Source organism: Pseudomonas sp. Z1-14 (assembly GCF_051132005.1).
Classification (GTDB): domain Bacteria; phylum Pseudomonadota; class Gammaproteobacteria; order Pseudomonadales; family Pseudomonadaceae; genus Aquipseudomonas.
The window spans coordinates 5,435,001-5,546,701 of sequence record NZ_CP071646.1 but is presented as its reverse complement, the minus strand read 5'-3'; the positions used below and the strand labels follow the sequence as shown (position 1 = coordinate 5,546,701).

The following is a 111,701-nucleotide window of genomic DNA, read 5'->3' as shown; positions in this document are numbered from 1 at the left end:
CACACCTGGAATGTCGCAGGTCAGGTTGGTCCCGATACCGAAGCTCACATTAATGCGACCACGCAAGGCGCGGAAAATATCCAGGCATTTGGGCAATGTCAGGCTGTCGGAGAACACCAGGGTCTTGCTCATCGGGTCGATGCCCAGTTTGTAGTAGTGGGCAATGGCCTTTTCAGCCCAGATGACCGGATCCCCCGAATCATGGCGCAAACCGTCGAACAGCTTGGCAAAGAACAGATCGAAGTCCTTGAGGAACGCATCCATGGTGATGCAGTCGGTCAGCGCGATGCCCAGCAGGCCTCGGTATTCACGAACCCAGCAATCGAGCGCGGCGATCTGGCTGTCGATCAGTCGCGGACCCAGCTGCTGGTGGGCCATGATCCATTCGTGGGCCATGGTGCCCAAGGGCTTCATGTCCAGCTCTCGGGACAGGTGCACATTGCTGGTGCCGACGAAGCGGCCGGGGAAGTCGTGCTTGAGCACGTTCACCACTTCTTCCTGGACACGGTAGGAAAACCGGCGGCGAGTACCGAAGTCGGCCACTTGCAGTTCGGACAATTCGTCGGCACTGGCGTTGGCCGTCAGCCAGTCGAACTTGCGATAAAGCTGCTCTCGCGCCTGTTCCAGGACGACTTCACGGTAGCGATAACGGTTGCGCACCTCGCTGACGATGGCCAGCAGCGGTACTTCGAACAGGATGACGTGCAGCCAGGGCCCGCGCAGACGGATAAACAGCTCGCCGTTATCGATGCCGGTGTGCACATAGCGCAGGTTGAAGCGAAACAAGCCCAGGAAGCGCAGGAAATCCGGCTTGAGGAAGCTGATGCGCTCGAGGAAACCCAGCTGGTCGGCGCTCAGGCTCAACTCGGCGAGGCGTTCGATCTGGAAACGAATTTCCGCGAGGTAAGGGCGCAGGTCTTCGCTGTTGCGGCAACGAAACTCCCATTCCACTTCGACGTTGGGGTAGTTGTGCAGCACCGCCTGCATCATCGTCAGCTTGTAGAAGTCGGTGTCGAGCAGGTTCTGCACGATGCGATCGGCAAACACGCTCTCGCTCATAATGGGAATCTCCAGACGGGTGCTGCGGCGTGCGGCAGACGTGTTGAAAGGTCTAGTGGCGCATAACACAGGTGGATATTGCCAGTGTTTTTTTGGTCGCGAAGCTCTCTGTGGCGAGGGGATTTATCCCCGCTGGGCTGCGCAGCAGTCCTAAAAAGATGGGGACGCTACGCGTCCAGCGGGGATAAATCCCCTCGCCACAAGGTTACATCGCAGTTGCTAGGGGGCTGTGCCAGTACCTTCGATCTGCTCCAGCATCCATTCCACGAACAACCGCACCTTGGGCACTTCCGCCGAATGTTCCGGGTACGCCAGGTAGTAGGCATTGGTACTGGGCATCGGATGTTGCCAAGGGATGACCAGCTTGCCGTCAGCCAGTTCTTCCTCCACCAGGAAGCTTGGCAGCAGGGCCACGCCACAGCCAACCTGGGCGGCGCGGATGCACATGTAAAACGTCTCGAAGCGTGGCCCGTGATAGCTGTGTTCGGTGTGATAACCCTGATGGTCGAACCAGTCATGCCATGCCTGGGGCCGGGAGGCGTTCTGCAGCAGCACCAGCCCGGTCAGTTGCGTGGGGTCGGTAAAAGGCTCGTCCGGCAAGCTGCCGGGGGCGCAGACCGGCACCAGTTCTTCGCCGAACAGCTTCAGGGATTCGGTGCCCGGCCGTGATCCCTGGCCAAAATAGAACGCCAGGTCACTGCGTCCCTGCTGCAGATCGTCGGCCTCCTGCTCGCTGCACAGGTCCAGATGAATGCTGGGATGGCGCAGGCGCCAGCCCTTGAGTCGCGGGACCAGCCAGCGGGCGCCGAAGGTCGGAGGCGTAGAGACTCGCAGGACTTCGGTGTCGCCACCGTAGGAACGCAGATAATGGGTCGACATCTCTACCTGGGAAAGGATTTTTCGCACCTCCCCCAGATACAGATCCCCGGCGGGCGTCAGCTGCAAGCGTCGGCGAACGCGGCGAAACAGCAGGTGTTGCAGCAACTCTTCAAGCTGCGCGACCTGTTTGCTGACGGCGCTCTGGGTCAGGTTCAATTCTTCGGCGGCGCGGGTGAAGCTCAGGTGACGGGTCACCGCTTCGAAGCACTGCAGCGCGGTGATAGACGGCAAATAGCGCTTATTGAGCATGATGGAGCCTTATTGTTGTCGCTCTGCTTTTGTGCTGAAGAGTCTGCTTGAGTGGCAGCATGAATAAACGGAATGATATCTCGCTTAAAGGTCGTTTGTTGGCAAGTCTCGGGCCAGCTACAACTACAGGTCTGATCAGCCGTGATTGCCCGGCTGCCACATCTTTGTCTTTCGCATGAGGAATTACCCATGGTTGCTGCATTGCTTGATCGTCTGGGCGTCAACCCGGCCCTGTACCAGAACGGCAAACAGCCCGTGCATTCGCCCATCGACGGCAGTCGCATCGGCGCGGTGAACTGGGAAGGCGCCGCCGAAGTCGAGCAACAGGTCAGCCGTGCCGAACATGCCTTCGATTTGTGGCGCAAGGTGCCGGCGCCCCGTCGCGGCGAGCTGGTGCGTCAGTTTGGCGACCTGCTGCGTGAATACAAGGCCGACCTCGGCGAACTGGTGTCGTGGGAAGCCGGCAAGATCACCCAGGAAGGCCTGGGTGAAGTGCAGGAGATGATCGACATCTGTGATTTCGCCGTCGGTCTGTCCCGCCAGTTGTATGGCCTGACCATCGCCTCCGAGCGACCGGGCCATCACATGCGGGAAACCTGGCACCCGCTGGGGGTGGTCGGGGTGATCAGCGCCTTCAACTTCCCGGTGGCGGTGTGGGCCTGGAACACCACGCTGGCCCTGGTGTGCGGCAATTCGGTGATCTGGAAACCGTCGGAGAAAACCCCGCTGACCGCCCTGGCCTGCCAGGCATTGTTCGAGCGCGTACTGGAGAATTTCAGTGATGCGCCGCCGTACCTGAGCCAAGTGATCATCGGTGGCCGCGATGCCGGCGAAGCCTTGGTGGATGACCCGCGCGTGGCGTTGATCAGCGCCACCGGCAGCACCCGGATGGGGCGCGAAGTCGCACCGAAAGTCGCGGCGCGTTTTGCCCGCAGCATCCTCGAACTGGGTGGCAACAACGCCATGATCCTGGCCCCGAGCGCCGACCTGGACATGGCAGTGCGGGCGATCCTGTTCAGCGCCGTCGGCACCGCCGGCCAGCGCTGCACCACCCTGCGCCGTTTGATCGCCCATGAATCGGTGAAGGAGGAGATCGTCACCCGCCTCAAGGCCGCCTACTCGAAAGTGCGCATCGGTCATCCGCTGGAAGGCAACCTGGTAGGGCCGCTGATCGACAAGCAGAGCTTCGACAACATGCAGGATGCGCTGGAGCAGGCCCTCAGCGAAGGCGGCCGGGTGTTTGGTGGCAAGCGCCAGCTCGAAGAGCAGTTCCCGAACGCCTACTACGTTTCGCCGGCCATCGTCGAAATGCCGGAGCAAAGCGACGTGGTGCGTCACGAAACGTTCGCGCCGATCCTCTACGTGGTCGGTTACAAGGATTTTGCTGAAGCACTGGATTTGAACAATTCCGTGCCCCAAGGCCTGTCGTCGTGCATCTTCACCACTGATGTGCGTGAGGCCGAGCAGTTCATGTCGGCGGTGGGCAGCGATTGCGGCATCGCCAACGTCAACATCGGCCCGAGCGGCGCGGAGATCGGCGGTGCCTTTGGTGGCGAAAAGGAAACCGGCGGCGGTCGCGAGTCCGGCTCCGATGCATGGCGCGGCTATATGCGTCGTCAGACCAATACTGTGAATTATTCGCTGGAACTGCCTTTGGCCCAGGGGATTACTTTCGACTGAGAACCGGTCAGCGAAAGCTCTCTGTGGAAATAGTCCCCTGTGGGAGCGAGCCTGCTTGCGAAAGCGCCGGATCAGCCAATATGAAGGTTGGCAGATGAACCGCTTCGCGAGCAGGCTCGCTCCCACATTGAATTCTGTGTTTGTTAGGTTTCTGTTGGAGTCTGGCAATGCCGTTACGCGAAGAATGTCTGTGGGAAAAGCTGACGCCACAACGGCCCGAAAACACCGTGCTCACAGGCGAGGTGACGGTGGATGTCTGCGTCATCGGCGCCGGTTTCACCGGTCTGTCAGCGGCGGTGCACTTGCTCGAGCAGGGCAAACGCGTGGCAGTGCTGGAAGCCCATCGGGCCGGACATGGCGGATCGGGGCGTAACGTCGGGCTGGTGAACGCCGGCCTGTGGATCCCGCCGGATGATATCGAGGCCGGTTTTGGCGAGGCGGTGGGCAGCCAGCTCAACCGCATGCTCGGGGCCGCGCCGGCCTTGGTGTTCAGCCTCGTCGACAAATACAACATCGATTGCCAGCTGCGCCGCGAAGGCACCCTGCATATGGCCCACAACGCCCGGGGCGAGGCGGACCTGCGCAGCCGCGAAGAACAATGGAAACGCCGTGGCGCGCCGGTGGAACTGCTGACCGGCCAAGCCTGTGCCGAGGCTACCGGCACCGACAGGATCGCCGCGGCATTGCTCGATCGCCGCGCCGGCACGCTCAACCCGATGGCCTACACCAGCGGGCTGGCCAAGGCGGCCAAGGACCTTGGCGGCGAATTGTTCGACCATTCGCCGGTCACGCGCCTGGAACGCCAGGGCCAGCGCTGGTCAGTGCAGACCGCCCAGGGCTCGGTGCTGGCCGAACAAGTCGTGATCGCGTCCAACGCCTATACCGAAGGCGACTGGACCGAATTGCGGCGCAATTTCTTTCCCGGATATTACTATCAGGTCGCTTCGGTCCCACTGACCGACGCGGCCGCCCACCGCATTCTGCCGGGTGGGCAAGGTTCCTGGGATACTCGCCAGGTATTGAGCAGCATCCGCCGGGACAAGGACGGTCGCTTGCTGCTCGGCAGCCTGGGCAATGGCAACCGTAAGCCAACCTGGTTTCTCAAGGCCTGGGCGGACCGCGTCCAGCAGCATTATTTCCCTTACCTCAAGCCTGTGGAGTGGGAGTGCACCTGGACCGGTTGCATTGCGTTCACGCCCGATCATCTGATGCGCCTGTTCGAGCCGGCGCCAGGCCTGGTGGCAGTCACCGGCTACAACGGTCGAGGCGTGACCACCGGCACCGTGGTCGGCAAGGCATTCGCCGACTATCTGTGCCACGGCGATGCCAAGGCAATGCCGATCCCTTTCGCGCCCATGCAACCCTTGGCCGGCGTGGGCCTGCGCAGTTGCCTGTATGAGGCGGGCTTTTCCCTGTATCACGCGGGCCAGTGCCTGCGGATCGTCATCTGATTGTTGAAAAGTGTTACGAGCAGCGGCGTTTTTCAACACAGCGGCTAGCCTGTTATGGTGCGGGCTGTAGCAGCCGCGCACTGGTAGTGTGCAGTTAGGTGACGCAGGTTGTTACACAGTGGTTGCACGCCGTTTCGTATGGCGGTTGCAATGATGGCTCATGGAGGGTTTCACCTGCTTGTAAAAATGGTTGCACCTCGTCCGGTTTAGACGGTTGCACGCCCTGTGAAAAAGGGCCCGAAACAGTCGAAATAACAATAAAGCAGCGACTTTTTTAAGAATAAAAAACCGATGGCACGGCCCTTGCTCTTAGCTTTTCAGTGAAGTGAAGTCGCAGTGCCAACTAAAAAAAACCTTGGAGCACCACCTCATGTCCCAGACGTTTTACAAGAAAGGCTTTCTGGCCCTCGCAGTGGCAGCTGCGCTGGGTGTTTCTGCGTTTGCCCAGGCTGATGTGAAATTTGGTGTGGCGGGGCCGATGACCGGCGCCAACGCCGCGTTTGGCGAGCAGTACATGAAAGGTGCGCAGGCCGCGGCCGATGTCATCAACAAGGCAGGTGGCGTCAATGGCGAGAAAATCGTCCTGGTCGCCGGTGACGATGCCTGCGAACCGAAGCAGGCCGTGGCCGTGGCCAACCGACTGGTTGACCAGGACAAAGTGATCGGCGTGGTCGGGCACTTCTGCTCGTCCAACACCATCCCGGCCTCCGAGGTCTATGACGAAGCAGGCATCATTGCCATCACCCCAGGCTCGACCAACCCGGCCGTTACCGAACGTGGCCTGAGCGCGATGTTCCGCATGTGTGGTCGTGACGACCAGCAAGGCATCGTGGCTGGCGACTACATCGTCGACGTGCTCAAGGGCAAGAAAGTCGTCGTCCTGCACGACAAGGACACCTACGGCCAAGGCCTGGCGGATGCTACCAAGGCACAACTGGCCAAGCGTGGTGTGACCCCTGTGTTGTACGAAGGCCTGACCCGTGGCGAAAAAGACTTCAGCGCCGTGGTGACCAAGATCCGTTCGGCCGGTGCCGACGTGGTCTACTTCGGCGGCCTGCACCCGGAAGCCGGCCCGCTGGTTCGCCAGCTGCGTGAGCAAGGCCTCAAGGACGTCAAGTTCATGTCCGACGATGGCATCGTCACCGATGAACTGGTCACTACCGCTGGTGGCGCGCAATACGTCGACGGCGTGTACATGACCTTCGGCGCCGACCCGCGCCTGCTGCCGGACAGCAAGGCCGTGGTGGACGCTTTCCGTGCCCAGGGCGTCGAGCCTGAGGGCTACACTCTGTACGCCTATGCCTCGGTGCAGGCACTGGCCGCCGGTTTCAATGGTGCCAAGTCCAACAAGGGCGAAGACGCCGCCAAGTGGCTGAAAGCCAACCCGGTGAAAACCGTCATGGGCGAAAAAGCCTGGGACACCAAAGGCGACCTGAAAGTCTCCGACTACGTGGTCTACCAGTGGGACAAGGATGGCAAATACCACCAGTTGGAAAAACAGAAGTAAGGGCTGAAGCGACCGTCCAGGCCCTTCTGGAAGCCGGCCAAGCTCCGGTTTCCAGAAGGTGCGCGCTGGTCGCGCCTGACATTGCTCCGACGTAAATCTGTATTTTCCTTAGAAGAACCGCACACCTTGGGTGTGCAGGTTCTCACTGCGTGAGATTGCGTTATGGATGGTATTTTCCTGCAGCAACTGATCAATGGCCTGACCCTCGGGTCGGTCTATGGTCTGATCGCCATCGGCTACACAATGGTCTATGGCATCATCGGCATGATCAACTTCGCCCACGGCGAGGTTTATATGATTTCCGCTTACCTCGCGGCAATCAGTCTGGCTCTGCTGGCTTACTTCGGTATCGAATCCTTTCCGCTGATGATCCTTGGCACTCTGGTGTTCACGATCGTGGTCACCGGGGTATACGGCTGGGTCATCGAACGCGTCGCCTACAAACCCCTGCGCAACTCCACCCGACTGGCACCGCTGATCAGCGCCATCGGCATCTCGCTGATCCTGCAGAACTACGCGCAGATCAGCCAGGGCGCCCGCCAACAGGGTGTGCCGACACTGCTCGAAGGCGCCATGCGCGTCGACATCGGTACCGGCTTCGTGCAGCTCACCTACACCAAGATATTCATCCTGATTGCCGCATTCGCCGGCATGGCGCTGCTGACCTACATCATCAAATACACCAAGCTCGGCCGCATGTGCCGTGCCACCCAGCAAGACCGCAAGATGGCCTCCATCCTTGGCATCAACACCGACCGGGTGATTTCCTACGTGTTCATCATCGGTGCGGCCATGGCGGCCCTGGCCGGTGTGCTGATTACCATGAACTACGGCACCTTCGACTTCTATGCCGGCTTCATCATCGGCATCAAGGCGTTCACCGCGGCGGTACTCGGCGGCATCGGCTCCCTGCCTGGGGCAATGCTCGGCGGGATCATCCTCGGGATCTCCGAGTCGCTGTTCGCCGGTCTGATCAACTCCGACTACAAAGACGTGTTCAGTTTCTCGCTGCTGGTGCTGATTCTGATTTTCCGTCCCCAAGGCCTGTTGGGTCGCCCACTCGTGGCGAAGGTATAAGTATGTCTGCTGCCAATAAACCGCTTGATATCAAAAAGAGCGTCATCGACGCGATCCTGGCCGGCCTGATCTCGCTGATCGTATTCGGGCCGATCGTCGGCGTAGTGCTCGACGGCTACAGCTTCAACCTGCAACCGGCCCGCGTCGGCTGGCTGGTGGCGATCGTGATGGTCGGGCGCTTTGCCCTGAGCCTGTTCCTGCAAACCCCGAAGGGGCTGAAGATCCTCCAGGGGTTCGAGAGCACTGGCTCCGGCGTGCATGTGCTGCCACCCGACTACAAATCGCGGCTGCGCTGGATCATCCCGGCCCTGATCGTGATTGCCATCGTGTTCCCGTTCTTCGCCAACAAGTACGTGCTTACCGTAGTCATCCTCGGGCTGATCTACGTGCTGCTGGGCCTGGGCCTGAATATTGTGGTGGGCCTGGCCGGGTTGCTCGATCTGGGTTACGTGGCGTTCTATGCCATCGGCGCCTACGGCCTGGCGCTGGGTTACCAATACCTGGGGCTGGGTTTCTGGACTGTGCTGCCGCTGGCGGCCATCGCAGCGGCGATGGCCGGGTGTATTTTAGGATTCCCCGTGTTGCGAATGCACGGTGACTACCTGGCCATCGTGACCCTGGGCTTCGGCGAGATCATCCGGCTGGTGCTGAACAACTGGTTGTCGTTCACTGGCGGGCCGAATGGCATGCCGGTTCCTGCACCAACCTTCCTGGGCCTGGAGTTCGGCAGGCGAGCGAAGGACGGCGGGGTGCCGTTCCATGAGTTCTTCGGCATCGACTACAACCCCAACATCAAATTCCTGTTCATCTACATCGTGTTGTTCATCACCGTATTGCTGGTGCTCTACGTCAAGCATCGCCTGACCCGCATGCCGGTCGGCCGCGCCTGGGAGGCCCTGCGCGAGGACGAAATCGCCTGTCGCTCCATGGGCTTGAACCATGTGCTGGTCAAGCTTTCTGCGTTCACCATCGGTGCTTCCACCGCTGGCCTGGCGGGAGTGTTTTTTGCCAGTTACCAGGGTTTCGTCAATCCGTCCTCTTTCACCTTCTTCGAGTCGGCGTTGATCCTGGCGATCGTCGTGCTGGGTGGCATGGGCTCGACGGTTGGCGTGGTGATCGCGGCATTCGTGCTCACCGTGGCGCCGGAGCTGCTGCGCAGTTTCTCGGAATACCGCGTGCTGCTATTCGGCGTACTGATGGTATTGATGATGATCTGGCGCCCACGCGGCCTGATCCGCATCAGCCGTACCGGTGTGACGCCGCGCAAGGGGGTAGCGCCATGAGCGAAGTCGTACTCAAAGTCGAAAACCTGATGATGCAGTTCGGTGGCATCAAGGCCCTCAGCGACGTCAGCCTGCAAGTCAAGCGCAACTCGATCTTCGCCCTGATCGGCCCCAACGGCGCGGGCAAGACCACGGTGTTCAACTGCCTGACCGGTTTCTACAAGGCTTCGGGCGGCAAGATCGAACTCAACGTGCGTGGCGAGCAGACCAACGTGATCAAGTTGTTGGGCGAAGCGTTCCGCCCGACGGACTTTGTCTCGCCAAAGTCTTTCGCCAGCCGGCTGTACTACAAGATGTTCGGCGGCACCCACCTGGTAAACCGCGCCGGCCTGGCGCGAACGTTCCAGAACATTCGCCTGTTCAAGGAAATGTCGGTGCTGGAGAACCTGCTGGTGGCCCAGCACATGTGGGTCAATCGCAGTCTGGTGGCGGGCATCCTAAATACCAAGGGGTATCGCCAGGCGGAAAGCGATGCCCTGGATCACGCTTTCTACTGGCTGGAAGTTGTGGATCTGGTGGACTGCGCCAACCGCCTGGCCGGTGAGCTTTCCTACGGCCAGCAGCGCCGCCTGGAAATCGCCCGGGCCATGTGCACGCGTCCGCAGATCATCTGCCTCGACGAACCGGCCGCTGGCCTCAACCCTCAGGAAACCGAAGCGCTGAGCGCGATGATCCGGCTGCTGCGCGACGAGCACGATCTGACCGTGGTGCTGATCGAACACGACATGGGCATGGTGATGAGTATTTCCGATCACATCGTAGTGCTGGATCACGGCAATGTGATTGCCGAGGGCGGTCCCGAGGCGATTCGCAACGATCCGAAGGTAATCGCGGCTTACCTGGGCGCCGATGAAGAGGAATTGGTATGAGTGGACCCATCCTCGAGCTCAAGGAACTGGACGTGTTCTACGGGCCGATCCAGGCCCTGAAGAAAGTCTCGATGCACATCGGCGAAGGCGAAACCGTGAGCCTGATCGGCTCCAACGGCGCCGGCAAGTCTACGCTGCTGATGTCGATCTTCGGCCAGCCGCGCGCTGCGGGTGGGCAGATCATCTACCAGGGCGTGGACATCACCCACAAGTCGTCGCACTACATCGCCTCCAACGGCATCGCTCAATCGCCGGAAGGGCGCCGGGTGTTCCCTGACATGACCGTTGAGGAAAACCTGCTGATGGGCACCATTCCTATCGGTGACAAATACGCCAGCGAAGACATGCAGCGCATGTTCGAGCTGTTCCCGCGGCTCAAGGAGCGCCGCAACCAGCGAGCCATGACCATGTCCGGCGGCGAGCAGCAAATGCTCGCCATCGCCCGGGCCTTGATGAGCCGGCCGAAGTTGTTGCTGCTCGACGAGCCGAGCCTGGGGCTGGCGCCGATCGTGGTGAAGCAGATCTTCGCCACCCTGCGGGAACTGGCGTCCACCGGCATGACTATCTTTCTGGTGGAGCAGAACGCCAACCATGCGCTCAAGCTGTCGGACCGGGCCTATGTGATGGTCAACGGAGAAATCCGCCTGACCGGCAGCGGCAAGGAACTGCTCGCCAACGAAGAGGTGCGCAACGCGTATCTTGGCGGGCATTGAGGCGGCAGCTGCAATGAAAAAAACCGGCGAGTGATTGCCGGTTTTTTTATCTCTACCCACATCACCGCGACCCCTGTGGGAGCGAGCCCGCTCGCGAATGCGGCGGATCAGTTGTCGCCCATGTATTTGACACGCCGCCTTCGCGAGCAGGCTCGCTCCCACAGGGGGATATATACAGTTTTCAGAATTGTGGACAACAATCTCGAAGCCCTGCGAAACCGCGACATAAAGTCGCCGCAAACAGTTGTTTTGTCACGGTTTTGACTTGTCCCCGTTTGCTGTGGAACTGGCTGTGGGTAACGTGGGTGTACTTGGCTGTAACCCTTTGATTACGTGGCTTTCAGCGTGGTGAGCGTTTTTTGATCAGGCGGTTTTGGTCATTCGTAACTGGCAGTTGTCAACAGTTTTCTGAGCGTCATTGGCGTTCGGAAAACGGTGAGCAAGCCTGTGGATAAGTCTGTGACTAAACTCTGGAAAGACCGCGCGGAGCAGCGTCGTTGCTGGCTTGGCGCCATCGTCTATCTGGCCTCGGCTTATAGCAGATAACTTCTGCTGCACAACCTCACTTGGTGGGTCAAGCGAAAAAAATTTCCAAATGTCCCGCAAAGCCTTATACACAGCGGCTTCCAGTGTTTGTACTTGCCCCCGATTATTGTGGACGTGCCTGTGGATAAGATGCGCGCAACCCTCTGCAGCCCTTGTTTGGCAAGGCCTGGGCTCGATTGGTTGTTTTATGAGCAGCCGTGCAGGCAAAAACGCGTCCTCAAGCCTTGCCCACGGCGTGTCAGGGCGGGCATGCTGTGGACCGATTTCCATTAATGGTTTGAAGCCCAAGCAAGGAGAACACGATGTCCGACACCCTGTTTATCACCGGCGCTACGTCCGGTTTTGGTGAAGCCTGTGCCCGTCGTTTTGCCGAGGCCGGTTGGAAACTGGTGCTGACCGGTCGTCGTGAAGAGCGCCTCAGCGCCCTCTGTGCCGAGTTATCGAAGCAGACCGAGGTCCATGGCCTGGTTCTGGACGTGCGTGATCGCAAGGCCATGGAAGAGGCCATCGCCAGCCTGCCGCCTTCGTTCGCCAAATTGCGCGGGCTGATCAATAACGCCGGCCTGGCCCTGGGCGTCGACCCGGCGCCCAAGTGCGACCTCGATGACTGGGACACCATGGTCGACACCAATGTGAAGGGCCTGATCTACAGCACCCGCCTGCTGTTGCCGCGGCTGATTGCCCATGGGCGCGGCGCCGGGATCGTCAACCTGGGCTCCATCGCCGGCAACTATCCGTATCCGGGCAGCCACGTGTATGGCGCGAGCAAGGCGTTCGTCAAACAGTTCTCGTTGAACCTGCGCTGTGACCTGCAAGGTACAGGCGTGCGGGTGAGCAATATCGAGCCGGGGCTGTGCGAGAGCGAGTTTTCCCTGGTGCGCTTCGGTGGTGACCAGGAGCGCTACAACGCGACTTACGCCGGCGCCGAGCCGATCCAGCCGCAGGACATCGCCGACACCATCTTCTGGGTGCTCAACACCCCGGCGCATATCAACATCAACAGCCTGGAGCTGATGCCGGTGAGCCAGACCTGGGCCGGCTTCGCCATCGAGCGCAACAAGGCCTGACGGGGTCTTCGAGATGAGCTTTTTGTGGTGTGGGAGTTGCTCCCTCACCACAAAGGTGTGTCAGGACAGATATTCGGCCAGCCCGCGATAGCAGGTCAGCAGGTGGTAGGGCGTAGTGGACGGCATGTCCCGGCGGCTGACATTGCCGTTGGCATCAAGGCATTCGTTCCAGCCCAGGGGATGTAGGAAATGTTGCTGCAACGCCCGTAATTGACGCAGCAAAATCCCTTCGCTTCCTGGGCGCAACGTAAGTGCCCGCAGGTATTCCGCCTGGGCCCAGATGCGTGGGGTTGCATCGCGCGGAGCCGTCTGCGGCTCCAGGGCCAGCATGGCGCAAACGCCAGCGGTATCCGGATCGACGCCTTGTTGTTCGGTATCGCCGAAGCTGCGTTCCAAGGCCAGGTGCAGTTTGCCGTCACGCAACAAGGGCGATGAGGCCAGCAGGAAATACCACTCGAACTGATGCCCCGGCTCGAACCAGTTATCCACAGCCTTGAGCGGTTTCTCCATCATGACTTGTCGTTGCGGATCAACGAAGCACTTGAACATCCCCTCGCACAGGCTCAGCAACGCTTGGCGAACAGCGGCATCGTCGCGAACCGCAAGGGTCGCGAGAAAAGCTTCTGCCAGATGCATCAACGGGTTCTGCAGCGGGCCGGTCTCGGCTGTCGACCAGTCGCGGCCGAGGCTGGCTTCGTAGAGACCGTCGCCAGTGGCGAAGCGTCGCGCGATGATTTCCAGGGCCGCGTTGAGCACCGACTCCACCAGCGGTTCGCGAACCTTGCCCCAGTAATGGGCGCAGGCGAACAGGATGAAGGCGTGGGTGTACAGATCCTTGCCGGTATCCAGCGGTATCCCCTGCGGGTCGATGCTGTAGAACCAGCCGCCATGTTCGGCATCGTGGAAGTGCCGTTGCAGCGAGCGAAACAGCGCGGCGGCCCGCTCCTCGGCCTGCGGCACTTCGCCGATCAGGCTGGCGAACACATACAACTGCCGCGCACAGGCCATGGCGCGATAACGCTGGGGCGGCAGCGGCTTGTGCTGGGTATCCAGGGACTCGTAGGGCAACGCCAGCTCGGCATTCCAGCCCGAACCTTGCCACATCGGCACGATTACATCGTGAAACTGCTGATGCACCGTGGCGAACAGCGTGGTCAATTCGGGTAGAAGGGCGGAGCGGGAGGCTTCAGGCATTGGCGGACGTCGTCACGGCGGGGGCGTTTGCGCGACATGGTAGCAGAGTGACCGACTCTAGATAGATGGCGCCTGTAAGTCCGTCATCGCGAGCAAGCTCGCTCCCACAAGGGCCGGTGCACACCGATCAAACTGTGGGGGCAGGCTCCAACACAGGAGGCGGGGTACACCGATCAAACTGTGGGAGCGAGCTTGCTCGCGATGAGGCCCGTGCGGGCGACAGAGATTCAGCTGGCCAACAACCAGACCCCAGCCGCCGCCGAAGCAGCCCCGGCCAACCTGATCACCGGCGCCGCCGCGCGTGGCAACACACGAACCAGCGCAAAGCCCGCGCCGTGCAGCGCCGCCGTCGCGGCGACGAACCCCACCGCATAGGCCCACGGACTCGACATGTCCGGCAGCTCCAAGCCATGGGCGACGCCATGGAATAGCGCAAATATCGCGGTCGCACCGACTGCCAGGCTTAGCGGCGGACGCACCGCCAACGCCACCGCCAGGCCCAGGGCCAGCACCGAGGCGGCGATGCCGCTTTCCAACGCCGGTAGATTCAGGCCTTCGAAGCCCAGCAAACCACCGAGCAGCATCGTCCCGACGAAAGTGCATGGCAGTGCCCAGCGCGCGGCGCCTTGTTGTTGGGCCGCCCACAAGCCGACCGCCAACATCGCGAGCAGATGGTCGAGCCCGCCGATGGGGTGGCCCAGGCCGGCGATCAGGCCGTTATCGCCGTGACCGGGATGGGCGAAGGCCAGAGCTGGGGTCAGCAGCAAGGCGAGGGTTCCGAGGATACGTTTGAATGTCATGGATAAGCTTCCTTGTTCGAATGGGGAAAGTCACGCCGCGCTCAGCAGGCCCTGACGCTCGATGAAGGCGATGATGTCGTCCAGGCCCTGGCCAGTCTTCTGGTTGCTGAACACGAAGGGCTTGCCGTTGCGCATCCGCTGGGTATCGCTGTTCATCATTTCCAGGGAGGCACCCACCAATGGCGCCAGGTCAATCTTGTTGATCACCAGCAGGTCGGATTTGCAGATGCCCGGCCCGCCCTTGCGCGGCAGCTTGTCGCCAGCCGATACGTCGATCACGTAAATGGTCAGGTCCGATAGCTCGGGGCTGAAGGTCGCGGACAGGTTGTCGCCACCGGACTCGACCAGGATCAGGTCGAGGCCCGGGAAGCGCCGGTTCAACTGGTCCACGGCTTCAAGGTTGATCGAGGCGTCTTCGCGAATCGCCGTGTGCGGGCACCCACCGGTTTCCACGCCGATGATCCGCTCCGGCGCCAGGGCTTCGTTGCGCACCAGGAAATCAGCGTCTTCACGGGTGTAGATATCGTTGGTGACCACGGCCAGGTTGTAGCGCTCGCGCAAGGCCAGGCAGAGAGCCAGGGTCAGTGCGGTCTTGCCGGAGCCTACCGGGCCGCCAATACCGACGCGCAAAGGTTGTGTATTCATGTGTCTCTCCTAGGAACGGAACAGGCGGCTGTACTGGCGCTCATGGGCCATGCACGCCAGGGACAGGCCAAACGCGGCGCTGCCGTAATGGTCGGGGTCGAGGTTCGAGGCGATCTGCTGGGCCTGTTGCAGCAATGGCAGCAGCTCGCTGGTCAACCTCTGCGCGGCTTGCTGGCCCAAGGGCAGGGTTTTCATCAGCACCGCCAGTTGGTTTTCCAGCCAGCTCCACAACCAGGCGGCGAGGGCATCCTCTGGCTTGATATCCCAGGCACGGGCCGCCAGGGCCCAGCCCAGCGCCAGGTGCGGTTCGCTACGCTGTTCAAGGAAGCTGCGCGCGGCGCTGTCGAGCTCCGGCAGGCCCGCCAGCAATTGTTGCAGCGAGTAGCCCATCTGCCGGCTCTCCTGGTACAGCTCGCGGGTTTCCCGGCTGGCACGGTGTTGTTCACAAAGCTCCAGCAGCGCGTGCCAATCGTCGGCAGCGGCCGCCCTGCAATGAGCCAGCAGCAAGGGCGCTTCGAAACGCGCCAGGTTCAGTAGCATCTGATCGCTGATCCAGCGGCGTGCGTCGTCAGGCGTCTTGACCAGGCCGTTATCCACAGCCATTTCCAGGCCCTGGGAGTAGCTGTAGCCGCCAATCGGCAGTTGCGGACTGGCCAGGCGCAGCAGCGCCCAGGCCGGGTTCATGAACGCACGCCGAACTGGTGCAGGCGCGGTGCGTAATTGAAATCTTCGTCGCCGTGCCGGGAATGATGATGGCCGCCGCCATAAGCGCCGTGTTCCGGCTGGAACGGCGCTTCAATGGATTCGACGCTGGCGCCCAGTTGCTCAAGCATCGCCTTGAGCACGTAATCATCCAGCAGGCGCAACCAGCCATTGCCCACCTGCAGGGCAACGTGGCGATTGCCCAAGTGGTAGGCAGCACGGGTCAGTTCGAACGCATTGGCGCAGGTAACGTGGAGCAATTGTTCAGGACGGGCGCAGACACGCACGATGCGCCCATCTTCGGCCTGAAGGCATTCACCGTCGTACAGCGGCGGCTGGCCTCGCTCCAAGAACAATCCCACGTCTTCACCCTCGGCACTGAAACAGCGCAGACGGCTTTTGCTGCGGGCGTCAAAGATCAGGTGCAGCTCGGCGTCCCAGCGCGGTTGAGTGTCGATTCTGCGGTGGATAACCAGCATCGGAGTGCTTCCAGCAATGAACGGTGCTGTGTTTATAGCAAGGGGCTTGCCAATCGAAGGGGATGTAGGAAATGGCGGGGGATGGCGTTCCTGGATGGGGCGGGCTTCGTGCCGTTATGGTGCGCTTTGGGAAGGCTTGCACCACTTTGAGTCGCGCGCAAGACATTGTGGGAGCGAGCCTGCTCGCGAAGCGGTGCATCAGGAAAATCGATGCTGGCTGACCCGGCGCTTTCGCGAGCAGGCTCGCTCCCACATGGAAGGTGGTGGGGCAGGCGATTATTCGGTGCTACCCAACCCGTGCCAATGCTTGAGGCCGATGAAGATGAACCGTAGTTGCTGGGTAATCTTCGCCTGGGGGGTGAGATGTTCGGGGAGCGCTTTCGCGGGCGGGTCGATGATATCCGGCAGGGTGGCGAAGACACTCTTGACGACGAGGTCGGCCATCACGCTGAGTCCCGCAAGGTCCAGGTGTTGCAACTTGGGCATCAATGCCAGGTCGGCGGCGAGGTCCGAGCTGATGTCTTCGCGCAGCTTCGCGATGGCCTGGCGTACCGGCAGGGAGCCGCCGTACTGCTCGCGGGCCAGGAACAGAAACTGCGATCGGTTGGCATGCACCACGTCGAGAAAAATCCGCACAGACGCATCGATGATGCCGCCCATGACAAATTCGTTGTGGCGCACCAGCCGGATGGTTTCGCGAAACGTCTGCCCGACTTCGCTGACGAGCGCCAGGCCAAGCTGGTCCATGTCGTCGAAATGTCGATAGAACCCGGTGGGTACGATGCCGGCTGTCTTGGCGACTTCGCGCAGGCTCAGGCTGCCGAATCCCCTGCCGCACTCCATCAAGTGGCGCGCTGCATCCATCAGGGCATTTCGGGTCTGTTGTTTCTGTTCGGCGCGGGGAAGCATTGCAGGGCTGACTTCCAGGTCATGGGAGCGATGCACTCTAGCAAATCGTCTTTGGCGGCGTCGAACGGTAGGGACGGATCAGTCGGGAAAACGAGGGGCTTGAAAAGTCAAAAGCCCGATTCAGGGAATCGGGCTTTTTTATGGGCCACCATGGGCTCAGCTCACTGCGCTGTTGCGTTCGATTACGCGGTCACCACCGCCTTCGGCAAGGGTCTGGCCTTGTGGAGTGCGATCGGAACCGTCAGCGGCCAGGGTTTCGCCCAGTGGGGTGCGGTCGGAGCCGTCGGCCGCCAGGGTCTGGCCTTGTGGGGTGCGGTCGGAGCCGTCAGCCGCCAAGGTCTGGCCTTGTGGGGTGCGGTCGGAACCGTCAGCCGCCAGGGTCTGGCCTTGTGGAGTGCGGTCGGAGCCGTCAGCCGCCAGGGTCTGGCCTTGTGGAGTGCGGTCGGAACCGTCAGCCGCCAGGGTCTGGCCTTGTGGGGTGCGGTCGGAACCGTCAGCCGCCAGGGTTTGGCCTTGTGGGGTGCGGTCGGAACCACCTTCGACCAGGCCTTTCTCTTCCAGGCGGTCACGGCCACCTTCGGCTACGGTCTGGCTATAGACAGAATGGCTGTCCTTGACTTGTGGCGTGGCCTGTTCGGAAGCTGGCAAAGCGAAAGCGGTAGAGGCCAGCAGGGAAAGGGAAAGACTCATCAGTAGTTGGCGTTTCATGATCGTTGCTCCTCGAGAGGGCTGAAAAGTGGGTACGAGGGCAATGCTACTCTCGATAAGTCGATATAAAAGTTCATAAACACAATGGTAATAATCAACGGAATTGATTGTTCTGCGGGAAGGCTCTAGAACGGGCCTTTCAGAGGGGCGGTTTTGCCCTGGAGTGGGTAGTTTGTACCCACTCGCGCCCCGCAAAAGTGCGGGCGCGGTAACAGGTAGCTGTCGAACCGGTCAGGTTCCGAGGCGTTTTTTCGTGCCGGTCGTCGCGCTTGGTGGTAAACCTGTCGGCCGTTTCGGCAGTCCAATCGTTTATCGGCAGTGAGCCAGTAGCGGTTCGCCTTGCCTCAGGCGTCGCGGTCTGCACGCCAAATTTGTCAGGAGCCTTGTGCATGACGCGCACCTCAAAAATTTTCGCCTGGGGCTTTGCCTGCCTCATCGCACTGCTGGCCGCGCTTGTGCTGGTCATCGCTTTCTTCGACTGGAACCGCCTCAAGCCCACGCTCAACGCGAAGATTTCCGAGGAGTTGCATCGTCCATTCGCAATCAATGGCAACCTGGCGGTGATCTGGCAGCGCGAACCGCAGGAAGGCGGCTGGCGCGCCTTTGTGCCATGGCCCCATGTCGTGGCCGAAGATTTGAGCCTGGGAAACCCGGACTGGTCGAAAACCCCGCAAATGGTCACGCTAAAGCGCGTCGAGCTACGTATTTCGCCCTTGGCCCTGTTGGCCCGGCGGGTGGCGATCCCGCGCATCGACCTGACCGAACCCAACGCCAGCCTGCAGCGCCTGGCTGATGGGCGCGCCAACTGGACCTTCCAGTTCGATCCGAAGGACCCGGACGCCGAGCCGTCCAGTTGGTCGGTCGATATCGGTGCCATCGGCTTTGACAAGGGGCATGTCACGCTGGATGACCAGACGCTCAAGACCAGGCTCGAAGTGTTGATCGACCCGTTGGGCAAACCCATTCCATTCAGCGATATCGTCGGTGAAAAGACTGCGAACAAAGCCCGGGAACAAGGTGCGGCACCACAAGACTACGCCTTTGCTTTCAAGGCTGACGGGCAGTATCAAGGACAGAACCTGAGCGGTTCCGGCAAGGTCGGTGGTTTGCTGGCCTTGCAGGATGCATCGCAACCCTTTCCCCTGCAGGCCCAGGCGAAGATTGCCGACACCCGCATCGAGCTGGCCGGCACCCTTACCGACCCGAAGAACCTTGGCGCCCTGGACCTGCGTCTGAAACTGGCCGGTAAAAGCCTGGCCAATCTTTACCCGTTGACTGGCGTGACGCTGCCGGATTCGCCGCCCTATGCCACCGATGGTCGCCTGATCGCCAAGCTCCACGAACCGGAGGGGGCGCAGTTCCGCTACGAGGCGTTCAACGGCAAGATTGGCGAAAGCGATATTCGCGGCGACCTGGCTTATGTTTCCAGCCAGCCGAGACCGAAACTCACTGGCGCGCTGGTATCCGATCAACTGCTGTTCAGCGACCTGGCGCCGCTTATCGGCGCCGACTCCAACACGCAACAGAAGGCGCGCGGCGGTGCCAGCAAACAACCGTCCGACAAGGTCTTGCCGGTGGAAGAATTCCGCACTGAGCGCTGGAGCGTAATGGATGCCGACGTGGAGTTCACCGGCAAGCGCATCGTCCATAGCGAGCAATTGCCCTTCACCGACCTCTACACTCATTTGCTGCTGAACAATGGCCAGTTGAGCCTTGAGCCCTTGCGCTTTGGCGTGGCTGGTGGCCGTCTCGATGCGCAGATTCGCCTCAATGGACAGACTCGGCCCCTCGAAGGCCAGGCGAAACTGACCGCGCGAGGCTTCAAGCTCAAGCAGCTTTTCCCGGGTTTCGAACCGATGAAAACCAGTTTCGGCGAGCTCAATGGCGATGCCGATCTGTCCGGCCGAGGTAATTCGGTAGCGGCGTTGCTGGGCACCGCCAATGGCAACTTGAAAATGCTCATCAACGACGGCGCTATCAGTCGGGAGTTGATGGAGCTGGCAGGGTTGAACGTTGGCAACTATGTGGTAGGAAAAATCTTCGGCGACAAGGAAGTGAAGATCAATTGCGCGGCGGCTGATTTCGGCATCAAGACCGGTCTGGCGACCACTCGCCTGTTTGTATTCGATACCGAGAACGCGATCATCTATATCGATGGCACGGCGAATATGGCCACTGAACAACTGGACCTGACTGTTACCCCGGAGTCCAAGGGCTGGCGATTGATTTCCCTGCGTTCGCCGCTGTACGTACGAGGCACCTTCGCCAAGCCCGCCGCCGGGGTGAAGGCCGTGCCGCTGATGTTGCGTGGGGCCGGAATGGTCGCGCTGGGTGTCATCGCCGCGCCGGCGGCGGGGTTGCTGGCGTTGGTCGCTCCCAGCGGCGGCGAGCCGAACCAGTGTGCACCGTTGCTTGAACAGATGAAGGCCGGCAAGGCGCCGAAAACGGTAAAGGATTGATTGCGCCTGTGAGGTAGCGGATAACCGCGCCGAAGGCAGGCAGTAGAAATTTGCCGATTGTATTCGGCGCGGTTGGTTAGTTGGTTAGTCGAATTGTAAATCTATCTTGATTTTTAACGAATCGGATAGGGTTGCACGCGAATGCCTGGGCGGTGGCAACAAACGGTCATGGATGAACTGTGGTAAATCCGGGCTTGGGTGACTAAGTTCTTGCCTGCAGTCATGTGGCTGCCAAGAACAACAACCATCTAGTTAAAGGATAAGTGTCATGAGTATTTTATTGCCCGACGCCGAAGAGAGCAGGCGCTTTTTTGATTCGGTAAGGCTTGCGCCCGTTGCGCTTGCCGATTTTTCTGCTGATGCACCAAAAAATGCCCACTTTACAATGGCTGCAGATTCGGCGACTCAGTCGGTTTCCAAGGCCGGCATGTTATTGGCTAATGAAGATCCTGCCATTATCGGATTTGCCGATAATCTGGACGAAGATAAAAAGCAGGCGGCAGCGGACAGTATTCATTTTGCTGAACGTGTTGCCAACTCCAAGTACAGCAAGAACATAGAGCCCATCCAGTGGCACGAGCTATATGGTGCTGCAATGAGGCATTGCGGATGGACGATCACCAGTAACACTTATCAGGAGCTCACGACTTCACAGAAAAGCCTGACGATGGATGCCATCGTTCTGGATATTATCCAGGGGGTGGCGGGACGAAACGCTCCGGCGATGCTGCAACTTTTGGGTAACGTATTTGGTCGGTTGCAATCCGATGAAAAGCTGGTCAATCTTTTTGATAAGAACAGTAAAAAAGGTGCGGACAAGGATTTCAGGATTGTACCCTGCATCCAGTCCGCAAATGGAACAGCGATAACTGCTTTCCTGGCTGTCGACTGCAGTCTCTCTTCAAATCAAGGCGGCGCTTGGTTCTGGAAATGGAAAGTATCGCGCCTTCGAATGAAGCGCGTGGCTACGATGGTCGAGCTCAATATGCGCGTACATGATCGGAACCGGGACAGAATCTACCAGCAACTGGATAAGAGCTCTGACGACTTCTTCAATGGGATCACATTATAAGCGCCCATGGGGTTGTTCGAATGAGCAACCCTTCTTAGAAGGTGGTCTGTCATGTTGAATGAGGAAATCCTGCTCCTCCCGGAAGGGCTGTTGTCTATTTCGGAAGGAGTGCCGAAGGAGTGGCGGCAGAAACTTAAATATTCGTTGCTCTATTCGCATCTGTACGCTCGCTCGACCGGTGACAAGTTTGATGCCTTGGCGAAATGGCGCGCAGGTTATTCTCGCGCCATGGAAAATCTGGAATGGACGACCCTGGCGAATAAAGCGTCCAGTTTCGAGCCGAAGGACGAGGCTATCATTGTGCTGAGCGACTTGCTCGGGGAAAAATTGATATCGGATGTCAAGCTGCAGGCGCAGCTTGAGCGGCTGATAGCCAGTGTTGAGGATGCGCTGGGTTCAGAGGCGTTGGGTGCTGCAATCAGGGAGCAGTTGCTTTCACCTGCTCAGGCGAAGGATAAGTCCGATACGACTGTTTTCGTGCATGTCAGCCTGATAGGCGTGGGCCCGGTTGTTCATACGTTGTCTGTGAGGTTTCGCACCGCGCAATGTATTGATGAGCTTTTTTTCAAGCAGCGTTTCACAGGCAAGCATGTAGTGGGACAGGTCAATGTGAATGTTTCCACAAGGCAACTCAGTTCAGCCCGTTACGAAAGAAACGGTATTGAACAAAAGGTGCGGCGCGGCCTGCCGGCCGCCGCGAACTCATTGATTGTCGAGCTTCCTCCAGCGAGCATTCCGGAGTCTCAAGTTTTGCCAGCATGATTGCTCTGGTTCTGGCTGACACGGTCCTGGAACAGTTTCATCGAACTCGTCAGTGCGTGCCCGGACTGCCGCGCTTCTTCCTCCAGCCATTTGAAGAACGCTCGTACTGGCGGATGGCGTTCCCGGCCCGGAACGCATAAGGCGCTGTAGCCCGCGCCGTTGACCTGGACGTGCGGGTGGTAAGCGACCAGTAGGCCGCTTGCGACGCTTTCGGAGGCCAGCACGTTGCTCGCCAGGACCAGGCCTTGCCCGGCAATTGCCGCTTGCAGGGCGTAGTGCTCCTCGTCGTATTCGCGTATGCAGGGCTGACGGGTCAGCCAGGTTTCTCCCGCCCGCGCGCACCAGGCGTCCCAGCCATGGGCATAAAGTTTGGTGTTGTGCCACCGCACACTGATCAACGTCGTCGGTTGTCGGGTCGCCAGAGCGGCTATTTGCTCCGGTGACCCATATACACCGAAGTATTCATCGAACAGGCACATGCCATACAGGTTCGGGTAGTTCTCCAGGCTATAGCGCACCACCATGTCCACGCTGGCGTCCTGGTGCAGGTCGATCACTTCGCAGTGCGTGTCCAGGCGGACATTGATGGTGGGATGGCGCGCGTAGAACCGACCCAGGCGCGGCACCAGCCAGAGCGCCGCGAACGCGGCGGTGGTGGAAATCGTCAGATGCGCGGTGCTGCGTTGCGGGCGCAGGGTATCGACGCTTTGCGCCACTTCCAGCAAGGCACCGTGCAGGCTGTGGAACAAGCGTTGGCCACCTTCGGTCAGCCGCACCTGGCGAGGCAGGCGCTCAAAGAGTTGCACACCCAGCCAGGTTTCCAGTGAGCGGATCTGATGGGAAATCGCCGTGGGCGTTACCGACAGCTCAGCCGCCGCGGCCTTGAAACTGAGCAATCGTGCAGCGGATTCGAAGGCACGCAACGCGTTGAGTGGCAGGGCAGCAAACATCTGGAATCTCCAATGGATGAGAACAGTTCATCCCGGTCAACTAGCGCTCATTTGAGCTGATGCAGGTTTAGGCCTCAGTCTGAGAGCCATACGTGGTTTCCAGTGTAGTCACAGTCGAGGAGTTTCAGATGAGCAATATTCTTGTCGTACATGGCAGCCCTCGCGGCGAGCGTTCCCATTCCCGGCGTCTGACGGAGGCTTTCATAGCGGCTTGGCAGGCCGCCAATCCACATACCCAGCCGACCCGCCGCGAGGTCGGTCGGACCGTTATTCCTCCGGTCAACGAAGCCTTTATTGCCGCGGCGTTCCACCCCGAGCCTCAGGCAAGGCCGTTGACCATGCAGGCCGACCTGGCCTTGAGCGATGCGTTGGTAGCGGAGCTGCAGGCCCATGACCGGCTGGTGATTTCCGCACCCATGCATAATTTCGGCGTGCCTAGCGGCGTGAAGGCCTGGATCGACCAGATCGTGCGGATTGGCGTGACGTTCAACCACAGCCTGGATAACGGTGTCTCGCAATATCAGCCGTTGGTGCTGGGCAAGAAGGCCCTGATCGTGACCAGCCGTGGCGATTTCGGCTTCGGCCCTGGAGGCTCGCTGGAATCCATGAACCACGCCGATACGCTGCTGCGCACGGTCCTGGGATTTATCGGCATCAGCGACGTGACGGTGGTGGCCGCTGAAGGAGAGGAGTCGGCCGAGCACAGCTTCGCGCGGTCCTATGCCGAGGCCGAGCGGCGCTTGCTGGCGCTGGCGCGAACATTCTGAACGGGGCTCGATCGGTTCAACGGGGGCTGGCGTCGGCGCCTTCGATTGACGACGCGGGCCGAAGTGGCGGGTGTGTCATAGACTGGTCATCATCGGTACCGATGCTGACCACCTCTTGATCACAAGGACGTCGCCATGTCGCAACGCTGCGCCACTCGCTACCCGCTGGTGCTGGTCCCGGGCATGCTTGGGTTCATTCGCCTGGTGTTGTATCCGTATTGGTATGGCATCGTCGAGGCGTTGCGCCGGGGTGGAGCCGTGGTGGTCGCGGTGAAGGTTTCGCCATTGCATTCGTCCGAAGTTCGCGGCGAGCAATTGCTGGCACGGATCGAGGAGATTCTCAGGGAAACCGGCGCGCAAAAGGTCAACCTGATCGGCCACAGCCAGGGCGCTCTCACTGCCCGCTACGCAGCCGCCCTGCGCCCGGATCTGGTCGCCTCGGTCACATCGGTGGCCGGCACCAACCACGGGTCCGAACTGGCCGATTACCTGCAAGACCATTATCCGGCCGACAGCGCCAAAGGGCGGTTGCTCAGCGCTTTTCTGCGGCTGATCAACGCGTTGATGAGCCTGCTCGACACCGGCTATCACGGACCGAAATTGCCAGTGGACATCCGCGCCTCCCACGCCTCGCTGACGACTGCCGGCGTGGCGTTGTTCAACGAGCGTTATCCACAAGGCCTGCCGCAGACCTGGGGCGGGCAGGGGCCGGAAGAAGTCAATGGGGTGCGTTATTACTCGTGGTCCGGGACTCTGCAGCCGGGCAAGACCGACAGGGGCCGCAACCTGTTGGACGGCACCAATCGCAGCTGCCGGCTGTTCGCGCGCACCTTCGTGCGCGAAGCCGGGCAGTGCGACGGCATGGTCGGGCGCTACAGCTCGCACCTGGGCACGGTGATTCGTGATGATTATCCGCTGGACCATTTCGACGTGGTCAATCAGTCGCTGGGACTGGTGGGCAGGGGAGCGGAGCCGATCCGGCTGTTTGTCGAGCATGCGCAGCGGTTGAAGGATGCCGGGGTGTAGCGCATCAGTTGGACCGCGTTATCGTTCTTCGCGAGCAGGCTCGCTCCCACAGTGGATGCAGCTCTGGGGTCAATTGTGGGAGCGAGCCTGCTCGCGAAAGCGGTAGATCAAGCAATGAAGATCTGGCGATGAAGGTGTAACAGGCTTTGTCTACACTGCACTTCATCGCCGTCCTTCTCAGGCGGCAACCAGGAGAAACACCATGAAGATGCTGCGTGTCCCTTTGTTGATGATCGGCCTGCTGCTGTGTTCCCAGGGCTTCGCCGCCACCGCCCAACAGACCAAGATGACCACCTGCAACGCCGACGCCACCGCCAAGGCCCTCAAGGGTGACGAACGCAAGGCTTTCATGAGCAACTGCCTGAAGGCCACTCCGGCCGCCGCTGAACCCAGTACACCGCAGGAACGCATGAAGACCTGCAACGCCACGGCGACGGCCCAGGCCTTGAAGGGCGATGCGCGCAAGGCGTTCATGAGTGATTGCCTGAAGAAACAGTAAGCACCGGGATTTTTCTGACCCCTCCAGGGCCCCATCGCGAGCAGGCTCGCTCCCACATTGGACCCAGCCAACGCCAATCCGATGTGGGAGCGAGCCTGCTCGCGATGAGGCCGGAGCAAGAAACCAAAAAACGTCTGAACCCCGGCCAGGATCGGCCGATACAATCCCTAGTGCTGCCAGCGGAACGCTGGCAGACTGCCGATCCTTTCATGTCGTTTTTTTGTCCTGGGGCTGTATGCCAACGTTTTCTCAGCGTCATGTGTTGTTGGTGATCAGTTGGGTGATCATTTTTGGTGGGTTGTTGCTGGTGTTGCCGCTGCGCCTGTTGCCAAGCCTTTTGGCCGGGCTGCTGGTGTTCGAGCTGGTCAACATGCTCACCCCGCAGTTGCAACGACTGATCGAAGGCCGGCGTGCCCGCTGGCTGGCGGTAGCATTGTTGGGCACGCTGGTGGTCAGTGTGCTGAGCCTGATTTTCGCCGGGGCCTTCAGTTTCCTGCTGCACGAAGCGGAAAACCCGGGCGCATCCCTGGATAAATTCATGGGCGTGGTCGACCGCGCCCGTGGGCAATTGCCGCCGTTCATCGACGCCTACCTGCCGGCCAGCGCCGCCGAGTTCCGGGTGGCGATCGGCGACTGGGTGAGCAAGCACCTGAGCGACCTGCAGCTGGTGGGCAAGGACGCGGCGCACATGTTCGTGACGTTGCTGATCGGCATGGTGCTGGGCGCCATCATCGCCTTGCAGCGCATCCCCGACCTGACCAAGCGCAAGCCCCTGGCCGCCGCGCTGTTCGACCGCCTGAACCTGCTGGTGAAGGCGTTTCGCAACATCGTTTTTGCCCAGATCAAGATTTCCCTGCTCAACACCTTCTTCACCGGGATTTTCCTGGCGGTGGTGCTGCCGCTGTTCGGCATTCAATTGCCGTTGACCAAGACCCTGATCGTGATGACGTTCCTGCTGGGGCTGTTGCCGGTGATCGGCAACCTGATGTCGAACACCCTGATCACCATCGTCGCCCTGTCGCTGTCGATCTGGGTGGCCGTGGCGGCGCTGGGTTACCTGATCGTGATCCACAAGCTCGAATACTTCCTCAACGCCCGCATCGTCGGCGGGCAGATCAGTGCCAAGTCGTGGGAACTGCTCATGGCAATGCTGGTGTTCGAAGCCGCGTTCGGCCTGCCGGGTGTGGTGGCGGGGCCGATCTACTATGCGTATCTCAAGAGCGAGTTGAAGCAGGTGGGGATGGTTTGATCGGGTAGTTGTATTGCCTGGTCCAACGCTTTCGCGAGCAGGCTCGCTCCCACAGTAGGATGCGGTTGACTGTGGGAGCGAGCCTGCTCGCGAAGGACGCGCCTCGGTCCTGGATCAGACCTGGCTGCCATACCGCTTCATCGCCTCGATCGCCAACCCGCTGCCAATACTGCCGAAGATATTACCTTCCACATGGCGCGCCAGGGGCAGCATCGCCGCGACGCTGTTGCGCAGCGCCGGAATGCCGCTGGAGCCGCCGGTGAAGAACACCGTGTCGACTTGATCAACCCGCACGTTGGCATCGTTGAGCAGTTGCGTGACGCTGTTGCGCACTCGGTCCAGCAGGCCGTCGATCGCCGATTCGAACAAGGCGCGGCTCAGGTCCACGCTCAGGCCCCGCTCGATCCGGTCCAGGGCCACGTGGCGCTGGTCGGCGTGGGTCAGCTGAATCTTGGTTTCCTCCACTTCCATCGCCAGCCAATGCCCGGCACGCTGTTCGATCAGCTTGAACAGCCGGTCGATACCGCCGGTGTCTTCGATGTCGTAGCGCATGCTGCCCAGGGCCAACGTGGACTTTTGCGAATACACCGCGTTGATGGTGTGCCAGGTCGCCAGGTTCATGTGATGGCTGGTGGGCATGTAGGCGCCGCTTTTCATCCGGCTGCCGTAGCCGAACAGCGGCATCAGGCCTTGCAGGCTGAGCTGCTTGTCGAAATCGGTGCCGCCGATGTGCACGCCGCCGGTGGCGAGGATGTCGGCGTGACGGTTGTCGTGCATGCGGCGCTCGGGAGACAGGCGCACCAGGGAGAAGTCCGAAGTACCGCCGCCGATGTCGACGATCAGCACCAGCTCTTCTTTTTCGATGGTCGATTCATAATCGAACGCCGCCGCAATGGGTTCGTACTGGAAGGAGACTTCCTTGAAACCGATGGCCCGCGCCACGTCCACCAAAGTGTTCTCGGCTTCCTGGTCGGCCATTTCATCGTCATCAACGAAAAACACCGGACGCCCCAGCACCACTTCTTCGAATTCCCGCCCGGCGGTGGCTTCGGCACGCTTCTTCAACTGGCCGATGAACAACCCCAGCAGATCCTTGAACGGCATCGCCGTGCCGAGCACGCTGGTATCGTGCTTGATCAGCTTGGAACCCAGCAGGCTCTTTAGCGAGCGCATCAGCCGGCCTTCGTAGCCTTCCAGGTATTCGTGCAGTGCCAGGCGACCGTAGACCGGGCGACGTTCCTCAAGATTGAAAAAGACCACCGAGGGCAAGGTGATCTTGTCGTCCTCCAGCTCGATCAACGTTTCCATGCCGGGGCGCAGCCAGCCGACGGTGGAGTTGGACGTGCCGAAGTCAATACCGCAGGCACGCGCCGGGGATGGGTTTTTCATGTCTTTCAGTTCCGGTCGTAAAAACGGCCGCGCAGTGTATGCCAGTGCGACGCGGATTCGAAGGCCGGTTGTCCACTAATTCGCAAACCCCGGCCTTGAAAGACCGCGTCGGCCCCCCAAACTTGCTGGCATGGGTCTGGTGGCACAGGGCGGTACAAGATCCGCCGCCAGCTGCCGATAAACTTCTGATGCACCGTCCGGTCACAATCTTGAGGCCGGTCAACCCGCTGTCCGGTCATCCGGGCATGCCGTGCGTGGCGGTGCGACATCGATAACGGATGGTGATGCTTAGATGGATTTCAAAGACTATTACAAGATCCTGGGTGTGGAGCCGACGGCCGACGACGCCACGATCAAGGCCGCCTATCGCAAACTGGCGCGCAAATACCACCCGGATGTAAGCAAAGAGAAAGACGCGGAGACCAAGTTCAAGGACGTCTCCGAGGCGTATGAAGCGCTGAAGAGTGCGGACAAACGCGCCGAGTACGATGACTTGCGCCGCTATGGCCAGCACGGCCAGCCGTTCCAGGGGCCGCCGGGGTGGCAGAGCCGTGGTGGTTTTGGCGGGCAGGACACTGGCGATTTCTCGGATTTCTTCAGTTCGATCTTTGGCAATCGCGGGCCGGGTTTCGGTGGCGGACAATCGGGTCGCAGCGCCGGCCGTCGGGGGCAAGACGTGGAAATGGAATTACCGATCTTCCTGGAAGAGACCCTGTCGAACGAATCGAAGAAGGTCAGCTTCCAGGTGCCGCAGTACAACGCCGCGGGCCAGCATGTGAGCAATGCCAGCAGAAGCCTTAACGTGAAGATCCCGCTGGGAGTGACCGATGGCGAGCGCATCCGCCTCAAGGGCCAGGGCGCGCCCGGCATCGGTGGCGGCGCCAATGGCGACTTGTACCTGACCATTCGTTTCGCCCCGCACCCCAAGTTCGATGTCGAAGGCCAGGACCTGATCATCACTTTGCCCCTGGCGCCGTGGGAATTGGCGTTGGGCACCGAGGTGGCGGTGCCGACCCTCACCGGCAAGATCAACCTCAAGGTGCCGGCCGGCAGCCAGAACGGCCAGCGCATGCGCGCCAAGGGCCACGGCCTGCGCAACAAGGCCGGCGAGCGCGGTTACCTGTTCGTGCAGCTCAAGGCCGTGATGCCCAAGGCCAGCGACGAATCGGTCAAGGCGCTGTGGGCGGAGCTGGCGAAGAAAGCCGCATTTGATCCACGGGAGAACTTCTGAACCGAGGATCATGGCTAGACTCGACAGTTGAAGCATTGGGAGAAGCAGACCATGAACAACCCGATCATTGAACTGAACCTGATGGAATTCTGTGAGGCCGCTGCGTTGGCCGATGTCCATGTGATTGAAATCGTCGAACACGGCATTCTCGAACCTCACGGCACGGCCCCCACGGACTGGCGTTTCACTGATTACGAACTGGTCCTGGCCCGGCGTGCAGCGAAGCTGCGCCGCGAGTTGGAGCTGGAATGGGAAGGCGTCGCCCTGGCGCTGGACCTGCTGGAAGAGGTGCAGCAGCTGCGCAGCGAAAACCGCATGCTCAAGCAGCGGCTGGGGCGGTTGGTCGAATGAGGCAGGCTGGACATAAAACCCTGTGGCGAGGGAGCTTGCTCCCGCTCGGTTGCGCAGCAACCGCCCAAAAGCGAGGGCCGCTTCGCACCCCAGCGGGAGCAAGCTCCCTCGCCACGGAGTTTGCGTTCGGCCAGTTATCCGCTCAAAACAGAAAATACCGCTGCGCCATCGGCAGCACATCCGCCGGTTCACACCACAACAGCACGCCATCGGCCTTGACCTGATAGGTTTGCGGGTCGACGTCGATGCTCGGCAGGTAGTCGTTGTGAATCAGGTCGGTCTTCTGCACATCGCGACAACCTTTCACCACTGCGATCCGTTTCTTCAAGCCCAATTGCTCCGGCAGGCCCGCCTCGGCGGCGGCCTGGCTGATGAAGGTCAGGCTGGTGGCGTGTCGTGAACCGCCGTAGCTGGCGAACATCGGCCGGTAGTGCACCGGTTGTGGTGTCGGAATCGAGGCGTTGGCATCGCCCATCAGGCTGGCGGCAATCGCCCCGCCCTTGAGAATCAAAGTCGGTTTGACGCCGAAGAACGCCGGGCGCCACAACACCAGGTCGGCCCATTTGCCGACTTCGATGGAGCCCACCTCATGGCTGATGCCATGGGTGATCGCCGGGTTGATGGTGTACTTGGCGATGTAGCGCTTGATGCGGAAATTGTCGTTACCGGCGCCATCGCCGGGCAGGGCGCCGCGCTGCTTTTTCATCTTGTCGGCGGTTTGCCAGGTGCGGGTGATGACCTCGCCGACGCGGCCCATGGCCTGGCTGTCGGAGCTGATCATCGAGAACGCGCCGAGGTCATGGAGAATGTCTTCGGCAGCGATGGTTTCACGGCGGATGCGGCTTTCGGCGAAGGCCACGTCTTCGGCGATGCTCGGGTCCAGGTGGTGGCAGACCATCAACATGTCGAGATGCTCGTCGATGGTGTTGCGGGTGAACGGCCGGGTCGGGTTGGTGGAGCTGGGCAACACGTTAGGAAAACCGCAGGCCTTGATGATGTCCGGTGCATGACCGCCACCGGCCCCTTCGGTGTGGTAGGTGTGAATGGTGCGGCCCTTGAACGCCGCCAGGGTGGTTTCGACGAAGCCGGATTCGTTGAGGGTGTCGGTGTGGATCGCCACCTGCACATCGTACTGGTCGGCCACGCTCAGGCAGTTGTCGATGGCCGCCGGCGTGGTGCCCCAGTCTTCATGCAGCTTCAGGCCGATGGCCCCGGCCTTCACCTGCTCGATCAGCGGCTCCGGCAGGCTGGCGTTGCCCTTGCCGGTGAAACCGATGTTCATCGGGAACGCGTCGGCGGCCTGGAGCATGCGCGCCAGGTGCCACGGCCCGGAGGTGCAGGTGGTGGCGTTGGTCCCGGTAGCCGGGCCCGTGCCGCCGCCGATCATGGTGGTGACACCGCTCATCAGCGCTTCTTCGATCTGCTGCGGGCAGATGAAGTGGATGTGGGTGTCGATGCCGCCGGCGGTGAGGATCATGCCTTCGCCGGCGATCACTTCGGTGCTCGCGCCGATGGCGATGGTCACGTCGGGCTGGATGTCCGGGTTGCCGGCCTTGCCGATCGCCGCGATGCGCCCGTCCTTGAGGCCGACATCGGCCTTGACGATGCCCCAGTGGTCAACGATCAGTGCGTTGGTGATCAACGTGTCGACCACCTCGGCGGCCAGCAACTGGCTCTGGCCCATGCCATCGCGAATCACCTTGCCGCCGCCGAACTTCACTTCTTCGCCGTAGGTGGTGAAGTCCTTTTCCACTTCGATCCACAACTCGGTATCGGCCAGGCGAACCTTGTCGCCGACGGTGGGGCCGAACATGTCGGCGTAGGCTTGTCTCGAAATCTTCATGTGCTCGCCTTGAGGTTCTTAAGTCGTATGCAGTCCATTGTGGCGAGGGAGCTTGCTCCCGCTGGGCTACGTAGTGGCCCTCGCTTTTTTGCGGTTGCTGCGCAACCGAGCGGGAGCAAGCTCCCTCGCCACAGAGGCGCTTCAGTCCAATTCGCCCATGATTCGTCCGGCGAACCCATAAACCCGCCGGTGCCCGGCCAGGTCCACCAGTTCCACCTCGCGGCTCTGGCCCGGTTCGAAGCGCACCGCCGTGCCGGCCGGGATGTTCAGGCGCATGCCACGGCTGGCGGCGCGGTCGAAGGCCAGGGCGTCGTTGGTTTCGAAAAAATGAAAGTGCGAGCCGACCTGGATCGGCCGGTCGCCGCTGTTGGCGACGTTCAGCTTGAGGGTACGGCGGCCGACGTTGAGCTCGATGTCGCCGGGCTGGACCTGGTACTGGCCTGGAATCATTGCGGTTGCCCCAAAGTCTTGTAGTAGATGGCGGTCGGGCTGTAGGTCCCGTCCGGGCTCTGGCAGTAGTCGGGCAGTTCGCCGACGCGGGTGTAGCCCATCGCGCGGTAGAACGCCTCGGCCTCGGAACCGGCCTCGGTGTCGAGGTACAGCAGGCCGCGCTGGTGCTGGCGCGCACCGAGCTCCAAGGCATTCATCAACTGCTGGCCGAGGCCGCGGCGGCGGGCATCGCCGCGCACCAGCAGCTTTTGCACTTCGGCGCGGTTGAGGCCGTTGGGCTTCTGGCACAGCGCGAGCTGGACGCTGGCTTGCACCTGCTCGTCCTTGACCACCACCCACAGCAGCAGGTTGCCTTGGTTGAGGCTGGCCTGGACCTCGTCGAAATAGGCGCGGGCCTGGACGGCATCGAGGTCAGCCATGAACCCCACGCTGGCGCCATAGCCCACGGCGTCGAGCAGCAGATCAATCAAGCCCTGGCGGTAATGCGCGAAGCTTTCAGCGTGGACTCGGCGCAACTGGGCGGCGTTCATCGGTATCACTCCTTGTCGATGGTGGGCGGTAGCGCCCCGGGATTGAGGACCAACTGCATGAAGGTCAGGTCCAGCCAGCGACCAAACTTGGTGCCCACCTGAGGCATCTGCCCGGTGATGGCAAAACCGGCCCGCTCGTGCAAGCGAATCGACGCCGCGTTGCCGCTCTCGATGGCCGCAACCATCACGTGTTTGCCGCAGGCCCTGGCGCGCTCGATCAGCGCACTCATCAGCAACGGGCCGAGGCCATTGCCACGTTGATCGCTGCGTACGTACACAGAATGTTCCACGGTGTGGCGGAAACCGTCGAACGGCCGCCAGTCGCCGAATGAAGCGTAGCCGAGCACGTCATCTTCGGCGTCGCTGATCACCAGCACCGGATAACCCTGGGTTTGCCGGGCGCTGAACCAGGCCTGGCGATTGCCCAGGTCCACAGCCTGTTCGTTCCAGATCGCCGTGGTGTTGAGGACCGCATCGTTGTAGATGTCACGGATCGCCGGCAGGTCGGCAGGGTGGGCGTCACGAATCTGATAAGTCATGCCGCGACCTCAGGCGATGGGCTGGTGGACGGTGACCAGTTTGGTGCCGTCGGGGAATGTCGCCTCGACCTGGATCTCGGGGATCATTTCCGGAATGCCTTCCATCACCTGCTCGCGGCTCAGCAGCGTTGTGCCGTAGTGCATCAGCTCGGCCACGGTCTGGCCGTCACGGGCGCCTTCCAGCAGCGCGGCGGAAATGTAGGCCATGGCTTCCGGATAGTTGAGCTTCAGGCCACGAGCCAGGCGCCGCTCGGCGACGAGGCCGGCGGTGAAGATCAGCAGCTTGTCTTTTTCGCGTGGGGTCAGGTCCATGTGCAGTCCAGTAAGGGCAGATAAAATTTTGCGGTAGACACATTCCACTGTGGGAGCGAGCCTGCTCGCGAAAGCGGTGTGTCAGTCAACAATCATGTTGGATGTTCTATTGCTTTCGCGAGCAGGCTCGCTCCCACAGACGAAATAACTAAGTACTCCAGATTCTCGGTGGCATGGCTTCTCGTCCGAGCAATGCGGGCCTGAGCAAGCGCCACAATTCAATCAACCACCCGCGCGCCAGTAATGCCTCGCTCGCCAGGCAGCGGGCGACGACCAGGCCGGGCAACTGGGTCAGGTCGCCGCGCACGGCATGGCCGAGGGATCGGCAGCGCTCCAGCAGCTCGCTGTCGATCTCGCCGGTCACCAGCAACGTCGCAAACACCGGATCACCGCCCAGCCCGATGGGGGAATCGAGCAAGCCGTCACCGCCGACAATGCGCTGGCGTTCATGCCACAGCAACTGGCCGTCGCGGCGAATGTCCAGCCGCGATTGAAAGTGGCCGAGGTCGAAGCGTTCGCCGCTGGCCGGTCGGCCGAGGGCAACCATGTCCCAGTAGAACAGCCGGGCGTCGCCCTGCAGATCGATGCAGGTGCTGAGTTCGGCCTGGGCCGCGCTGAACACGATGGTTTCCTGAGGCAGCCATTCCAGGGTCGCACCGCCAGCCACGCTCAGTTTCAGTTGCTGGTACGCCGGGCCGGCCGCGCGGTACCACTTGGCCGCGCCGGGGCTGGTCAGTTGCGCCCAGGCACCGGGGCCGACGTGAGCCGAGATGTCCAGCTGATCACCGCCGGCAATCCCGCCGGGCGGGTGGACGATGATGTGCTGGCAGACTTCGGGACCTTCGGCGTACAGGTGTTTCTGCACCCGCAGTGGACCTTTGTGGCGACGCTGGACCGGACGCGTGCAGTCGCCGAATCGGGCATAGCCCAAGTCCAGCTCGGCGTGCCAGCTGGGGGTGAACAGGGCGGAGGGCGATACAGGTAGATTCATGATTTTCTGATTATCGTCGGGACGCCAAGACTAGATCGTTACCAGCCCGCGCACACCCTCGGCTTGCATATTTTCGCCGCGGCCTTGCTGGACGATCTCGCCCCGGGACATCACCAGGTACTGATCGGCCAGCTCGGCGGCGAAGTCGTAGAACTGCTCCACCAGCAAGATCGCCATGTCGCCCCGGGCCGCGAGTTTCCTGATTACCGCGCCAATCTCCTTGATCACCGACGGCTGGATGCCTTCGGTGGGCTCGTCGAGAATCAGCAGGCGCGGACGGCTGGCCAGGGCCCGGCCAATGGCGAGCTGCTGTTGCTGGCCACCAGACAGGTCACCGCCGCGGCGTTGTTTCATCTGTAGCAACACCGGGAACAGTTCATAGATGAAGGCCGGTACTTCCTTGGCCTCGGAACCCGGGAAACGCGACAGGCCCATCAGCAGGTTTTCTTCTACCGTCAGCCGAGCGAAAATTTCCCGGCCCTGGGGCACATAGGCGATGCCGGCATGTACCCGCTGGTGCGGCTTGAAGCCGGTGATGGCCTTGCCTTCCCAACTCACCACGCCTTCCTTGGCCGGCAGCAGGCCCATCAGGCATTTGAGCAGGGTGGTCTTGCCCACACCGTTGCGGCCCAGCAGGCACGTCACCTCGCCGACCTTCACGTCGAACGACAGGCCCCGCAGGATGTGGCTACCGCCGTAGTACTGGTGCAGCTTGTCGACTTGCAGCATTGTCTTGAATCCCCTTATGCCCCCTGTGGGAGCGAGCCTGCTCGCGAAAGCGATGTGTCAGTCGATATTCGTGTTGAATGTTCCGTTGCTTCGCGAGCAGGCTCGCTCCCACAGGAAAGCAACTTCTATCGCCTCATCGACCGAGATACACCTCGATCACCCGCTCATCGGCCTGCACCTGCTCCAGCGACCCTTCGGCCAACACGCTGCCCTGGTGCAGCACGGTGACGTGATCGGCGATCGCGCCGACGAAGCCCATGTCGTGTTCCACCACCATCAGCGAATGTTTGCCGGCCAGGGACTTGAACAGCTCGGCGGTGAAGTCGGTCTCGGCGTCGGTCATGCCCGCCACCGGCTCGTCGAGCAGTAGCAGTTGCGGGTCCTGGACCAGCAGCATGCCAATCTCCAGAAATTGCTTCTGCCCGTGAGACAGCAACCCGGCGGCGCGATTGACCGAGGCGGTGAGGCGGATGGTTTCAAGCACTTCGCCGATACGGTCATGTTGTTCGCCGGTCAGTTTCGCCCGCAGGCTGGCCCATACCGATTTGTCGGTCTTGAGCGCCAGCTCCAGGTTCTCGAACACGCTCAGGGCTTCGAACACCGTCGGCTTCTGGAACTTGCGGCCGATACCGGCCTGGGCAATCTGCACTTCGCTCATGCTGGTCAGGTCCAGGGTTTCGCCAAACCAGGCCTTGCCGTGGCTGGGCCGGGTCTTGCCGGTAATGACGTCCATCAAGGTGGTCTTGCCGGCACCGTTGGGGCCGATGATGCAGCGCAATTCGCCGACGCCGATGTACAGGTTCAGATCGTTGAGCGCCTTGAAACCGTCGAAGCTGACGCTGATGTCTTCCAGGGTCAGGATGGTGCCGTGGCGGGTGTTCAGGCCCACGCCAGCGGCTTGGCCGAGGCCGATCGCATCGCGGCTGCTGCCCTGATCTTTGTTGGGGTCAATAATCGGTTCGAGCATGAAGTCCGCCGTGGGTGTGATTCGCATCATTCGCCCCTTTTCTTCAGCAAGCCGATCACGCCCTTGGGCAGATACAGCGTCACGACAATGAACAACGCGCCGAGGAAGAACAGCCAGTACTCAGGAAACGCCACGGTGAACCAGCTCTTCATGCCATTGACCACGCCAGCGCCCAGCAGCGGTCCGATCAGCGTGCCGCGCCCGCCAAGGGCCACCCACACGGCAGCTTCGATTGAGTTGGTTGGCGACATTTCGCTGGGGTTGATAATGCCCACCTGCGGCACGTACAGCGCCCCCGCCAGGCCGCACAACACTGCGCTCAGCACCCAGACGAACAGCTTGAAACCACGGGGATCGTAGCCGCAGAACATCAGGCGGTTTTCCGCATCGCGCAGGGCCGTCAGCACCCGTCCGAACTTGCTGCGGGCCAGGCGCCAACCGATGAACAGGCTCGCCACCAGCAACAGCACCGTGGCAAAAAACAGCACCGCGCGGGTGCCCGGCTCGGTGATGCCAAAGCCCAGGATCGAACGGAAATTGGTGAAGCCGTTATTGCCGCCAAAACCCGTCTCGTTGCGGAAAAACAGCAGCATCCCGGCGAAGGTAAGGGCCTGGGTCATGATCGAGAAATACACGCCCTTGATCCGCGAGCGAAACGCGAAGAAGCCGAAAACCAGTGCCAGCAAACCCGGTGCCAGCACCACCAGGCACAGCGCCCAGAGGAAACTGTCGGTGCCGGCCCAGTACCAGGGCAGTTCGGTCCACGACAAAAACGTCATGAATGCCGGAACGCCGTCACCGGCGGCCTGGCGCATCAGGTACATGCCCATGGCGTAGCCGCCCAGGGCGAAGAACAGGCCGTGGCCGAGGGAGAGCAGGCCGGCGTAGCCCCAGACCAGGTCCAGCGCCAGGGCGACGATGGCATAGCAGAGGATCTTGCCCACCAGGGTCAGCGTGTAGGCCGAGATGTGCAGCGGATTGTCCGCCGCCAGCAACGACAGCAACGGCAGGCTCAGCAGCACGGCGAGGATCAGCGCGCCGACGGCAACGGTGAGTTTGGGACCGGCCTTTTGTGTGGCCGTGAGCATCAGGGGCTGGTTCATCAGTCGATTACCCGTCCTTTAAGCGCGAAGAGACCTTGCGGACGCTTCTGGATGAACAGAATGATCAGCGCAAGGATCAGGATCTTGCCGAGCACGGCGCCGATCTGCGGTTCGAGGATCTTGTTGGCGATGCCCAGGCCGAACGCGGCGAACACGCTACCGGCCAACTGGCCGACGCCGCCGAGCACCACCACCAGGAACGAGTCGATGATGTAGCTCTGGCCCAGGTCCGGGCCGACGTTGCCGATCTGGCTCAAAGCCACGCCGCCGAGCCCGGCGATGCCCGAGCCGAGGCCGAAAGCGAGCATGTCGACCCGCCCGGTGGGCACGCCGCAGCAGGCGGCCATGTTGCGGTTTTGGGTCACGGCGCGCACGTTCAGGCCCAGGCGCGTCTTGTTCAGCAACAGCCAGGTCAGGACCACTACGAACAGCGCAAAGGCGATAATCACGATGCGGTTGTACGGCAGCACCAGGTTCGGCAGCACCTGGATCCCACCCGAGAGCCAGGCCGGGTTGGCGACTTCGACGTTCTGCGCGCCGAACACCAGGCGCACCAGCTGAATCAGCATCAGGCTGATGCCCCAGGTGGCGAGCAGGGTTTCCAGCGGGCGCCCGTAGAGGTGGCGGATCACCGTGCGCTCCAGTGCCATGCCGATGGCCGCGGTGATGAAAAACGCCACCGGCAGGGCGATCAGCGGGTAGAACTCGATGGCGTTCGGGGCGAAGCGCTGGAACAGCATCTGCACCACATACGTGGAGTAGGCGCCGAGCATCAGCATCTCGCCGTGGGCCATGTTGATCACCCCGAGCAGGCCGAAGGTGATTGCCAGGCCGAGGGCGGCGAGCAGCAGGATCGAGCCCAGGGACATGCCGCTGAAGGCCTGGCCCAGCAGCTCGCCGATGAGCAGTTTGCGCTTGACCTGGCCGAGGCTGGTTTCGGCGGCGGTGCGCACGGCGGCATCGGTTTCGACGCCGGGTTCGAGCAGCGTTTCCAGGCGGGTGCGGGCCAGCGGGTCGCCGGTTTCCCCCAACAGGCGGACGGCGGCCAGGCGCACGGCAGGATTGGCATCGACCAGCTGCAGGTTCGCCAGGGCCAGGCTCAGCGCGGCATGCACGTCTTCGTCCTGCTCGCCGGCCAGTTGCCGATCAAGGAACGCCAGTTGCGCGGGGCGGGCACTTTTTTGCAACTGCTGCGCGGCAGTCAGGCGTACGCGGGCGTCCACGGCGAGTAGCTGGTGGCTGGCGAGAGCGGTTTCGATCAGCCCTCGCAAACGGTTGTTCAGGCGCAGGGTCTTTGGCTGGCCGTCGATGGTCAATTGGCCTTGCTGCAGGGCATTGATCAATTCAACGCGTGCCGGGTCGGGCTGCGCGGCCCAGGCTTCCAGGAGCTTGGCCTGCTGGGTCGGGTTGGCGGCGACGAAGTCTTCGGCTTCGCCGGCGTATGAGGCCATCGGCAATAAGAATGTGATGGCGAGGATCAAGCGGTAGAGGGCAGCGGACATATTGTTGGCCTTGCGCAAAACTTCTTTTGTGGGAGCGGGCTTGCTCGCGAAGGCGGTGGGCCAGGCAGAACAACTTTGACTGACACTCCGCATTCGCGAGCAAGCCCGCTCCCACAAGGGAGTTGTGTCGGCCCTGAGCGTCGTGCTCGGACCGACACCCATGGGCTCAGTTGCTCTTCACCGCATAGTCAGGCTTCTTGTCGTTGCCGGCGATGAACGGGCTCCACGGTTGCGCGCGGATCGGCCCTTCGGTCTGCCAGACCACGTTGAACTGACCGTCGGCCTGGATCTCGCCGATCATCACCGGCTTGTGCAGGTGATGGTTGGTCTTGTCCATGGTCAGGGTGTAGCCCGACGGCGCGGCGAAGGTCTGGCCGGCCAGGGCTTCGCGGACTTTGTCGACATCGGTGGACTTGGCTTTTTCCACTGCTTGCGCCCACATGTGGATGCCGACGTAGGTGGCTTCCATCGGATCGTTGGTTACCGCTTTGTCGGCGCCCGGCAGGTTCTTGGCCTTGGCGTAGGCTTTCCACGAATCGACGAACTTCTTGTTCGCCGGGTTATCCACGGATTCGAAGTAGTTCCACGCCGCCAGGTTACCCACCAGCGGTTTGGTGTCGATGCCGCGCAGTTCCTCTTCGCCCACCGAGAAGGCCACGACCGGTACATCGGTGGCTTTCAAGCCCTGGTTCGCCAGCTCTTTATAAAACGGTACGTTGGAATCGCCATTGACCGTGGAGATGACGGCAGTCATGCCGCCCGCAGAGAATTTCTTGATGTTGGCGACGATGGTCTGGTAATCGCTGTGGCCGAACGGGGTGTAGACCTCTTCGATATCCTTGTCCGCCACGCCTTTGGAGTGCAGGAACGAACGCAGGATCTTGTTGGTGGTGCGCGGGTAGACGTAGTCGGTGCCCAGCAGGAAGTAGCGCTTGGCGCTGCCGCCTTCTTCGCTCATCAGGTACTCCACCGCCGGAATCGCCTGCTGGTTTGGCGCCGCGCCGGTGTAGAACACGTTCGGCGACATCTCTTCGCCTTCGTACTGCACCGGATAGAACAGCAGGCCGTTGAGTTCTTCGAACACCGGCAACACGGATTTGCGCGACACCGAGGTCCAGCAGCCGAACACCACGGCGACCTTGTCCTGGGTCAGCAACTGGCGGCCCTTTTCAGCAAACAGCGGCCAGTTCGATGCCGGGTCCACGACCACCGCTTCAAGCTTCTTGCCGTTCACGCCACCCTTGGCGTTGATCTCGTCAATGGTCATCAACGCCATGTCCTTGAGGGACGTTTCGGAGATCGCCATGGTCCCGGACAACGAATGCAGGATGCCGACCTTGATGGTCTCGGCGGCCTGGACGGTCCAGGCCATGCCCATCGCGGCAATGCTTGCCGAGAGTGTAAAAGCCTTGATCAAGCTACGACGCTTCATTGTGCGATCTCCGTGGTCTTTATGTTTTTCTGGATGGCAGATGCAAACGCTGAAAGCGCTTTTGCAAGGGGTGTGCCCGGTCGGGGAAAAGCTTTGAAATGCGGGGTCGACGGCGAGAGAGGGAAGTGACGATGCACCATCAGCGACCACATCGCTGATGCTGGTGCAGGATGGCGCTCCGCATTGGGGCGCGGATGAGGTTGACCCAAGGTGAAATTATCGCCCGCCCGACTATGCTGACTCTTCTGCCATTGCGAAGTAAGGAAAGCCGTTTGAATACTGACTCTGGCGCTGCAAGCTATTTTCTTCTCGACGAGACGGCAGCATTCGCCGTGTTGCCTGAAGTCAAATCGGCCGAGCATCCGCAATGGATGCACGTGACGCATTTGCGAGAAGCGAGATATTCGCTGATTCTCACCGCCGGGGAACATCTGCGAAGTAGCCAGCTGGATGTGTTTTCCGATTCCAGACTCTACATTCGTTTTTCGGCAGCGCTGCCAGGCATCAGTGTCGACGGGCTCACGTGTTCAGTTGTTTTTGTCCATGACCCAGGTCAAACCGAACTCCCACTCGGGATCTTTCATATTTGCGGAGGATCCACGCCGTCGGAATGGCGGTCGGTCGATCTGGATCTGGCTTGGTTGGCGGGGAAACGTGGCCGTCTCTTGGTAACGTGCGGGCCAGGGGCAAAAAATGACCCTACAGCCGACTGGTTGGCGATAGCTGACTTGTGCGTTGCCAGGGAAGGAGTGATGAAGCTTCTCCTGGCGAAAACACACCATCAGATGCGCGTGAAAAACGAGATAGCACATTTCAGTAGCGTCTACCGGAACGAGTTTTACTCGAGCGTTCAGGAGCGACAGAGTGAAGCGGCCATGGGCGTTGCTCGCAACTTTCGCCGATTGAATGGACTGGCTCCGGCGCAAGGGCAGGGTGCCCGGTCCGAGATGGTGATTCTGGAACCGTTTGAAGGAGAGGTCGCCTACTCCTATGCCACTCGTATGCTGAGGGCGAACGTCCCGCAAACGCCGCCCGACTTTCAAGCAAGGCTACGTCGGAAAGTCAGGGATCACGGTGCAATAAAAGTCCTGTCGATCTGCAGTGGTGCCGCGCGGATAGAAGCTGGTTTGTCGGCCGCTGTTCCGGAAGGCGTGGAATGGTCACTGCTGGATATCAATGAAGACCTGCTTCACATCGCGGCGAAGCAGTTTTCTTCAGGGGTCGGCCTCGATCTGATCGTGGCCGATGCGAATAACCTGGTGCCTACCGGTGAACAGTGGGACGTTATTATCTGCGTCTCGGCATTGCACCATTTGATCGAGCTGGAAAAAGTGATGCTCTTTATCTCCCATAGTTTGAAAAACGATGGCGAGTTCTGGAGTGTGGGTGAGGCCGTGGGGCGCAATGGCAATCGCTTGTGGCCTGAGGCAATAATTGCGGCTGATGCCGCGTTCTCGGCATTGCCGGCACGCTACCGGCTAAACGCCGATACCCAGGTTGTCGATGCTGTCATTCCAGACAAGGACCACTCGATCGGGTGCTTCGAGGGTATTCGAAGTGAGGAAATTAACGCGCTCCTCGAACGTTGGCTCAAGCCGGTAGATGTTTACCGTACCAACTGCTTCCTCTGGCGAATGGTCAATCTCGCCTACAGTGGAAATTTTAATCTTGCTAAGGCCGAGGACCGGGCGTTGGTCATTGATATGGTTCGAGCGGAGCTGGAGCATTTTCGAAATGGCGGCCTTGGTACCGAGCTATTCGGCGTGTACAAGAAGAAGCACCCTTTCAGCGACGGCGCATCAGACCAATAAAGAACAGCCCACCGATAGCGGCTGTAGCGACCCCGATCGGCAAATCCTCCGGCGCGATCAGCGTGCGAGCCGCCACGTCCACCCACACCAGGAACAGGCTGCCGAGCAGCACGCAGGCCGGCAGCAGCCGACGATGCTCGGCGCCCACCAGGCGCCGGGCAATGTGCGGGACCATCAGCCCGACAAAACCGATCGAGCCGCTGATAGACACCAGTACGCCGGTCATCAGCGACGCAATCAGGAAGATCCATAATCGCACCTTTGCCGCGTTCAGCCCCAGCGTCACGGCGGTCTGCTCCCCGGCCATCAGCGCGTTCAAAGGCCGGGCCATGCCCAGCAGCAACACCAGCCCCAGCAGCACACTGGCGGCTGGCACCGCGAGCAGTTCCCAGCGTGCCAGGCCCAGGCCGCCGAGCATCCAGAACATCACCGCCGAACTGGCGCGATGGTCACCGAGGAACAGCAGCAGGTTGGCCGCCGCCATCATCACGAACGACACCGCTACGCCGCAGAGCAGCAGGCGATCGCTCTCCAGGCGGCCCTGGCGGGCAGCGATGGCCAGCACCAGCAACATACTCAACAGCGCGCCGATGAAGGCGGCCAGAGGCAGGGTCAGCAGGCCGATGATCTCGCCGACATGCAACACCACGATGACCGCCCCGAGGGTGGCGCCGGAGGTGACGCCAAGCAGGTGCGGATCGGCCAGCGGGTTGCGTGTCACCGCTTGCAGCACCGCGCCGATCAACGCCAACCCTGCGCCTACCAGCGCCCCGAGCAGCAGGCGCGGGACGCGGATCAGCCAGACGATATGCTCCTGGCCGGGCGTCCAATGCACCTCGCCGACACCGAAGGCCTTGTGCAGCAGCAGATCCCAGACCACCGCCACTGGAATCCGTGCCGGCCCGAAACCCAGCGACACCACGCACGACACCAGTAGCAGCGCGCCGAGCAGTAGCAGCAGTGCACCATAGCGACGATCGTTCATTGGCCGTGGAAACCCCGCGCCAGGGTTTGCACCGCCAGCACGTTATCGATACCCGGCGTGGCCTGCACGTAAGGGATCACGACGAAGCGCCGGTGCTTGATCGCATCGACTGATTGCAGGGCCGGGTTGCTCAACAGGAATTGCTGTTTCTGCTCGGCACTGACTTCGCCGTAATCGACGATCACGATGACCTGGGGATTGCGCTCTACCACGTTCTCCCAGTTGACGCGGGTCCAACTGGTATCCACGTCATCCAGAATGTTGCGCCCGCCGGCCGCGTCGATCAGGGCCTGGGGCATGCCCAGGCGGCCGGAGGTCATGGCCCGGTCTTCGCCGCTGTCATACAGGAACACCCGCGGTTGTCGGGTTGGCAGGTGCTTGCGCACTTCGGCCACCTGGGCCTGCATCGTGGCGATCAGCGCGTTGGCGCGATCCTGGACGTCGAAGATTTTTCCAAGGTTGCGCAGATCGTTGTAGGTGTCCTCCAGCGAGGCCGCCGGACGTTTCATCACGAACGCGCAGGACTCGGTCAGTTCGTAGACGTTGATGCCCAGCGGCTGCAGGGTCTGCGGAGTCAGGTCGCCGCCGACGCGCATGCCGTAGTCCCAACCGGCGAAGAAAAAATCGGCGTTGGCGTCGAGCAGGGTTTCCACCGAGGGATATTTGGCGGCCAGTTCCGGCAGGCCATCGAGGATCTTGGCCATGTCCGGCGTCACCGATTTCCAGCCGCTGATGCCGCTGTAGCCAACCATGCGTGGCTTTAGCCCCAGGGCCAGCATCATCTGGGTCATGTTGATGTCATGGCTGAGGGCGTGCCGAGGGGCCTCGTTGAACACCACTTGGCGGTTGCAGCTCTGGATCGTCAGCGGGTAGCGGCTGGCCTCGGCCTGGACATGCAAACTTGCCAGCAATAACGGAAGCAACAGCAGGGGACGCAGGATCATGGTTGGGTTATCCAGGTGATTCGTGGGTAGCCGGCCAGCGGGTGTTCGTCCACCAGGGCCGCGACGCCGAACACTTCGCGCAACAGGTCGACAGTGAGGACGTCCCTGGGCGTGCCGCTGGCGACGATGCGCCCGTGTTCGATCACGTACAGGCGGTCGCAGAACGCGGCGGCAAGGTTCAGGTCATGAATGCTGGCGAGGGTGCCGATGCCCAGGTCCTTGATCAGTTGCAGCAACTGCAATTGATAGCGCGGGTCGAGGTGATTGGTCGGTTCGTCGAGGATCAGCAACTGCGGCTGCTGGGCCAGGGCGCGTGCGAGGATCACCCGTTGCTTCTCACCGCCCGAGAGCGTGGCGAATGCATGGTCGCCAAAGCCTGCAAGCCCGGCCGACTCCAATGCCTGGAGCATCAGTCGGCGATCTTCCTGATTGTCACCATCGAACAGACCCTTGTGCGGCGTGCGCCCCATCGCGACCACCTCGTTCACCGTCAGGCCGAAGGCGTCGGGAAACTCTTGCAGCACCACGGCGATGCGTTGGGCGCACCAGCGCGAGGGCTGTTTCCAGACGTTGTGGTGTTCGAGTCTGACCTCGCCGCTTTCTGGCCGGCTGAAGCGGTAGGCGCAGCGCAACAGGCTGGTCTTGCCGCTGCCGTTGGGCCCGATCAACCCGACAAATTCCCCGGCCGCCACCTGCAACGTGGCATCACGCAGTTGGAACTGGTGATGGCAGTGGCCATGGCCCAACGGTGTCCAGGCGAGGTGGGAGAGGGTTAGCGAGGTCATGCATTTACTCGAATCATGGGCGGCGCGCGGGTCCCTTGTGGGAGCGAGCTTGCTCGCGATAGCGGTGGTTCAGCTTGCATCATTGTTGAAGTACTGCCGCCATCGCGAGCAAGCTCGCTCCCACAGGGATGGTGTTTAGGTTTGGAAGGCGGGCGCGATTGTAGAGCTTTCGCGCCGCTTTCCGTTAACGCGCAATTCTCAGCTTGAAGATGAAGCGGCCTCAGGCTGGCGATTGAACCGGGTAACAAGCCGGTCCAACAGCCACACCACCACCAGCGACGCCCCCACCAACGGGAACACCACCGCCAGGGCCAACATGATGAACACACCGGTCTTCCACGTCGGCAGGTCGTGGCGCAGTGGCGGCACGCCGAACTTGCCCTGGGGCCGGCGTTTCCACCAGATCACCATTCCGCTCACGGCGCTGAGCAGGATCATCAGGCAGATCAGCAGGACGATGATCTGGTTCACCGGACCGAACATCTTGCCTTCGTGCAGCATCACCCCGGTTTCAGTGGCGCGGGCAACGAGGTTGTAGTGCTCCCAGCGCACGTCGGCCAGGACTTTGCCGGTGTACTGGTCCACGTGCAGGGTTGCGTCGTTGCGCGGGTCATCGGCGAACACGGCGATGGTGAATACGCCCGAGGCGGTCGTTGGCAGGGTGATGCTGTAGCCGGGCTCGACCTTGCGCCCGGTGGCGATGTCCTGCACCGCTTGCAGGCTGACGGTGGGTGCGGCGGGGCCTTCGTGCATGCCGCCGTGGGCCATGTGTTCGGCGTGGTCACCGGACATCGGCATGGGCGTGTTCTCCACCGCCCAGGGCACGGTCTGGCGATGGGCATTGTTGAGGCTGCCGGCCTCGATGTCGGACTTCGGTACGTCGTTCCACATCGCCGCCGGAAAGCGGTTCCACAGGTCCGCGTACTGCTTGCCCCAGAAGCCGGTCCAGGTCATGCCGCTGAGCAGCATCACCAACAGGAACGCCGCGCCCCAGAAACCGACAACGATGTGCAAGTCGCGCCAGAACACCCGACCGCGAGCGCTCCAGCGCGGCCACAGCACACCGGCCGAGGATTGCCCGCGCGGCCACCACAGGTACAGTCCGGAAACCACCAGCACCACGCCCCAGCCGGCAGCCATTTCCACCAGCCGGTCACCGACGGTGCCGATCAGCAATTCACCGTGAATCGCCCGGGCCATGGCTTGCAGGTTGTCTTTCGCGTCCTGCTCGCCGAGCACGTCGCCGTGGTACGGGTCGATGAACACATTCAGCTCCCGACCCTTGTCGATCACCACGAATTGCGCGCTGCGCTCGGCGTTGATCGGCGGCAGGTACTGTTTGACCTGGCCTTCGGGGTAGGCCTGGCGGACCTGCTTGAGCAGGTCGTCCGCCGCCAGGCTGTGATGCCCGGCCGGTACGTTCAGCAGGTTGCCGTACATCAATGGATCGAGTTGCGGCTTGAACAGGTAGATGATCCCGGTCAGGGCCAGCATCACCATGAACGGCGCCACGAACAGCCCGGCATAAAAATGCCAGCGCCAGGCCAGGTTGTAGAAATTAGGTTTCGGTTGGCTCATTGCAAAGCGCTCCGCAGGGCAAATTCGGTTGTCATGTTGTGCGGCTGCCGGGCAGCCGATAGCAGGTGAGCCTTGACTAAGCACAGACCCCGTGGCGAGGGAGCTTGCTCCCGCTGGGCTGCGCAGCGGCCCTTGGCTTTTGCGGTTGCTACGCAACCGAGCGGGAGCAAGCTCCCTCGCCACAAGGTCAGGTGTCAGGTCTTGCCTGCGTTGTCAGGCACTCATCCGTGTCCAGGGCAGCGTTGGGCTGTCCTTTGCGACCGGGTGAGCAGGTGCGGGCTTACGCGTCGAGTGGCGGTGCGCGGGTGCGGGCGCCCGGAAAGAACGCCGTCCGTGCATGACCCAGGCGCGGGGAAGGGCTGGTGTAGGTGTGGCTGGGAGGGGTGTCGAAGACGGCGAATGTGTGGCCGCCAGGCAGCGCCGGGCAGTTGAACAGCAGGCTGCAATAACCGCATTTTTCCCATAACGCGTGGTGTTCGCTCTGGGGCGCGCAGTGCTCGGCCGCCGGCGCTTCATGCACCGGCATGTCCATGCTCATCTCCATATCCATGCTCATGGACACAGGCATGGACATGCGCTGATCCATCGGCATCGACTGGGAAACCAGTGGTCCGATAAAGATCATCAGCATGGCGAACAGGCTGATCCAACTGCCGCGTGTCAGGCTCATGGGCTGACGGCGGTGCCTGGACGGGCTGGCGCGACGAGGTTGCATGGGCGGCTACGTCTACTGGGCGTGCTGGTGTGTCTTGGTGCCGTCGGGTGCTTTTTTCTGCACCGCGACATCCACCGTCACGTCCCCGGCCTTTTCGAAATGCAGGGTCATGGGGAAACGTTTGCCGTCGCTGAGCAGGCTGCGGTCCTTCAGGTCCAGCAACATCACGTGATAGGCCATCGGCGCGAAGGTGACGGTCGCACCGGGGGCGATGGCGACGACGGGCACCGGTTGCATTTTCATCAGGTCGTTTTGCATCACATGCTCATGGAGCTCGGCCTTGCCGGCAATCGGCGAGTCGACGCCGAGCAGTTTGTCGGCGGTGGCGCCGCCGTTGTGAATCACGAAATACGCGGCCACGGTTGGCGCGTTGGGTGGCAACTCCTGGGACCACGGGTGGGCGATCTCAAGCTCGGCGGCCTTGTACTGGTGAGCCTGGGCGAAGCCAACCGGGAGCAGCAGGGCGGCCAGCAGGATGAGTCGGTTCAACATGGCAATTCTCCGGAACGATTCAGGACGCAGTTTCATGCGGGAAGAATCAGGCCAGAGGCGAAGCACGGGGATTGAGGCTGGGCCATTGCTGGCGCGGGGTCGGGCTGTCGAGCTTTGCGTGGGCCGTACCGCGATCGGCCCGTTGTGCGTCCAGATACAACTGCGGGGCGTGCCCGGCGAGCGCCATCAGCGGTGCCGGGCCTGAGCAGCACCAGCAATGCTGCATCGTCGAGTGATTGTCTTTCTGTGGCGTGCCTTGTTCCAGCTTGCCCAGGGAAACCGCCAGCATCTTCGTGCCGCTGGATGAGCAGAAACTGCCCCACAGCATTTGTTCCGCTGGCGTACTGGCGGCTGCACCGGCGCTATTGGAAAGCGGCATGGCAAGCATGTTGAACAGCACTGCGAAGCAGGCGATCCAGGCAAATGCAAGCCGTTGTCGGGACATGGGGCAATCCGCTCGGTTGGGCGATCAGGTGGCGGTATTTAGCCTGATCGGTGTCGAGAAGTAAAAAGGCCACGTGCGGTGTAGGGTCGCAGGGCTGGTGTTAACAGTAGCAATGGATTTTCAAATGGGTGCTTTTTAAATAAGTAGTCTTGCTTCTTGTTTGGAACACACCCGATGCCTCCCGTTCGGGCAGCCTCAATGCGCCGGTACGGCATGTACCTGCATGTCGACTCCCAAAGTGGTACGGATGACCGCAAATATCGCGGCCAGGTTATCCATGCTTGGATTACCTTTGGCTGAAAGCATCCGGTGCAGGCTTTTACTGGGTCTGGACGTTTCCTTTGCCAGTTCTTCGAATCCCACGGTGGCGTTAACAAGATCGCGAAGAATCATCCTCGCCATCTCGGGTTCTCCGTTTAAAAACAAGGTTGCGGCCTCGTCCAGCAGGATCTGGGCAAACTCAGGATCTCGCTGGGCGCGTTCGGCAATTGTATGTTTGTAGCTGCGTGTGAGAGCCATTGCGTTACCTCGTGTGCCTTTCTGCTTTTTTTCGGACCTGGAATTCGGCAACAAGCATTTTCGCCTGCTTGACGTCTTTTTTCTGACTGGACTTGTCACCCCCGCCAAACAGGATGATCAGGCGCTTTCCTTCTTGGATCAGGTAAATCCGATAACCTGGACCCCAGTTGATACGGAACTCGCCCAATCCGTCGAACCACTTGATATTTGACGTGTTGCCCAGCTCCAGGCGCATCAATGCATTAGAGACCTTGAAGGCCGCTTGGGCGTCCAGGCTGGAAAACCAACGCTTGAAAGGGCTAGTGTCGTTGTCTTGCAGATACTCTTCGAGTTTGATCATGCGCGGCCCTGAAGGTAACAAATAGGTTACTGTTCATGCAAGGCAGCGATCTTGTCTCATCCGGTCGGAAGCGCCAACGCCTTAAGTGTTGCTTCAAGCGTCCAAAACTCCCGATCCACCCCCGCCAACACCGGCCGCTTCAACACCAGCACCGGCACCCCCCGCTCCCGGGCCACCTCCAGCTTCGGCTCGGTGGCCGTGCTGCCGCTGTTCTTGCTGACCAGCACATCGATTCGTCGCCGTTCGAACAGTTCGCGTTCACCGTCAATGTGAAACGGCCCACGGGCGCCGATGACTTCGCAGCGTCCGTTGCCGGGGTAAACGTCCAGTGCTCGCAGGGTCCAGAACTGTTCGGCGGGGATTTCATGCAGATGCTGCAGCGGCTCCCGGCCGAGCGTGAACAAGGGGCGGCGAAAAGGCTGCAAGGCCTGGATCAGTTCGGCCCAGTCGGCCACTTCGCGCCAGTCATCGCCGGCCCGTGGGCGCCAGGCCGGACGGCGCAGGGCCCAGCAGGGGATGGCGCAGGCGCGGGCGGCACGGGCGGCGTTGTAGCTGATTTGCGCGGCGTAGGGGTGGGTTGCGTCCAATAGCAGGTCGATGCCCTCGGCGCGAATGAATTGCGCCAGGCCTTCGGCGCCGCCGTAGCCGCCGACACGTACCTGGCAGGTCAGGTCGGTGGGGACGCGACCGATGCCCGCCAAGCTGTAGATGTGCTCGGGGCCGAGCGTGCGAGCGATGGCCAGGGCCTCGGTGACGCCACCGAGGAGCAGGATGCGTTTCATTTAAAGGCTCCAGCGTGGCCGACGATTGCGCCCTGACGGTCGATGGCGAAGACTTCGACCTGGACCTGGGCCGGGACCACGCTGCGAGCGAAGGCCAGCGCGTGCTCGCACACGGCATCACCGAGGGCGATGCCGACGGCGCTGGCCATCGCGAGGGCTTGCTGGCTGGTGTTGGCTTGACGAATGTCGTGCTGCAACCTCTCATCGGCACCGATTGCCGCCGCCCATTTGGCCAGTTGTGGCAGGTCGATGCTTGAATGGCGGCTGTGCAGGTCCATATGTCCGGCGGCGAGTTTGCTGATCTTGCCGAAGCCGCCGCAAAGACTGAGCTTTTCCACCGGCACCTTGCGCACATGCTTGAGCACGGCGCCGACAAAGTCGCCCATTTCGATCAGGGCGATTTCCGGCAGGTTGTAGACCCGGCGCATGGTGTCTTCGCTGGCATTGCCGGTGCACGCGGCGATGTGCAGGTAGCCGTTGGTTTTCGCCACGTCGATGCCCTGGTGGATCGACGCTATGTAGGCTGCGCAGGAAAACGGCCGGACGATGCCGCTGGTGCCGAGGATCGACAGACCGCCGAGGATGCCCAGTCGCGGGTTCATGGTTTTCAGCGCCAGGGCTTCGCCGCCCTCGACATTGACTGTGACTTCGAACCCCCCGGCATAACCGCTTTCCTCGGCCAGGCGACCCAGGTGATCGTTGATCATTTTGCGCGGCACCGGGTTGATCGCCGGCTCACCGACAGCCAGGACCAGTCCCGGTCGCGTCACCGTGCCGACGCCACGACCGGCAACAAAACGCACGTCAGGTTCGGCAATCAGGCGCACCTGGGAAAACAACAGTGCGCCATGAGTCACGTCCGGGTCATCACCAGCGTCCTTGATCGTTCCGGCCTCGGCACCTTGTTCGGTCAGCCGGCAGAACTCCAGGCGCATCTGCACCTGCTTGCCCTTGGGCAGGAATATTTCCACGGCATCGGCCTCGGTGCCGCACAGCAGCAGTCGCGCCGCCGCCAGGCTGGTGGCCGTGGCGCAGCTGCCGGTGGTCAGGCCGCTGCGCAGGGGGGCGGGTTGCTCGGCGGTTTCGTCACGCATCGAGAGGTTTCGTCAGGTCCAGCAAGGTGATTGGCAAGGCTTGGCGCCAGGTATCGAATGCGCCCAAAGGCTGGGCCTGGGCGACATGGATGCGGGTCAGCTCACCGCCGTGGCGTTCGCGCCAGCTCATCAGTGTCATCTCGCTTTGCAGGGCCACGGCATTGGCGACGAGCCGACCGCCAGGCTTGAGCCGGGCCCAACAGGCATCAAGCACGCCTTCGCGGGTGACGCCGCCACCGATGAACACCGCGTCCGGACGCTCCAGATTCTCCAGCGCCTGCGGGGCGCTGCCGCGAATCAATTGGAGGCCGGGCACGCCAAGGGTGTCGCGGTTGCGTTCGATCAAGGCTTGGCGGCCTTCGTCGGCTTCGATGGCCAGGGCTCGACAACTGGGGTGGGCGCGCATCCATTCGATGCCGATCGAGCCGCTGCCGGCGCCGACGTCCCAGAGCAGCTCGCCGGGGGTCGGGGCGAGGCGAGCCAGGGTGACGGCACGCACGTCGCGCTTGGTCAGCTGGCCGTCATGCTCGAAAGCGCTGTCCGGCAGGCCGGCCAGGCGTGACAGGCGCTGCGTCGACGGATCGGCGCGGCATTCGATGGCGATCAGGTTCAGATCGGCGACCGCCTCATCGGACCAGTGCGCAGCGCAACCGTCGATCCGTCGTTCTGCCGCACCGCCCAAGTGCTCCAGCACGGTCATGGCGCTCGGGCCGAATCCGCGCTCGCGCAGCAGCATCGCCACGGCGCTGGGGCTGTGGCGGTCGTTACTCAGCAGCAACAGCCTGACGCCACTGGACAAGTGCGCATTGAGCGCTGCCAGGGGGCGGGCCACCAGCGACAGCGTGACCGCCTCCTGCAACGGCCAGCCCATGCGCGCCGCCGCCAGCGAGCAGGAGGATGGCGCGGGGATGACCTGCATTTCCTCGGCCGGCAGCTGTTTCGCCAGGCTGGCGCCGACGCCATAGAACATCGGATCGCCACTGGCCAGCACGCACACCGGCTCGCCCCGTCGAGCCAGCAGCGGTTCCAGGGAGAACGGGCTTGGCCACAACTCCCGCTCGCCGCGGATACACAGCGGCAGCAGTTCCAATTGACGGGCGCTGCCCAGTATCCGCGACGCCCGCAGCAATGCATGGCGGGCCGTTCGGCCCAGGCCCTTGAAGCCCTCTTCACCGATGCCCACTACGGTCAGCCAGGGGGTCATCTCTGTTCCTCGAATAAATGGGTTGATCGCCAGGGTTGTTGCCGCCGCGAACCGGGTCGCCATCATACCGTGCCTCGACGGGTCTGACGTGAACCATCCCCTGTGGGAGCGAGCTTGCTCGCGATGACGGCGTTACATTCAACATTATCTTTTCAGACAGACCGCTATCGCGAGCAAGCTCGCTCCCACAGGGGATTTGCGGTGAGCATAGGATTTATGTGCCCACCATCAGCAATCCGACCGGCAAGCTTTTCATGACCGCAGGCAAAGCAGGCATAATGGCGGCCCTCGCCGCTGCGGCGTTTTCTATTTACCGGTTCTGCCTTGAACGAACGTCCCTCTTCCAACGTCATTCGCCCCTCGGGTTGTCCGGGGTTGCTGCGTGTCGTCCAGGCACTGGACGGAGGAATCTGCCGAATCAAGCTCGATGGCGGCGTCATCCACGCGGATCAGGCCGAAACCGTCGCGTGGGTGGCCGAGCAGTTCGCCAGTGGCGTGATCGAGGCCACCAACCGCGGCAATTTGCAGATCCGCGGTATCGGCCCTGAGCCGGATGCGTTGATCGAGCCGTTGCTGGCCGCCGGGCTTGGCCCGCGCAAGGCGGCCGGCGATGACGTGCGCAACCTGATGCTCAGCCCCTCTGCGGGGCTTGACCGGCAGATGCTGTTCGACGCCCGTCCGCTGGCCGCGCAGATCCTCTTCACCCTGCAAACCCATGAACGCTTCCACGAACTCTCGGCCAAGTTCGCCGTGCAGTTGGACGGTGGCGAAGCCTTGGCGATGCTCGAGCATCACCATGACCTGTGGCTATCGGCGCTTGTCCAGCACGGCGAGCCCTGGCTTGCCTTTGGCTTGGCCGGTTCGCCATTGGACACGCCGGCGGGCAAGGTGCCCCTGGCCCAAGGGCATGCCCTGGTGGTCGCGGTGCTGGAGCTGTTTCTCGAACTGGCCCGCCCGGACCAGAACCGCATGCGCCAACTGCTGGCTGAATGTGCCGTGGATGAATTCATGACCCGGTTAGCCGGCCGCGTGCCGCTGCAACCTTGCCTTGACTGGCAGCGGAGTGCGTCGCCCGGCGGCCTGCACATCGGTATTCATTCCCAGCACGACGAACGGGTCTATGTCGGCGCGGCGGCGCCCCTCGGCCGGCTTGATACGGTCATGCTGCGCGGCGCGGCGCAGTTGGCGCGGGAGAAGGGCGACGGCAATCTTCGCTTCACTCCCTGGCAAAGCCTGTTGCTGCCCAACGTGCGCCGCGAAGATGCGGATGTCGTGTTGACCCAGCTCGATGCGCTGGGCCTGTTGTGTTCGCTCGATCACTGCCTGGCGCAACTCATCGCCTGCACCGGCTCCAGTGGCTGTGGCAAAGGCCTGGCCGACACCAAGGGCGATGCCCGCCAGTTGGCGGATCTGCTGCAACGTCGGGGCCAGGCTTTGAGCATTCATCTGTCCGGCTGCCAGCGATCGTGCGCGGCGGCCCATATCGCCCCGGCGACATTGCTGGCGGTCGCCCCCGGTCGTTATGACCTCTATTTTCGTGATGCCGCGTTGCCGGGTTTCGGCGCGCTGCAAGCACACAATCTGACAATCGAAGCGCTCGGCCACTGGCTCGACGCTCATCCCCGGAGCCCCCTTGATGCTTGATTACATCCGCGACGGTCAGGAGATCTATCGCAACTCCTTCGCGATCATCCGCGCCGAGGCGAACCTGGCGCGCATTCCTGCCGATCTGGAAAAACTCGCGGTGCGGGTGATCCACGCCTGCGGCATGGTCGAGGCGGTCGATGGCCTGCAGTTTTCCGCAGGCGCAGGCGCGGCGGGGCGCCAGGCACTCGCGGCCGGTGCGCCGATCCTGTGCGATGCGCGGATGGTGTCCGAGGGCGTGACCCGGGCGCGCCTGCCGGCCAACAATCCGGTGATCTGCACCTTGCGCGACGACAGCGTGCCAGCGTTGGCCCGAGAGCTGGGCAACACTCGCTCGGCGGCCGCGCTGGAGCTGTGGCGTCCACACCTGGAAGGTAGCGTCGTGGTCATCGGCAACGCACCGACCGCGCTGTTCTATCTGCTGGAAATGCTCGATGCCGGCGCGCCGAAACCGGCCCTGATCCTTGGCTTTCCGGTGGGTTTTGTTGGCGCCGCCGAGTCCAAGGCCGCGCTGGCGGCTGACAGCCGAGGCGTGCCGTTCGTGATCATGCAAGGCCGCCTGGGCGGCAGCGCCATGGCCGCCGCCGCCGTCAATGCCCTCGCCACGGAGGTTGAATGATGCAGCAGCCTGGACGCTTGATCGGCCTCGGCGTAGGGCCGGGTGACCCAGAACTGATCACGGTCAAGGCCCTGCGCCTGCTGCGGGAATCGCCGGTGGTGGCGTACTTCGTCGCCAAGGGCAAGAAAGGCAACGCCTTCGGCATCATCGAGGCCCATCTGCAGGACGCGCAAACCTTGCTGCCACTGGTCTACCCGGTCACCACCGAAGTGCTGCCGGCGCCGTTGTCCTACGAAGAGGTAATCGCTGACTTCTATGACACCGCCGCCGAGCAACTGGCCGTGCACCTGGATGCCGGTCGCGACGTGGCGGTGATCTGCGAGGGCGATCCGTTTTTCTACGGCTCCTACATGTACCTGCACGACCGCCTGGCCGAGCGCTACGAGGCCGAGGTCATTCCCGGCGTGTGTTCGATGCTCGGTGGTGCCTCGGTGCTGGGAGCCCCGCTGGTCTATCGCAACCAGAGCCTGTCGGTGCTCTCCGGCGTCCTGCCCCACGACGATCTCAAGCGTCGGCTGGCCGATGCCGATGCGGCGGTGATCATGAAGCTGGGACGCAATTTTCCCAAGGTTCGGCAGGTGCTTGAGGAATTGGGTATGGACGGGCGGGCGCTGTACGTCGAGCGCGCGACCATGGCCAACCAGAAAATCGTGCCGCTGGATGAAGTCGAGCCGATGTCTTCGCCGTACTTCTCGCTGATCATCGTCCCGGGCGAGCGGTGGCAGGGATGAGGAAACCGGCGGCAATTGTCATCCTCGGCCCGGGCAGTCTCGCGACGGCCCGACGAATCCAGCAGTGCTATCCCGATGCGCTGATCCATGGCCTCGTCGGGCGCGTCGAGGGCGATCGGCAATACCTTGAGTTCGGCACCACGTTGCGCGAACTTTACCAACAGGACACGCCGATCATTGCGCTGTGCGCGGCGGGCATCGTCATTCGCACCCTCGCGCCGCTGTTGCTGGAAAAAGGCGTCGAGCCGCCGGTGCTGGCGGTGGCCGAGGATGGCAGCGCCGTGGTGCCGCTGCTGGGCGGTCTGGGCGGCGTGAATGTCATGGCCCGGGAAATCGCGACAGCGCTGCAAGTTGCCCCGGCGATCACCACCAGCGGCGAGTTGCGTTTTGGCACCTGCCTGCTCAATCCACCGAGCGGCTACAGCCTCGGCGACCTGGAGCAGGGCAAGCGCTTCGTGTCCGACCTGCTCGCCGGCGAGCCGGTGCGGGTCGAAGGCGCGGCGCCGTGGCTGGACCAGGCGCAATTGCCCCAGGATGCACAGGCACGTTTGGCGATACGCATCGATAGCGCCGCGGCTGTGCCCGCGCCGGACGAATTGCGGATCTATCCGCGCAACGTGGTGGTCGCGGTGAGTGCCGGCACGCCGGACGTGTCGACTGCGGTCAGCGACGCGCTGCACCGAGCCGGCCTCGCCGTGCAATCGCTGGCGTGCCTGCTGGCGGCGGACAGCGACATGGCCCGCGCCGAGTTGCACCACGCTGCGCTGGCGCTGGGTGTGCCGCTGCGCTTCGCGCGGGCCAGCGATGACATCGAGCAATGGTTGGGTGATGCGTTGGGCCTGCCGGTTTCGTTGCAACCAATGGGCGGCGTGGCCATCGCCGTGGCTGAGCGGCCCGTCGACCCGCTGCAGCTTGGCCGTGCGCGCGGACGTCTGGCGGTGATCGGCCTTGGCCCTGGAGCGGCAGAGTTGATGGTCCCGGCCGTGCGTGCCGAACTCGACCGCGCCAACGATGTGCTCGGCTATGAGACTTATGTGCGCATGGCCGGGCCTTTGCGGGCCGACCAGGTGCAGCATTGCACCGATAACCGCGAAGAAATGCAGCGTGCCCGACATGCCTTCGAACTGGCGGCTCAGGGCCGGTCGGTGGTGGTGGTGTCATCCGGTGACCCTGGCGTATTCGCCATGGCTGCCGCTGTACTGGAAGCGCTGCATGAGTCGACTGATGCCGACTGGCATAACGTCGACCTGCAAATCCTGCCAGGCGTCTCGGCCTCCCTGGCCACGGCGGCCCAGGCCGGCGCGCCGCTGGGTCATGATTTCTGCGTGATGTCCTTGTCGGATAATCTCAAGCCGTGGTCGATCATCGAGAAACGCCTGGACCTGGCGGCCGAGGCGGACCTGGCCCTGGCGTTCTACAACCCGATCTCCCGCTCCCGTCCTTGGCAACTGGGACGAGCGCTGGAAATCGTCGCACAACACCGCACGGCTGATACTCCAGTAGTGCTGGGACGTGACATCGGCCGACCGGGCCAGACCCTGCGCGTCATCACGCTGGGGCAACTGACCCCGGACCAGGTGGACATGCGCACCATGGTGCTGATCGGTTCTTCCACTACCTGCATATTTCCGCGCGCTGAAGGTGGCGACTGGGTGTATACGCCGCGTTGGTACGGCGATAAGCCCGGGGCATGAGTTAGTGCCAAGGTGTCCAAGTGATTCAACTGTTCATGGGCGGTTCTGGCTGAGGTCGAATCGCTCCATGCGTTTTTTTCCCAATCGCCTGTTTATCAATTCTCGCTGCCCGTCGAGTATCGTCTTGTTCAACCTCAGGTAGGCTTTTCGCTGGACTATCCTGGCTGAGCGTTTTTCCCAAGTCCAGAACAGGAAATTGGTCCTCTTCATGTAGGCGTTCAGCTCAAGTTTGAAAACGGCAATATTGAGAAGGCCTCGCGCGTCGTAGCGGGCTGGAACTACTTGGAAACTGTCCCCTGAACCGCTTTCCCGGTCAAAGGACAACAGCGCCGGGCTGTTGGTTTTCAAGCTGTCGAGCGTGTCGATCATGGCATTGCCTTGCCGGCTATCGCTCATCCCGTTTGCGCTCTCGACCAGAAAGTCCGCCACAGAGCCTGTGAGGATATGTTGTGTTCTAGTAAATATTGCGTCCTGATAGATGGACCAGCCGAGAGCCTTCAACACACCGACATACTGTTCAAGCCAACGCTCCGGATCGTAATAACGGTTGTGTTTTTCGTCAGCCATGAGGATGGCGAAGTTATTGCAATCGGCAATATCGTCATGCTCTGGCAGCGAGAGTGTCTCGATGTATGAAAAAAGGCTGGGGCCCGTTATGAGGCCAGTGAGTGTTTTATTTGTCATTCCTTTTTATCCGTAAAGTTGAGTGATGTATTCATAAATACAACAACGCATGTGAACTTCAAGTGGCGGGGCTTGTTGTTTGGAAACCGGATGTTTTCAGGGGGGGCTGGTAGGCGCCCCGAACATGTTGTAATTGTTTGGCGTTTGTTGTTGGTTTGAAAAGTCACTAGATTCGACACTGTCCGCAGGAGCGGTCACTCAAATAACCAAGGAAGATTGTATGGAACTGTCTGAAAGTAAAATCAGCGTCGCAGAAACTATCGAGTTTATTAATGCGCGTATCGACAGGCGCAAGTCATCGGTTCCGGCCGGGCGGCGTGTACGCAGATCCGTTGTGCAGTCGCAGGTCAACCCGACCAAGGAACTCGATGCGCTGATGCTGGGCGACGCGCTGGTGGGTTATGGCAATAACATGACCCTCGAAAATATGACAATCATGGAAAACCTGATGAGCATGGCGATCCTCGAAGCAAACGCCAACTTTCCCGATGGCAGGAATACGCGTGAGTGGTATGAGGAGTTCATACAGTGCCTGAAGTCTCTAGGGTGTTTCGTGCCCGACAGTGGCTATACCCGTTATTCCGAAAGTTCCGTGCGGGTAGACCTGGACCTGGTGATCAAGGATATCGTCAAAGGAATCATTGATGGAGTGAAGGCCGGTTTCCCGGCAGCGACGGTACTTGGGGCCGTGGTGGATACCACGATCGATGGTTTGAAACAGGACGACAAAACCATCAACCTCTTCCACAGCCAGGCGAAGACTTTTGAGGGCGCGCGCTTGTCAGTCATCCCTTGTGAGCAGCTTTCCAACGGTCTCCTGATTGCTTCTGCCGCGTCGATAAAACACTCCGGCTCTTCGAATGAAGGCGGTGTTCTATTCGTAAACTGGCGCGCCTCGGCGCGGGAATTTTTCCGTGGTAAATCGTTCGTGACCTTCAACCCGGCCCGTTATGAAACGTTCAGGCAGGATATCGAGGAATACCTGGGTCAGTATCGCAAAGAAGCATTAAGCAAAAGATTCAGCCGTCGCAAGCGCGGATAAATGGCTACGGGGCCAGATACCCTTTTACTCCAGTAAAAATGATCTGCGCCGCCAGCGCGCAGACAAACAGCCCCATCAGGCGGCTGACGATCTGCAGGCCCTGGTCGCCGAGGATCCGTTCGATGCGGCTGGACAGGTAAAGCACGACGCCAACGGTGAAGCTGGCCAGGGCGATGCTGATGATCGCCATGAGCTTGTCGTCCCAGTGCGGCTGGCTTACGCCCATCACCAGCAGGGCACCGATGGTGCCGGGGCCGACAGTCAACGGAATGGTCAGCGGGACGATAGTCACGTCCTGCTGGACGTTGTCGGTCTGTACCGCCGATTTGCCCTGGGCCATGCCCAGCGCCGAAATGAACAGCACGCTGCCGGCGCCGATACGGAATGCATCCACGGTGATGCCGAACACGCTGAAGATGACCCGCCCGAACAGATAGAGCAATACGCTGGATACCAGCGTCGCGGTCGCGACCTTCCAGGCCAGCCGACGTTGCTCCTTGCGCGAATAGCCGCGGGTCAGGCTGATAAAACACGACAGCACGAAGAACGGGCTATAAAGCACCAGCATTTTCAGGTAAACGCTGAACAGCACATGGAGCATGGTAGAGGCTCAAGGCGGAGGAGGACGACGGGAGTCTATCAGGGGTTTTGGTGCCTGTCGGCTCAGGACGTCTGCGCCGTACGGTTCTGTTGGTCGCGCTGGGCCACCCAATGCTCGATCAGCTCGCGCAACTGCGACAGCTCCACCGGCTTGGCCATATGCCCGTCCATCCCGGCCTGGCGCGCGCGTTCCTTGTGTTCGGCCAGGATATGCGCCGTCAGCGCGACCACCGGGGTGCGGGTCCGTTGGTTGCCGACTTCCCAGGCGCGTAATTGCTGGGTGGCGGAGAAGCCGTCGAGTATCGGCATTTCGCAATCCATCAGGACCAGGTCGTAGCGCTGCTCCTTCATGGCCTTGAGGGCTTCTTCGCCGTTGCTGGCGGTGTCGGGTTGCAGGTTGAGCTTGCCGAGCATGCCGCGGATGACTTTGGTGGAAATGCTGTTGTCTTCGGCTACCAGGATGCGAAAGTCGCTGGGCACTTTCACCGGCAGGAGAGGGCCGGCATTCACCGGGGCAATCGGGGCCTGGCCTTTATTGCGCTGGTTGAGCTCGTCCGCCAGGGTGGTCTTGAGCGTATAACCGGCCACCGGTTTGGCGAGGATGCGCTTGACGCCGCTGTTGCGCGCCACGATCTTGCTCGGCGCGTTGCTGATGCCGGTGAGCATGATCAACAGGATGTCGTGGTTCAGGCTTGGGTCTTCCTTGATCTTGGCCGCCAATTGCATGCCGGTCATGCCGGGCATGTTCTGGTCCAGCAGCACCACGTCGAAATAATCACGCAGGTGCGCCTTGGTGCGCAGCAGCGCCAGGGCTTCCTTGCCCGATGGCACCGCGCTGACGTTCAGGCCCCAGGCGCTGCATTGCTGGACCAACACCTTGCGGCAGGTGTCGTTGTCGTCGACGACCAATACCCGCGCCCCTTGCAGCGGGCTGTCGAGATCGGAAGTCGGGTGTTCGAGGCGGTCAGGGTCCAGTGGCAAGGTCAGCCACAAGGTGCTGCCCTGGCTGCTTCCACTCTTGATGCCGAACTCGCCATGCATCAGCATGATCAACTGGCGGGCGATGACCAGGCCCAGGTTGCCCCCCAGCCGCGTGGCGGAGAGAAAATTCTTGCTGTGCAGCTCGGCGTGCATCAGCGTGTCGCGCTCCTCGGCGTCCATGGGCGAACCGCTGTCCTGCACCGCGATACGCAGGCGTGGCTGGTTGCTGCGTTCATCAAGGGCGACGACGATCAGCACTTCGCCCTCGTCGGTTTTCTTCAAGGCATTTTCCAGCAGGCTCAGCAGGGCCTGGCGCAGCCGCGTCGGATCACCACTGATGACGCGCGGCACCTGGGGCTGGATAAAACTGATCAGCTCGACATTCTGCTGTTCAGCCTTGGCGCGGAAGATACTCAAGCAATCCTCGATCAGCGCATTCAGGTCGAATTGCACATCGTCCAGCTCGATCTGGCCCGATTCGAGACGGGATATATCGAGAATTTCGTTGATCAGTGTGAGCAGTTCGTTGCCGGCGCTGTGGATCGTCTGCACGTAGTCACGCTGCTTGACCGACAATGGCGTGCCCAGCAGCAACTCGGTCATGCCCAGCACGCCGTTCATGGGGGTGCGGATCTCATGACTGATCTTGGCCAGGAACTCGGCCTTGGCGTTGATTTCGGCGTTGCTTGCCGCCAGGTCGCGGCTGATGCTGAAGCGGCTCTCGTTGATCGACCGCTGGCGTTCGCCCAGCGCGACGCTCATCAACAGGCCGCTGATGCAGATGAAGACCAGCAGCGTGACGATCAGGCCTTGCGGCGCGACTTCCGTCAGCCCTTGCAAGGCCGGGAGGATGATCAGCGTGCCGAGGTTGAACACCACCATGGCGGCGACGAACAGGCGTGCCGGGCGGTAGCCTTTCTGCCAGTGCCAGGCGCTGACGAACAACATGCTCAGCCCGGCCAGCGCCACCAGTGCATAGGTGATGATGTTGAGCGGCAGCGTGTTGACGAACAACAGCAGCAGGCTGCATAGCACGATGAAGACGATTTCCCCTACCAGCAGCCGGTTCAGCGGATGCTCGCCCAGCGGCGCGAAGAAACGAAAAGCGAACATCAAGCCGCAGGGTGCAGTCAGCAACAGCGCCAGGTACGCTCCCGGCGTCTGGATCGCCGGCCAGTCAGGCAGCCAGGCCCCGGCCAGGTTCAGCAACAGGATCAGGCTGAGCATCAGCAACCCTTCACAGGCTGCCAGCCACAGGCAACTGCGCGAGCGGGTATAGGCGTAACGGGTGAGGTTGTGCAGGATCAACATGGCGATGCAGCCGAACAGCAGGCCGTAGATCAGCGTCTGGTTCTGGTTGGCCGCCGCCGTTATGGCCGGTTGCAATGTGACGTAGGGGCGCAGTTCGTACCGTGAGGCCAATCGCAGGTAGACGTCGAGGGGCTTGTCGCTGCGCGGCAGTGCCAGCATGAGATCACTGCTGGGAGCGGACTGTTCGGTATCTGGCGAGGCATTGCCACTGATCTGTTGATCAATCAGCGTATCGCCGTCCAGCACATAAAGATTCAGGCGCGACAGGTCTGGGGCAAAGATGCGCAGAATCTGTTCATGCCGGTCAGGCGCCAGCCGGAAACGCAGCCATAATGCTCCGCCGGGTTCGGCCGCCTTGAGGTGGTCCAGGTCTATCGGGCTGAATTGATTGGTGTAGCGGGCAGAGCGGATGTCGCTCAGCTTCAGGTTACCCTGTTCGTCGAGCAATATCGCCCAGCCACTGCCTGGCGCGGCCTGGGCCGGGAACATGCAGAGCAGCGTCAGCAGGGTAACGGTGAAGCCTATGGCAATCCTGAGCCAGCGCACGGCGAAATCCCTTCATAGATTGATGCCAGATTATAACTATGCGCGGCGCCCCGGCAGCCAGGCAAGGGCCATGGGCCTCTGCCTGGCTGAACGGCCGGGTTATTCCTGGTTTTCGCCACGCTCACGGGCAATGGCTCGGTAGCCAATGTCGTTGCGGTAGAAGCAACCTTCCCAATCAATCTGCGCGGCAAGCCGGTAGGCCTGCTGCTGGGCCGCATCGACACTGGCGCCCATGGCCGTGGCGCAAAGCACGCGACCACCGGCGGTGACCACCTGTCCATCCTTCAATGCCGTGCCAGCGTGGAACACCTTGCCTTCCAATTGCGCGGCGGCGTCCAGGCCCTTGATGGCGCTGCCCTTGGCATAGTCGCCTGGATATCCACCCGCCGCCAACACTACGCCAACGCTTGGACGCGGATCCCATTGGGCTTCAACCTTGTCCAGCGCCTGGGCCAGGGCCGCTTCGACCAGCAGCACCAGGCTCGATTGCAGGCGCAGCATCACCGGCTGGGTCTCAGGATCGCCGAAACGGCAGTTGAATTCGATGACTTTCGGGTTACCTGCCTTGTCGATCATCAGGCCAGCGTAGAGGAAACCGGTGTAGACGTTGCCTTCCTCGGCCATGCCGCGCACGGTCGGCCAGATCACCTGGTCCATCACGCGCTGGTGTACCTCGGCGGTGACTACCGGAGCGGGGGAGTAGGCGCCCATGCCGCCGGTGTTCGGGCCGCTGTCGCCATCGCCGACACGTTTGTGGTCCTGGCTGGTGGCCATCGGCAAGACATTCTTGCCGTCGACCATGACGATGAAACTGGCTTCCTCGCCATCGAGGAATTCTTCGATGACAACCCGCGATCCGGCGTCACCAAAGGCGTTGCCGGCGAGCATGTCACGCACGGCATCTTCGGCTTCGCCCAGGGTCATGGCGACGATCACGCCTTTGCCGGCGGCCAGGCCGTCGGCCTTGATCACGATCGGTGCGCCTTTTTCGCGCAGGTAAGCCAGTGCCGGTTCGATTTCGGTGAAGTTCTGGTAGTCGGCGGTCGGGATCTTGTGACGCGCCAGGAAATCCTTGGTAAACGCTTTCGAACCTTCCAGCTGCGCGGCCCCGGCGGTCGGGCCGAAGCAGTCCAGGCCGCGAGAGCGGAACAGGTCGACCACGCCAGCGACCAGCGGCACTTCCGGGCCGACGATAGTCAACGAGACGTTCTTTTCGGCGAAGTCGGCCAGTTGTCCCAGGGCCAGCACGTCGATGGCCACGTTTTCGCACTTGGCTTCGATGGCGGTGCCGGCATTGCCCGGTGCGACAAAGACCTTCTGCACGCGCGGATCCTGAGCCACTTTCCAGGCCAGGGCGTGTTCACGGCCACCGCTGCCAATGATCAAAACATTCATTTCAAAAACCTCGGATGACGCTGATTCTGTTCGGAACCTAAGGCATTTTGCGCCGTAGGAGGTCGCAATGAAGTCGGTAGATGCAAGGCGGAGTCGACTTCGATGAGCGGAGTTGCCTTTTGGCAATGAGCATCATCGAGGTCGGCTCCAACGCAGCAGATATCGGCTTCAGTGCGGCCGTTGTCTTATTAGTGACGGAAGTGGCGCATGCCCGTGAAGACCATCGCGATCCCGGCTTCATCAGCCGCGGCAATCACTTCAGCGTCACGCATCGAACCACCCGGCTGGATCACCGCCGTGATGCCGACCTTGGCCGCGTTGTCGATGCCATCGCGGAACGGGAAGAACGCATCGGAGGCCATGACGGCGCCCTGTACTTGCAAACCGGCGTGCTCAGCCTTGATCGCAGCGATGCGAGCCGAGTTGACGCGGCTCATCTGGCCGGCGCCGACACCGATGGTCTGGCGGTTCTTGGCGTAGACGATGGCGTTGGACTTGACGTACTTGGCGACTTTCCAGGCGAAGATCAGGTCGTTGATTTCCTGCTCGCTCGGCGCGCGCTGGGTCACGACCTTGAGGTCCTCGCTGCCGATCATGCCGATATCGCGGCTCTGGACCAGCAGGCCGCCATTGACGCGCTTGTAGTCCCAGGCCGGCGCGCGGTCGGCCGACCACTGACCACAGGCCAGCAGGCGAACGTTGGCCTTGGCGGCAATAATGGCGCGGGCTTCTTCGCTGACGGAAGGGGCAATGATCACTTCGACGAACTGGCGCTCGACGATGGCCTTGGCGGTCTCGGCGTCCAGCTCGCGGTTGAAGGCGATGATGCCGCCGAAGGCCGACTCGGTATCGGTGGCGTAGGCCAGTTCGTAGGCCTGGCGGATGCCGCCCTCGGCGTCCGGGCTTACCGCAACGCCGCATGGGTTGGCGTGCTTGACGATCACGCAGGCTGGCTTGACGAAGCTTTTCACGCATTCCAGCGCGGCGTCGGTGTCGGCCACGTTGTTGAACGACAGTTCCTTGCCCTGCAATTGGGTCGCGGTGGCGATGCCGACTTCGGCTGGCTTGGCTTCCACGTAGAACGCCGCGCTCTGGTGCGGGTTCTCGCCGTAGCGCATTTCCTGGGCCTTGACGAACTGGGTGTTGAAGGTGCGCGGGAATTCGCTGCGGCCTTCGGTGCTCAGGGTCTCGGCCGCCTGGTTCACGGTGCCCATGTAGTTGGCGATCATGCCGTCGTAGGCGGCGGTGTGTTCGAAGGCCTTGAGCATCAGATCGAAGCGCTGGGCGTACGTCAGGCCACCGGCCTTGAGGTTTTCCAGGACGCCGGCGTAGTCGCTGGCATTGACGACAATGGCAACGTCCTTATGGTTCTTGGCCGCCGAGCGGACCATGGTCGGGCCACCGATGTCGATGTTCTCGATGGCGGTCGGCAGGTCGCAGCCGGGCTTGTTGATGGTTGCTTCGAACGGGTAGAGGTTGACCGCCACCAGATCGATCGGCTTGATGCCGTGTTCGTTCATGATGGCGTCATCGATGCCGCGACGACCGAGGATCCCGCCGTGGATCTTCGGGTGCAAGGTCTTGACCCGACCGTCCATCATTTCCGCGAAGCCGGTGTAGTCCGCAACTTCCACCGCGGCGACGCCGTTGTCCTGCAGCAACTTGAAGGTCCCGCCGGTCGAGAGAATCTCGACGCCCAGCTGTTGCAGCTCGCGGGCGAATTCAAGGATCCCGGTCTTGTCGGAGACGCTGATCAAGGCGCGGCGGATCGGCAGGCGGGTGGTCTGGTCGGTCATTTCAATTTCCATCAAAAGCAAGGGAAGTCAGCAAAAAAGGCGACCGTTTTTTACGCGGGCGCCTTTCTGGTTTGATTGAATGCTTACAGCAGATCGTACTGCTTGAGTTTCTTGCGCAGGGTGCCGCGGTTCAGGCCCAGCAGCTCACTGGCCTTGGTCTGGTTGCCCTTGACGTAGTTCATCACGCTCTCGAGCAGCGGTGCCTCGACTTCGGAAAGCACCAGGTTGTACACATCCGTGACGGCAGCGCCCTCAAGGTGGGCGAAATAATTGTGCAGCGCCTTCTCGACGCTCCCGCGAAGGGTCTGGCCTTCTTCGCTGGGCGTGTTGAGGTGCTGTTTCAAATTCACGTTGTCGCTCACGGGTGTTATTCCACTCACTAAAGTCTCGGTCATCATCGTCATGCGGCCACCCCTTCGTCCCCTGTCAGGCTCTTGTAACGTTCGGCGAAAAACGCCTGAACGTCGGCGCATTGTGCTTGCGTACCATCCAAACGATTGAAACGGGCGCGAAACTCCCTGGCGCCCGGCAGGGTTGCGAGATACCAGCCCACATGCTTGCGAGCGATGCGTACGCCCATGACTTCGCCATAGAAGGCGTGCAGCGCGGCCAGATGCTCTAGCAGAATACGTTCCACCTCGGACAATTGCGGCGCAGCGAGCTTTTCGCCGGTGCGCAGGAAATGTTCGATCTCACGAAAAATCCATGGCCGCCCCTGGGCGGCCCGGCCGATCAACAGGCCGTCGGCACCGGTCGCGTCCAGCACGTACCGGGCCTTTTCGGGCGAATCGACATCGCCGTTGGCAAACACCGGAATGGACACCGCCTGCTTGATCGCGGCAATTGTGTCGTACTCGGCTTCGCCGGTGTACAGGTCGGCACGGGTGCGGCCATGCACCGCCAGCGCCGTGATACCTGCCTGTTCGGCGATCTTCGCCACCGTCAGGCCGTTCTTGTTGTCCCGGTCCCAGCCGGTGCGGATCTTCAGGGTCACCGGCACATCGACTGCGGCGACAACTGCCTGCAGGATCTCGGTGACCAGTGCTTCATCCTTCAACAGCGCCGAGCCTGCGGCCTTGTTACAGACCTTCTTCGCCGGGCAGCCCATGTTGATGTCAATGATCTGCGCCCCCAGCTCGACGTTCGCCCGGGCCGCCTCCGCCAGCATCTGTGCGTCGCCACCGGCGATCTGTACCGAGCGGGGCTCGGGATCGCCTTCGTGGATCATGCGCAGACGCGATTTGCGGGTGTTCCACAGACTCATGTCGCTGGTGACCATTTCCGAGACCACGAGACCGGCGCCCAATCGTTTGCACAACTGACGAAAGGGCTGATCGGTAACGCCCGCCATCGGGGCGAGGACCAGACCGTTCTGCAATGTATATGGGCCGATGCGTACCGCCGACATAGGACTTCCCTGAAGTGGGGCCGGATCATGAGACTTCGAAAAAGGGTTGGCATGATACCCGCTCTCGATGACTGGATAAAGGTCGAATTGGATAAAATCTGAACAGCTATTCTGTTATCGCCAGCGGTTTGGTCTGGGTGGGTCGAGTCAGAAAGCTGCCGTCAATCAATCGGCCCTGGCGGCTTCATTCGGGTGAATGAAAGCTCAGGCTGTAGTTCACCGCTTTCGGCCCCGGATCGAGGATATCCAGGGCGATATGGATCGGCGTCTGCGGCGGCATTTCCCCCCGGCCTTCGAGATCGCCGCCCAGGTACTCGCCTGGCTTGAAGCGACGGCTGGCGATCAGGTGACCGTTGAGGTCGGCAAAACGCAACTCCAGCAGCGGGAACGGCTGGGAGAAGGGCGCGCGATTGTAGATGATCGCATCCACCACCAGGGCGCCGCTGAATTCCGGATGGCTGCGCACCACCAGGTTGCTGCTCTTGATCTTGGCGATGTCGACCTTCGACGGGACATCGCAGCCAATGACCGGGCAGATTTGCAGGAACCACGGACGGTACTGGTCCTGGCGGGCCAGTTCTTCGAAATGGTAGGCGATGTACTGGCCGGCCAGCGCTGCCGCGCCGAGCAATATCAACAGGCTCCAGAGCAGGCGACGGCCCCAGGGCGAGCGGCGTTTGCGCCAGTCCAGTTGCAATGGATCATCGTCCAGGTCCTGCAGGGCTTCGGCGCGTATCCCCGGCTCATGGCGCTCGCGCTTCTTGCGCGGCGTTGCCGCAGGCTCCGGCTCGTCATCCAGGTCGTCGGTGGCGGACAGGCGCTCAAGGTGTTCGTGCGGCTCGTCGTCCGGCGTGAGGCTGAGCGGGGCGACGGGTTCGTCGTCCGGCTCCAGGGGCTCCAGGGCCAGGGACAAGGAAGGTTCGGTCCGTGGCGGCCGGGCGGGCTCATGAGGCTCGAACGGCTCGACCGGCATTTGCAGAGCGCCTTCGGCGCGCTCGTCGGGGGCTTCGCTGTAGAGGCTGTCGGACCAGGCTTCCTGCTCCTGCGGAAGCTGCTCGCGCTGGGCGCTCAGGTTGTCTTCGCGACGCCGGCCAAAGCTGTCCGGGGCGCGCTTTTCGAGGCGCTCCAGACGCGCCAGCTCCTTGTCCAGGTCATCGAGGTCGAGCTCGGCGGCGCTCCATTGTTTCTGGCTGATGGCGCGGGGCGGCGGTGTATCGACGGCTGGTGCGGCGAGAGGCGCGAGTGGGGGCGCAACGGTCTTGGCCGTGCGCTGCTCGAGCAATTGTCGCGCGGCGTTGAACACCTGCAGGCACGAGCCGCAGCGAACCACCCCGCGTGCCACGCTCAATTGAGCATGGCTGACACGAAAACTGGTGTGGCAATGCGGGCACTGGGTGACGAAGCTGTCGGTCATGCGGCAATCCGGTCGATACAGGCGGCCATTCTAGCGCCGACGTCCAGTGATGCGCACCCAGCCATCGCGATTGGCAATCGGGTCCAGGTCGAAATCCCCGGCGTAGGCGGCGGCGACTTCTTCGCCCTGTTCCGCCAGGATGCCCGACAGCGCCAGGCGTCCGCCCGGCTTGACCAGGCTGGACAGCTGCGGTGCCAGCGACACCAGCGGGCCGGCGAGGATGTTGGCCACCAGTACGTCGGCCTGTACTTGGGGCAGGTCTTGGGGCAGATACAGCGGGAAAAGTGCTTCGGCAATGTTGTTGCGACCGGCGTTGTCGCGGGACGCTTCCAGGGCCTGGACATCAATATCGGTGCCGACCGCTTCCTTGGCGCCCAACAGCAGCGCGGCAATGGCCAGGATCCCCGAACCGCAGCCGAAGTCCAGTACGTGGCAGTCCTTCAGGTCCTGGCCGTCGAGCCACTCCAGGCACAGCGCGGTGGTCGGGTGGGTGCCGGTGCCGAACGCCAGGCCCGGGTCCAGCAGCAGGTTGACCGCGTCCGGCTCCGGTGCGGCATGCCAGCTCGGCACGATCCACAAGCGCTGGCCGAAGCGCATCGGTTGGAAGTTGTCCATCCAGCTGCGTTCCCAATCCTGGTCCTCGATCACTTCGCTGTGGTGCTCGGGTAGCGGGCCGCCGGTCAGCAGCTCCAGGTGAGCAAGCACGCTGGTGGCTTCGGTGCCACCCTCGAACAGGGCCAGCAGGTGGGTGTGAGACCACAGCGGGGTAGTGTTGAGTTCCGGCTCGAAGATCGGCTGGTCTTCGGCATCCATGAAGGTGACCGAAACGGCGCCAACTTCAAGAAAGGCGTCTTCATAGGTTTCGGCTTGTTCCGGGCTGATGGCCAGACGTACTTGCAGCCAAGGCATGGCGGGCACCTTTGGAAAATGATGATTGCAGCCTAGCGGCCAGCGAAGCGCGCAAGTTTACGCGAGCGCAAGGCTTTTGTGGGAGCGAGCTTGCTCGCGAAAGCGGTCTGTCAGTCACATTGATGTCAACTGACATCGCTTTCGCGAGCAGGCTCGCTCCCACAGAGTTTACGAAACCTGCAGAAACGACAAAGCCGCCCGAAGGCGGCTTTGTCTGGTGCGGGTTGAAGCTTAGTGCTTCTCGCCAGCCAGCTTGTGCTCGAGGTAGTGAATGTTCACGCCCCCTTTGCAGAAGCCTTCGTCGCGGGTGAGGTCGCGGTGCAGCGGGATGTTGGTTTTGATCCCATCCACGACGATCTCGTCCAGCGCATTGCGCATGCGCGCCATGGCTTCGTCGCGGGTTGCCCCGTAAGTGATCAGCTTGCCGATCAACGAGTCGTAGTTCGGCGGAACGGCATAACCGCTGTACAGGTGCGAATCGACGCGAACGCCGTTGCCGCCCGGGGCATGGAAATGCTTGACCGTGCCAGGGCTTGGCATGAAGGTTTTCGGGTCTTCGGCATTGATCCGGCATTCCAGCGCGTGACCGCGGATGACCACGTCATCCTGAGTGAACGACAGCTTGTTGCCAGCGGCGATGCTGAGCATCTCCTTGACGATGTCGATGCCGGTGACCATTTCCGAAACCGGATGCTCCACCTGAACGCGGGTGTTCATTTCGATGAAGTAGAAACGACCGTTCTCATACAGGAACTCGAAAGTACCCGCGCCGCGGTAACCGATATCGATGCAGGCCTTGACGCAGCGGGCCAGGACTTCCTGGCGAGCCTGCTCGTCGATGCCTGGTGCCGGCGCTTCTTCGAGGACCTTCTGGTGACGACGCTGCAGCGAGCAATCGCGGTCGCCGAGATGAATCGCCTGGCCTTGGCCGTCGGACAGTACCTGGACCTCGACGTGACGTGGGTTGGTGAGGAATTTTTCCAGATAGACCATCGGGTTGCCGAACGCCGCGCCTGCTTCGGAGCGGGTCAGTTTTGCCGAGGAAATCAGGTCTTCTTCCTTGTGCACCACACGCATGCCGCGACCACCACCGCCGCCGGCGGCCTTGATGATCACCGGATAGCCGACTTCGCGACCGATGCGCAGAGCGGTTTCTTCGTCTTCAGGCAGCGGGCCGTCGGAGCCCGGAACGGTTGGCACGCCGGCAGCGATCATGGCGTGCTTGGCCGAAACCTTGTCGCCCATCAGGCGAATGGTTTCGGCTTTCGGACCGATGAAGGCAAAACCGGAGTTTTCCACCTGTTCGGCGAAGTCGGCGTTTTCCGCGAGGAAACCGTAGCCAGGGTGAATGGCGGTAGCGCCGGTCACTTCGGCGGCGGCGATGATCGCCGGGATGTGCAGGTAGGAGTGCGCAGCCGACGCCGGACCGATGCAGACGGATTCATCCGCCAGGCCCAGGTGCATCAGTTCTTTGTCGGCCTTGGAGTAAACGGCGACGGTCTTGATGCCCATCTCTTTGCAGGCACGCAGAATCCGCAGGGCGATCTCACCGCGGTTAGCGATCAGAACTTTTTCCAACTTCGCAGTCATCAAAGGCTCTCCGCGGTTCAAACGATGGTGAACAGCGGTTGGTCGTACTCAACCGGCTGGCCGTCTTCGACGAGGATGGACTCGATCACACCGCTGGTTTCAGCTTCGATGTGGTTCATCATCTTCATGGCTTCGACGATGCACAGGGTGTCGCCTTTCTTCACGGTCTGGCCAACTTCAACGAAGGACGGCGAGCTCGGGGAAGACTTGCGATAGAACGTGCCCACCATCGGCGAGCGAGCAACAGTGCCGTTCAGCGTCGGCGCGGCCGGTGCGGCAGGTGCAGCGGCGGCAACTGGCGCAGCTGCCGGAGCAGGTGCAGCGGCTGGCGCTTGCATCGGTGCCGGTGCATAGAACTGCTGGGCCGGGGTCTTGCTGTGGCGGCTGATGCGTACGGACTCTTCGCCTTCCTTGATCTCGAGCTCGTCGATGCCGGACTCTTCCAGCAATTCGATCAGTTTCTTAACTTTACGGATATCCATGAATCATCAACTCCCAAGGGTCGGTCAGGGGCGTTTAACGCTTGTTGTTCAAGCTGTTGCCTGTTTTTCAAGCTGCTCTAGAGCGGCCTCCAGGGCCAGTCGGTAACCGCTGGCGCCAAGGCCGCAGATCACGCCTACTGCTACATCGGAGAAGTAGGAGTGATGGCGGAAAGGTTCGCGTTTGTGCACGTTGGACAAATGCACTTCGATGAATGGGATGCTCACTGCCAGCAGCGCGTCACGTAATGCGACGCTTGTATGTGTAAAAGCCGCGGGATTGATCAGAATGAAGTCCACGCCTTCGCCGCGCGCGGCATGGATGCGGTCGATCAATTCATATTCGGCATTGCTTTGCAGGTAGAGCAAATGATGGCCGGCGCTACGGGCCCGTTGCTCCAGGTCCTGGTTGATCTGGGCCAGTGTCACGGCGCCATAGACGCCCGGTTCACGGGTGCCCAGCAGGTTCAGGTTGGGTCCGTGCAGGACCAGAAGGGTCGCCATCTGCTGTTCCTTGTTGTCTGTGAGCAGGTGTCAGAACCCGGAGACTATGCCGCAAAGTCTTTGTGACTGTCCAGTTCCCGGCAATAGCCGGCACGTTGACCGATGTTTGCGCGAAGTTTGTGACCATGCCTCCGGGTTCGGTCACTCGCAGCCATGAGCCCGCAGTTGAACCCGGTGGGACTAATACTCCTAAGGCAATCGAACCATCCGTGGCGAGGGAGCTTGCTCCCGCTCGGCTGCGCAGCAGTCGTAACCGGCGGGCGTGGTGTGCCTGATGCTCCGCACATGGCAGGTTTTGGGGCCGCTTCGCGACCCAGCGGGAGCAGGCTCCCTCGCCACAGGTTCAGTGGGCTTCTGAAATCACACCCGGAACGCCTGCACCGCCGTGTGCAAGCGCCCGCCCAGGAGCAGCAGGTTGTCGCCCTGTTCCCGGCCCTGGCCGATGCGCTGCAGGTTATCCCCGCCCAGTTGGTGGATCCGCTCGCTGTGATCGCGGATTTCGCTGACGGCGCCGCTTTGCTGGGCGGTGACATCGGCGATGCGCACCGCGGTATCGGCGATGGTCTGGATCGCCTCGACGATTTTATCCAGTGCACCATCGGCCGCCTGGGCCTGGCTGGCGGTGGCTTCGGCGTGCTCGACCTGGGCGCGCATGCCTTCCACGGACTGGCGTGCAGCCTGCTGCAAACGGGCAATCAGCGCCTGGATCTCGGCCGTGGCGCCTGCGGTGCGTTGAGCCAGGGAGCGGACCTCCTCGGCCACAACCGCAAAGCCGCGGCCCATTTCCCCGGCGCGGGCGGCTTCGATGGCGGCATTGAGGGCCAACAGGTTGGTCTGGTCGGCAATCGAGCGGATGACGGTCAGCACGCCGCCGATGGTCGCCGACTCCTCAGCCAGCTGTTCGATCATTTGCGCATTGCCCTGCACTTCGCCGACGAGCGAGTGCAAGCCGGCGAGGCTCATGCCGATCACTTTCTGGCCTTGCTCCACGGCATGGCCCGCACTGCGACTGGCATCCGCGGCCTGGCTGGCATCGCCGGCCACTTGCTGGATGGTCGCTTCGAGCTCACTGAGGGAGTCGCGGATCAATGCCGTGTCACCGGCCTGGTCTTCGGCACCGCTATGCAATTCGCCACTGAGCTCGGCCAGGGTCCGGCTGCTGCCGGCCACCTGTTCGGCGTTCAGGCGGATGGTACCGACCAGATCCACCAGATAGGCGCGCAGGCGATTGAGCGAGGCTTCGATGTCCTGCAATTCACGGTTGCTGGCGCCGACACGGATATCGCCACTGAAATCGCCTTCGGCCCAAGTGGAAAGGGCCGGCGCCAGGCGGGTCAAGGTCCGGGCCAGGCGTCGCTGCAAGGTATCGATAAGAAGGGCGATCAGCAGAATCAGACCGATCATCACCCCTTGGATGACCCGTACTTCGCCCTGGATCTGCCCATGTTGGGCACGGACCGCAGGCTCCATGGCGTCGATTGCCTGTTGCACATCGGTGGTTTTCAAGTGCGTGGCATCGGCCAGCTCGGTGCGTTTCTGGATCAGTTCGCGCGTGCGCGCCAGTTCCGCGGGATAACGCCCGAGCAGGCTGTTGAGTTCGCGCTTGAGGGCAATCCCGGCGTCTTCGGCGGCGGCCTTTTCCTCGGTTTCCAGACCCATCAACGCGGCGAAGTCATCGCTGCCCGATTCGTTGCTGGCGGTGACGCCGAGCAGCGGCAGACTGTCCAGTTGCTGGGCCTGGGTGCGGACGTTGGCCAGTTCCCGTTCGACATCAGCGGCCAGTTCACTGCGGCCGCTGCTGACCAGTTTGTCCCGGGCGAGGGACAACCGGCCCAAATGCTGTGAGGCAGCAAACAGCGGCGGCAGATAAGCCGGCGCGCCGTTGGCGTACTGGGCAAGTTGGTCCAGGCTGGCGCTCAGCTCACGTTCAGCCTGCAACAACAGGGCCTGTGGATCAGCCGCCAGTTTGCCGGCGGCCAGCAGGTCGGTCTTGCTGAAACCGTCAAGGTTCGACAGGCTCGGGCTTAGCGTCCTGGCCAGGTCCGGCGGGAACTGGTCCAGATCTTTTTGCAGGGTTTCCAGGGCCTGGGTGGCTGCGCTGAGGCGCAAGGCGTCGCCGCTGGCCAGGTAATCTTCGATGTTGCGCGCCACTTCGCCCTGGAACTGCCGCGACAGGCCCAGGTAACGTTCCATCAGCAGATAAGGACGCTCCAAGGCGATCTGCGACCACCATAGGGTGGCGCCGAGGCCAAGGCATACGGCAACTAAAAGAACAGTGTTGAGGTTGGTCAGCAGCTTCAGGCGCATCAAGGGTCTACCGGGGGCAGAATCGTAAGTGCCTGAAGTTATTGCGTTTGCGTTACACGTTTATGACCGAATCAGTCGATTCCGATGAAAAAGTGGCACTTTGCTTTGATTGACGGGCGCTCTGCACCCGATTGCGCCCGGCGTGCTTGGCACGGTACAGCGCCTCGTCCGCCTGGCTGGCCATCATCAAGCTGTCGGACTCTTCGCTCATCTCCACCACCCCGGCGCTGAAGGTGCACCACAAGTCCTGGGGTTGGGCCGGGTAGTGAATCTCGGCAAAGCGCTGGCGGATTTCGTCCAGCACTGTGCAGGCGGCATCAATGTCGGTGTCGGGCATGACGATAGCGAACTCTTCGCCGCCGTACCGGCCGATGAAATCGGTCTTGCGCAAGCGTTGCTTGAGAAACAGCGCCAGGCTCTTGATCACCCGGTCGCCCATGGGGTGGCCGTGGCTGTCATTGACCCGTTTGAAATGGTCGATATCGAGCATGGCGAAGCTCAAGGGCTTGCCCTCACGGCGGGCGCGGAAGCTGCAGTCTTCGAGCAATTGCAGGATATGGGTGTGGTTGTACAAGCCGGTGAGGCTGTCGCGCACCATCCGCGCCTTGAGATTGCGGGCCCGTGCTGCACGGTTGCGCACGGTGGTGATCAGGTGCCTGGGCTTGATCGGTTTGGTCAGGAAGTCATCACCGCCCTCGCTCATGGCGTCGAGCTGTTTGTCCAGGTCGTCTTCGGCGGACAGGTAAATGATCGGCACGCTGACGTAGCGGTCGTTGTGGCGGATCACCTTGGCCAGTTCCGTACCGGTGCAGGCGGGCATGTACATGTCGAGGATGATCAGGTCGGGCTGGAAGTCCGCCAGCTCGGCCATGGCCTGGATCGGCTCGATCAGCGTGCGCGTGACAATGCCGGCGCTGTTGAGCAGGCGTTCGGTGTGCAGGGCCTGGGCGCGGGAGTCATCGATGATCAACACTTTGTAGGGTTCGTACTGGGCGACGCAGGTCAGCACTTCGATTTTTTCCAGCAGGCTCGAGGCCTCCAGCGTGCCGGTGAGAAACTCCTGCCCGCCGGCGCGCACGGCGGCCAGCCGCGTTGGTGTATCGGTTTCCAGCAAACTGAAAAACAATAGCGGCAGTGGTTGATCCAGGCCTTCCTGGGCTTGGGCCGCCAGCTTCAGGCCCACGCCCGGGCCGCTGAAATCCACGTCCATGACAATAGCCGCAGGCAGGCGCTCGACCATCGCGGCCCGGAATGCCGCGACGCTGTCCAGGGACTGGGCGCTGAGGCCGAAGAATTCCAGTTGCTTGGCCAGCCGTTCGGCACGGTCATGGTCTTGCAGCAATATGTAGATGGGCTTGCGCAGCGGTGGCAGGAAGGTCTGCTCGAGCTGGTCGCCATGGCGCAAGCCGGTGCGGGACAGGCGTTGCATCAAGCGGTTGATCTCGGTGATCAGCTGGCTGCTCAAGCGCCCGCGATTGGCGTCTACCGCTTGCAACGACTGGCCGATACCTTGGGCAAGCTGGCAATGCTCAGGTTGCTCGAAACGCTCGGCAAAGCGCAGCAGGCGCAGATTGGCTTCACTGAGCTCCGACAGGTCGGTACTGGACCATTCGCTGCGTTGCAGGCGCTGCCATATCTCCAGGATCTGGCGAGCCTGATGAATTACCCGCTGGGCAAAGTGGTGCTTGAGGCGCTCGCGGCTGGGGTCTTCTGGCTCGGTCATATCCTGACTACTAGTTAGGGGGCATGCTGAGATCGACTGGTGGCTCTATGCTAGCACCTCTTTTCCCTTACATGAGTGTTCTACATCAATAATCTGCCAGGAGGCGCCATTCAGTTTCTGACCTGTCGGTCTGGAATTGCCTTTGCGGACGTGGTGACGGCCCTGTAAATAAAGGTCTTCAGGGGGTTTCCAATAGCCGATCCAAGCTATTTCGGTACGGCACAACGACGCGGCTGCAGGATGTTGCCTGCGCTTTTCTTCGACGTTGTTTCTTCGATTTTCCAGCGGATGAGGTTCAGGGATTCCCCTAGGCGGGTCTTTGTCTCGTGGCGGTAATTCTCCGATAAGCCCAACGACGGATGCCGGCCAAGGCACGTTGATGTAAGGTTGTGGTCGAACCGTGAACTCAAGTGATTGAAGGGATATCGCCATGCTGGACTGGAAGAACCGCGCGGGCAGCGCGCCTGAACGCGCCGCCGAACCGAAATCGGACACCCGCAGCTATCTGGGTGGGCTGTTTTTCAGTCGGGCGCTGGCCACGCTCATTGGCCTTTACCTGCTAGTGACTATTGCGGTCGGCTGGTATTGGAGCCAGGAGCCCGAGTTGTTTCCGGTACAGCAGAACGCCCAGGCAGCGGCCGAGAAGGATGGCCGGCAGATGGTGGTCGGCTACACCACCGTGGAAACCCTCAAGACCGTCGCCGGAACCTTGCTGACCAAGCAGGGCGGCTACATTTCCAACGACCGCTTCCCGCCAGGCCTGTGGATGGACAACATGCCCAGTTGGGAATACGGCGTGCTGGTGCAGGTCCGCGACCTGAGCCGTGCCCTGCGCAAGGACTTCGCCCGTTCCCAGTCGCAGTCCGCCGAAGACGCCGACCTGGCCAAGGCCGAGCCGCGCTTCAACTTCGACAACCGCAGTTGGGTGCTGCCGTCCAGCGAATCGGAATACCAGGAAGGCATCAATTCCTTGAGCCGTTATCAGGCGCGCCTGTCCGATCCAAGTCAGAAAAGCGCGTTGTTCTACGCCCGCGCCGACAACCTGAACAACTGGCTGGGGGATGTCGGTACGCGCCTGGGGTCGCTGTCCCAGCGCCTGTCCGCCAGCGTCGGCCGGGTCAAGCTCAACACCTCGCTGAAGACCGAGGTCCCGGCGCCAGGCCAGGTGCCGCAGGTTGACGAAGAGGTGGTCGAGACACCTTGGCTGCAAATCGACAACGTGTTCTACGAGGCTCGTGGTCAAGCCTGGGCGCTGTCTCACTTGTTGCGCGCCATCGAGGTGGATTTCGCAGACGTGCTGGCGAAGAAGAACGCGACGGTCAGCGTGCGGCAGATCATTCGCGAACTGGAGGCTTCACAGGAGCCGATCTGGAGCCCGATGATTCTCAACGGCAGCGGCTTCGGGGTGTTGGCGAACCACTCGCTGGTCATGGCCAACTATATTTCTCGCGCCAATGCGGCGGTGATTGACCTGCGGCAATTGCTCAACCAGGGCTGAAGGATGGACGAAAGCACCCGGGAGGACGCTCATCGAGTGGCCTCGGATGCCGAGCTGATCGCTTGGGTCGACGAAGACGACAATCTGCTCGGCAGCCTGGTGCGCTCGGATCTGCGCGAGCGAGGCCTGATCGGACGCGGCACCTACATCATGCTGTTCAATTCGGCGGGCGAGCTGTGCGTTCATCGAAGGACTTTGAGCAAGGCTATCTACCCCGGCTATTGGGATGTCGCGGCAGGGGGAATGGTTCAGGCCCACGAGACCTACGCCGAGTCGGCGGCGCGCGAGCTGGCCGAAGAATTAGGCGTGAGCGGCGTCGAATTGGTCGCCCACGATCATTTCTATTTCGAGGACGGCGGCAGTCGCCTGTGGTGCGCGGCGTTTTCCGCCGTGTGGGACGGGCCGTTGGTCCTGCAACCGGAAGAAGTCCTGGAAGCGCGCTTTCTGCCCGTCGAGCAGGTGCTCGATGAAATCCGCCACAAACCGTATTGCCCGGACTCCCTGGCGGCGCTTGGGCGCTATTTGCGCGCCCGTGAGCGCGGTGTCGCAAAGAAGCTGTAAATTGGCGCTGATTGGCCCTTAGCAAGTGGGCTTTTTGTCGTTACACTGCGCGACTTTTCAAGCTTGGCCGACTTCGTTCGGTCCAGCTGCGCTGCCCCTGCCTGAGTGGGGCTTCGCGGTCGAGGCACTTTCGCCCCTCGACCAGTCTTTGTCCTCCGAAGAGGATTGCCGGTGGCCAAAAAAGCCGCATCCTTCGCCGCCCTGGGCGGCCTGGTATTTTCTACCGACGCCGGTCGTCATTGCCCTGATTGCCGCCAGCCGGTGGATGCCTGCATCTGCAAACAGACCGCCATACCCGCCGGGGACGGCATTGCTCGCGTACGCCGCGAAAGCAAAGGTCGAGGTGGCAAGACGGTGACCACAATCACCGGCGTGCCGCTGGCCGAGGACGCGCTCAAGGAGCTGGCAACGACGCTTAAAAAGCGCTGTGGTACCGGCGGCGCGTTGAAGGACGGCGTCATCGAGATCCAGGGCGATCACGTCGAGCTCTTGCTGGCGGAACTCACCCGACACGGTTTCAAGGCAAAGAAGTCCGGCGGCTAGCAGCTTCTGTGAAACCCACCCTGGCTTGATCCGAACCCCGGTTCGCGATCGCCCACATGGTTTTCACAGAGCCTGTTCTGAACGGGGTTCTAAACTCAGCGCTGCGGGCAGGGTCTACCTGCTTACAGGCAAATCGTCATTTCCATTCTCTAGACTGCGCCAGCCTCCGACCGGATGGTGCATTTTGACTTCTTTATAGGGGACTTCGATGTCCGTACGACGCACACGCAAAGACGATGGCAGCCAATGGACAGTTGCGGACAGCCGCAGCGTTTACGGGATCCGCCATTGGGGGGCCGGGTATTTCGCGATCAATGAAGCCGGTCGCGTCGAAGTCCGTCCGAACGGCCCCGACAGTTCGCCGATCGATTTGTACGAGCAAGTCGACCAGTTGCGCCAGAGTGGCCTTTCGTTGCCGCTGTTGGTGCGCTTCCCCGATATCCTGCAAGATCGGGTGCGTCAGCTCACCGGCGCCTTCGACAGCAACATTGCACGCCTGGAATACCAGAGCCAGTACACCGCGCTTTACCCGATCAAGGTAAACCAGCAGGAGGCGGTGATCGAAAACATCATCGCCACCCAGAATGTCTCCATCGGCCTGGAAGCCGGTTCCAAGCCCGAGTTGCTGGCGGTGCTGGCCCTGGCGCCAAAGGGCGGGACCATCGTCTGCAATGGCTACAAGGACCGCGAGTTCATCCGCCTGGCGCTGATGGGCCAGAAGCTGGGCCACAATGTCTTCATCGTGATCGAGAAAGAGTCCGAAGTCGGCTTGGTAATCGAAGAGGCTGCGTCGCTCAAGGTCAAGCCGCAGGTCGGTCTGCGGGTGCGCCTGTCGTCCCTGGCATCGAGCAAATGGGCCGATACCGGTGGCGAAAAATCCAAGTTCGGCTTGTCCGCAGCGCAGTTGTTGTCGGTGGTCGAGCGCTTCCGCGGCGCCGGCCTCGACCAGGGCATCCGCCTGCTGCACTTCCACATGGGCTCGCAGATCGCCAATCTGGCGGACTACCAGCATGGTTTCAAGGAAGCGATCCGTTACTACGGTGAGCTGCGCAACCTCGGCCTGCCGGTGGATCACATCGATGTCGGCGGCGGTCTGGGCGTGGACTACGATGGTACGCACTCGCGCAACGCCAGCTCGATCAACTACGACATGGACGATTACGCCGGGGTCGTGGTGGGGATGCTCAAGGAGTTCTGCGATGCGCAGAGCCTGCCGCACCCGCACATCTTTTCCGAGAGCGGCCGCTCGTTGACCGCCCACCATGCGATGCTGGTGGTCCAGGTCACCGACGTCGAGAAGCACCATGACGATGTGCCGGTGATCGAAAACAAGGAAAGCCTGCCGGAAACCGTGCAATGGCTGGTGGACCTGCTGGGCCCGACCGATATCGAGATGGTCACCGAGACCTACTGGCGTGCCACCCACTACATGAGCGACGTGGCTGCGCAGTACGCCGATGGCAAGCTGACCCTGGCGGAAAAAGCCCTGGCCGAGCAGTGCTACTTCGCCGTTTGCCGTCGTCTGCACAACTCGCTGAAGGCCCGTCAGCGCTCGCACCGTCAAGTGCTCGATGAGCTCAACGACAAGCTGGCCGACAAGTACATCTGCAACTTCTCGGTGTTCCAGAGTTTGCCGGACACCTGGGCGATCGGCCAGGTGTTGCCGATCCTGCCGTTGCATCGTCTCGATGAAGAGCCACTGCGCCGCGCCGTGCTGCAGGACCTGACCTGCGACTCCGACGGCAAGATCAAGCAATACGTCGATGAGCAGAGCATCGAGACCAGCCTGCCGGTCCATTCGCTCAATCCGGGCGAAGACTATCTGCTGGGCATTTTCCTGGTGGGTGCCTATCAGGAAATCCTCGGTGATATGCACAACCTGTTTGGTGACACCGATTCGGTGAACATCTACCAGAACGCCGACGGCAGCGTGTACCACGCCGGTATCGAAACCCACGACACCATCGAGGACATGTTGCGCTACGTGCACCTGTCGCCGGAGGAGCTGATGACTCACTACCGTGACAAGTGCGCCAGCGCCCGGATCACGGCGGCCGAACGCACCCAGTTTCTGGATGCCCTGCGTCTCGGGTTGACTCGTTCCTCCTACCTGTCTTCCTGACAGGGCAATAGCGCCAAGCGCAACGCCCTCCGGGGCTGTCAGAAAATACGTCGCATGCCGCGGGTATTTTCGGACAGTTCCGGAGGGCGTTTTGATTTGCGCTGTGGAAATTTCCTCACACGGGGGCAGCTAATCGGAAAGGTCCTTATTTCGTGTAGTCCCGTTCCTTACTTGTACTTGGCCCCTCTACTCGACCCAGGCTCTCGGCCAGAATGCCCGGTCGCCCCCTCCTGTAGAGAAATGCCGATGTCCTGTCCAGCCCGCGAGTCATCATTTCGTCTGGAGATAGCCGGTCTGCCCGAGTCCTTTGTTGTCGTGGCCTTCACCGGCAATGAAAACATCAGCGAACCTTTCCTGTTCGAGGTGGAACTGGTGACCAGTGACACGCCGCTGGACCTGGCGGGCCTGCTGTACCGCAGCGTCTGGTTGAGTTTCGGGAGCTGCGGCCGGGGCATTCACGGACAGCTCCACGAAGTTGTGCAGCACCGTCATGGAGGTAATTGCGATGTGCGCATCGAGCCGAAGCTTGCATGCCTGGCGCAGCGCTTCAGCCAGCGGGTGTTCAGTGGCCGCTCGGTACCGCAGATCATTCGCCAGGTCTTGAGCGGGCATGGCATCGGCGGGCGCGGGCTGTGCCTGGATTTGAGCGGTGATTTTGCGACGCGGGATGTCTGTAGCCAATACCGGGAGTCCGACCTGCAATTTCTGCAGAGGATATGCGCCCAGGCTGGTATCCGGTTCCATTTCGAGCATGCCCGGGATGGGCACTGCCTGGTTTTCTCCGATGCGCCGGGCAGTGTCTTTTCCGCTGGCGAGGTTATCTTCGGCGGTGACGGCCAGGCCGACGCCGTGCACGCCTTCAGCGCTCAGGCTGGCTTCGAGGGTATCGGCATACAGGCCTCCGAGGGCCAGAGCGATCTGATGCACTTGCACAGCGGGCAGACCCTGACCCTGACCGCTCACCCTTTCAAGGACTGGAACCGGCGCTGGTTATTGACCAGGGTCGAGCATCGTGGCCAGTCAGGTCGATATGCCAACCGGTTCCGGGCCATTCCCTTCGCGCTGTCGTTTGTGGCAGACAAGGTGCCTGCGAAGCCGGTCATGGTGAGCCGGCAACGCGGATGGGTGGTAGACGTGGATGAGCCTGCGGGCCAGGTGCCTGGGCGAGTGGCGGTGCAGTTCGACTGGGTCTATCAAGGCGAAGGGGCCAGCGCCAGCCATTGCTGGCTGCCGTTGGCGCCTGAGCTGGCGGCCTGCGCAGGCGATCGGATTCGTGAGGGCACCGAGGTCCTGGTGAGCTTTATCGAGGGTGACCCGGATCGCCCGCTTATCTGTGCCTTTCTCGGCCCACCGCCCCTCATTGGCACACAGCCAGCGCCAGCCAGTGCGAGTTTGTCAGAAATACCCGGGACGCCTGGGGTTGATGACCACCTGTTGTCTGCAGTGCGCGGTGGCGAGCCGCTGTTCCTGCTGTGCCTGTTGCCCGGCGGAGGGGCGTTCCACCCCTGCGCCCAGGCGGTGTGCATCTGCCGCCTGGTGACGCAACGTGGTGCGGGCGCAGCGCCATGAACGCTGCCGCCATGCCTGGGGCCACGCCGCAATGGCTGCTGCTCGACGCGCCGAACGGCCCCGGAGCCGCGCTGCGCCTGCGGGAGCAATTTGCCGAGGCACGGCACTTTCTTCTGTTCGAAAACACCGATCTTCACGAACTGAGGGACGAAGGCCCGCTATTGGTTGATCTGCAGCGATCGCCAGCGCTGGCCAGTCTGTGCCAGCTGGATAGTCAATCCTGGCCGGGGCTGCTGATAGTGAGCGCGGCGCCTGCCGAAGTATTGCTGACGCATTTGCGGCGCATGCTGACGGTCACGCTGGGCCTGCACTACAAGGCTTTGTTGAGCTATTACAACCCGCACACCGCGAGTTATTTTTTTGATGGTTGCGACCCTCGGGAACTCAGTTGCTGGCTGGGGCCGATCAGCATTCTGCGCTGGTTCGGAGGCACCTGGGCTGATCGGACCATGGGCTCGGAGGGCTGGCAACAGCTCGCCAATCCTGGCTTGTCGGTGCCGGCTCTGGAGAACGAGCCGGGCCTCAGTGACAGGCAACAAAGCCAGTTGCAGGCGTGTGTATTGGAGCGTCATGTCTGGCGTTGGTCCTGCTCCATTGGGCATGACTACTGGTCGCTCTGGGAATATATGCAGCAAGGGTTGGCGCTGGGGTTCAGCGAACAGAGCGCCCTCGACGGCTGGTTGTGGCTACGCTTGCAATACCCTGATGCGCAGCCAGCGCCGGAGCTGGCTGGCGGCTCGCAACACGAGCGTCTGGAGCAGTTGCGGCGGCTATGGCAAGGCAACCAGGATTGAAGGCCTCACCGGGCATTGCCACCGAGCCAGCTGTCGTGTCGTTGCAAACGCCAGGCGAAGGTACCGAGCGTCAGGCTGCGCAAGGCCATGAACAGCAGGAAAGTGATCCACAGGCCGTGATTGCCCAATCCTTGCAGGACCCAGGCGAACGGCAACGTCAGTAGCAGGGTCAGGAGCATGCCGTTGCGCATTTCCCGGGCGCGGGTGGCGCCGATGAACAGGCCATCGAGCAGATAGCTCGATACCGCAATCAACGGTAACGCCGCCAGATAAGGCAAGTAGTGGTAAGCGGTGGTCCGCACTTCGGCGATGTCGGTCTGCATGTCGATGAACAGATGCCCAGCAAGCAGGAACAGCAGGGCAAACCCGAGGCTGGCAATCAGTGACCAGCCGCTGGCAACGACCAGCGCACGGCGCAGGGCCAGGCGGTCGCGAGCCCCAATAGCGTGGCCGCACAGTGCTTCCACGGCGTGGGCCAGGCCGTCCAGGGCGTGGGCCGTCAGCAGCAGGCCGTTGAGCAGCAGGGCATTGGCGGCCACGGTCGCATCGCCCAGACGCGCGCCTTGCACCGTGATCAGGAAAAACACCGATTGCAGCACCAGGCTGCGGATGAAAATGTCCCGGTTCACCGCCAGCAACGGTCGCCAGCTCTGCCACAAGCCCAGCGCCGCCCAGGCTATCTGCCCAGGCCAGTTGCGCAGGGTGTTGCGCGCCAGGGCCAGGCCTACCAGCGCGCCCGTCCATTCGGCGATGACCGACGCCCGGGCCGAACCGGTCACGCCCCAGTCCAGGCCGATCACGAACCAGAGGTTCAAGGCGATGTTCACCAGGTTGGTCACCAGCAGGATCGCCAGCGGCGCGCGGGCGTTCTGGGCGCCGAGGAACCAGCCGACCAGCGCATAGCTGGCCAGCGCCGCAGGCAAGCCGAAAAGGCGAGTGTGGAAGAAATCGCGGGTCAACTGGTTGAGCTCGGCGGACGGTTGCATGAAGTGCAGCGCCATGTCGCTCAAGGGAATGCCGACGGCACCGAGCAGCACCGCCAGCCCCATCGCCAGCAGCAGGCCCTGCAACAACACCTGGCGCAACGCCGCGCCGTCGGCACGCCCGGCCGCCTGGGCGGCGAACCCGGTGGTGCCCATGCGCAGGAAACCCATGGCCCATGCCAGCACCGTATACAGACTCGCTCCGACCGCTACTGCGCCTAACTGATGGGCATGGGGCAAATGGCCGATGACGGTGCTGTCCACCAGCGCCACCAGCGGCACGGAAATGTTCGAGAGAATCATCGGCGCAGCCAGCGCCCAGACCCGGCGATGAGTAAGGCGGTCGCGCCAGTCGGTAATCAGCTTGGGCATGCGGGCTCCTTGAAGGAGCGCGATTGTAGCGGGTTATTGCAGCGTTTCATTCATCTGTGCGGCAGGCTTTTGTGGCGAGGGAGCTTGCTCCCGCTCGGCGGCGCAGCCGTCGCAAGACTGGGGGGCGCGGTGTTTCTGGAGAACCGCGTCAGCCCGGTTTGGGACTGCTGCGCAGTCCAGCGGGAGCAAGCTCCCTCGCCACAAGGTGTCCAAGTTGGGGGCTCAGTGAATAATCCAGCTCAACAGCCACAACCCCAGCACCAGCCAGATGATGCCCATGACGATCGACGCCCGCATGAAGGCGCGGATCGCCGAGTACAACAACATCAGCCCGAGGATCAGCGCAATGATGCTGATGATTGAAGTATCCATTCCCAGCGTCCGGGACAGGCCTTCGACAAAATTGCCGCCGGCATTGGCCAGGGTGTTGAACAGGCCACTGAGCAGATCGACGATAAAACGGATCACCGAACCGAGCGCCTGACCGAGCCATTCGAAAAAGCTTTCTACCTGCATGTGTGCGTCCTGATGAGAGGGAATCCACGTTGAGCCTTTTGCTCCTGAATGTAGGAGCGGTCTGGGCCGGGATCGTTCGATTATGGGGCAAACCGGCGCTTTGTATCGAGACTCTTGCCTTACCTCGTCATCCCCTCGAAGCTATGCGCATCCAGGAGAGCCCGATGAACCTTGTTGAACTGACCGAACGCCTGCATGCCATCCGTGATCGTAACGATTGGCGGCAATTCCACAGCCCGAAAAACCTGGCCATGGCCGCCAGCGTCGAAATGGCTGAATTGGTGGAGATTTTCCAGTGGTTGACCGAGGAGCAGTCACGCCAGTTGCCCGCGGAAAAACTTGCCCACGCCGGGCAGGAAATCGGTGACATCGTCTTGTACCTGTTGCTGTTGTGCAGCGAGCTGGGCCTGGACATGGACGCCGTGGTGCGCAGCAAGTTGGCCGACAGCGAACGGCGGTTCGGCCAATGAGCGATCGCCATTTCGATCAACTCGCCACGCGTTTTGCCGAAAAAATCTACGGAGGAGCCAAGGGGGCTATTCGGCTGGCCGTGCTTCAGGCCGATCTCCTTGAAGCGTTGCCGGATCGCCCCTTGCGAGTGCTGGATATTGGCGCGGGGCTGGGCCACATGTCGCTGTGGCTGGCCGAGCGCGGGCATCAGGTCACCCTGGCCGAACCGGCCGAGCCGATGCTCGAAGGCGCTCGCCAACGCTTTGCCGAGGCGGGCCAGGCCGCAACGTTCATCCAGGCGCCGTGGCAGGATCTGCTCGGCCAGCTCACCGAACCTTACGACCTGGTGCTGTGCCACGCGGTGCTCGAATGGCTGGCCGAGCCCCATGCGATCCTGCCGGTGCTGCATCAGTTGACGGTGCCTGGCGGCTGGTTGTCCCTGGCATTTTACAACCGCGATGCGCTGGTCTATCGCAACCTGCTCAAGGGGCACTTTCGCAAACTGCGTAAAAACGACTTGGCCGGCGAGAAACAAAGCCTGACCCCTCAGCAACCGCTTGATCCACGAGAGTTGGCGGCGCAACTTGAAGGCCTGTGGCAGGTCGAAACCCAGAGTGGGGTGCGGGTTTTTCACGACTATATGCCGGTGGAGTTCCAAGGCCGTGCAGAGCTTGCGCAACTGCTGGAGATGGAACTGGCCCACCGTCGCCATCCGGCCTTTGCCGGCTTGGGACGTTATCTGCACTGGGTTTGCCGTCCCCTCTGATCCGCGAAGCAATCGGAGAGCGAAATGAAAGGTCGTTCAGGGTTAATGGTGTTGTGCCTGGGGCTGGCGGCCTGTCAGGGCAGCAACCCTTATGTCGCGACATCCAGGCCGCTGCCGCCAGCACCACCCGAGGCCGCCACGGTATTCGATCGCAGCGCCTATCCCGCACCGCCCCGGGATTACGGGCGCTATCGCAGCTGGGCCTGGCTCAACGGCCGACTGCCACCGGGCACGGCCTGGGCGGACTCGGCGCAGGTGGCCGAAGCGGTGAGCAATGCCCTGGACCAGCGCGGCCTGCGCCCGCTGCATGACAATCGGCCGGCGGACCTCTTCGTCAGTGCCGACCTGCGCCTGGAGACCCGCGTACGCCAGGTCCGCGACGATTATGATTCAGGCTACTACGGCGGTTACAACCGATACGGGCCGGGTTATGGCATGTATAACAGCGTCCCCGTGGTACGCACTTACCGGGAGCAGGTCGTGGTGGTTCGGGTTGATCTGTTCGATGCCCGCAACAACCAGCCGGTGTGGAGTGCCAGCGCCGAGACCAGCCAGCGAGGCAGTCAGAGCGAACGTAGCGATGCCATTCGTGAGGCGGTGGAAAAGGCTCTTTCGGCTTATCCTCCCAGTTGATTACGCAACGGAGAAAAACCATGTTCCGCCGTATCGCCCCATTTGCCCTGGCCTTGTTGCTTGGCGCCTGCACTTCCAATCAGGTCAATCATGACTTCGACACCACCCGCGATTTCGCGGCCTACCGCAGCTGGAGCTGGAAAGAGCCGGCGCTGCAGTACCGTCCGGATGACCCGCGCATCAAGAGCGACCTGACCGAACAGCGCATCCGCCAAGCCGTCGCCGATCAGCTTGATCAGCGCGGCTTGCGCCCGGCTCCGTCCGGTACCCGCAGCGATGTGCAGGTCCAGGCCTACCTGATCGTCGAGGACCGTCAGCAACAGGTGACGACAAACTACGGCGGCGGCTGGGGCGGCCCCTGGAATGGCTATTGGGGCGGGCCGATGTATAACGAAACCCGCAACGTCAGCTACAAAGTCGCCACGGTGCAGATCGACCTGCTCGACGGCAAGGATGGCAAGTTGGTGTGGCGCGGTAGCGATGAGCAACTGCTCAGCGAGTCGCCCAACCCTACGGAGCGCAGCACGAAGGTGCGCGAGACGGTGGGGCGGATCCTGTCGAATTATCCACCGCGTTGACGAATGGCCCTTGTGGGAGCGAGCCTGCTCGCGAAGAGGCCGTCCCATTCAGCAGCAGCGGCGTAGGCAGGACCATCCCCTTCGCGAGCAGGCTCGCTCCCACAGGGGACGGCGTTTTTTATTCAGGCAACCGGCTGCCAACTGCCGAGCATGTGTTCCAGTTCTCCAGCCCCCGCCAACCGCAGTTTTCCACTGGACCCCGCGGCGCTCGCCAGCAGCGTCACCTCGCTGGGCAGGCGCACCGGTTTCCTGAAGTTCACTTCGATCTCGATGTTGGCCTCGGGCAAATGGTCGTCCAGCGCCGCTAACGTCCGGGCCTTGTTCCACAGGCCGTGGGCGATGGCGGTGGGGAAGCCGAACAGCCGAGCGCTGGCGGCGCTCAGGTGGATCGGATTGTAGTCGCCGGACACCTTGGCGTATTGCCGGCCAATGTCCGCAGGTGCTGTCCAGTGTGCCACTTCCGTCAACTCAAGGGCGGCAATCGCCGGCTCCTCCACCAGCGCCCCATCAAGCTGGACGCCTTTGCACAGCATCTGGCTTTCGGCCTGCCACAGCGGTCCCAACTGATCTTCAATGCGGGTCACGAGATCGAACACCGCGCCCTTGGCGTGCGGCTGGAGATTCTCGACATTGACGCTGGCGCGCACCTGGCTGACCCCGCCCATGGGGCGCAGTATGCGGATGCGGTTGCTGAGGTGGATCAACCCCAGCAGCGGGAACGGAAAATTCCGATCCGTCAGTAGCTGCATTTGCAGGGCGAACGCCAGCACATGGGGATAGGTCGGTGGCAGCAGACCGTTTTCGGTAAAGCCGCAGACCTTGCGATAGGCCGCCAGGCGTTGCTGATCAACCTGGATCACTTGGCGCAGCCCAACGTCCGGCAGGGTAGTGCCGGTGATCTTGCGGCGTGTCGCGGCCTTGGCGTACAGCCCGGACATCGACGGCGCGGCGTGTATCTCATGCCATTGGATCGTCATGATCAGGCCCCCAGCAGGCTTTGCCCACACACGCGCAGCGCCTGTCCGGTCACGGCACCGGTGCCCGGTTGCGCAAGCCAGGCCACGGCTTCGGCGACATCCTGGGGCAGGCCGCCCTGGCCCAGCGAGCTCATGCGTCGCCCGGCTTCGCGCAGGGCGAAAGGAATATCCGCGGTCATGCGGGTTTCGATGAAGCCTGGCGCCACGGCGTTGATGCTGATGCCTCGGGCCTGCAGGGTTGGCGCCCAGGCTTGAGCAAGGCCGATCAGCCCGGCCTTGCTCGCGGCGTAGTTGGTCTGGCCGCGATTGCCGGCGATGCCACTGATGGATGCCAGCAGGATGACCCGGCCGTTATCGCGCAGGGTGCCGCTGTCGAGCAGGGCCTTGGTCAGCACTTGCGGCGCATTGAGGTTGACTGCCAGCACCGCGTCCCAGAATTCCGGGGTCATGTTGGCGAGGGTCTTGTCCCGGGTGATGCCAGCGTTATGTACAACGATGTCGACGCCGTCGGGCAGGTGTTCAATCAACTGCGTGGCTGCGTCTTCTGCGCAGATGTCCAGCGTCAGGCTGCGCCCGCTCAGGCGTGCGGCCAAGGCATCGAGGTCGGCCTTGGCTGGCGGTACGTCCAGCAGGATCACATCGGCGCCATCGCGGGCCAGTGTTTCGGCAATGGAAGCGCCGATGCCACGGGCAGCGCCGGTCACCAGGGCCTTGAGCCCCGTCAACGGACGGGTCCAGTCCTGGACCTGGGTTGCACAGGCCTTGAGACGAATCACTTGCCCGGAAACGTAGGCACTCTTGGGCGACAGGAAAAACCGCAGCGCACCTTCCAGCTGGGTTTCGGCGCCTTCGCCAACGTACAGCAACTGCAGCGTCCCGCCATGGCGCAGCTCCTTGGCCAGGGATCGGCTGAAACCCTCCAAAGCCCGCTGGGCGCTGGCGGCGAACGGGTCGTCGGGGTTTTCCGGAGCGCGGCCGAGGATGACGACATGAGCGCTGTGGTCGAGATTTTTCATCAGCGGCTGGAAAAACTCGCGCAACTGCTTGAGCTGGTCGACCTGTGCCAGGTGGCTGGCGTCGTACACCACAGCCTTGATTTTCGGGCCGTGCCCGGGGATCCATTCGGTGGCGAGCGTCGGTTCGCCACCGTAGATGAAAATGGCGTCGGTCAGGCGCTTGGCGAATGTGCCGACCTGTTCGGTCAGCGGCCCGCCGCCCAACAGCAAGGCACCCTCGATTGGCCGCAGGCGCCCGGCTTGCCAACGCTCCAGGCGTACCGGCGATGGCAAGCCGAGAGCGCCAACCAGACGCAGGCCAATGGGCGAATTGGCAAAGTCTATGTAACGGTCTGACATGGAACACACTCCGGCTGATGAGGTTCCAAGTGTGGACCATGTTTGGCAATCAGTCGTTCGATCGGCGGGATAAAGCCTAAGCTGTGTTCCAGAGCACCGCCTTCACATGGGAACAATCCTGCTCCCATGGGTGATGGGTCAACGCTGACGGCACATTTGGACATACAAAGGGGAGTTCTACATGGCACAGCTACGCCGCGTCGCGATCATCGGCGGTAACCGCATTCCTTTCGCCCGCTCCAACGGGCCCTATGCCACCGCCAGCAACCAGGCGATGCTGACCGCTGCGCTTGAGGGCTTGATCGAGCGCTACAACCTGCACGGCATGCATATCGGGGAGATGGCCGCGGGGGCGGTGCTGAAGTTTTCCCGGGACATGAACCTGACCCGCGAGTGCGTGCTCGGCTCGCGGCTGTCGCCCAGCACACCCGCTTATGATGTGCAGCAGGCCTGCGGCACGGGACTTGAGACGGTGCTACTGGTGGCCAACAAAATCGCCCTCGGGCAGATCGACAGCGCCATTGCCGGCGGCGTGGACACCACCTCCGACGCACCGATCGGCGTCAATGAAGGGCTGCGCAGGATCCTGCTGCAAGCCAATCGCGCGAAAACCACCGCCGATAAAATCAAGACGTTTTTGCAATTGCGCCCCGGACACCTGGTACCTGACCTGCCGCGCATCAACGAGCCGCGCACTGGCCTGAGCATGGGCGAGCACTGCGAGTTGATGGCGCAAACCTGGCAGATCCCCCGGCCAGAGCAGGATCAGTTGGCCTTGGAGAGTCATCAAAAAATGGCCGCCGCTTACGCCGAAGGCTGGCACAACGACCTGATGACGCCGTTTCTCGGCCTGACCCGCGACAACAACCTGCGCCCGGACCTGACCCTGGAGAAACTCGCTTCCCTCAAGCCCGCCTTCGAAAAAACCGCTAAGGGCACGATGACGGCGGGCAATTCCACCCCACTGACCGATGGCGCCTCGCTGGTGTTGTTGGCGAGCGAGGAGTGGGCCAACGCCCGTGGGCTGCCGATCCTGGCCTACCTGCGTGACGGCGAAACGGCGGCGGTGGATTTCGTCAACGGCGCCGAAGGTCTGCTGATGGCGCCGGTCTATGCCGTGCCGCGGCTGTTGGCGCGCAACGGCCTGACCTTGCAGGACTTCGACTATTACGAGATTCACGAGGCGTTCGCCGCCCAGGTACTGTGCACCTTGAAAGCCTGGGAAGACGCGGATTACTGCAAGGCCCGCCTGGGCCTTGATGCGCCGCTGGGTACTCTCGACCGCAGCCGGCTGAACGTGAAGGGCAGCTCACTGGCCGCCGGACATCCATTTGCTGCAACTGGCGGGCGCATTGTTGCCAACCTGGCCAAGCTGCTGGACGCGGCAGGGAAGGGCCGGGGGCTGATTTCCATCTGCGCAGCCGCCGGCCAAGGGGTGACGGCTATCATCGAGCGCTGACGATGGCCTCGCTCTTTTGCGATGCCTGCGCCCGTTGCCGGCTTGCATAGCGTTCGGCGAGGATCGAGCAGACGATCAATTGCAGCGGGTGATAGATCATGATCGGCAGCAGGATCAGCCCGAGGCCGGGGTTGTTGCCGAAAATCAGCGCCGCCATCGGCACTCCGGCGGCCAGGGATTTCTTGCTCGCGCAAAATACCGCGGCGACTTCATCGGCGTTGTTGAAACGCAGGGCGCGAGCGGTGCGGGTGGTCATCCACAGGATGACAGCCAGCAACACCGCACTGCCCAGCACGGCGCTGAGCAGCACGCCATGACCTTGTTGTTGCCAGATCCCGGAAATCATCGAATTGCAGAATGCGGCGTAAACCAGCAGCAGGATGACCAGTTTGTCGATGATGCTGGTATAGCGCTTGTAGCGCGCGAAAAAACCGGCCAGCCAGCGCCGCAAAAACTGCCCGAGCACCAGCGGCAACAGCAACATCATGCACAGGTCGAGCAGCGTCGAGCCCAGGTCGATGCCGCCGGCACCGTTGCCGACCACCAGGCTGACCAGCAGCGGCGTCAGGAGAACCCCCAGTACGCTGGACAAGCTGGCGTTGAGAATCGCCGCGGGTACGTTGCCGCCGGCGCTGCCGGTCAGGGCCACCGAGGACGAAATGGTCGAAGGCAACGCGCACAGGTAAAAGAACCCCAGCATCAACAAGGACGGCACATGGCTGCCCAGTGTCCAGTTGCCGAGTAGCCAGATCAATGGAAATACCCCAAATGTGAAGCCTTGCACCATCAGGTGCAGCCGGATGTTTTTCAGGCCATGGCGGATCTGCTCGCCGGACAGGTTGACGCCGTGGAGGAAAAACACCACGAAGATGCCAATGTTGACCACCCATTCGGCATGCATGGCGCCGCCGGTAGCGCCGAAGCGGGGGAAGAAATACGCGAGCAGCGTGGCGAGCAACATGCCGCACAGGAACCAGTCGGTCGCCATGCGCTTGAGGTGTCTGAGGATGTGCATAGGGCACCGTGGATTGTAAGAAGAGTTGTCTTAGCCTAACGTCGGCCTACCCAGTCGTCTTGCGACATAAGGCCAATCAATGCCGACTAACGGACACCAACAGCTCGAACGACGCATTCCGGACCTGACGGAGCTGCCTCGGCCGCTTTATGCCCGGGTCGAAAGTCTGAATGCCGGTTCGTGGACCCAGGCTCATCGCCACGATTGGGTGCAATTCTCCTACGCGATCAGTGGCGTGCTCGGCGTCCATACGGCCGAAGGCAGCTTCTTCGCGCCACCGCAATGGGGCATCTGGATCCCGGCCGACCTGGAGCACCAGGTCGTGACGTCCATGCGCGCGGAAATGCGCAGTCTTTACGTCCATCGCCAGGCGTGCCCGTGGGCCGATGATCGCTGTCGGGTGCTGGAAGTTACACCGCTGGCGCGGGAACTGATCAAAGTGTTCTGCCAGTTTCCCGCCACTTACCCACAGGGCGAGACCCAGGAAACACGCTTGGTCCAAGTGCTGCTGGACCAATTGGCGGCGCTGCCGGAAGTGGGCTTTTCCCTGCCATTGCCCCGTCACGCTCGTTTGCTGGAACTGTGCAACGAATTGATCGAGCAACCCGAAGGCAACGTGACCCTGCAAGCCTGGGCCGAGCGCCTGGGCACGTCGGAAAAAACCTTGATGCGCCTGTTCCAGCGTGAAACCGGTTTGAGCTTCCGGGCGTGGCGCCAGCGTATGCGCCTGTTGTCTTCCCTGGAGTCGCTGGAACAGGGCGATAGCGTGACCAGCGCGGCCTTGTCCTGTGGGTATGATTCGACGTCCGCTTTCATTGCGGCATTCAAGGGACTGTTCGGTTTTACGCCGGGGGAACTGTTCAAGCGCTGACTCGTTTGGCTCTTGTCGCAACCGCTTGCCATTCACTGAGCAACCCCACGCTCGGTCTCGACTATGATTTGGCTCGGTTGTCCGACCCGGCACAGTGTGTGCATTCAGGGTTCATAGGTCGGACCCCCTCCCCGTGGAGGGAGGATTGCCGTATAACGACCTGTCATTCGCGTGTTTGGTAATAAAGGACCCAGAATAAAAGCTGATGAAGACTCCAAAACGCATTGAACCCCTGATCGAGGACGGTCTGGTCGACGAGGTGCTGCGCCCACTCATGAGTGGTAAAGAAGCAGCTGTTTATGTGGTGCGCTGCGGCAACGAGCTACGTTGCGCCAAAGTCTACAAGGAGGCGAACAAGCGAAGTTTTCGCCAGGCGGCCGAATACCAGGAAGGCCGCAAGGTGCGCAACAGCCGTCAGGCCCGGGCCATGGCTAAAGGCTCGAAGTTTGGCCGCAAGGAAACCGAAGACGCCTGGCAGAACGCCGAAGTGGCCGCGCTGTTCCGGCTGGCCAGCGCCGGCGTGCGGGTTCCGAAGCCGTATGACTTCCTCGAGGGCGTGCTGCTGATGGAATTGGTGGCCGACGAGTACGGCGATGCGGCGCCGCGTCTCAACGACGTGGTGCTGGAGCCGGATCAGGCCCGCGAGTATCACGCTTTTCTGATTTCCCAGATCGCGTTGATGTTGTGTACCGGTCTGGTGCACGGCGACCTGTCGGAGTTCAACGTGCTGCTGACGCCGACGGGGCCGGTCATCATCGACCTGCCGCAAGCGGTGGACGCTGCCGGCAACAACCACGCCTTCAGCATGCTGGAGCGGGACGTCGGCAACATGGCGTCCTACTTCGGTCGGTTTGCCCCGGAGCTGAAACGCACCAAATACGCCAAGGAAATGTGGGCCCTGTATGAAGCAGGCACCCTGCACCCGGCGAGCGTGCTGACCGGTGAGTTCGACGAGCCGGAAGAACTGGCGGATGTCGGCGGGATCATGCGCGAAATCGAAGCCGCGCGCCTGGATGAAGAGCGCCGCCAGGCCGTACGCGCCGCTGACGATGCGCCACCCGGCAAGACCGAAGAGCCGCCTCCGCCGTGGATGCAGTGATCGGTTGACCTGAAACCCGGCCACGGCCGTAATGCGGTCCACATGGAAAGTGATGGCCCTGTGGCGAGGGAGCTTGTTCCCGCTCGGCTGCGAAGCAGCCGTGAATCTGCGGGTACGGTGTATCTGATGCTCCGCATTTGGCAGGTTTTGGGGCCGCTTCGCGGCCCAGCGGGAGCAAGCTCCCTCGCCACGGGTTTGTCGGTGCCTTGAGTGAATCGCATCAGGCCGAGGCCGGGTTTTTGATGATCAGCTTGAATCCTTGTGGGAGCGAGCCTGCTCGCGAAAGCGGTGGATCAGTTTGCATCCATGCATCGGCCGCCGTCTTCGCGAGCAGGCTCGCTCCCACAGGTGGTAATAGGTCTACATCACCCCGACGCCAGTTTCCTGAGGATCGGGCAATCCGGGCGATGATCGCCCTGGCAGTGCTCCACCAGATCCTGGAGCGTGTCGCGCAGTTCGGCCAGTTCGCGAATTTTCTGGTTCAGTTCGTCGATATGTTGCCGGGCCAGAGCCTTTACGTCGGCGCTGGCACGCTGACGGTCCTGCCACAAAGTCAGCAACTTGCCGACCTCTTCCAGGGAAAACCCCAGATCCCGGGAGCGCTTGATGAATGCCAACGTATGCAAGTCATCGGCGCCATAGATCCGATAGCCACTCTCCGTGCGATGGGCTGCCCTGAGCAGGCCGATGGATTCGTAGTACCTGATCATCTTTGCGCTGAGGCCGCTCTGGCGGGCTGCCTGGCCAATGTTCATCGCTTGTCCTCCAGATGCGCGGGTGTCCAGAACTTCAACAACAATGCATTGCTCACCACGCTGACGCTCGACAGCGCCATGGCTGCGCCGGCCAACACAGGGTTGAGCAAACCGAACGCCGCCAGCGGAATGCCGATCAGGTTATAGACGAAGGCCCAGAACAGATTCTGACGGATTTTTGCGTAGGTCTTGCGGCTGATGTCCAGCGCCGCCGGTACCAGGCGCGGATCGCCGCGCATCAGGGTGATGCCGGCGGCCTGCATCGCCACGTCGGTGCCGCCGCCCATGGCAATGCCGATGTCCGCGGCGGCCAGGGCCGGAGCGTCGTTGATGCCATCGCCGACCATCGCCACCACCGAGTGGGCTTTCAGTTGTTGAACGATGGCGGACTTGTCGCCCGGCAACACTTCGGCGTGGACGTTGGCGATTCCCAATGCCTGGGCAACGACCCGAGCGCTGCCCCGGTTGTCGCCCGTGAGCAGGTGGCTGGCGATGTGACGTTGCTTCAAGGCCTCGACCGCCGCCAGAGCGCCGGGCTTGAGGGTATCGCCAAAGGCGAACAGGCCTAGGACCCGAGGCGTTGCGCCTTGCTCGACGAGCCAGGAGAGGGTTCGGCCTTCGGTTTCCCAGGCTTGCGCCGACTCGGCCAGCGAACCGGGGTTCAGGCCCAGCTCTTCCAGCAGACGACGATTGCCCAGGGCCAGGCGGCGCCCGTCGAGGCTACCGGCGATGCCGCGACCTGTCAGGGACTGGCTATCGCTGGCATCCGCTACGCTCAGGCCGCGTTCGGCGCAGGCGTCGAGCACCGCTTTGGCCAGCGGGTGTTCGCTGCCGCGTTGCAAGGCGCCGGCCATGTTCAGCAGTGCGTCTTCATCACCGTCAAGCGCGGCCAGATGGGCGATGCGTGGCGTGCCGGACGTCAGGGTGCCGGTCTTGTCGAACACCACCGTGCCGACTTCATGGGCACGCTCCAGCGCCTCGGCATCCTTGATCAGAATGCCGTGGCGGGCGGCCACGCCAGTGCCGGCCATGATTGCCGTCGGCGTCGCCAGGCCCAGGGCACAGGGGCAGGCGATCACCAGCACGGCGACGGCGTTGATCAGCGCCGTCTCCAGCGGCGCACCGTAGAGCCACCAGCCAAGCAACGTTGCGAGTGCCAGGGTCAATACGACCGGCACGAAAACCTGGCTGACTTTGTCCACCAATTTCTGAATCGGCGCCTTGGCGGCCTGGGCGTCTTCCACCAGGCGAATGATGCGTGCCAGCACGCTCTCGGCCCCCAGGGCCCGGGTGCGCACCAGCAGGCGCCCTTCGCCATTGATCGCGCCGCCAGTGACATGATCACCGGGTTGCTTGGGCACGGGCAGGCTTTCGCCGCTGATCAACGCCTCGTCGGCGTGACTCTGGCCCTCGAGCACTTCACCGTCCACCGGGAAGCGCTCGCCGGGTTTGACCAGCACCAGGTCATTCAAGCGCAGGGCACTGATGGCGACGTCCCGTTCCTGGCCGTCGACCACTTGAATCGCCCGCTCCGGTCGCAAGGCTTCGAGGGCGCGGATGGCGCTGGCGGTCTGTCGTTTGGCGCGGCTTTCCAGGTACTTGCCCAGCAGCACCAAGGCAATCACCACGGCCGACGCCTCGAAATACAGATGCGGCATGCTCCCCGGGCGGGCCATCGCCCACTCATAGAGGCTCAAGCCATAACCGGCGCTGGTGCCCAGGGCGACGAGCAGGTCCATGTTCCCGGCACCGGCGCGGACGGCTTTGAACGCCGCGACGTAAAAACGCGCACCGAAGATGAACTGGACCGGCGTCGCCAGCGCGAATTGCGCCCAGGCCGGTAGCATCCAATGCACCCCGAACGGCTGCAACAGCATCGGCAATACCAGCGGGATCGACAGCAGAATCGCCAGCAGCAGGGCCAGGCGCTCGCGGCTCAGCTGATCGGTTCGGTTTTTTCGAGGCTGCTCGACTTGCCAGACACTGGCGTCGTAACCGGCGCGTTTGACCGCGTCTATCAGGTTTTGCGGATCGACCTGTCCGAGCAATTCAAGGTGGGCTCGCTCATTGGCGAGGTTGACACTGGCCCGGTTCACCCCGGCAACTTTCCCCAACGCCCGTTCGACCCGGCCCACGCAAGAGGCGCAGGTCATGCCCTCGATGCTCAGCTCCAGGGTCTGGACGGGAACGCTGTAACCTGCCTGCTCGACCGCCTGCATCAACGCCGGCAGGCTTCCCTGCGGGGCCTGGATCCGCGCCTGTTCCGTTGCCAGGTTGACGCTGACGGCGCTGGCGCCGGCGACCTTGGCCAAGGCTCGCTCGACTCGCCCGGCACAGCTTGCGCAGGTCATGCCGGAAATCGGCAGATCGAAGGTGGTGAACTCGGACATCGGACAGGCTCCCTGTAGTGAGTGACTACAGGATCAACCTTGCCACGCGGGCAAGGTCAAGCACCAGTTCAAAAGCTTGGGTGGACCGTTGTGGGAGCGAGCCTGCTCGCGAAGAGGCCGGTAAGGCCAATATCTTCATCGGCTATCGCACCGCTTTCGCGAGCAGGCTCGCTCCCACAAGGACTCGCGAGGTCAGTAACCGAGATCAGCCTGCTTGAGGTACATGCCCTCATGCGTCATGGCGATGCGGTACTTCAGGATGTCGCCGGCCTTGAGCGTGATGTTCTGCGAACCGGGGGCAAGCATGCCTGGGTTGCAACCCGGCGCCTGGCCTGGCAACAATTTCAAGCGCAAGGAGATCTGGCCCGGTGGCAGATTGAACGAAGTGCTCTGCTCCTGGAACAGCCTGGCCGCGAGCTGGTCCTGAATGTAGATGCCGATTTCGCAGCTGGTCGACACTTCCAGGCGCTCGCGGGAAATGATCAGCACACCGAAATCTTCACCGGCGGCCGATGCCTGGGGCACCAATGCAGAAAAACCGAGCATGCAAAACAGGCTGAACGCTGACCAGCGCATGGCTGAACCTCCGGTATTAAATCCTTGATGTGTGCAGCTTGGCCGAGCGCGCTGCCGAATGCCAGCCCGGCAGTTTCCGTCAGAACTTGACCTTGCCATGATGGCAAGCTTGAAACTGCGCACAACCTCAAACCAAGGAGTCATTTTCATGCAGATCTTCAATGTTCAAGGCATGTCCTGCGGTCATTGTGTAAAGGCAGTCACTCTGGCTCTTCAAGCCAAAGACCCGGACGCCGAGGTAAAGGTCGATCTGGGCGCCAAGACTGTTGAGGTCCAAAGCAAGTTGTCGTCCGATACCGTAATCGAGGCAATCAGGGAAGAGGGTTACGAAGCCAGTCCTGCTTGAAATTTTTCAATCGTTAGCGAGCTATCGGAATGTTCAAGAGCGCCCAGCCCGGCTAGACTGTCGGGCTGCCGACTGACGCCTGAGCTGGACGCCCGATGAACCTCCGTACCATTCTGATTCTTGGCGCCTTGAGCGCTTTTGGTCCCTTGGCGATCGATTTCTATCTGCCGGCCTTCCCGGCAATGGCGATCGCCTTTGGCACCGATGAAAACCATGTCCAGCTGACCCTGGCCGCCTACTTCCTCGGGCTGTCCCTCGGGCAACTGGCCTACGGGCCGGTGGCGGATCGCTTTGGACGGCGTATCCCGTTGCTGACAGGCGTCGGCTTGTTCACCGTGGCATCGCTGGCCTGTGCCTATGCGCCCAGTCTCGAATGGCTGATTGGCGCTCGTTTCGTCCAGGCGTTGGGCGGCTGTGCCGGGATGGTGATCTCCCGGGCGGTAGTCAGCGACAAATGCGACGCGGTGGGCTCGGCCAAGGTGTTCTCGCAACTGATGCTGGTGATGGGCCTGGCGCCGATCCTGGCGCCGATGCTCGGCGGCTTGCTGGTGAACCTGTACGGTTGGCAATCAATTTTCATCGGCCTGACCTTGTTCAGCGCGCTCGCGGCGACGGCCGTCGCGTTGTGGCTCCCGGAGAGCTTGCCGGCCCACGTACCTCGGCAACCGTTATCCGGCGCGTTGCGTCAGTACGGTCGGCTTCTCACAGACTCGGTTTTCCTGGGGCACGCCCTGACGGGCGGCATCGCGATTGCCGGGATGTTTGCCTATATCGCCGGTTCGCCATTTGTCTTCATCAAGCTTTACGGCGTACCGGCCGAACACTTCGGCTGGCTGTTCGGTACCAACGCGGCGGGTTTCATCCTGGTGGCCCAGGTCAATGCCCGCTTGTTGTCCAGGCGAGGCCCGGCATTTTTGCTGGCTCGCGCCGTCTGGGTCTACTGGATAGCCGGGCTCAGTTTACTGGCTGTCAGCGCCTTGCAGCCGGAGCGTTTGTGGCCGTTACTGATCCCATTGTTCATCTGCATCGCCAGCCTTGGCTGCATCCTTCCCAATGCATCGGCCTGCGCCATGAACGGGCAGGGGGCTCGTGCCGGTAGCGCTTCGGCGATGCTGGGGTGCCTGCAGTTTTCCGTAGCCGCCGGGGCCGCCGCACTGGTGGCGGCGCTGCATGACGGCACGGCAGTGCCGATGGCGATGGTAATCAGCCTGTGCGGACTATTGGTGGTGGGTGCCGCGATGCTGACCCGTCGGCTGCAGAACGCCCGGGCGCTCGCTCAGGCGGGCCAGCAAAGCTGAGTCAGCTGGCGGCACGTTGCTGATGTTCGGGAAATTGATGCGGCGCATGGATGCGCGCTTGCAAGGTCGCGGCGAAAGCCTGGGCTTCGGCTTCTGAGCGAAAGGTCACGACGTGCTGGTCAAGACGCACTTGCCATTGGGATTTTGCCACCTCTTTTATCAGGATCTTCATTGCTGACCTCCTCACGTAAAAGATTGCGTTGCAAAGGCCTCGAGTGTAGACCCGAATGCCAGCGCAATTGTGACGACGGTCAATTGTCGGACTAACGGTGCAGTTGCCCCCACAGGATTGTTTGCAGGGCAACTGCCCGCTGCAGTCAGAAGCCCTCTAGCACGATCTTGCCCTTGGACTTGCCGCTTTCCAGCAACGCGTGAGCCCGGCGCAGGTTCTCGGCATTGATGGTGCCAAAGTGTTCGCCCACCGTGGTCTTCAACGTGCCGGCATCGATCAGTCGGGCCACGCGGTTGAGCAGCTTGTGTTGTTCAAGCATGTCGGCGGTCTCGAACAGTGAACGGGTGTACATGAACTCCCAATGCAACGACAGGCTCTTGCGCTTGAGCTTGGTCACGTCCAGCGATTTGGGATCATCGATCAGTGCCAGTTTGCCTTGGGGCGCCAGGGCTTCGACCAGTTGGTCGAGGTGCTGATCGGTCTGCGTCAGGCTGGCAACGTGGGTCACTTGGGCCTGGCCCGCCTCCTTCAGTGCATCGCTCAGCGGTTGGCTGTGATCCACGACGAGGTGGGCGCCCAGGTCTCGCACCCATTCCTGGGTCTGCGGCCGGGAAGCGCTGCCGATGACGTTCAGTCCGGTGAGTTGGCGGGCCAATTGCGTCAGGATCGAACCCACACCCCCGGCGGCGCCGACAATCAGCAGGCTCTGGCCCAGATCGCTCTGGCCTTCCTTGATCTGCAATCGATCAAAGAGCAATTCCCAGGCGGTGATAGCGGTCAACGGCAGTGCGGCCGCTTCGGCGAAACCGAGGGTCTGCGGCATATGACCGACGATGCGCTCATCGACAACGTGCAACTCGCTGTTGCCTCCGGCCCGGGCGATCGAACCGGCGTAGAACACCTTGTCTCCGGCCTTGAACAGCGTGACTTCGCTGCCTACGGCCTTGACCACACCGGCCACGTCCCAACCCAGCACCTTGGCCGCGCCTGCTTCGGGCTGGACGTTCTGGCGGACCTTGGTGTCGACGGGGTTGACTGAAATGGCCTTGACCTCCACCAGCAGGTCGCGGGGGCCGGCGACCGGTTCGGGCAGTTCGATGTCCTGCAGCGACTGCGGGTGGGTGATAGGCAGCGATTGGTAATACGCGATGGCTTTCATACAGCAGCTCCGTAAGGGGGTTCGATGAAGCCCATGTTTGGCTATTCAGGCGCGAGATTAAAGCAGCTGGAGCGACAGGCTCTTTCAATGATTTTTTGATAATGGCCATAGTCGCGGATAAATAGAGACTTTTCCCTCACCAACAATCGCCTCCAAAGGTTTCCGGAGGACAGGCAACCGCGATCCGCACGCTTATACTAGCGGCCGCCTGTATCGGCATGGCATCGAGCACGGCTGCAACCGGCCAGGAACCGGCCGGCACCTCATTACGGCTCAGTAGGCCCAGAGCAGTAGACGAACGATTCAACAGGGAGTGAATACATGGAACATGCACCTTGCATCAGCCAGATCGCCACGCTGCTGGCCGACCCCAAGCGCAGCGCAATGATGTGGGCGTTGATGGACGGTACGGCCCGGCAAGCTGAAGAGTTGGCCTTGCTGGCGGGGCTTTCGCCATCCTCGGCCAATGCCCATCTGGGACGTCTGTCTGCCGGTGGCCTGGTGAAGGTCGAGATCCGTGGCCGCAAGCGGTTTTTTCGCCTGGCGGCACCCGAGATCGGCGCTGCCGTCGATGCATTGGCGAGCGCAACCCTGGCCAGCACGCCGCGACAGGTTCCGGAAGTCTTCAAGCGCAGCCTCATGCCTAACAGGACGCCGACGGCACCCGCTTCGTTGATGCGGGCCAGGCTTTGCGATGACCACCTGGGAGGCACACTGGCGGCGGACCTGTATCAGCGGCTGTTGGAAGCCGGATGGCTCGAACAGCTTGAGCATCGGGTGGTCGTCACGCATAAAGGTGCCAGCCAACTGGCTGGGCGAGGTCTGTTCATCCAGGCACTGGCTCATCGGGAGACGCGTATGGCCTGCGCCTGCCCCGACTGGAGCGAACGTCGTCCACATCTGGGAGGGGCGCTGGGGGCGGCACTGCTGCAATTGTTCATGCAGTCTGGCTGGCTCAGCCTGCCCAGCGACTCCAGGGCGTTGCAGGTAACCGCGCTCGGTCAACAGGAAATCCATCGATTCGCCAGGCAAGAGGTTCTGGAAATGGCGCTCTAGAGCGGTACACAGGTCGTTATCAGCAATAGCCGCCCGTGAGGTTCGCGCACACTCGGTCCGGGGTTCTATCGGATGGGGGGAACGCAATAGTGGACACTCACGTTTACAGTGCAGCGGAACGTCTTGAGCGGTTGCCCATGAGCGGCTATCACCGGGTCATTTTCATTATTATCGCTCTGGCTTTTTTCTTTGATTCCATGGATCTGGCCATGATGACGTTCCTGCTGGGCTCGATCAGAACCGAGTTCGGCTTGAGCGCCGCCCAGGCCGGTTTGTTGGCCAGTTCAAGCTTTTTCGGCATGGTGCTGGGCGCCTCGTTGTCGGGACTGCTTGCCGATCGCTTCGGACGCAAACCGGTGTTCCAGTGGAGCATCGTCTTGTGGGGGCTCGCCAGTTACCTGTGTTCCACCGCCCAGGACGTGGAGACGCTGACGCTGTTTCGCATCCTGTTGGGCATCGGCATGGGCATGGAGTTTCCGATTGCCCAGTCGATGCTCTCGGAGCTGATCCCGGCGAGGCAGCGCGGACGCTACATCGCCTTGATGGATGGCTTCTGGCCGCTGGGCTTCGTGGCGGCGGGGGTGCTGTCGTATTTCCTGCTGCCGCTGATCGGCTGGCGGGACATTTTCCTGGTGTTGGCGGTGCCGGCAGTGTTCGTCCTGGTGATTCGCTTCTTCATCCCCGAGTCGCCACGTTGGCTGGAGCAGGCGGGGCGGGGCGCCGAGGCGGATGCCGTACTCAAGCGGATCGAAGACAAGGTCCGGGCCTCGCTGGGTCGCCAGGACCTGCCCGAACCGATTCGCCTGCCGACACTGGCGACGGCGCCCGGCAGTTTCTTTTCGGCTCTGGCGCAGATCTGGTCACCGCTGTACCGCCAGCGCACGATGATGATCTGGAGCGTCTGGTTTTTTGCCTTGCTCGGCTTCTACGGGCTGACGTCCTGGCTCAGCGCGCTGCTGCAGCAGTCGGGGTTTGCGGTGACCCAGTCGGTTTATTACACGGTGCTGATTTCCCTCGGCGGGATTCCCGGTTTCCTGATGGCGGCCTGGCTGGTGGAGCGGTGGGGGCGTAAACCGGTGTGTGTCATCACGCTGCTGGGCGGCGGGATCATGGCATTTCTTTATGGCCAGAGCGCGGTGTTTGGCGGGAACGTCACGCTGCTGATCAGCTCCGGGCTGCTGATGCAGTTTTTCCTGTTCGGCATGTGGGCAGTGCTCTACACCTACACCCCGGAACTGTATCCCACCTCGGCGCGAGCCACGGGGTCGGGCTTTGCCTCGGCGGTCGGTCGCATCGGTTCGCTGCTTGGACCGCTGGTGACCGGCTTGGTTTTTCCGATCACCGGGCAGGGCGGAGTGTTCGCCCTTGGCGCCCTGTGTTTTGCCGTGGCGGCGGGCGTGGTCTGGTTGTTTGGAATGGAGACGCGGGGCAAGACGCTGGAGGAATTGAGCGAGGTTACGACCGTCGATTGAACCTCATCCAAGTGGGAGCGAGCCTGCTCGCGAAGGCGGTCCGACAATCGAAAATGATGTCGACTGACTCACCGCTTTCGCGAGCAGGCTCGCTCCCACAAAGGATCATCGCCAGTCTTAAGGTTTCACCAACCGCGCATCGAGGCTGTTCTGCGCCAACCGCCTGGCCTGGTCCTGGGTCATGCCCAGATGCGTGTGCAACGCGTGGAAGTTCTCGGTGACGTAGCCGCCGAAGTACGCCGGGTCATCGGAGTTCACCGTCACCTTCACGCCGCGTTCGAGCATGTCGAGGATGTTGTGCTGCGACATATCATCGAACACGCATAGCTTGGTGTTGGACAACGGGCAAACCGTCAAGGGGATCTGTTCGTCGATGATCCGCTGCATCAACCGCTCGTCTTCGATGGCTCGCACGCCGTGGTCGATGCGCTGGATTTTCAGCAGATCCAAGGCTTCCCAGATGTACTCGGGGGGGCCTTCTTCGCCGGCGTGGGCGACGGTCAGGAAGCCTTCGTTGCGCGCCCTGTCGAACACCCGCTGGAACTTGCTCGGCGGGTGGCCCATCTCCGAGCTGTCCAGGCCGACGGCCACGAACGCGTCGCGGAAGGGCAGCGCCTGGTCGAGGGTTTTTTCCGCCTGCTCTTCGCTCAGGTGACGCAGGAAGCTCAGGATCAGGCCGCTGGTGATGCCCAGTTGTTGCTCACCGTCCTTGAGGGCGGCGGCAATACCGTTGAGCACCACTTCGAATGGAATGCCCCGGTCGGTGTGGGTCTGCGGATCGAAGAACGGTTCGGTGTGGATCACGTTCTGTGCCTTGCAGCGCAGCAGGTAGGCCCAGGTCAGGTCGTAGAAATCCTGGGAGGTACGCAGCACGTCGGCGCCCTGGTAATACAGGTCGAGAAACTCCTGCAGATTGTTGAAGGCGTAGGCCTGGCGCAGGGTGTCCACGTCGTTCCACGGCAGGGCAATCTTGTTGCGTTCGGCCAGGGCAAACAGCAGCTCGGGCTCCAGCGAGCCTTCCAGGTGCAGGTGCAGTTCAGCCTTGGGCAAGGCGTTAAGCCAGTCGTACATGTTTTTTTCTCATCAGCGAATCAATGGCGGCATTCTACAGGGGTGGGCGCCGATGTCTGGTAAAACCTGACCGGCTGATCCACTAACCGCGCAAGCCTGAACGACAGCTACGGCACATCCGAAGGAAACGTTCCCGTCACGTCACAGTCTAGTAGCTCATGACCCGTCCATGGCGATAGGCCCACGATGCTGACGTTGATTAAGCAAGAAAAATTGCTGCTGCTGGCCCTGCTTGCCGCTTTTGTCGCCTACCCGCTGGAGCATTGGCTGCTGGGCAGCGGGCAGGTCGTGGCGTTGGTTGGCGGCCTGGTGCTGATCGGTTTCATCGTCGCGGCCTCCATGCGCGTGGCCCATCACGCCGAGTTGCTGGCGGAAAAGGTCGGCGATCCTTACGGCACGATGATCCTGACTTTGTCGGCGGTGCTGGTGGAAGTGGTGATCCTGGCGATCATGATGAGTAACGAGGCGTCGCCGACCCTGGTACGGGACACGATCTATTCGGCGGTGATGCTCGATATCAACGGCATTCTCGGACTGGCGGCGCTGATGGGTGGGCTCAAGCACGGCGAGCAGGTCTATAACGACGATTCGGCGCGTACCTACAGCGTGATGATCCTCACCGCCATGGGCGTGTCGATGGTGGTGCCGGAGTTTATTCCGCAGGAAAACTGGAAGCATTATTCGGCATTCACCATCGGCGCGATGATCGTCTTGTATACCTTGTTCTTGCGCATGCAGGTGGGGCCACACAGCTATTTCTTCAGCTACAGCTACCCGGAAAAACGCCGCAGGAAGGAACCGGTGGAAGCCGAGCCGAAACCCATCAGCCTGGCGTTTTCCATCGGCGCACTGGTGTTCGGCGTGGTGGTCATCGGTGCGCTGGCCGAAGTCATGTCCAAGGCTATCGACCTCGGGCTGGAAGGCTCCGGCGCGCCGCCGGTGGTCACGGCAATTCTGGTGGCGGTCATCTCCGCTGCGCCGGAAATTCTCACCGCCCTGCGCGCAGCCTTGGCCAATCGCATGCAGTCGGTGGTGAACATCGCCTTGGGCGCGTCGCTGTCCACCGTGATCCTGACGGTGCCGGTGATGGAAGCCATGGCGCTTTACACCGGCCAGCCTTTCCAGATGGCGATGACCCCGGTGCAGACGGTGATGATCTTCATCACCCTGATCGTCAGCGCCATCAACCTCAATGATGGCGAAACCAACGCCATCGAAGGCATGACCCACTTTGTATTGTTTGCCACGTTTATCATGTTGTCGTTGCTCGGTCTTTAAGCCTGTCACAGCCCTGTGGGAGCGAGCCTGCTCGCGATGAGGCCAGGTCAGTCAATATCAATGCCGGATATGAAACCGCTATCGTGAGCAGGCTCGTTCCCGCAGGTTTTCTGGTCGGGTCAGGTACCCGCGATCAGCTCCCGCGCCGCCTGGCTGTGGTCGGCAATCAAGCCCTTCAGGTCCAGCCCTTCGACCTGTCCATCGATCACTCTCCACTGACCCGCGACCATCACCCGGTCCGCCCGATCAGCACCGCACAGCAGCAGGGCCGAGATCGGATCGTGGCTGCCGGAAAAGCGCAACTCATCAAGCTTGAACATCGCCAGGTCGGCTTGTTTGCCCTCTGCCAGTTCGCCGATGTCGCTGCGTCCCAGCAATTGGGCCGAGCCTCGGGTCGCCCAGCCCAGCACCTTTTCCGGCGTGATCGCTTGCGCGCCATAGCGCAAGCGCTGGATGTATAGCGCCTGACGGGTTTCCAGCAGCATGTTCGACGCATCGTTGGACGCCGAGCCGTCCACCCCAAGGCCCAATGGCGCGCCGGCTGCGGTCAGTTCAAGCGTCGGACAAATGCCCGAGGCCAGGCGCATGTTCGAACTGGGGCAATGGCAGATGCCGGTTCCGGCGGCGCCGAGACGGGCGATTTCGTCAGGATTGAAATGAATGCCGTGGGCTAGCCAGGTACGTGGGCCCAGCCAGCCGACGCTGTCGAGGTAATCCACGGTGCGTAGGCCGAAGCGCTGCCGGCAGAAGTCCTCCTCGTCGAGGGTTTCGGCCAGGTGGGTATGCAGGCGTACGTCGAGCTTTTCTGCGAGTTCGGCGCTGGCGCGCATGATCTCGGGCGTGACCGAAAACGGCGAGCAAGGCGCCAGGGCAATCTGGATTTTCGCGCCGGCACCGCGCTCATGGTATCGAGCGATCAGTCGCTGGCTGTCGTCGAGAATCACCTGGCCCTGCTGCACGGTCTGCTGCGGCGGCAAGCCACCGTCGGCCTCGCCCAGGCTCATGGAACCACGGGTCAGTATTGCGCGCATGCCCAGCTCACCGACGCATTGCACCTGCACATCGATGGCGTTTTCCAGGCCTTCGGGAAACAGGTAGTGGTGATCGGCCGCCGTGGTGCAACCCGACAACAGCAGTTCGGCCAACGCGACTTTGCTCGCCAGCGCGAGTTTTTCCGGAGTCAGCCGCGCCCACACCGGATAGAGGGTCTTCAGCCATGGGAACAACGGCTCGCTTACGACGGGTGCCCAGGCGCGGGTCAGGGTCTGGTAGAAGTGATGATGGGTGTTGATCAGCCCCGGCAGGATCACGTGTTCTCGAGCATCGAACACGGTGTCACAAGGCTGTGCGGGCTGTTGCCCGGCGCTGAGCAGCTCAACGATCACACCGTCCTGCAGGACGAGACCGCCACGGGCATCGAGGCCGTTGGCCGTGAAAATGGCGAGGGGATTTTTTAACCAGGTACGGGTCGCAGGCATGGTGGCCGGCTCCTCTGAAAGTGGGTTCAGGTTAGCCAGCTCAGTGATGCCCTGTCTGCTGATCCAGGGGCGCCTTGGAGGGCGCGGTTCGGAGTGTACTCAGGTTCCCGGACACATTTCCAGTGCCCGACAAAAGTCCTGCAGGATGGATGCTCCAGGGGTATCGGGGTGATTACCAGGGAATCGTCTCGCCTTTGTAATTGACGAAGTGATGCCCACCCTTGCCGGCAAAGGCATTGACCTGATCGATCAGCCCACGGGTGCTGGTCTCGACATCGATGGCCGCGCCTTCGCCGCCCATGTCGGTCTTTACCCAGCCCGGGTGCAGCGACAGGACGGTCAATGCCTGCTCGCCCAGCTGACTGACAAAACTGTTGGTCATGGAGTTGAGCGCGGCTTTGCTGGCCTTGTACAGCGCCAGTTCGGGGGCGTCGGGCATGGTCACGCTGCCCAGCACCGAACTCATGAAGGCCAGCACGCCGCTGCCGTCGCGGATCTGCCCGACGAAGCGTTGGGCGAGGTTGATCGGTGCCACGGCATTGGTGAAGAACAGCTGACCGACCTCAGCCAGCGTAGCGCCGCCCGGGCTCTGGTTGTCGGGGCCTTTGACGCCGGCATTGACGAACAACAGGTCGAAGGTCTGGTCCCTGAGCTGCTGGCTCAAGGCGATGACGGCTTGCTGGTCGTCCATGTCGAGCTTTTCGATTCGAACCGGGCCCAGCGCCTTCAAGGCCTCGGCGTTCTGTGGGTTACGTACCGTGGCGGTCACGTTCCAGCCATCACCCAGAAGCGTCTTCACCAAGCCGAGGCCCAGTCCCCGAGAGGCGCCGATGATCAATGCGGTTTTTGCCGAATTCATGAATGCTTCCTTGAAAGAAAAGTCACGGAGTTAATGGACAACATTGCCCGGGCGGTTGTTTCAGCTTGCGGCACAACGCGTCGGGAGCGGTCATGCGGTTTCGATCAGGTTCAGGTCCTTATAATGTCTGGTTAAAAAATGATCAGGCGGCTGCAAGCCATGCTGTTCTTGGGGCCGCTGGAGCCATGAACGGGTTATCCACAGGTTGCTCCACAGTTATTGTGCGCAAGCCTGAAACTCGGGCATAAGCCCTGTGCGGCTTTCTTCTAAAGGCGATAAAGCATCGCAACCATTTGTTTTTTGACGGATTCGCCGGATCGGCGAATTTTTGTATGAAAAATGAACAATGCTCGAAAACCCGCATGACAGAAGGGTTACAGCTGGATGCGCCCAGGTTATCCACAGGCAGGTGCACAGCGCATGTGGGCAAACCTGTGTCTTTTTCATGAGGCTGCCGGGCGCTCAAGTCGTATCTGTCCGCGACTCAAGTCGGCCAGTCGCGTCTGCAGGCTCTCGATGTGTTCTTCACCGACTGCCAATTGAAGTTCCACGCCGTTGGCGGTGAAATCCTCGGCGAGGACCAGACCGCCGCATTCAGCTATTCGCAGTTTCACCAGGGCCAGCTCGGCGAAACCGCACAGGCAACGCAGCGCTACGCGGCTGATCAATTCGACCTTCTCGGCGGTTTGCAGGCATTTGTTCGCACCGCCGCCATAGGCTCGGGCCAAACCGCCGGTACCCAGCTGGATTCCGCCGTACCAGCGTATGACCAGCACCACGACCTGATCGCAATCCTGGGCCTGGATGGCCGCGAGGATCGGGCGCCCGGCGGTGCCGCCCGGCTCGCCATCGTCGCTGCTGCGATATTGGTCGCCCAGTTTCCATGCCCAGCAATTATGCGTGGCGTCCAGGTCGCTGTGCTGCTCTATAAAGGCCTGGGCCTCGGCGGGGCTGGTGATGGGGGCGGCGAAGGTTATGAAACGGCTTTTGCGGATTTCTTCACGGTATTCGTAAAAGCCGGCAAGGGTATAAGGCATGGAGTCCTAGAGGTCTGGTGTCAGGCCGCAGCCTTTGAGAATGATGCGGATGAGATTGTCGCCGGCGTCGATCATGTCTTGCCTGGTCAATTTGCTACGCCCGGTCACGCGGCAGATCTGGGTGGCGAAATCGGCGTAATGCTGGGTGCTGCCCCACAGCAGAAAAATCAGGTGAACCGGATCGACCGGGTCCATTTTGCCCGCATCGATCCAGGCCTGGAACACGGCCGCGCGGCCCTTGAACCAGGCGCGATAGTCCTGGTTGAAATACTCGCTCAGGCATTCGCCGCCGCTGATCACTTCCATGGCGAAAATTCGCGATGCCTGGGGCTGGCGCCGTGAGAATTCCATCTTGGCGCGGATGTAGCGGGTCAATGCCTGCGCTGGATCGTCCTCGGCGGTCAGGGAGTTGAAAGTGCTGTCCCACAACTCGATGATGTTGCTCAGCACGGCGACGTAAAGGCCGAGCTTGTTGGTGAAATAATAATGCAGGTTCGCCTTGGGCAATCCGGCCTTCAGGGCGATGGCGTTCATGCTGGTGCCCTTGAAGCCATGACGGGCGAACTCATCCTCAGCGGCCCTGAGGATGGTTTCCTCGTTTTTTTGACGAATACGGCCGGTAGGCTTGCCACCATGGGCAGGAACTTCAAAGGTCATGGACGTTTCCGGGCTGGGTCTGTGGGGGCGGGCAAGTGCGTTCATAGCGCACCGGCGCGGATCCGACAAGTGCTGCTGCCATAAAAGCCGTGTACTGCAAAAATGTCAGCGGGTTGCCGCCAGGTTTTCGAGAAAACTTTCCAGCACCAGGTGCGGGCGGCGACCCTTGCGTGTGACCGACGCCAGGCTCAGATCATAAAAGCGTGCCAAGGGCTTGAGGGCTCGCAAACGTCCTTGCTGAACCCATAGATTGGCGTAGTGATCCGGCAGATAACCAATGTAACGTCCAGTGAGGATCAGGAACGCCATGCCTTCGCGATCCGAGGCGCTGGCGGTGCAGTTGAGTGCCTGGTAGTGAGCCTGGATCTCGGCGGGCAGGCGAAAGGTTGGCGCGATGGCGTCCTGGCTGTTGAGCCGAGCGTCTTCAAGCTGTTGGTCGTCCACATAAAACAGCGGATGACCTACTGCGCAATAGAGCAGCGAGCGTTCACTGTAGAGCGGTTGGTATTCGAGTCCGGAAAGGGCGCTGGCCTGGGGCACTACGCCGACATGCAGGCGCCCGTCGAGCACGCCTTGTTCGACTTCGTTGGGAGCGATCATGCGAATCTGGATCTGCACGTCCGGCCCGCGTTCTTTCAACTGGGCCAAGGCGTGCGTGATCCGCATGTGGGGCAGGGTGACAAGATTGTCCGTCAGGCCGATGGTCAATTCACCGCGCAAATGCTGGTGCAGGCCGTTGACCTCGGTGCGAAAGCTCTCCAGCGCGCTCAATAACTGCAATGCCGATTGATAGACTTCCCGCCCTTCCTCCGTCAGTGAAAAGCCCGCGCGCCCACGCTGGCACAGACGCAGGCCAAGACGCTGCTCCAGATCGTTCATCTGCTGGCTGATGGCAGAGCGGCCGATGCCAAGCACGGTTTCCGCTGCCGAAAACCCGCCGCATTCCACTACGCTGCGGAAAATGCGCAGCAAGCGGATATCGAAGTCGCTGACTTGGGCCAGTGGATCGGGACGACGAGCGCTCATAGTTTAGTGATCCGCTGACTGAAGGTTAGAAAAGCTGGATTTCACCGACTTTATCGTCGTGGCAACGTAGCCGCAAGAACGCCTTGGCTTCATGCCGCTCATGCCCTGCGAGGTTTTGTCGATGAACATGCCCGAACACGCTGTCGGTTCCCTGGCCAGCCAGCTCAAGCTGGATGCCCACTGGATGCCCTACACGGCCAATCGTAACTTCCAACGCGATCCCCGCTTGATCGTCGCCGCCGAGGGTAGCTGGCTGACGGATGACAAGGGGCGCAAGGTCTACGATTCGTTGTCGGGCTTGTGGACCTGTGGCGCCGGGCACACCCGCAAGGAAATCCAGGAGGCGGTCGCCAGGCAATTGGGCACCCTCGATTATTCCCCGGGATTCCAGTACGGCCATCCGCTGTCGTTCCAGCTGGCGGAAAAGATCACCAGCCTTACCCCGGGCAACCTCAACCATGTGTTCTTCACCGACTCCGGTTCCGAGTGCGCCGATACCGCAGTGAAGATGGTCCGTGCCTACTGGCGCCTCAAGGGGCAGGCCACCAAGACCAAGATGATCGGCCGTGCCCGTGGTTATCACGGCGTGAACATCGCCGGCACCAGCCTGGGCGGTGTCAGTGGCAACCGTAAATTGTTCGGCCAGGCCATGATGGACGTTGATCATCTGCCCCACACCTTGCTGGCCAGCAATGCCTATTCCCGTGGCATGCCGAAGGAAGGTGGCATCGCTCTGGCCGATGAGCTGCTGAAATTGATCGAGCTGCACGACGCTTCCAACATTGCGGCCGTATTTGTCGAGCCGATGGCCGGATCCGCCGGGGTCCTGGTCCCGCCTGAGGGATATCTCAAGCGTCTGCGGCAGATCTGCGACCAGCACAACATCCTGCTGGTGTTTGACGAAGTCATTACCGGTTTCGGTCGCACCGGTTCGATGTTTGGCGCTGATAGCTTTGGCGTGGTTCCGGACCTGATGTGCATCGCCAAGCAGGTCACCAACGGCGCCATCCCCATGGGGGCGGTGATTGCCAGTTCGGAAATCTACCAGACGTTTATGAACCAGCCGACGCCCGAATATGCGGTGGAGTTCCCCCACGGCTATACCTATTCGGCGCACCCGGTGGCCTGTGCGGCTGGCCTGGCGGCACTGGATTTGTTGCAGAAGGAAAACCTGGTGCAAAGCGTGGCCGAGGTCGCGCCGCATTTCGAGAGTGCCTTGCATGGTTTGAAAGGCTCGAAGAACGTCATCGACATTCGCAACTTCGGCCTGGCCGGGGCGATCCAGATTGCCCCGCGCGACGGCGACGCCATCGTGCGTCCGTTCGAGGCCGGGATGGCCCTGTGGAAAGCCGGGTTCTATGTGCGATTCGGCGGCGACACCCTGCAGTTCGGGCCAACGTTCAACAGCAAGCCGCAGGATCTGGATCGTCTGTTCGATGCGGTCGGTGACGTGCTGAATAAAATCGACTGATTTCTTTCTTATAGAGACGCTCGTTCAAGAGCGTCTGGCGAGCGAATTGTCTGGAGTCCCCATGAGCCTCATCCCGCATCTGATCAATGGCGAATTGCTGAGCGACAGCGCACGCACGGCCGACGTGTTCAACCCATCCACCGGGCAAGCAATCCACAAGGTCCCTCTGGCGGATCGCGCAACTGTCCAGCAGGCCATCGATGCCGCCAAGGCGGCTTTCCCGGCCTGGCGCAACACGCCGCCGGCCAAGCGTGCCCAGGTGATGTTTCGTTTCAAGCAGTTGCTGGAGCAGAACGAGTCGCGCATTGCCCAGTTGATCAGCGAAGAACATGGCAAGACCCTCGAAGACGCCGCCGGTGAGCTCAAGCGCGGTATCGAGAACGTCGAGTTTGCCTGTG

General features: G+C 61.7%; 107 protein-coding genes (2 of these 107 cut by a window edge). 43 read left to right on the top strand and 64 right to left on the bottom strand.

Annotated elements, in window-relative coordinates:
- A protein-coding gene (gene pncB, locus J3P89_RS25525) for a nicotinate phosphoribosyltransferase (protein WP_434696024.1) crosses the window boundary here: on the bottom strand, positions 1–1,059 show its 5' portion. The gene continues 168 nt to the left of window position 1, outside the view; only the first 1,059 of its 1,227 coding nucleotides appear in the window; it begins with the start codon at positions 1,057–1,059; its stop codon lies beyond the left edge, outside the window.
- A 219-nt stretch (positions 1,060–1,278) separates the two neighbouring features.
- The gene (locus J3P89_RS25520) at positions 1,279–2,187 is read right to left on the bottom strand and encodes a LysR family transcriptional regulator (protein ID WP_434696023.1); all 909 of its coding nucleotides are present in this window, start codon (positions 2,185–2,187) and stop codon (positions 1,279–1,281) included.
- Positions 2,188–2,376: 189 nt separating this feature from the next.
- Between J3P89_RS25520 and amaB the strand changes: the two genes are divergently transcribed.
- The 8 genes from amaB to J3P89_RS25480 all read left to right on the top strand — a co-directional run bounded on the left by amaB (position 2,377) and on the right by J3P89_RS25480 (position 12,380).
- A complete protein-coding gene (gene amaB, locus J3P89_RS25515; RefSeq protein ID WP_434673413.1) occupies positions 2,377–3,867 on the top strand; it encodes an L-piperidine-6-carboxylate dehydrogenase in 1,491 nt (496 codons plus the stop codon).
- A gap of 167 nt (positions 3,868–4,034) precedes the next feature.
- A complete protein-coding gene (amaA, locus tag J3P89_RS25510; protein WP_434696022.1) occupies positions 4,035–5,318 on the top strand; it encodes an L-pipecolate oxidase in 1,284 nt (427 codons plus the stop codon).
- Positions 5,319–5,688: 370 nt separating this feature from the next.
- Positions 5,689–6,825: a branched-chain amino acid ABC transporter substrate-binding protein gene (locus J3P89_RS25505; protein WP_434626354.1), complete on the top strand. Its 1,137-nt coding sequence runs from the start codon at positions 5,689–5,691 to the stop codon at positions 6,823–6,825.
- A gap of 162 nt (positions 6,826–6,987) precedes the next feature.
- Entirely contained in the window at positions 6,988–7,902 is a 915-nt protein-coding gene (locus J3P89_RS25500) for an ABC transporter permease subunit (RefSeq protein WP_039592565.1), read from the top strand.
- 2 nt (positions 7,903–7,904) lie between these two features.
- Entirely contained in the window at positions 7,905–9,185 is a 1,281-nt protein-coding gene (gene livM, locus J3P89_RS25495) for a high-affinity branched-chain amino acid ABC transporter permease LivM (protein WP_434569983.1), read from the top strand.
- A complete protein-coding gene (locus J3P89_RS25490; RefSeq protein WP_434569982.1) occupies positions 9,182–10,054 on the top strand; it encodes an ABC transporter ATP-binding protein in 873 nt (290 codons plus the stop codon). The genes livM and J3P89_RS25490 overlap by 4 nt, the downstream gene beginning before the upstream one ends.
- Complete coding sequence (locus tag J3P89_RS25485; RefSeq protein WP_305497148.1) at positions 10,051–10,767, top strand: ABC transporter ATP-binding protein; 717 nt, start codon at positions 10,051–10,053, stop codon at positions 10,765–10,767. The genes J3P89_RS25490 and J3P89_RS25485 overlap by 4 nt, the downstream gene beginning before the upstream one ends.
- 848 nt (positions 10,768–11,615) lie before the next feature.
- On the top strand, positions 11,616–12,380 hold the full coding sequence (locus J3P89_RS25480) for an SDR family oxidoreductase (protein WP_434569981.1): 765 nt from the start codon (positions 11,616–11,618) through the stop codon (positions 12,378–12,380).
- 60 nt (positions 12,381–12,440) lie between these two features.
- Here J3P89_RS25480 and J3P89_RS25475 read toward each other — a convergent pair whose 3' ends face one another.
- From J3P89_RS25475 to J3P89_RS25445, 7 genes are all read right to left on the bottom strand, one after another.
- Complete coding sequence (locus tag J3P89_RS25475; protein ID WP_434696021.1) at positions 12,441–13,574, bottom strand: AGE family epimerase/isomerase; 1,134 nt, start codon at positions 13,572–13,574, stop codon at positions 12,441–12,443.
- 227 nt (positions 13,575–13,801) lie between these two features.
- The gene (locus J3P89_RS25470; protein WP_434696020.1) at positions 13,802–14,374 is read right to left on the bottom strand and encodes a HupE/UreJ family protein; all 573 of its coding nucleotides are present in this window, start codon (positions 14,372–14,374) and stop codon (positions 13,802–13,804) included.
- A 30-nt stretch (positions 14,375–14,404) separates the two neighbouring features.
- A complete protein-coding gene (gene ureG, locus J3P89_RS25465; protein ID WP_434569978.1) occupies positions 14,405–15,019 on the bottom strand; it encodes an urease accessory protein UreG in 615 nt (204 codons plus the stop codon).
- A 9-nt stretch (positions 15,020–15,028) separates the two neighbouring features.
- Positions 15,029–15,703, bottom strand: coding sequence for an urease accessory protein UreF (locus tag J3P89_RS25460; RefSeq protein WP_434696019.1), 675 nt, complete (start codon positions 15,701–15,703; stop codon positions 15,029–15,031).
- Positions 15,700–16,200, bottom strand: a complete 501-nt coding sequence (gene ureE / locus J3P89_RS25455) for an urease accessory protein UreE (protein WP_434696018.1) — start codon at positions 16,198–16,200, stop codon at positions 15,700–15,702. The genes J3P89_RS25460 and ureE overlap by 4 nt, the downstream gene beginning before the upstream one ends.
- Before the next feature lie 276 nt (positions 16,201–16,476).
- Entirely contained in the window at positions 16,477–17,109 is a 633-nt protein-coding gene (locus tag J3P89_RS25450; RefSeq protein ID WP_305497134.1) for a TetR family transcriptional regulator, read from the bottom strand.
- Between the two features lie 156 nt (positions 17,110–17,265).
- Positions 17,266–17,817, bottom strand: a complete 552-nt coding sequence (locus J3P89_RS25445) for a hypothetical protein (RefSeq protein WP_434696017.1) — start codon at positions 17,815–17,817, stop codon at positions 17,266–17,268.
- Between the two features lie 389 nt (positions 17,818–18,206).
- Between J3P89_RS25445 and J3P89_RS25440 the strand changes: the two genes are divergently transcribed.
- The 3 genes from J3P89_RS25440 (at position 18,207) to J3P89_RS25430 (ending at position 22,110) form a co-directional block, all read left to right on the top strand.
- Positions 18,207–20,276, top strand: a complete 2,070-nt coding sequence (locus J3P89_RS25440) for an AsmA family protein (protein ID WP_434696015.1) — start codon at positions 18,207–18,209, stop codon at positions 20,274–20,276.
- A 268-nt stretch (positions 20,277–20,544) separates the two neighbouring features.
- Positions 20,545–21,348, top strand: a complete 804-nt coding sequence (locus J3P89_RS25435) for a hypothetical protein (RefSeq protein ID WP_434696014.1) — start codon at positions 20,545–20,547, stop codon at positions 21,346–21,348.
- Between the two features lie 51 nt (positions 21,349–21,399).
- Positions 21,400–22,110, top strand: coding sequence for a hypothetical protein (locus J3P89_RS25430; protein WP_434696013.1), 711 nt, complete (start codon positions 21,400–21,402; stop codon positions 22,108–22,110).
- Here the strand turns inward: J3P89_RS25430 and J3P89_RS25425 are convergent.
- Entirely contained in the window at positions 22,092–23,060 is a 969-nt protein-coding gene (locus J3P89_RS25425; RefSeq protein WP_434626346.1) for a LysR substrate-binding domain-containing protein, read from the bottom strand. The genes J3P89_RS25430 and J3P89_RS25425 overlap by 19 nt on opposite strands.
- Positions 23,061–23,188: 128 nt before the next feature.
- Here J3P89_RS25425 and J3P89_RS25420 point away from each other — a divergent pair, with 128 nt between their 5' ends.
- The 4 genes from J3P89_RS25420 (at position 23,189) to J3P89_RS25405 (ending at position 26,601) form a co-directional block, all read left to right on the top strand.
- The gene (locus tag J3P89_RS25420) at positions 23,189–23,827 is read left to right on the top strand and encodes an FMN-dependent NADH-azoreductase (protein WP_434626345.1); all 639 of its coding nucleotides are present in this window, start codon (positions 23,189–23,191) and stop codon (positions 23,825–23,827) included.
- A gap of 135 nt (positions 23,828–23,962) precedes the next feature.
- Positions 23,963–24,853 carry an alpha/beta fold hydrolase gene (locus tag J3P89_RS25415; protein WP_434696012.1) on the top strand — a complete coding sequence of 297 codons (891 nt, stop codon included), beginning with the start codon at positions 23,963–23,965 and terminating at the stop codon, positions 24,851–24,853.
- Positions 24,854–25,055: 202 nt separating this feature from the next.
- A complete protein-coding gene (locus J3P89_RS25410) occupies positions 25,056–25,352 on the top strand; it encodes a PsiF family protein (protein ID WP_434696011.1) in 297 nt (98 codons plus the stop codon).
- Positions 25,353–25,587: 235 nt separating this feature from the next.
- Positions 25,588–26,601 carry an AI-2E family transporter gene (locus tag J3P89_RS25405; protein ID WP_305497122.1) on the top strand — a complete coding sequence of 338 codons (1,014 nt, stop codon included), beginning with the start codon at positions 25,588–25,590 and terminating at the stop codon, positions 26,599–26,601.
- A gap of 114 nt (positions 26,602–26,715) precedes the next feature.
- Here J3P89_RS25405 and J3P89_RS25400 read toward each other — a convergent pair whose 3' ends face one another.
- Positions 26,716–27,990: an Hsp70 family protein gene (locus J3P89_RS25400; protein ID WP_434696010.1), complete on the bottom strand. Its 1,275-nt coding sequence runs from the start codon at positions 27,988–27,990 to the stop codon at positions 26,716–26,718.
- A 292-nt stretch (positions 27,991–28,282) separates the two neighbouring features.
- On the opposite strand from J3P89_RS25400, the gene J3P89_RS25395 reads away from it, so the two are divergent.
- Positions 28,283–29,221, top strand: coding sequence for a DnaJ C-terminal domain-containing protein (locus J3P89_RS25395; RefSeq protein ID WP_434626342.1), 939 nt, complete (start codon positions 28,283–28,285; stop codon positions 29,219–29,221).
- Between the two features lie 51 nt (positions 29,222–29,272).
- The gene (locus tag J3P89_RS25390; RefSeq protein WP_030140113.1) at positions 29,273–29,572 is read left to right on the top strand and encodes a chaperone modulator CbpM; all 300 of its coding nucleotides are present in this window, start codon (positions 29,273–29,275) and stop codon (positions 29,570–29,572) included.
- 142 nt (positions 29,573–29,714) lie between these two features.
- Here the strand turns inward: J3P89_RS25390 and ureC are convergent, their stop codons facing one another.
- The 11 genes from ureC to urtA form a co-directional block, all read right to left on the bottom strand.
- The gene (gene ureC, locus J3P89_RS25385; protein WP_434696009.1) at positions 29,715–31,415 is read right to left on the bottom strand and encodes an urease subunit alpha; all 1,701 of its coding nucleotides are present in this window, start codon (positions 31,413–31,415) and stop codon (positions 29,715–29,717) included.
- A gap of 141 nt (positions 31,416–31,556) precedes the next feature.
- Complete coding sequence (locus J3P89_RS25380) at positions 31,557–31,865, bottom strand: urease subunit beta (protein WP_434696008.1); 309 nt, start codon at positions 31,863–31,865, stop codon at positions 31,557–31,559.
- The gene (locus tag J3P89_RS25375; RefSeq protein WP_434696007.1) at positions 31,862–32,395 is read right to left on the bottom strand and encodes a GNAT family N-acetyltransferase; all 534 of its coding nucleotides are present in this window, start codon (positions 32,393–32,395) and stop codon (positions 31,862–31,864) included. Before J3P89_RS25375 ends, J3P89_RS25380 begins: the two co-directional genes overlap by 4 nt.
- A gap of 5 nt (positions 32,396–32,400) precedes the next feature.
- Complete coding sequence (locus tag J3P89_RS25370) at positions 32,401–32,934, bottom strand: GNAT family N-acetyltransferase (protein ID WP_434696005.1); 534 nt, start codon at positions 32,932–32,934, stop codon at positions 32,401–32,403.
- 9 nt (positions 32,935–32,943) lie between these two features.
- Positions 32,944–33,246, bottom strand: coding sequence for an urease subunit gamma (gene ureA / locus J3P89_RS25365; RefSeq protein WP_003197350.1), 303 nt, complete (start codon positions 33,244–33,246; stop codon positions 32,944–32,946).
- Positions 33,247–33,394: 148 nt separating this feature from the next.
- A complete protein-coding gene (locus J3P89_RS25360) occupies positions 33,395–34,237 on the bottom strand; it encodes an urease accessory protein UreD (protein WP_434696004.1) in 843 nt (280 codons plus the stop codon).
- Positions 34,238–34,267: 30 nt separating this feature from the next.
- Complete coding sequence (urtE, locus tag J3P89_RS25355) at positions 34,268–34,966, bottom strand: urea ABC transporter ATP-binding subunit UrtE (RefSeq protein WP_434696003.1); 699 nt, start codon at positions 34,964–34,966, stop codon at positions 34,268–34,270.
- Positions 34,967–35,099: 133 nt separating this feature from the next.
- A complete protein-coding gene (gene urtD, locus J3P89_RS25350; protein WP_434698057.1) occupies positions 35,100–35,960 on the bottom strand; it encodes an urea ABC transporter ATP-binding protein UrtD in 861 nt (286 codons plus the stop codon).
- Positions 35,960–37,036, bottom strand: coding sequence for an urea ABC transporter permease subunit UrtC (gene urtC / locus J3P89_RS25345; protein WP_434696002.1), 1,077 nt, complete (start codon positions 37,034–37,036; stop codon positions 35,960–35,962). Before urtC ends, urtD begins: the two co-directional genes overlap by 1 nt.
- Complete coding sequence (urtB, locus tag J3P89_RS25340) at positions 37,036–38,538, bottom strand: urea ABC transporter permease subunit UrtB (protein WP_434696001.1); 1,503 nt, start codon at positions 38,536–38,538, stop codon at positions 37,036–37,038. The genes urtC and urtB overlap by 1 nt, the downstream gene beginning before the upstream one ends.
- 166 nt (positions 38,539–38,704) lie before the next feature.
- Complete coding sequence (urtA, locus tag J3P89_RS25335) at positions 38,705–39,970, bottom strand: urea ABC transporter substrate-binding protein (RefSeq protein WP_434696000.1); 1,266 nt, start codon at positions 39,968–39,970, stop codon at positions 38,705–38,707.
- A 272-nt stretch (positions 39,971–40,242) separates the two neighbouring features.
- Here urtA and J3P89_RS25330 point away from each other — a divergent pair, with 272 nt between their 5' ends.
- Entirely contained in the window at positions 40,243–41,781 is a 1,539-nt protein-coding gene (locus J3P89_RS25330) for a class I SAM-dependent methyltransferase (RefSeq protein ID WP_434695999.1), read from the top strand.
- On the opposite strand, the gene J3P89_RS25325 is transcribed toward J3P89_RS25330, so the two are convergent.
- The 12 genes from J3P89_RS25325 to cbiE all read right to left on the bottom strand — a co-directional run bounded on the left by J3P89_RS25325 (position 41,756) and on the right by cbiE (position 51,664).
- Positions 41,756–42,766 (bottom strand): FecCD family ABC transporter permease, encoded by a 1,011-nt coding sequence (locus J3P89_RS25325; RefSeq protein ID WP_434695998.1) that lies wholly within the window; start codon positions 42,764–42,766, stop codon positions 41,756–41,758. The two genes, J3P89_RS25330 and J3P89_RS25325, sit on opposite strands and share 26 nt — an antisense overlap.
- Positions 42,763–43,710 (bottom strand): ABC transporter substrate-binding protein, encoded by a 948-nt coding sequence (locus tag J3P89_RS25320; RefSeq protein WP_434695997.1) that lies wholly within the window; start codon positions 43,708–43,710, stop codon positions 42,763–42,765. The genes J3P89_RS25325 and J3P89_RS25320 overlap by 4 nt, the downstream gene beginning before the upstream one ends.
- Positions 43,707–44,495: an ABC transporter ATP-binding protein gene (locus J3P89_RS25315; protein ID WP_434695996.1), complete on the bottom strand. Its 789-nt coding sequence runs from the start codon at positions 44,493–44,495 to the stop codon at positions 43,707–43,709. Before J3P89_RS25315 ends, J3P89_RS25320 begins: the two co-directional genes overlap by 4 nt.
- Positions 44,496–44,693: 198 nt before the next feature.
- Positions 44,694–46,073 (bottom strand): PepSY-associated TM helix domain-containing protein, encoded by a 1,380-nt coding sequence (locus J3P89_RS25310; protein WP_434695995.1) that lies wholly within the window; start codon positions 46,071–46,073, stop codon positions 44,694–44,696.
- Positions 46,074–46,353: 280 nt separating this feature from the next.
- Positions 46,354–46,743: a DUF2946 domain-containing protein gene (locus J3P89_RS25305; RefSeq protein WP_434698056.1), complete on the bottom strand. Its 390-nt coding sequence runs from the start codon at positions 46,741–46,743 to the stop codon at positions 46,354–46,356.
- A gap of 57 nt (positions 46,744–46,800) precedes the next feature.
- Positions 46,801–47,280 (bottom strand): copper chaperone PCu(A)C, encoded by a 480-nt coding sequence (locus tag J3P89_RS25300; protein WP_434695994.1) that lies wholly within the window; start codon positions 47,278–47,280, stop codon positions 46,801–46,803.
- A 46-nt stretch (positions 47,281–47,326) separates the two neighbouring features.
- Positions 47,327–47,725: a DUF2946 domain-containing protein gene (locus J3P89_RS25295; protein WP_434569951.1), complete on the bottom strand. Its 399-nt coding sequence runs from the start codon at positions 47,723–47,725 to the stop codon at positions 47,327–47,329.
- 195 nt (positions 47,726–47,920) lie between these two features.
- The gene (locus tag J3P89_RS25290; protein WP_434626323.1) at positions 47,921–48,244 is read right to left on the bottom strand and encodes a DNA-binding protein; all 324 of its coding nucleotides are present in this window, start codon (positions 48,242–48,244) and stop codon (positions 47,921–47,923) included.
- A gap of 4 nt (positions 48,245–48,248) precedes the next feature.
- A complete protein-coding gene (locus tag J3P89_RS25285) occupies positions 48,249–48,584 on the bottom strand; it encodes a type II toxin-antitoxin system RelE/ParE family toxin (RefSeq protein WP_434695993.1) in 336 nt (111 codons plus the stop codon).
- 56 nt (positions 48,585–48,640) lie between these two features.
- Positions 48,641–49,366: a cobalt-precorrin-6A reductase gene (locus J3P89_RS25280; RefSeq protein ID WP_434695992.1), complete on the bottom strand. Its 726-nt coding sequence runs from the start codon at positions 49,364–49,366 to the stop codon at positions 48,641–48,643.
- Positions 49,363–50,460: a cobalt-precorrin-5B (C(1))-methyltransferase gene (locus J3P89_RS25275; protein ID WP_434695991.1), complete on the bottom strand. Its 1,098-nt coding sequence runs from the start codon at positions 50,458–50,460 to the stop codon at positions 49,363–49,365. Before J3P89_RS25275 ends, J3P89_RS25280 begins: the two co-directional genes overlap by 4 nt.
- On the bottom strand, positions 50,453–51,664 hold the full coding sequence (gene cbiE / locus J3P89_RS25270; RefSeq protein WP_434695990.1) for a precorrin-6y C5,15-methyltransferase (decarboxylating) subunit CbiE: 1,212 nt from the start codon (positions 51,662–51,664) through the stop codon (positions 50,453–50,455). Before cbiE ends, J3P89_RS25275 begins: the two co-directional genes overlap by 8 nt.
- A gap of 324 nt (positions 51,665–51,988) precedes the next feature.
- On the opposite strand from cbiE, the gene cobG reads away from it, so the two are divergent.
- Genes cobG through cobJ form a run of 4 tightly spaced genes read left to right on the top strand, consistent with a single transcriptional unit; the run spans position 51,989 to position 56,352 of the window.
- Positions 51,989–53,308 (top strand): precorrin-3B synthase, encoded by a 1,320-nt coding sequence (cobG, locus tag J3P89_RS25265; RefSeq protein ID WP_434695989.1) that lies wholly within the window; start codon positions 51,989–51,991, stop codon positions 53,306–53,308.
- A complete protein-coding gene (locus J3P89_RS25260; protein ID WP_434569945.1) occupies positions 53,301–53,927 on the top strand; it encodes a precorrin-8X methylmutase in 627 nt (208 codons plus the stop codon). The genes cobG and J3P89_RS25260 overlap by 8 nt, the downstream gene beginning before the upstream one ends.
- The gene (locus tag J3P89_RS25255; RefSeq protein ID WP_305501368.1) at positions 53,927–54,658 is read left to right on the top strand and encodes a precorrin-2 C(20)-methyltransferase; all 732 of its coding nucleotides are present in this window, start codon (positions 53,927–53,929) and stop codon (positions 54,656–54,658) included. Before J3P89_RS25260 ends, J3P89_RS25255 begins: the two co-directional genes overlap by 1 nt.
- A complete protein-coding gene (gene cobJ / locus J3P89_RS25250; RefSeq protein ID WP_434695988.1) occupies positions 54,655–56,352 on the top strand; it encodes a precorrin-3B C(17)-methyltransferase in 1,698 nt (565 codons plus the stop codon). Before J3P89_RS25255 ends, cobJ begins: the two co-directional genes overlap by 4 nt.
- 33 nt (positions 56,353–56,385) lie before the next feature.
- Here cobJ and J3P89_RS25245 read toward each other — a convergent pair whose 3' ends face one another.
- The gene (locus J3P89_RS25245) at positions 56,386–57,036 is read right to left on the bottom strand and encodes a hypothetical protein (protein ID WP_434695987.1); all 651 of its coding nucleotides are present in this window, start codon (positions 57,034–57,036) and stop codon (positions 56,386–56,388) included.
- 220 nt (positions 57,037–57,256) lie between these two features.
- Between J3P89_RS25245 and J3P89_RS25240 the strand changes: the two genes are divergently transcribed.
- Positions 57,257–58,078, top strand: a complete 822-nt coding sequence (locus J3P89_RS25240) for a hypothetical protein (protein ID WP_434695986.1) — start codon at positions 57,257–57,259, stop codon at positions 58,076–58,078.
- A 4-nt stretch (positions 58,079–58,082) separates the two neighbouring features.
- Here J3P89_RS25240 and J3P89_RS25235 read toward each other — a convergent pair whose 3' ends face one another.
- The 13 genes from J3P89_RS25235 to J3P89_RS25175 form a co-directional block, all read right to left on the bottom strand.
- Positions 58,083–58,679 carry a MarC family protein gene (locus J3P89_RS25235; protein ID WP_039593516.1) on the bottom strand — a complete coding sequence of 199 codons (597 nt, stop codon included), beginning with the start codon at positions 58,677–58,679 and terminating at the stop codon, positions 58,083–58,085.
- Positions 58,680–58,741: 62 nt separating this feature from the next.
- The gene (locus J3P89_RS25230; protein ID WP_434695985.1) at positions 58,742–61,516 is read right to left on the bottom strand and encodes a response regulator; all 2,775 of its coding nucleotides are present in this window, start codon (positions 61,514–61,516) and stop codon (positions 58,742–58,744) included.
- Between the two features lie 99 nt (positions 61,517–61,615).
- Positions 61,616–62,911, bottom strand: coding sequence for a phosphoribosylamine--glycine ligase (gene purD, locus J3P89_RS25225; RefSeq protein ID WP_434695984.1), 1,296 nt, complete (start codon positions 62,909–62,911; stop codon positions 61,616–61,618).
- 188 nt (positions 62,912–63,099) lie between these two features.
- Positions 63,100–64,707, bottom strand: a complete 1,608-nt coding sequence (gene purH, locus J3P89_RS25220; RefSeq protein WP_434695983.1) for a bifunctional phosphoribosylaminoimidazolecarboxamide formyltransferase/IMP cyclohydrolase — start codon at positions 64,705–64,707, stop codon at positions 63,100–63,102.
- An 83-nt stretch (positions 64,708–64,790) separates the two neighbouring features.
- The gene (gene fis / locus J3P89_RS25215; RefSeq protein WP_025211617.1) at positions 64,791–65,111 is read right to left on the bottom strand and encodes a DNA-binding transcriptional regulator Fis; all 321 of its coding nucleotides are present in this window, start codon (positions 65,109–65,111) and stop codon (positions 64,791–64,793) included.
- A complete protein-coding gene (dusB, locus tag J3P89_RS25210; protein ID WP_434569938.1) occupies positions 65,108–66,115 on the bottom strand; it encodes a tRNA dihydrouridine synthase DusB in 1,008 nt (335 codons plus the stop codon). Before dusB ends, fis begins: the two co-directional genes overlap by 4 nt.
- A gap of 184 nt (positions 66,116–66,299) precedes the next feature.
- Positions 66,300–67,529: a DUF3426 domain-containing protein gene (locus J3P89_RS25205; RefSeq protein ID WP_434695982.1), complete on the bottom strand. Its 1,230-nt coding sequence runs from the start codon at positions 67,527–67,529 to the stop codon at positions 66,300–66,302.
- Positions 67,530–67,559: 30 nt separating this feature from the next.
- Positions 67,560–68,438 (bottom strand): 50S ribosomal protein L11 methyltransferase, encoded by an 879-nt coding sequence (prmA, locus tag J3P89_RS25200; RefSeq protein ID WP_305497077.1) that lies wholly within the window; start codon positions 68,436–68,438, stop codon positions 67,560–67,562.
- Between the two features lie 231 nt (positions 68,439–68,669).
- Positions 68,670–70,028 (bottom strand): acetyl-CoA carboxylase biotin carboxylase subunit, encoded by a 1,359-nt coding sequence (gene accC / locus J3P89_RS25195; RefSeq protein WP_007971365.1) that lies wholly within the window; start codon positions 70,026–70,028, stop codon positions 68,670–68,672.
- A gap of 17 nt (positions 70,029–70,045) precedes the next feature.
- Complete coding sequence (gene accB / locus J3P89_RS25190; protein WP_053118072.1) at positions 70,046–70,510, bottom strand: acetyl-CoA carboxylase biotin carboxyl carrier protein; 465 nt, start codon at positions 70,508–70,510, stop codon at positions 70,046–70,048.
- Between the two features lie 48 nt (positions 70,511–70,558).
- A complete protein-coding gene (gene aroQ / locus J3P89_RS25185; protein ID WP_305497076.1) occupies positions 70,559–71,011 on the bottom strand; it encodes a type II 3-dehydroquinate dehydratase in 453 nt (150 codons plus the stop codon).
- Between the two features lie 360 nt (positions 71,012–71,371).
- Complete coding sequence (locus tag J3P89_RS25180; protein WP_370871141.1) at positions 71,372–71,974, bottom strand: methyl-accepting chemotaxis protein; 603 nt, start codon at positions 71,972–71,974, stop codon at positions 71,372–71,374.
- A 1,396-nt stretch (positions 71,975–73,370) separates the two neighbouring features.
- Complete coding sequence (locus J3P89_RS25175; protein WP_434569935.1) at positions 73,371–75,041, bottom strand: diguanylate cyclase; 1,671 nt, start codon at positions 75,039–75,041, stop codon at positions 73,371–73,373.
- 430 nt (positions 75,042–75,471) lie between these two features.
- On the opposite strand from J3P89_RS25175, the gene J3P89_RS25170 reads away from it, so the two are divergent.
- The 6 genes from J3P89_RS25170 to J3P89_RS25145 all read left to right on the top strand — a co-directional run bounded on the left by J3P89_RS25170 (position 75,472) and on the right by J3P89_RS25145 (position 82,128).
- The gene (locus J3P89_RS25170; protein WP_434569934.1) at positions 75,472–76,539 is read left to right on the top strand and encodes a DUF2333 family protein; all 1,068 of its coding nucleotides are present in this window, start codon (positions 75,472–75,474) and stop codon (positions 76,537–76,539) included.
- Between the two features lie 3 nt (positions 76,540–76,542).
- Positions 76,543–77,100, top strand: a complete 558-nt coding sequence (locus J3P89_RS25165; protein ID WP_434695981.1) for an NUDIX hydrolase — start codon at positions 76,543–76,545, stop codon at positions 77,098–77,100.
- Positions 77,101–77,271: 171 nt separating this feature from the next.
- Positions 77,272–77,643, top strand: a complete 372-nt coding sequence (locus tag J3P89_RS25160) for a translation initiation factor Sui1 (RefSeq protein ID WP_249876288.1) — start codon at positions 77,272–77,274, stop codon at positions 77,641–77,643.
- Between the two features lie 208 nt (positions 77,644–77,851).
- Complete coding sequence (gene speA, locus J3P89_RS25155; RefSeq protein WP_039593533.1) at positions 77,852–79,765, top strand: arginine decarboxylase; 1,914 nt, start codon at positions 77,852–77,854, stop codon at positions 79,763–79,765.
- Positions 79,766–80,011: 246 nt separating this feature from the next.
- On the top strand, positions 80,012–81,334 hold the full coding sequence (locus J3P89_RS25150; RefSeq protein WP_434695980.1) for a type VI secretion system Vgr family protein: 1,323 nt from the start codon (positions 80,012–80,014) through the stop codon (positions 81,332–81,334).
- Complete coding sequence (locus J3P89_RS25145; RefSeq protein WP_434695979.1) at positions 81,331–82,128, top strand: DUF4123 domain-containing protein; 798 nt, start codon at positions 81,331–81,333, stop codon at positions 82,126–82,128. Before J3P89_RS25150 ends, J3P89_RS25145 begins: the two co-directional genes overlap by 4 nt.
- Positions 82,129–82,133: 5 nt before the next feature.
- Here J3P89_RS25145 and J3P89_RS25140 read toward each other — a convergent pair whose 3' ends face one another.
- Positions 82,134–83,483, bottom strand: coding sequence for an MATE family efflux transporter (locus tag J3P89_RS25140; protein WP_434695978.1), 1,350 nt, complete (start codon positions 83,481–83,483; stop codon positions 82,134–82,136).
- Positions 83,484–83,705: 222 nt separating this feature from the next.
- Positions 83,706–83,999: a hypothetical protein gene (locus J3P89_RS25135; RefSeq protein ID WP_305497064.1), complete on the bottom strand. Its 294-nt coding sequence runs from the start codon at positions 83,997–83,999 to the stop codon at positions 83,706–83,708.
- 164 nt (positions 84,000–84,163) lie between these two features.
- Between J3P89_RS25135 and J3P89_RS25130 the strand changes: the two genes are divergently transcribed.
- Genes J3P89_RS25130 through J3P89_RS25115 form a run of 4 tightly spaced genes read left to right on the top strand, consistent with a single transcriptional unit; the run spans position 84,164 to position 86,426 of the window.
- A complete protein-coding gene (locus J3P89_RS25130; protein WP_434626302.1) occupies positions 84,164–84,469 on the top strand; it encodes a MazG-like family protein in 306 nt (101 codons plus the stop codon).
- Positions 84,466–85,215, top strand: coding sequence for a methyltransferase (locus J3P89_RS25125; RefSeq protein ID WP_434695976.1), 750 nt, complete (start codon positions 84,466–84,468; stop codon positions 85,213–85,215). The genes J3P89_RS25130 and J3P89_RS25125 overlap by 4 nt, the downstream gene beginning before the upstream one ends.
- 24 nt (positions 85,216–85,239) lie before the next feature.
- Positions 85,240–85,848, top strand: a complete 609-nt coding sequence (locus tag J3P89_RS25120; protein WP_305497058.1) for a DUF4136 domain-containing protein — start codon at positions 85,240–85,242, stop codon at positions 85,846–85,848.
- Positions 85,849–85,868: 20 nt separating this feature from the next.
- On the top strand, positions 85,869–86,426 hold the full coding sequence (locus J3P89_RS25115; protein WP_434695975.1) for a DUF4136 domain-containing protein: 558 nt from the start codon (positions 85,869–85,871) through the stop codon (positions 86,424–86,426).
- A gap of 122 nt (positions 86,427–86,548) precedes the next feature.
- Here the strand turns inward: J3P89_RS25115 and J3P89_RS25110 are convergent, their stop codons facing one another.
- Positions 86,549–87,403, bottom strand: a complete 855-nt coding sequence (locus tag J3P89_RS25110; protein WP_434695974.1) for a MaoC family dehydratase — start codon at positions 87,401–87,403, stop codon at positions 86,549–86,551.
- Positions 87,404–87,405: 2 nt separating this feature from the next.
- Positions 87,406–88,758, bottom strand: a complete 1,353-nt coding sequence (locus J3P89_RS25105) for a 3-oxoacyl-ACP reductase (protein WP_434695973.1) — start codon at positions 88,756–88,758, stop codon at positions 87,406–87,408.
- Positions 88,759–88,939: 181 nt separating this feature from the next.
- On the opposite strand from J3P89_RS25105, the gene J3P89_RS25100 reads away from it, so the two are divergent.
- A complete protein-coding gene (locus tag J3P89_RS25100) occupies positions 88,940–90,217 on the top strand; it encodes an acetyl-CoA C-acetyltransferase (protein ID WP_434695972.1) in 1,278 nt (425 codons plus the stop codon).
- Here J3P89_RS25100 and J3P89_RS25095 read toward each other — a convergent pair.
- Complete coding sequence (locus tag J3P89_RS25095) at positions 90,204–91,232, bottom strand: bile acid:sodium symporter family protein (RefSeq protein WP_434695971.1); 1,029 nt, start codon at positions 91,230–91,232, stop codon at positions 90,204–90,206. The two genes, J3P89_RS25100 and J3P89_RS25095, sit on opposite strands and share 14 nt — an antisense overlap.
- A 79-nt stretch (positions 91,233–91,311) precedes the next feature.
- Between J3P89_RS25095 and J3P89_RS25090 the strand changes: the two genes are divergently transcribed.
- Positions 91,312–92,103 carry a helix-turn-helix domain-containing protein gene (locus J3P89_RS25090; protein WP_434695970.1) on the top strand — a complete coding sequence of 264 codons (792 nt, stop codon included), beginning with the start codon at positions 91,312–91,314 and terminating at the stop codon, positions 92,101–92,103.
- 205 nt (positions 92,104–92,308) lie between these two features.
- The gene (locus J3P89_RS25085) at positions 92,309–93,202 is read left to right on the top strand and encodes a PA4780 family RIO1-like protein kinase (protein WP_434695969.1); all 894 of its coding nucleotides are present in this window, start codon (positions 92,309–92,311) and stop codon (positions 93,200–93,202) included.
- A 365-nt stretch (positions 93,203–93,567) separates the two neighbouring features.
- Here the strand turns inward: J3P89_RS25085 and cueR are convergent, their stop codons facing one another.
- The 3 genes from cueR to J3P89_RS25070 form a co-directional block, all read right to left on the bottom strand.
- On the bottom strand, positions 93,568–93,957 hold the full coding sequence (cueR, locus tag J3P89_RS25080; RefSeq protein ID WP_434626294.1) for a Cu(I)-responsive transcriptional regulator: 390 nt from the start codon (positions 93,955–93,957) through the stop codon (positions 93,568–93,570).
- Positions 93,954–96,347 carry a heavy metal translocating P-type ATPase gene (locus J3P89_RS25075; RefSeq protein ID WP_434695968.1) on the bottom strand — a complete coding sequence of 798 codons (2,394 nt, stop codon included), beginning with the start codon at positions 96,345–96,347 and terminating at the stop codon, positions 93,954–93,956. The genes cueR and J3P89_RS25075 overlap by 4 nt, the downstream gene beginning before the upstream one ends.
- A 192-nt stretch (positions 96,348–96,539) precedes the next feature.
- The gene (locus J3P89_RS25070; RefSeq protein ID WP_434695967.1) at positions 96,540–96,923 is read right to left on the bottom strand and encodes a hypothetical protein; all 384 of its coding nucleotides are present in this window, start codon (positions 96,921–96,923) and stop codon (positions 96,540–96,542) included.
- A gap of 148 nt (positions 96,924–97,071) precedes the next feature.
- Here J3P89_RS25070 and J3P89_RS25065 point away from each other — a divergent pair, with 148 nt between their 5' ends.
- Together J3P89_RS25065 and J3P89_RS25060 are read left to right on the top strand one after the other, a co-directional pair.
- Positions 97,072–97,269 (top strand): heavy-metal-associated domain-containing protein, encoded by a 198-nt coding sequence (locus tag J3P89_RS25065; RefSeq protein WP_434626291.1) that lies wholly within the window; start codon positions 97,072–97,074, stop codon positions 97,267–97,269.
- A gap of 95 nt (positions 97,270–97,364) precedes the next feature.
- The gene (locus tag J3P89_RS25060; protein WP_434695966.1) at positions 97,365–98,567 is read left to right on the top strand and encodes a multidrug effflux MFS transporter; all 1,203 of its coding nucleotides are present in this window, start codon (positions 97,365–97,367) and stop codon (positions 98,565–98,567) included.
- A gap of 1 nt (position 98,568) precedes the next feature.
- Here J3P89_RS25060 and J3P89_RS25055 read toward each other — a convergent pair whose 3' ends face one another.
- Positions 98,569–98,739, bottom strand: a complete 171-nt coding sequence (locus tag J3P89_RS25055) for a hypothetical protein (RefSeq protein ID WP_305497035.1) — start codon at positions 98,737–98,739, stop codon at positions 98,569–98,571.
- Positions 98,740–98,884: 145 nt separating this feature from the next.
- Complete coding sequence (locus tag J3P89_RS25050) at positions 98,885–99,898, bottom strand: zinc-binding alcohol dehydrogenase family protein (RefSeq protein WP_434695965.1); 1,014 nt, start codon at positions 99,896–99,898, stop codon at positions 98,885–98,887.
- A gap of 321 nt (positions 99,899–100,219) precedes the next feature.
- Between J3P89_RS25050 and J3P89_RS25045 the strand changes: the two genes are divergently transcribed.
- Positions 100,220–100,954, top strand: coding sequence for an ArsR/SmtB family transcription factor (locus J3P89_RS25045; RefSeq protein WP_434626288.1), 735 nt, complete (start codon positions 100,220–100,222; stop codon positions 100,952–100,954).
- 137 nt (positions 100,955–101,091) lie between these two features.
- Positions 101,092–102,426 (top strand): MFS transporter, encoded by a 1,335-nt coding sequence (locus tag J3P89_RS25040; protein WP_434698055.1) that lies wholly within the window; start codon positions 101,092–101,094, stop codon positions 102,424–102,426.
- 117 nt (positions 102,427–102,543) lie between these two features.
- Here the strand turns inward: J3P89_RS25040 and J3P89_RS25035 are convergent, their stop codons facing one another.
- Entirely contained in the window at positions 102,544–103,497 is a 954-nt protein-coding gene (locus tag J3P89_RS25035; protein WP_434626287.1) for an adenosine deaminase, read from the bottom strand.
- A gap of 186 nt (positions 103,498–103,683) precedes the next feature.
- Here J3P89_RS25035 and J3P89_RS25030 point away from each other — a divergent pair, with 186 nt between their 5' ends.
- A complete protein-coding gene (locus J3P89_RS25030) occupies positions 103,684–104,775 on the top strand; it encodes a calcium:proton antiporter (RefSeq protein WP_305497028.1) in 1,092 nt (363 codons plus the stop codon).
- A gap of 119 nt (positions 104,776–104,894) precedes the next feature.
- On the opposite strand, the gene J3P89_RS25025 is transcribed toward J3P89_RS25030, so the two are convergent.
- The 5 genes from J3P89_RS25025 to J3P89_RS25005 all read right to left on the bottom strand — a co-directional run bounded on the left by J3P89_RS25025 (position 104,895) and on the right by J3P89_RS25005 (position 109,832).
- Positions 104,895–106,253 (bottom strand): 8-oxoguanine deaminase, encoded by a 1,359-nt coding sequence (locus J3P89_RS25025; RefSeq protein ID WP_434695964.1) that lies wholly within the window; start codon positions 106,251–106,253, stop codon positions 104,895–104,897.
- Positions 106,254–106,425: 172 nt separating this feature from the next.
- On the bottom strand, positions 106,426–107,112 hold the full coding sequence (locus J3P89_RS25020; protein WP_434602725.1) for an SDR family oxidoreductase: 687 nt from the start codon (positions 107,110–107,112) through the stop codon (positions 106,426–106,428).
- 443 nt (positions 107,113–107,555) lie between these two features.
- Positions 107,556–108,149: an IMPACT family protein gene (locus J3P89_RS25015; protein WP_434695963.1), complete on the bottom strand. Its 594-nt coding sequence runs from the start codon at positions 108,147–108,149 to the stop codon at positions 107,556–107,558.
- Positions 108,150–108,155: 6 nt separating this feature from the next.
- The gene (locus tag J3P89_RS25010; RefSeq protein WP_305497021.1) at positions 108,156–108,806 is read right to left on the bottom strand and encodes a TetR/AcrR family transcriptional regulator; all 651 of its coding nucleotides are present in this window, start codon (positions 108,804–108,806) and stop codon (positions 108,156–108,158) included.
- A 105-nt stretch (positions 108,807–108,911) separates the two neighbouring features.
- Complete coding sequence (locus J3P89_RS25005; RefSeq protein ID WP_434602727.1) at positions 108,912–109,832, bottom strand: LysR family transcriptional regulator; 921 nt, start codon at positions 109,830–109,832, stop codon at positions 108,912–108,914.
- Positions 109,833–109,953: 121 nt separating this feature from the next.
- Here J3P89_RS25005 and J3P89_RS25000 point away from each other — a divergent pair, with 121 nt between their 5' ends.
- Together J3P89_RS25000 and J3P89_RS24995 are read left to right on the top strand one after the other, a co-directional pair.
- Positions 109,954–111,303 carry an aspartate aminotransferase family protein gene (locus J3P89_RS25000; RefSeq protein WP_434569906.1) on the top strand — a complete coding sequence of 450 codons (1,350 nt, stop codon included), beginning with the start codon at positions 109,954–109,956 and terminating at the stop codon, positions 111,301–111,303.
- Positions 111,304–111,364: 61 nt separating this feature from the next.
- Positions 111,365–111,701, top strand: partial view of a CoA-acylating methylmalonate-semialdehyde dehydrogenase gene (locus J3P89_RS24995; protein ID WP_434695962.1) — the 5' portion only. The gene runs 1,157 nt beyond the window's last position; 337 of the gene's 1,494 nt are visible here — the first part of the coding sequence; its start codon is at positions 111,365–111,367; its stop codon lies beyond the right edge, outside the window.

Coding starts and splice junctions, on each gene's coding strand:
- J3P89_RS25520 (WP_434696023.1), bottom strand. CDS start 2,187: ATGCTCAATAAGCGCTATTTGCCGTCTATCACCGCGCTGCAGTGCTTC.
- amaB (WP_434673413.1), top strand. CDS start 2,377: ATGGTTGCTGCATTGCTTGATCGTCTGGGCGTCAACCCGGCCCTGTAC.
- amaA (WP_434696022.1), top strand. CDS start 4,035: ATGCCGTTACGCGAAGAATGTCTGTGGGAAAAGCTGACGCCACAACGG.
- J3P89_RS25505 (WP_434626354.1), top strand. CDS start 5,689: ATGTCCCAGACGTTTTACAAGAAAGGCTTTCTGGCCCTCGCAGTGGCA.
- J3P89_RS25500 (WP_039592565.1), top strand. CDS start 6,988: ATGGATGGTATTTTCCTGCAGCAACTGATCAATGGCCTGACCCTCGGG.
- livM (WP_434569983.1), top strand. CDS start 7,905: ATGTCTGCTGCCAATAAACCGCTTGATATCAAAAAGAGCGTCATCGAC.
- J3P89_RS25490 (WP_434569982.1), top strand. CDS start 9,182: ATGAGCGAAGTCGTACTCAAAGTCGAAAACCTGATGATGCAGTTCGGT.
- J3P89_RS25485 (WP_305497148.1), top strand. CDS start 10,051: ATGAGTGGACCCATCCTCGAGCTCAAGGAACTGGACGTGTTCTACGGG.
- J3P89_RS25480 (WP_434569981.1), top strand. CDS start 11,616: ATGTCCGACACCCTGTTTATCACCGGCGCTACGTCCGGTTTTGGTGAA.
- J3P89_RS25475 (WP_434696021.1), bottom strand. CDS start 13,574: ATGCCTGAAGCCTCCCGCTCCGCCCTTCTACCCGAATTGACCACGCTG.
- J3P89_RS25470 (WP_434696020.1), bottom strand. CDS start 14,374: ATGACATTCAAACGTATCCTCGGAACCCTCGCCTTGCTGCTGACCCCA.
- ureG (WP_434569978.1), bottom strand. CDS start 15,019: ATGAATACACAACCTTTGCGCGTCGGTATTGGCGGCCCGGTAGGCTCC.
- J3P89_RS25460 (WP_434696019.1), bottom strand. CDS start 15,703: ATGAACCCGGCCTGGGCGCTGCTGCGCCTGGCCAGTCCGCAACTGCCG.
- ureE (WP_434696018.1), bottom strand. CDS start 16,200: ATGCTGGTTATCCACCGCAGAATCGACACTCAACCGCGCTGGGACGCC.
- J3P89_RS25450 (WP_305497134.1), bottom strand. CDS start 17,109: ATGCTTCCCCGCGCCGAACAGAAACAACAGACCCGAAATGCCCTGATG.
- J3P89_RS25445 (WP_434696017.1), bottom strand. CDS start 17,817: ATGAAACGCCAACTACTGATGAGTCTTTCCCTTTCCCTGCTGGCCTCT.
- J3P89_RS25440 (WP_434696015.1), top strand. CDS start 18,207: ATGACGCGCACCTCAAAAATTTTCGCCTGGGGCTTTGCCTGCCTCATC.
- J3P89_RS25435 (WP_434696014.1), top strand. CDS start 20,545: ATGAGTATTTTATTGCCCGACGCCGAAGAGAGCAGGCGCTTTTTTGAT.
- J3P89_RS25430 (WP_434696013.1), top strand. CDS start 21,400: ATGTTGAATGAGGAAATCCTGCTCCTCCCGGAAGGGCTGTTGTCTATT.
- J3P89_RS25425 (WP_434626346.1), bottom strand. CDS start 23,060: ATGTTTGCTGCCCTGCCACTCAACGCGTTGCGTGCCTTCGAATCCGCT.
- J3P89_RS25420 (WP_434626345.1), top strand. CDS start 23,189: ATGAGCAATATTCTTGTCGTACATGGCAGCCCTCGCGGCGAGCGTTCC.
- J3P89_RS25415 (WP_434696012.1), top strand. CDS start 23,963: ATGTCGCAACGCTGCGCCACTCGCTACCCGCTGGTGCTGGTCCCGGGC.
- J3P89_RS25410 (WP_434696011.1), top strand. CDS start 25,056: ATGAAGATGCTGCGTGTCCCTTTGTTGATGATCGGCCTGCTGCTGTGT.
- J3P89_RS25405 (WP_305497122.1), top strand. CDS start 25,588: ATGCCAACGTTTTCTCAGCGTCATGTGTTGTTGGTGATCAGTTGGGTG.
- J3P89_RS25400 (WP_434696010.1), bottom strand. CDS start 27,990: ATGAAAAACCCATCCCCGGCGCGTGCCTGCGGTATTGACTTCGGCACG.
- J3P89_RS25395 (WP_434626342.1), top strand. CDS start 28,283: ATGGATTTCAAAGACTATTACAAGATCCTGGGTGTGGAGCCGACGGCC.
- J3P89_RS25390 (WP_030140113.1), top strand. CDS start 29,273: ATGAACAACCCGATCATTGAACTGAACCTGATGGAATTCTGTGAGGCC.
- ureC (WP_434696009.1), bottom strand. CDS start 31,415: ATGAAGATTTCGAGACAAGCCTACGCCGACATGTTCGGCCCCACCGTC.
- J3P89_RS25380 (WP_434696008.1), bottom strand. CDS start 31,865: ATGATTCCAGGCCAGTACCAGGTCCAGCCCGGCGACATCGAGCTCAAC.
- J3P89_RS25375 (WP_434696007.1), bottom strand. CDS start 32,395: ATGAACGCCGCCCAGTTGCGCCGAGTCCACGCTGAAAGCTTCGCGCAT.
- J3P89_RS25370 (WP_434696005.1), bottom strand. CDS start 32,934: ATGACTTATCAGATTCGTGACGCCCACCCTGCCGACCTGCCGGCGATC.
- ureA (WP_003197350.1), bottom strand. CDS start 33,246: ATGGACCTGACCCCACGCGAAAAAGACAAGCTGCTGATCTTCACCGCC.
- J3P89_RS25360 (WP_434696004.1), bottom strand. CDS start 34,237: ATGAATCTACCTGTATCGCCCTCCGCCCTGTTCACCCCCAGCTGGCAC.
- urtE (WP_434696003.1), bottom strand. CDS start 34,966: ATGCTGCAAGTCGACAAGCTGCACCAGTACTACGGCGGTAGCCACATC.
- urtD (WP_434698057.1), bottom strand. CDS start 35,960: ATGCGAATCACACCCACGGCGGACTTCATGCTCGAACCGATTATTGAC.
- urtC (WP_434696002.1), bottom strand. CDS start 37,036: ATGAACCAGCCCCTGATGCTCACGGCCACACAAAAGGCCGGTCCCAAA.
- urtB (WP_434696001.1), bottom strand. CDS start 38,538: ATGTCCGCTGCCCTCTACCGCTTGATCCTCGCCATCACATTCTTATTG.
- urtA (WP_434696000.1), bottom strand. CDS start 39,970: ATGAAGCGTCGTAGCTTGATCAAGGCTTTTACACTCTCGGCAAGCATT.
- J3P89_RS25325 (WP_434695998.1), bottom strand. CDS start 42,766: ATGAACGATCGTCGCTATGGTGCACTGCTGCTACTGCTCGGCGCGCTG.
- J3P89_RS25320 (WP_434695997.1), bottom strand. CDS start 43,710: ATGATCCTGCGTCCCCTGCTGTTGCTTCCGTTATTGCTGGCAAGTTTG.
- J3P89_RS25315 (WP_434695996.1), bottom strand. CDS start 44,495: ATGACCTCGCTAACCCTCTCCCACCTCGCCTGGACACCGTTGGGCCAT.
- J3P89_RS25310 (WP_434695995.1), bottom strand. CDS start 46,073: ATGAGCCAACCGAAACCTAATTTCTACAACCTGGCCTGGCGCTGGCAT.
- J3P89_RS25305 (WP_434698056.1), bottom strand. CDS start 46,743: ATGAGCCTGACACGCGGCAGTTGGATCAGCCTGTTCGCCATGCTGATG.
- J3P89_RS25300 (WP_434695994.1), bottom strand. CDS start 47,280: ATGTTGAACCGACTCATCCTGCTGGCCGCCCTGCTGCTCCCGGTTGGC.
- J3P89_RS25295 (WP_434569951.1), bottom strand. CDS start 47,725: ATGTCCCGACAACGGCTTGCATTTGCCTGGATCGCCTGCTTCGCAGTG.
- J3P89_RS25290 (WP_434626323.1), bottom strand. CDS start 48,244: ATGGCTCTCACACGCAGCTACAAACATACAATTGCCGAACGCGCCCAG.
- J3P89_RS25285 (WP_434695993.1), bottom strand. CDS start 48,584: ATGATCAAACTCGAAGAGTATCTGCAAGACAACGACACTAGCCCTTTC.
- J3P89_RS25280 (WP_434695992.1), bottom strand. CDS start 49,366: ATGAAACGCATCCTGCTCCTCGGTGGCGTCACCGAGGCCCTGGCCATC.
- J3P89_RS25275 (WP_434695991.1), bottom strand. CDS start 50,460: ATGCGTGACGAAACCGCCGAGCAACCCGCCCCCCTGCGCAGCGGCCTG.
- cbiE (WP_434695990.1), bottom strand. CDS start 51,664: ATGACCCCCTGGCTGACCGTAGTGGGCATCGGTGAAGAGGGCTTCAAG.
- J3P89_RS25260 (WP_434569945.1), top strand. CDS start 53,301: ATGCTTGATTACATCCGCGACGGTCAGGAGATCTATCGCAACTCCTTC.
- J3P89_RS25255 (WP_305501368.1), top strand. CDS start 53,927: ATGCAGCAGCCTGGACGCTTGATCGGCCTCGGCGTAGGGCCGGGTGAC.
- cobJ (WP_434695988.1), top strand. CDS start 54,655: ATGAGGAAACCGGCGGCAATTGTCATCCTCGGCCCGGGCAGTCTCGCG.
- J3P89_RS25245 (WP_434695987.1), bottom strand. CDS start 57,036: ATGACAAATAAAACACTCACTGGCCTCATAACGGGCCCCAGCCTTTTT.
- J3P89_RS25240 (WP_434695986.1), top strand. CDS start 57,257: ATGGAACTGTCTGAAAGTAAAATCAGCGTCGCAGAAACTATCGAGTTT.
- J3P89_RS25235 (WP_039593516.1), bottom strand. CDS start 58,679: ATGCTCCATGTGCTGTTCAGCGTTTACCTGAAAATGCTGGTGCTTTAT.
- purD (WP_434695984.1), bottom strand. CDS start 62,911: ATGAATGTTTTGATCATTGGCAGCGGTGGCCGTGAACACGCCCTGGCC.
- purH (WP_434695983.1), bottom strand. CDS start 64,707: ATGACCGACCAGACCACCCGCCTGCCGATCCGCCGCGCCTTGATCAGC.
- fis (WP_025211617.1), bottom strand. CDS start 65,111: ATGACGATGATGACCGAGACTTTAGTGAGTGGAATAACACCCGTGAGC.
- dusB (WP_434569938.1), bottom strand. CDS start 66,115: ATGTCGGCGGTACGCATCGGCCCATATACATTGCAGAACGGTCTGGTC.
- J3P89_RS25205 (WP_434695982.1), bottom strand. CDS start 67,529: ATGACCGACAGCTTCGTCACCCAGTGCCCGCATTGCCACACCAGTTTT.
- prmA (WP_305497077.1), bottom strand. CDS start 68,438: ATGCCTTGGCTGCAAGTACGTCTGGCCATCAGCCCGGAACAAGCCGAA.
- accC (WP_007971365.1), bottom strand. CDS start 70,028: ATGACTGCGAAGTTGGAAAAAGTTCTGATCGCTAACCGCGGTGAGATC.
- accB (WP_053118072.1), bottom strand. CDS start 70,510: ATGGATATCCGTAAAGTTAAGAAACTGATCGAATTGCTGGAAGAGTCC.
- aroQ (WP_305497076.1), bottom strand. CDS start 71,011: ATGGCGACCCTTCTGGTCCTGCACGGACCCAACCTGAACCTGCTGGGC.
- J3P89_RS25180 (WP_370871141.1), bottom strand. CDS start 71,974: ATGAGCCTCGCCGGCTTGCACTCGCTCGTCGGCGAAGTGCAGGGCAAT.
- J3P89_RS25175 (WP_434569935.1), bottom strand. CDS start 75,041: ATGACCGAGCCAGAAGACCCCAGCCGCGAGCGCCTCAAGCACCACTTT.
- J3P89_RS25170 (WP_434569934.1), top strand. CDS start 75,472: ATGCTGGACTGGAAGAACCGCGCGGGCAGCGCGCCTGAACGCGCCGCC.
- J3P89_RS25165 (WP_434695981.1), top strand. CDS start 76,543: ATGGACGAAAGCACCCGGGAGGACGCTCATCGAGTGGCCTCGGATGCC.
- speA (WP_039593533.1), top strand. CDS start 77,852: ATGTCCGTACGACGCACACGCAAAGACGATGGCAGCCAATGGACAGTT.
- J3P89_RS25150 (WP_434695980.1), top strand. CDS start 80,012: ATGTCCTGTCCAGCCCGCGAGTCATCATTTCGTCTGGAGATAGCCGGT.
- J3P89_RS25145 (WP_434695979.1), top strand. CDS start 81,331: ATGAACGCTGCCGCCATGCCTGGGGCCACGCCGCAATGGCTGCTGCTC.
- J3P89_RS25140 (WP_434695978.1), bottom strand. CDS start 83,483: ATGCCCAAGCTGATTACCGACTGGCGCGACCGCCTTACTCATCGCCGG.
- J3P89_RS25135 (WP_305497064.1), bottom strand. CDS start 83,999: ATGCAGGTAGAAAGCTTTTTCGAATGGCTCGGTCAGGCGCTCGGTTCG.
- J3P89_RS25130 (WP_434626302.1), top strand. CDS start 84,164: ATGAACCTTGTTGAACTGACCGAACGCCTGCATGCCATCCGTGATCGT.
- J3P89_RS25125 (WP_434695976.1), top strand. CDS start 84,466: ATGAGCGATCGCCATTTCGATCAACTCGCCACGCGTTTTGCCGAAAAA.
- J3P89_RS25120 (WP_305497058.1), top strand. CDS start 85,240: ATGAAAGGTCGTTCAGGGTTAATGGTGTTGTGCCTGGGGCTGGCGGCC.
- J3P89_RS25115 (WP_434695975.1), top strand. CDS start 85,869: ATGTTCCGCCGTATCGCCCCATTTGCCCTGGCCTTGTTGCTTGGCGCC.
- J3P89_RS25110 (WP_434695974.1), bottom strand. CDS start 87,403: ATGACGATCCAATGGCATGAGATACACGCCGCGCCGTCGATGTCCGGG.
- J3P89_RS25105 (WP_434695973.1), bottom strand. CDS start 88,758: ATGTCAGACCGTTACATAGACTTTGCCAATTCGCCCATTGGCCTGCGT.
- J3P89_RS25100 (WP_434695972.1), top strand. CDS start 88,940: ATGGCACAGCTACGCCGCGTCGCGATCATCGGCGGTAACCGCATTCCT.
- J3P89_RS25095 (WP_434695971.1), bottom strand. CDS start 91,232: ATGCACATCCTCAGACACCTCAAGCGCATGGCGACCGACTGGTTCCTG.
- J3P89_RS25090 (WP_434695970.1), top strand. CDS start 91,312: ATGCCGACTAACGGACACCAACAGCTCGAACGACGCATTCCGGACCTG.
- J3P89_RS25085 (WP_434695969.1), top strand. CDS start 92,309: ATGAAGACTCCAAAACGCATTGAACCCCTGATCGAGGACGGTCTGGTC.
- cueR (WP_434626294.1), bottom strand. CDS start 93,957: ATGAACATTGGCCAGGCAGCCCGCCAGAGCGGCCTCAGCGCAAAGATG.
- J3P89_RS25075 (WP_434695968.1), bottom strand. CDS start 96,347: ATGTCCGAGTTCACCACCTTCGATCTGCCGATTTCCGGCATGACCTGC.
- J3P89_RS25070 (WP_434695967.1), bottom strand. CDS start 96,923: ATGCGCTGGTCAGCGTTCAGCCTGTTTTGCATGCTCGGTTTTTCTGCA.
- J3P89_RS25065 (WP_434626291.1), top strand. CDS start 97,072: ATGCAGATCTTCAATGTTCAAGGCATGTCCTGCGGTCATTGTGTAAAG.
- J3P89_RS25060 (WP_434695966.1), top strand. CDS start 97,365: ATGAACCTCCGTACCATTCTGATTCTTGGCGCCTTGAGCGCTTTTGGT.
- J3P89_RS25055 (WP_305497035.1), bottom strand. CDS start 98,739: ATGAAGATCCTGATAAAAGAGGTGGCAAAATCCCAATGGCAAGTGCGT.
- J3P89_RS25050 (WP_434695965.1), bottom strand. CDS start 99,898: ATGAAAGCCATCGCGTATTACCAATCGCTGCCTATCACCCACCCGCAG.
- J3P89_RS25045 (WP_434626288.1), top strand. CDS start 100,220: ATGGAACATGCACCTTGCATCAGCCAGATCGCCACGCTGCTGGCCGAC.
- J3P89_RS25040 (WP_434698055.1), top strand. CDS start 101,092: ATGAGCGGCTATCACCGGGTCATTTTCATTATTATCGCTCTGGCTTTT.
- J3P89_RS25035 (WP_434626287.1), bottom strand. CDS start 103,497: ATGTACGACTGGCTTAACGCCTTGCCCAAGGCTGAACTGCACCTGCAC.
- J3P89_RS25030 (WP_305497028.1), top strand. CDS start 103,684: ATGCTGACGTTGATTAAGCAAGAAAAATTGCTGCTGCTGGCCCTGCTT.
- J3P89_RS25025 (WP_434695964.1), bottom strand. CDS start 106,253: ATGCCTGCGACCCGTACCTGGTTAAAAAATCCCCTCGCCATTTTCACG.
- J3P89_RS25020 (WP_434602725.1), bottom strand. CDS start 107,112: ATGAATTCGGCAAAAACCGCATTGATCATCGGCGCCTCTCGGGGACTG.
- J3P89_RS25015 (WP_434695963.1), bottom strand. CDS start 108,149: ATGCCTTATACCCTTGCCGGCTTTTACGAATACCGTGAAGAAATCCGC.
- J3P89_RS25010 (WP_305497021.1), bottom strand. CDS start 108,806: ATGACCTTTGAAGTTCCTGCCCATGGTGGCAAGCCTACCGGCCGTATT.
- J3P89_RS25005 (WP_434602727.1), bottom strand. CDS start 109,832: ATGAGCGCTCGTCGTCCCGATCCACTGGCCCAAGTCAGCGACTTCGAT.
- J3P89_RS25000 (WP_434569906.1), top strand. CDS start 109,954: ATGAACATGCCCGAACACGCTGTCGGTTCCCTGGCCAGCCAGCTCAAG.